We start from the raw sequence: 111,737 nt of genomic DNA, 5'->3' as shown, positions 1-111,737 counted from the left end.
GGACAGATTCGGTGCAGTGATTACCATGCATCCCGCGGGAGACGGGTAGGACCAGTTGGCTTTGGAAATAATCGTCCAGGACATCAACCACGCCGAGCTGGAACATGTCGGCGACGACAGGGACGAGACGCTGTACAAGCTGTGCGCAGCGCAGCCGGAGAGCAGCCTGCTGCGCGGGATCTACCGCTACGGCGACACCATGTTCAACCGATATCAGCTCGGGCTGATCCTCGACCGTATCGATGACATCGAGGTGCGGAGCGATCCCGAGCGGCAGGCGATCGAACTGCTGCGTCGAACTGCTTCGTCCGCGCTGCGCGCCAACGGGTACCTTTTGTTCATCGGCGACTGAACTGGGCCGTGACCCCCGGTCCGTCTCGGCCGGGCACTGCACTGACTCGGCCGCAGCCCCACCGCTGGCCGAGATCGACGGTGGGGCGCGATGGCCCGATTCAGCCTCCGGCCGGGGCATTCTCCGGCAGCGCGGCGATCGCGCCGATCCGCGCGACGGCATCGCCGACGATCCGGTCGATGAGCTCCGCACAGCTGGGCAGATCCTCGATGATCCCGGTGACCTGCCCTGCGGCCAGCACCCCCGCCTCGGTATTCCCCTCGACCAACCCGGCCCGCAGCAGCATCGGCGTATTCGCCGCCATCACAACCTGCGACCAGCTCAAATCCTTCGCCTTGCGCATGGCGAGCCCGTCCCGAACGAGGGTCGACCACTTCATCCCGGTCATCCCCTTGAACTTCGCCGCATTCGCCACGGCGGCGCTCAACCCGCGCACCCGCCCCGACTTCTCCAGCCGTGCGACCAGCTCGGTTTTCAGCACCCGGTGCGGCATGCCGTCCACCTTGCGCGAGACCACCGTGTCCTGGAGTTGCCGGGCGAGGTACTCCTGCTTGACCGAGTCCGGCACCGAACTCTCCTGGGTGAGCAGGAACCGCGTGCCCATGGCGACCCCGGCCGCGCCGTAGGCCAGAGCGGCGGCCAGCCCGCGGCCGTCGAAGAAGCCGCCTGCGGCGACGACGGGGATATCGACCGCGTCCAGCACCGAGGGGAGCAGCAGGGTGGTGGCGACCGGGCCGGTGTGCCCGCCGCCCTCCCCGCCCTGCACGATCACCGCGTCGGCACCCCAGGAGGCCACCTTCACCGCGTGCTTGGCCGCGCCGATGGACGGAATCACCACCACGCCGGCATCTTTCAACCGAGCGATGAGTTCCTTCTTCGGCGCCAGCGCGAAAGACGCGACCCGCACACCCTCCCGAATGAGCAGATCGATCCGCTCGGGAGCATCCGAGGCGTCGGCCCGGATATTGACCCCGAACGGCTTGGACGTGCGCGCCTTGGTCTTGGCGACAGCCTCCTCCAGCTCCGCGTACGTCATGGTCGCGGAGGCGAGAATGCCCAGCCCGCCGGCATTGGAGGTGGCGGAGACCAGGCTGGGCCCGGCCACCCAGCCCATGCCGGTCTGCACCACGGGGTGCTCGATGCCGACCAGCTCGGTGAGCGGGGTGCGCAGCCGCGCGGTCACTGCGGCACCTCGCGGTCGCGCACCGACTTGGGGTCGAGCACCTCGCGGATGAGCCGCAGCTCCTCGTCGGTCGGCAGCCGGGATTCCGGCGCCTCGGCCAGCCCGGCGATGTCGAACGAGGTGTTCTCCGCGACCTCGTCGGCGGTGACGCCCGGGTGCAGGCTGCGGGCACGCAGCGTGTGGTCCGGCCCCTCGAAGTCGAAGACGCCCAGGTTGCTCACCACGCGGTGCAGGTGGTGGAAGCGGTAGGCGGGGTTCGCCGGGTCGACCTTGTCGTAGCCGACGCCGGAGACGATATCGACCTTCTCCACGAACACCCGCGTGCTGTGCTTGGGCACGAAGTAGCTGGTGGCGTGGTTGACGGTATTGCCGGGGGCGCCCCGCACGCCGAACATCTGCCGCGTCGGCTGCTGCAAGGCGCCGAAGGCGGAGAGGTTCTGGTTGCCGTACCGGTCGATCTGGTTGGCGCCCATCACCACGTGCCTGCGGCCGGAGGCGACCACCTCGAACACCTTGCGGAACGGAATCCACCCCTCGATCGGCGCCGAGCGGCCGAGCGCGGGGGTCTCGGCGAAGAAGCGGGCCTCGCCGTCGGAGAGCAGCAGGTCGGGCTCGGTGGTGAGCTTGGCCAGCCGCGCGCCCAGCGTGGTCAGCGGCGACATCGGGCTGGCCATGATCTCCCCGGCCCCGGCGAAGATCTCGGCGCAGGCCACCGCGCAGACCTCGGCACGAGTAATGGTCACTGCTCCTCCTCCGCGAAACGCCGCACGGCGGCCTGGTACTCGTCCTCGGACACCGCCAGATACGTATCGACGAACTGCTGCCACGCCTCCGGCGTCTTGGCCGACTCCACGTAGTGCTTCTGGAACTTTTCGTCCCGCCCGTAGTCGTCTGCGGCCAGCGTGAAGTGCGCGCCGCCCGGCGCCTCGACCACGCCGTCCACCAGCATCCGGTTCAGCAGCAGTGCCTGCGGCGGAACGGATTTCACCAGCTCCTCGGTCTCCACGACGCGCTCCACCGAGAGGTAGCGGCGCTCGGCGGCGAGGCAGTAGAGGTCGTCGAAGTAGGGGTCGATGCCGGTGTAGGCGGCATTGCCGTGCTTGTCACCGAGGTTCAGGTGCACCAGCGCGGCGTCCAGGTTCAGCGCGGGCATGGCGATCAGCGTCTCGTCGCCGTAGGGGGAGGCGACGGTCTTCAGCTCGCCCTCCCAGAAGTTCGGCACGTCCGAGCCGAGCCCGGCGCGGATGGGCAGGAAGGGCAGCCGGGCCGCGGCCGCCTCGAGCCCACACTTGACCATGCCCTCGTCCATCTCGCGCACCACGATCTCGCCCGCAGTGCGCGCCTTGGCGAACCAGGGGTCGTAGAAGGGCGGCGAATCCAGCGAGACGAAGCCGTAGTACGCCTTGCGCACCTTGCCCGCCGAGCAGAGCAGCCCGAGGTCGGGGCCGCCGTAGGTGACCACGGTGAGATCGGTGATGTCCGAGCGCAGGATCGCGCGCACCAGCGCCAGCGGCTTGCGCCGCGAGCCCCAGCCGCCGATCCCGATCGTCATCCCGCTGCGCAGCTCGCCGACCACGTCGTCGAGCGACATCCGCTTGTCGCGCATCGTCTTTCCCTCAGTTCCCGGACCGGCGCGCCGCCAGATCCTCGTCGAATCGCGCCCGGATCTCGTCCGAGACCCCGGCCAGGTTGAGCTCGAAGGTGAAGCCCTGCTCGAAGCGGTAGCTGCGGTGCACGTCCTGCGTGTCGATGCCGTTCAGCGCGCGCTTGGCGGCCCGGATCACCCGGCCGTCCTTGGCCGCGACGTTCGCCGCGACCTGGAGCGCGGCGGCGTCCAGCTCCGCGCGCGGCACCACCTGGAAGACCGAGCCGAAGTGCAGCAGCTGCTGCGCCGTGACCGTGCCCGCGGTGTAGAAGAGCGCGCGCATGAGGTGCTGCGGCACCAGCCGGGAGAGGTGGGTGGCCGCGCCGAGCGCGCCGCGGTCCACCTCGGGCAGCCCGAAGGTGGCGTCGTCGCCGGCGATGATGATGTCGGCGTTCCCGACCAGCCCGATTCCGCCGCCCAGGCAGAAGCCCTGCACCGCCGCGATCACCGGCACCGGGCAGTCGTACACCGCCGCGAAGGCCTCGAAGCAGCCGTGGTTGGCGTCGATCAGCGCCTGGTGCCCGGGGTGCTTCTGCATCTCCTTGATGTCGACGCCCGCGTTGAACCCCCGGTTCTCCGCGCGCAGCACCACCACCCTGGTCTCCTGATCGCGGCCTGCCGCGCGCAGCTCGTCGGCCAGGGTGAACCACCCCGCCGACGGAATGGCGTTGACCGGCGGGTAGTCGACCGTGACGACGGCGACGCCCGGGGCGGCGGAGTGACGGTTGATTCCCATCGCGAGTCCCATCGAGAGCGTTGGCAAAGCAAGCAGTTGCTTGGTAGGTTAGCACGGTGGCCATCGAAATCGACCTGACCGATCACGTCGTGCTGGTGACCGGCGGTGTTCGCGGGGTCGGCGCCGGGATCAGCCGGGCCTTCCTCGAAGCGGGCGCCACCGTGGTGGCCTGCGCGCGGCGTCCGCCGGACGCGCCGATCGCGGTCGGGGAGCGCGCGGTCGAGTACCTGCCCGCCGATGTCCGCGATCCGGAATCCGTTGCCGCGCTGATCGGTTCGATCGTGGCGCGGTTCGGCAGCCTCGATCACCTGGTCAACAACGCCGGTGGCGCGCCGTTCGCGCTGGCCGCCGATGCCAGCCCCCGCTTCCACAGCAAGATCGTCCAGCTCAACCTGCTCGCCCCGCTGCAGCTGGCGCAGGCCGCGCAGGCGGTCATGCGGGACCAGCCGGGCGGCGGCACCATCACCAGCATCACCAGCGTGAGCGGGGTGCGGCCGTCGCCCGGCACCGCCGCCTACGGCGCCGCCAAGGCCGGGGTGGACAGCATGACCACCTCGCTCGCCGTGGAGTGGGCGCCGAAGGTGCGGGTGAACACGATCGTCGCGGGCCCGGTCGAGACCGAGCTGAGCGAACTGCACTACGGCGATGCCGACGGCGTCGCCGCGGTGGGCCGGACCATCCCGATGGGCAGGCTGGCCAGCCCGGAGGACATCGGCCGCTGCGCCGTCTTCCTGGCCTCGCCGCTGGCCGGCTTCGTCACCGGCGCGGCGCTGCTGGTGCACGGCGGCGGCGAACTGCCCGCCTTCCTCGGCGCCGCGACCACCGAACACCACGAGCAGCTGAGCTGAGCAGGAGAAGGACGAGCATGAGCGAGCAGATCTGCGCCGGGCGCACCGTTATCGTCACCGGAGCGGGTCGCGGCATCGGCCGCGCCCACGCGCTGGCCTTCGCGGCGGCGGGGGCGAAGGTCGTGGTGAACGACCTCGGCTCGGCGCTGGACGGCGCCGCCACCGGCGAGACCCCGGCGGAGCAGGTGGTCGCCGAGATCCGCGCCGCGGGCGGCGAGGCCGTCGCCAATGGCGACGACGTGGCCGACTGGGCCGGCTCACGCAATCTGGTGCACCAGGCCATCGACACCTTCGGCGGGCTCGACGTGCTGGTCAACAATGCCGGTTTCGTGCGCGACCGGATGCTGGTGAATCTGGCCGAGGACGAGTGGGACGCGGTGGTCCGGGTGCACCTCAAGGGGCACTTCGCGCCGCTGCGGCACGCCGCCGAGTACTGGCGCGGGGAGTCGAAGGCGGGGCGCGCGGTCGCCGCGCGGGTGATCAACACCAGTTCGGGTGCGGGGCTGCAGGGCTCGGTCGGGCAGGGCAATTACGGCGCAGCCAAGGCCGGGATCGCCGCGCTGACCCTCACCGCCGCAGCGGAGTTCGGCCGCTACGGGGTCACCGTGAACGCCATCGCGCCCTCCGCGCGCACCCGCATGACCGAGACGGTCTTCGCCGAGATGATGTCCACCCAGGGCTCCGACTTCGACGCCATGGCGCCGGAGAACATCTCGCCGCTGGTGGTCTGGCTGGGCAGCCCGGAATCCGGGGATGTGACCGGGCGGATCTTCGAGGTCGAGGGCGGGAAGGTCGCGCTGGCGGACGGGTGGCGGCACGGCAGCCCCATCGACAAGGGGCAGCGCTGGGATCCAGCGGAGCTCGGCCCGGTGATTGCCAAGCTGATTGCCGAATCGGTGCCGCCGGAACCGGTCTACGGCGCCTGAGCCGATTTCGGTGAGCGCCTTCCCCTGCGGTAGAGCCCGGCTATGATGGGCTCGCGTTCGCCCGAAACCCCTGACTGAAACAGCAGCAGGCCGTTGGGTCGAGCTCGTTTCAGGAGGGGAAGGCTGGCGCATGGCCGGTGGGCGTTCGGTTCGTCCGATAGCAGTTGCTGTTGCGGTTGCTGCAATTGCGCTGTCGGGTCAGGTCGGAGCTTTTGCCGAGCCGTCCGAGACGGTGACCTCGACGCCGTCGGTGACCACGCCGCCCAGTGTCACGCCGTCGACCACGTCGTCTGTGCCAGACACTACCGAAGGGGTGGTGCCGTCGACGGAGGTGGAGGGGGTGCCGTCGTCCACCGGCGTTTCGGTTAGCCGGACGGTCGAGGAGACGGTTGCCGAGGGGTCGGTGGACGAGGGGTCGGTGGACGAGGGGTCGGTGGACGAGGGGCCGCCTAGCGAGGAACACGCCGAGTCCACCGAGCCGGTGCGCACGACCGACCGGAAAGTGCCCGGTGTCACGACGATCGCGCCGCCCGTAGCCGCGCCTCCGGTGCTGCTCGGTGCCGGGGCGGCCGGGCTCGGGCTGATGGTCGGCGGGTCGGCGGGGATCGGTTTCGGGGCAGGGGGTTTCACCGGGTTCGGGCTCTCGGTCTCCGCGGGGCTCGAGCTGGGCGGGGTGGTTTCGGCCGGGGGAATCGCCGAGCCCGGCACGTCCGAGCCGGGCACCTCCGGGCCGGGGGTGCGGCCCGTCGCGCTCGCTCCGGCCGCGCTCGTCTCCGCCGCGACGGCCCTGGCGCTCACCTCCGCCGTTCCCCTGCTGCTGCTCCTCCCGATCCCCGCCCTCCCCGGACTGTCTCAGCCCGGCGTGGAACCGCTCGATCCGCAGGGACCCGCTCCCGGCGAGCCGGGCAGCCCAGGCACGCTCGGTGCCCCGGAGGGCGAGAGCGGTCCGGACCGCGCGGGCAGCGCGGCCGGTCCGGATTCCGCCGGCGGCGCGGAGGCGCCGGGCGGGCCCGGCACCGCGGCCGAGCCGGGCAGCACCGACGGCGAGACGGGTTCCCCCGACCGCCCAGCGGCGCCGGGTGAGCCGGGCACCCTGGCAGCCCCGAACCCCGCCGACCCCGGCGCACCCGTGGACCCCGCTGCCCCTGACGCGGCCTCGAACCCCGCCGACCCCGGCGCGGCGCCCCCGGCCGACCCCGGCGCGGCGCCGAACCCCGCCGACCCCGGCACCCCGATCCCCATCGGCGCCACGGAGAACGCCCGACCTTCCCCACCCGACCCCGACGTCCGCACCGCGGCCGACGCCGACCCCATTCCGTCGGCCCCGCTCCTCCCGGTACTCGGCGGCCTCGCCGCCATGGCCATAGCCGCCGCCGCCTCCGGCGTCGTCAGCTTCCGCAGCGCCGCCGCCGCCAAGGCCCGCACCGACGCCGCCAGAGCCGAATTCTTCGGAACCGGAGACCGCCGATGACCAGAACCCTCACCCGCTCGTACCGTCGCGTCGCGGCAGCGGTCGACGCCGTCTGCGCCGTCGCCGCCGACTCCGACGCCACCACCCTGGACGCGGTGGTGCACGCCATCGGCCGGGAGCGCGGCCGGGAGATCGAGATCACCAGCGCCCGGCTCGGCCCCGGCGTCTGCGGCCAGCGCCGCCGCTACCCCGAGCGCGACGTCATCGTGCTCGCCGAGGCGCTGCCCGGCCGCGACCACACCCTGGCCCACGAACTCGGCCACATCGTCTTCGCGCACGAGGGCGCGCCCGCCGAGGAGGTCACGCTGGCCGCGAGCGACGACCTCATCGCCTACATGCTCAGCCAGCGCTCGCACCAGGAGATCGTCGAGGACGGCGCCGACGAGCACGCCGAGTGGGAGGCCGAGACCTTCGCCGCCATGCTCATGACGCGGCTGCGGGTCTTCACCAACCGGGGCGCGGGCGTCTCGGTGCTGCGCTTCGACGAGGCGCTCGGATGACGCCGTGGATCACCGCCATGCTGGTCTGGATCGCCGCGGGCGCGCGGGTCGGGCGGGTGCTGGTGAAGCCGGCCACCACCGCCAGGGTGGCGATCGTGCTCGCGGTCGCCGCCGTCGCCACCGCAGCCACCATCGCGGTCCCGGAGATCGGCCTCGCGCTGGACAACGCGCTGCCCGGCGGCCTGCCCTCCGGTCCGCTCTCCGGTGCGCTGCACACCGCCGCCTGGATCGGCTTCGCCACCGCCACCTCGGTGGTGGCATCGGCGGCCTGGCCGGTGGTCTCGCGCGGCAACCTGCGCCGGATCGCGGCCGGGATCTACGGCATCGGCACCGCCGCCGCGGTGGTCACGCTCGCCTGGTCGACGACCTTCGGCTGGGCCGTCGTCGCGCTCGGCTGCCTGCTGATCGTGGTCACCGGCCTGCGCAACCTGGACTGGACCGCGCTCGGCCGCGGCATCGCGCTCTACACCGCGGGCACCGCCCTGGTCGGGCTGCTCGCCGCCGCCGAGATCCGCCGGGCTCTGGCCGGGGAACCGGGGCGCGTGGCCGGTGCGGCGCTCCCGTTCGCCCGGCTCGGGGAGCTCGCGGCGCTGCTGATCGGGCTCGGCGCGGTCTGGATCGTGATGGAGCTGTGGCTGCGCGCCCGGCTGCTCATGCGCCGTACGCAGGCGCTGCACAGCCTGCTGATCCGCCGCTTTCCGCAGGTCGTCGCGCACGAGCAGTCGGTGTGGTCGACCCAGCTGCGCGCCTCCGACCAGATCACCCAGATCATGGACGCGCTCTACCTGCAGGCCGGGGGCGGAGCGCGGTTCGCCGCGGGCAGGCCGCCCGCCTCGGTGCCCGAACGGGCAGCCGCGGTCGCGCGCTGGGCGCGGGATCCGCGCGGCACCGACGGGGTGGACGCGCGCTGGATCGCCCCACCCGCCGGAGTCAGCCCCCGCCGATGGGTGCAGGCGATTGCCCGCGCGTTGGAACCGGGCCGCGGCGCGCATGTTCGCCAATGATCGGATGAATCCGGGTGCCCGTAATTCCGGGGGCACGCGGGGTCCGCTGGAGATTCGCCGATCGGACCGATGGGTCGGAATCACTGCCGCCCGGAAAGTCGGCGGAGCCGCGCTATCGATCCGACGAGAATCTGTTTCACTGCATCGTGCATTTTTGCGAATGCACGTGCAGATGAACGTTAACCGCACACAGTGGACAACCGGATGTCCGGGTAGTGTCCCCAACGCGGAGCCGTCGCGCTGTGATAGCTCACAATGCGACGCGGTGCGGTCCCCTGGACCGCACCGCGCCGCATTGTCTCAGAACCCTATTCCGTCCCGTCCGGAGGAATTTCCGGCAGACCCTCGCTGGCTCGCAACTTCTCCGCCATGGAGGTGAGAAGGTTCTGCGATTCTTCGGAGAGGTCGAACGCCCGACTCGACAGCCTGCGCAGCCCGTAGCCCTGGAGCTGCGACAGCAGCTCCAGGTCGTGGTCGATCTTGGCCGCGTAGATGTCGTTGAAGAAGTAGTCCGGCTTGACCTTGAAGAACTTGGCCAGTGCCGCCACCGTCTCGTCCGACGGGTTCGTCCGCTGCCCCGAGCGCAACTGCGACAGGTACGGTTTCGAGATCGGATGCCCGGAGGCTGTCAGCGCTGCCGCAACCTCCGCGTTGGTGTGCGGCTTGCGCCCCGGGGGATGCACGGTTTCGAACAGCTTGTTCAGCCGCGCCGCGAAATCAGCCATTGTGAGCCGCCCAATTCCCTTCGCTGTACTAAGAGAGGTTATCTCGGATACCTATCATTGATATTAGCGGCTCAGTAACTGAAAACCTACGCCTGATTGCGTATTTCCTGACGCCTCACGCCACCCCGTCGGCTGAAGTGGCTTCGGATCGACGTTTGCGGGTTGACGCGGGGGTCTCTGGGCGAGCGGCACGGAGCAACGGTTCTCGCCTGTCGGGCGAACGGTCGACTACCGACCAAAGTTAGCTTGAAAGTAGCTGATGTCTCATGTATTCCGGTCGGTCCCGTGACGTGTGGCGTACAACACGTTCTCGGGGCTTCGAGATGAACGTTCAACGAAACCGACCGGAATCGACACTTCCGGTTAGAGCCGCTCGATGATGGTGCCCGTCGCGAGCGCGCCGCCCGCGCACATCAGCACCATGGCGGTGCTCCCGCCGGTGCGCTCGAGTTCGTGCAAAGCCGTTGTGAGCAAGCGGGATCCAGTCGAGCCGACCGGGTGCCCGATGGCGATCGCGCCGCCGTTCACATTGACCCGGTCGAAGTCGGGCTCGTGCACTCGTGCCCAGGAGAGCGCCACCGAGGCGAACGCCTCATTGATCTCGAACAGGTCGAGATCGCCGATCTTCATCCCCGACTTCTCCAGCAACCGGGCGCAGGCCTGCACCGGACCGTCCAGGTGGAACTCCGGCTCGGCCCCGACCACCACCTGGGTGACGATCCTGGCCCGCGGCCGCAGCCCGGCCCGCTCGGCGGCGGCCTGATCCATGAGCAGCACGGCGGCGGCGCCGTCCGAGATCTGCGACGAGCTGCCCGCGGTGTGGATGCCGCCCTCCAGGACCGGCTTCAGCGTCGCCAGCCCCTCGAGGGTGGTCTCGCGCAGGCCCCCATCCCGGTCGACGGTGTGGGTCCGGCCGGTGCGGTTGCCCTCCCTGTCCACCTCCGGCGCGGTCACCGTGAGGATCTCGCGGTCGAACCGGCCCTCGGCCCATGCCTGCGCGGCCAGCCGCTGCGAGCGCGCGCCGAACTCGTCCACGTCGGCGCGGGTGATGCCGCGGCGCTTGGCGATCCGCTCCGCCGCCTCGAACTGGTTGGGCAGGTCGATGGTCCAGGAGTCCGGCCGGCGCGGGCCCGCGTGCTCGCCCACATTCGCGCCGAGCGGCACCCGGCTCATGGCCTCCACCCCGCAGGCGAGGCCGATCTCGATGGCGTCGGCGGCGATCAGCCCGGCCACCAGGTGCGCGGCCTGCTGGGCCGAGCCGCACTGGGTGTCGACGGTGGTGGCGGCGGTCTGCCAGGGGAGTCCCTCGTTCAGCCACGCCACCCTGGTGACATTGTTGGATTGCTCGCCTGCCTGGGTGACGCAGCCGCCGATGACCTGCTCGACCTGCGCCGGATCCACCGCGGCGCGCTCCAGGATGCCGCGCTGGGCGGCACCGAGGAGCTCCGCGGCGTGCAGCCCGGAGAGCTGGCCGCGGCGCTTGCCGATCGGGGTACGGGCCGCTTCGACGATGACGGGAGTGCCCATCTCCACCCTTCCTTCGGAAAAAGAAATGAAACGTGTTCACGCACTTTGTGCTGTAATGAGTGTAGAACGTGTTTCAGTTTGTCGTTCGAGGACAGTGTCGAAGGAGACATCTGGTGGTAGACACACGGAACCGGCCGAACCTGCCGGAGGGCTTCGATGTGACCGACCCGGCCATCTACGCCGAGCGGGTTCCGGTCGCGGAATTCGCCGAGCTGCGGCGGGCTGCGCCGATCTGGTGGAACGAGCAGTCGCGCGAGGTCGGCGGGTTCCGCGACGGCGGGTTCTGGGTTGCCAGCAAGCACGCCGACGTCAAGGAGATCTCGCGCCGCAGCGAGGTCTTCTCGACGCACGAGAACACCGCGATCCCGCGGTTCAACGACGACATCACCCGCGAGCAGATCGAGTTGCAGCGCTTCGTCCTGATCAACAAGGACGCGCCGGAGCACACCAAGCTGCGCAAGATCATCAGCCGCGGCTTCACCCCGCGGGTGATCAACGGGCTGCGCGACGAGCTCTCCAACCGGGCCGAGCAGATCGTCAAGACCGCCGCCGAGCGCGGCACCGGCGACTTCGTCGAGCAGATCGCCTCCGAGCTGCCGCTGCAGGCCATCGCCGAGCTCATCGGCGTGCCGCAGGAGGACCGGATGAAGCTCTTCACCTGGTCCAACGAGATGACCGGGTACGACGACCCGGACATCGACGTGGATCCGGCCGCCTCCTCGGCGGAGATCCTCATGTACGCGTACCAGATGGCGGCGGATCGCAAGGCCAACCCGGCCAACGACATCGTCACCCAGCTCATCGAGGCGGATCTGGACGGCCACAAGCTGAGCGAGGAGGAGTTCGGGTTCTTCGTCATCATGCTGGCGGTCGCGGGCAACGAGACCACCCGCAATGCCATCACACACGGCATGATGGCGTTCCTCGAGCACCCCGAGCAGTGGGAGCTGTTCAAGAAGAACCGGCCCGCGACGGCGGCGGACGAGATCATCCGCTGGGCCACGCCGGTGACCTCGTTCCAGCGCACCGCGCTGGAGGATGTCGAGCTGGGCGGGGTGGAGATCAAGAAGGGGCAGCGGGTGGTCATGCTGTACCGCTCGGCCAACTTCGACGAAGAGGTGTTCGAGAACGCCGATCGGTTCGACATCACCCGCGATCCGAACCCGCACCTGTCCTTCGGCGGGACCGGGGCGCACTTCTGCATCGGGGCCAACCTGGCCCGGCTCGAGGTGGATCTGATCTTCAACGCCATCGCGGATCACCTGCCCGACATCAGCCGGGTCGGCGGGGAGAAGCGGTTGCGGTCCGGGTGGTTGAACGGGATCAAGCACCTGCCGGTGAACTACACGCCGTAGTTCTGCTACTGCTCAGAGGCCTCGCGGGTGCCCGCGAGGCCTCTTGCGTATGTCGCGTGCTTCGTTGCCCGATAGGGGCGGGGTGCCGGTTCGGTACGCGGTCAGACCGCGGGGCGTGCGGTCTGCATGGCCCGATCCACTTCCCAGAAGGCGCGCAGGGCGGCGATGCGGCCCTCGGCGTCGACGCGGTAGGTGAAGACGCCCTCGGCGTCGATGACGTGCCCGCCGAGGGTGGAGCGGATGAGCCCGGTGAAGGCGATCTCGTTGCCGCAGGCGAAGGAGTCGCCGAAGTGGAACTCGATGGCGTCGGTGGGTGCGATCGCCTTGTCCCAGAACGCGGCGATGGCCTCGGGCCCGTGGTGCCCCTTGCCCTCGGGGTCGAAGCCGGAGGGCCCGACCGGGTCCTCGACCACCCCGTCCGGGGCGAAGAGCGCGAGCCACGCCTCCTTGTCCCTGGCCCGCACCGCCGCCTGCGAGGCCAGCCCCGCCTCGCGCGCGGTGCCGCTCACGCCTCCGCCACGATCGGGTCGGCGATGTACTCGGCCGCGAACGTGCGCATGGACTCCTGCTTGGCCTCGATGGGGCCGTCGAAGCCGATCCCGTCGGCCAGCCACGGAATGGTGATGGCATCGGTGACGCCCGCGTCGGCCAGATCCTGATACCCGGACCGCCCGAACCGGTCCACGCAGACCGCCTGGATCTCGAACGGATCATCGGCCCGGTCGTACTCGGCGCGCAGCTCGCGCAGCGTGCCGATGGTCGACACCAGCTCGTCGTAGGTCATCATGGCCGAGGCCCAGCCGTCGCCGACCCGCGCGGCCCGGCGCAGCGCCGCCGCGGTGTGCCCGCCGACGTAGAACGGCACCGGCTCGCTCGGCGCCGGGCTGATCTGCAGCGGGTCGAAGTCGAAGAACTCGCCGTGGTACTCCACCATCCCGCCGGCCAGCACCAGCTTGATGACCTCGATCATCTCGTCCACCCGGGCGCCGCGGCGCGCGTACGGCACCCCGCACCACTCGAACTCCTCGGGCGCCCAGCCGATCCCGACACCGAAGCCGAAGCGGTTCCCGGAGAGGTTCGCCACCGAGCCGACCTGCCTGGCCAGCAGCAGCGGATTGCGCGACCCCAGCTTGAGCACATTGGTGTAGAAGCGGAGTGTCGAGGTGACCGCCGCCATCGCGGCGGTGGCGATGAGCGGATCCACCCAGGGGGTGTCCTTGTCCCAGAACCGGCTGCCGTCCGCGGTGTACGGGTACTTGGCCGCCGCCGACTCCATGTAGAAGAGCGAGTCCGGCAGCGCGATGGCGGCGAAGCCGACCTCCTCGGCGGTCTTGGCCAGCGCGGGCAGCTGCTCCAGCGGGCTCAGCGCGATCCCGACGGTGAACTTCAGCGGGGCACTCATTCCGGACGCTCCGAACCGACCACCCACATGGAGAAGTACTGCGAACCGCCGCCGTAGGCGTGGCCGAGCGCCTTGCGCGCACCCGGCACCTGGTAATCCCCGGCCCGATCCATGACCTGCTTGGCCGCCTCGGCGAAGCGGATCATGCCGGAGGCGCCGATGGGGTTGGAGGAGAGCACGCCGCCGGAGGGGTTCACCGGCAGCTGGCCGCCGATCTCGGTCTCGCCCTTCTCGGTGAGCTTCCAGCCCTCGCCCTGGGCGGCGAAGCCCAGGTTCTCCAGCCACATGGGCTCGAACCAGGAGAACGGCACGTAGATCTCGGCCGCGTCGATCTCGGTCAGCGGGTCCTCGATCCCGGCCGCTTCCCAGAGCGCGGCGGCCGCGTCCCGCCCGGCCTGCGGGTTCACCTGGTCGCGGCCCGCGTAGGTGGTGGGCTCGGTGCGCATGGCGGTGCCGTGCACCCAGGCGACCTTGCGGCCGGTGGCCTCCACCGCCTCGGCGGCCTCGGCATCGCCGATGACCAGCGCGCAGGCGCCGTCGGAGGAGGGGCAGGTCTCGTCGAAGCGGATCGGGTCCCAGAGCATCTGCGAGGCCAGCACCGACTCCACGGTGATGTCCGGCTGGCGCAGGTGCGCGAGCGGGTTCTTGGCGCCATTGCGCCGGTCCTTGGCCGCGACCATGGCGCCGATGTGCAGCGGCGCGTTGGAGCGGCGGATGTAGGAGCGCACGTGCGGGGCGAAGTAGCCGCCCGCGCCCGCGCCGACCGGCATGGTGAAGGGCACCGGAATCGACAGTGCCCACATGGCATTCGACTCGGACTGCTTCTCCCAGGAGACGGCGAGCACCTTCCTGTGCACGCCCGCCTGCACCAGGTTCGCGGCGACCACGCCGGTCGAGCCGCCCACCGAGCCCGCGGTGTGCACCCGGATCATCGGCTTGCCGACCGCGCCGAGCGCGTCGGCCATGTACAGCTCCGGCATCATGACGCCCTCGAAGAAGTCGGGCGCCTTGCCGACCACGACGGCGTCGATCTCGGCGATGGTGAGGCCGGCATCGGCGAGAGCGCGATCGATCGCCTCCCGGCACATGCCCGCCATGGACACGTCGGCGCGTTTCGTCACGTGATTGGTTTGACCGGTGCCGAGCACCGCGGCCGGGAAGCTCATCGGCCCGCTCCATCCTGCGGGACACCCGCACCCGAGTCGGGCAGCTGGCCTGCTGCGCGATTGTGGCTCATCAGCCCTCCGATTCGATGACGGTGACTAGGTTCTGCTGCAGCACGGGGCCGCTGGTCGCGTGGGCCAGCGCCCGGTTCGCGGAACCCGAGATGATCGCCTCGGCCGCGTAGCCGATGCGCTCCAGCCCGGCGGCGAACATGGGGTTGCCCGCCAGCGCGCCGCCGGAGGGGTTGATCCTGGTCTCCGGCTTCAGCCCGATGGCATCGGCCAGGATCAGCTGCTGGTGACTGAACTGCGCGTGCAGCTCGGCGACGTCGAAGCCGGCGGTGTCGCCGCCGGTGACGGCCCGCGCCGCGGCGGTGGTCGAGGGCGAGACGGTGAGGTCGCGCACGCCGAACGCCTGCGCGTCGATGCGGTGCGCCATGCCGGTGATCCAGGCCGGGCGCTCGCAGAGCTCGCGGGCCCGGTCGCCGACGGCGAGCACGATGGCGGCGGCGCCGTCGGTCACCGGCGCGACGTCGTGCGCCCGGAACGGGTTGGCGGTGTACGGCTTCGCCAGCAGGGCATCGACATCGCCGTCCGCGCCCGCGGCGACGGCGGCCATATCGCGCTCGGACCAGCGCCCGGCGTCCAGCCCGGCGCGCGCCTGCAGCCCGGCCACCGAGACGGCGTCCGGCCAGAGCGGCCCCACCAGGTACGGATCCATCTGCATGGTGAGGGTCCGGCGCAGGGTGCCCGCCGAGGACTTGCCGAAGCCGTAGACCAGGGCGGTCCGCGCCTGGCCGGAGCGGAGCTTCACCCAGGCCTCGTAGAGCGCCCACGCGGCGTCCATCTCCACGTGCGACTCGTTGATCGGCGGCACCGCGCCGATCGAGTCGACCGCGGAGATGAAGGAGAAGGCACGCCCGGCCAGCCAGTCGGAGGAGCCGGAGCACCAGAAGTCGATGTCCGACTTGCTGATTCCGAGCCGGTCGTAGAGCTTCTGGAAGATCGGCACCAGCATCTCCACGCCATTGGTGGTGCCGAAGGTCTCGGGCACGTGCGGGGCGTGGGCGAAGCCGACGACTGCGATGTCGGTGGCGTGGTCGGTCACGGTTGGCCTCACAGGTGGTGTTTGTAGGTCTCGTAGTCGGCGTCCGGTTCGCCGCTCGGCCGGAAGTGGTCCACGTTCTCCAGCCCGTGGCCCCACTCCTCGCGCGGCTTCCAGACCGCCTCCACCCGCATGCCCATCCGCACCTCGCTCGCCTCGCAGCCGAGCACCAGGTGCAGCACCGGGATGTCGGCGCCGTCCAGCAGCACGTAGGCCGCGACGTACGGCGGCTTGATCCGCTGCCCGAGGAAGGGGACGTTCACGATGCAGAAGGTGGTGACGGTGCCCTTGTCGCTGAGTTCCACCATGTCGTCGGTGGGGATGCCGTCGGTCGGGCTGGCGCCGCGCGGCGGGAAGTAGACCTTGCCTGCTGCGTCGGTGCGGCCGCCGATGAGCTTGCCCTCGGCCAGCCCGCGCAGGTAGACCGTTTCCTGAGGAGAGGCGGTGTGCTTGTAGTGCAGCTCCACCGGTGTGGTCAGGATGGTCACCGGCTCGGCGTCCGCGGAGCCCGCCGCCGGCTCGGCGGTCTCGCCGGGCACGAAGTGCGCGATGTCCCGGATCGAGCCGGTGCGCTCGGCCGCCCACCGCGCGCGGACCCGGAGGCCGGTGTAAATGTCGTCGGCGCTCGGCACGTCGACGGCGTGCAGCAGGGCGGTGTCGGCGCCGTCCAGCTGGATCAGCGCCCAGGCGAAGGGCCGGTCGAACGGCTGGTCCGGCAGCGGGTCGCGCACCCAGCTCCACGACGTGACGGTGCCGACCTCGGCCACGTCGACGAACTCGGTCAGCGGCTCGCTGGTGACCGGGTCGAACTCGGCAGGCGGCACCAGCACCCGGCCGTCCGAGCCGCGGATGCCGGTGATCCGGCCCGCGCGCAGCCCGCCGAGGAAGGCGCCGATGATCGGGCCCGCCGATCTGGTGTAGTCGAATCGCACCCGCAGGGGCGCGCTGAGTACGTCGGGCGCGTGGTCCGGATCGTTGCCGGGTGCGGCCGCGACGACGGCGGAAGCGGTATTCCCCTGAGTCACGATATCGAGTAGAACAGGTTCTTATTCTGCTGGCAAGCAGTTGGCCGCGAAAGGGGTCGATCGTGAAGTTCGGATTGCAGCTCGGGTATTGGATGGCGGCCCCGCCCGCCAATGCGGGCGAGATGGTGACGGCGGCCGAGGAGGCCGGATTCGACGCGGTGTTCGCCGCCGAGTCCTGGGGCTCGGATGCCTTCGGCCCGCTCGCCTGGTGGGGCTCGCGGACCAGCCGGGTGCGGCTCGGCACCTCGGTGGTGCAGCTCTCCGCGCGCACCCCCACCTCCACCGCGATGCACGCGCTCACCCTCGACCACCTGAGCGCCGGGCGGGCGGTGCTCGGGCTCGGCGTCTCCGGCCCGCAGGTGGTGGAGGGGTGGTACGGCCAGCCGTTCGCCAAGCCGTTGCAGCGCACCAGGGAGTACGTCGACATCGTGCGCCAGGTGCTGGCCCGCGAGGCCCCGGTGACCAGCGCGGGCCCGCACTATCCGCTGCCCTACAGCGGGCCCGGTGGCTCCGGGCTCGGCAAGCCGCTCAAGCCGATCACGCACCCGCTGCGCGCGGATCTGCCCATCTGGCTGGGTGCGGAGGGGCCGAAGAACGTCGCGCTCACCGCCGAGATCGCGGACGGCTGGCTGGCCATCTACTACGCGCCGCGGCTCGCCGGGATATACAACGAGTGGCTGGACGAGGGGTTCGCGCGTGCGGGCGCCCGGCGTTCGCGGGCCGACTTCGAGATCGCCGCGAGCTGCCAGGTGGTGGTCACCGACGACACCGCCGCGGAGCTGGAGCGCATGCGCTGGGTGATGTCGCTCTACATCGGCGGCATGGGCGCGCCCGAGCTCAACTTCCACGCCCAGGTGTACCGGCGCATGGGCTACGACCGCGAGGTCGACGAGATCACCGAGCTCTTCCGGGCCGGGAAGAAGGCCGAGGCCGCCGCCGCGGTACCGGACGAGATGATCCTCGACACCGCCATCATCGGCGACGAGGATCACGTGCGTGCGCAGCTTCCGGTCTGGGAGAAGGCGGGCGTCACCATGCTCCTGATCGCGGTGCCGGACCTGGAATCCATGCGCCGGATCGCCCCCCTCGTGCAGGGGTAGAACTCGTTCTAGAAATCAGGCGGGCTCCCGCAGTTCCGGCGGGAGCCCGAAGAGCGGGAAGAGCCGGTCGGTGTCGAGGAAGAAATTGAGCCCGGCGACCGCGCCGCCGTCCAGCTCCAGCACGGTGATCGACCACGGCGTCCAGAGCCCCGGCTCGCCGCTCGGCTTGTAGTGGCCGAAGGCGGGCAGGCCATTGGCGCCCGCCAGCCGCACCATCCGGGAATCCCGGCAGGCGGCGCCGTGCCCGAGCATGAACGCGGCGACATCCCGCGGGCCGGAGACCCACAGCTCCAGCGGCGGCATGGAGAGCGCGACATCGGCCTTGAGCAGGGTGGTCAGCGTATCCATGTCGTAGGCCTCGAAGGCGGCCACGAAATCGTCGACCAGCTTGCGCTGCTGCTCGTTGCTCTCGTCGTACTCGTCGGTCTCGGTCGGCGTCACCTTGGACATGGTGGCGCGGGCCCGCTGCAGCGCGCTGTTCACCGAGGCGGGCGACATGGTGAGCGCCTGCGCCGTCTCGTTGGCGGAGAAGCGGAGCACCTCGCGCATGATCAGGATGGCGCGCTGGGTGGCGGGCAGGTGCTGGCAGGCCGCGACGAAGGCGAGTCGCAGGGTGTCCTTGGTGCTGGCGTGCTCGGCCGGATCGGCGCCGAAGGCCAGCGCGTTCGGGATGGGCTCGATCCAGACGTAGTCGGGCTGCGGGGCGGGCAGCGTGGAATCCGGGCGGGAGGGCCCGTTCATATCCATCGGGCGGGCCCGGCGCTGCGGGCCGTCCAGCATGTCCAGGCAGACATTGGTCGCGATCCGGTACAGCCAGGAGCGCAGGCTGGCCCGCCCCTCGAAGGAGCCGTAGGACTTCCAGGCGCGGGTGAAGGTCTCCTGCACCGCGTCCTCGGCCTCGAACGAGGAGCCGAGCATGCGGTACGCGTAGGCGCAGAGTTCGCGCCGGTGCCCTTCGAAGGCGGTGAGCACCTCCGGAGTAACACCGGTGCTGGTAGCAGCGGTGGGGGTCTCCATGGGCTCACCCTGCCACAGGACTCCGACAGTGTTGAGCCCCGAAATTCCCGCGATGAATTCCACCGCGCCGGCGCGTCTTCTCTGGTGACCCCCGCACGCACCACGTCAGGAGCCGCCATGGCCAGCAAGATGATCTTCGTGAACCTGCCCGTCGCCGATCTGCCGCGCGCCAAGCGCTTCTACGAGGCGCTCGGCTGGAAGGTGAACGAGGATTTCACCGACGCCAACGCGTCCTGCATCGTGATCGACGACAATATCTGCCTCATGCTGCTGACCAGGGAGTACTTCCAGACCTTCGGCAAGCGGCCGACCGCGGACACGGTCGCGGCCCGCGCCGCCTCCTACGCGCTCTCGCTCGGCAGCGCGCAGGAGGTGGACGCCCTGGCCGAGGCGGCGCTCGCGGCGGGGGCCACCGAGGAGGTCGACGAGACCAAGAAGGCGGAGGAGGCGGCCGTCGGCATGTACGGCCGCAACTTCATCGACCCCGACGGCCACACCTGGGAGCCGTTCTGGATGAACTACCCCGGCGCCGAGTAGTTCCCCCGCCGAGCGCGACCCGCTCCCGCCAGGGCGTGTCGCGCTTGCTGCCCGGGGTCCGCACCGGAGTGGACGGCCTGGCCGCGGGGGCGGCGTGGTCGACCCGCCTGCCTCGCTTACTCGCCGGTGAACACTGCTTTCCGCTTCTCCGCGAAGGCCCGCGGCCCCTCCTTGGCGTCCTTGGTCTTGAAGACCGCCATCCCGACCTCGCCGTCGATCTTGAACGCCTCGTCCTCCGGCATCCCCTCGGTCTCCCGGATGGTGCGCAGGATGGCCTGCACCGCCAGCGGGCCGTTCCCGGCGATCACGTCGGCGATCTCCAGCGCCTTGTCCAGGGCGCTGCCGTCCGGCACGACGTAGCCGATCAGCCCGATCTCCCTGGCCTCGGCCGCCTTCAGGTGCCGCCCGGTGAGCAGGATGTCGGCGGCAACGGTGTAGGGCAGCTGGCGCACCAGCCGCACCGCAGACCCGCCGAGCGGGTACAGCCCCCAGCGCGCCTCGGAGACCCCGAACCTCGCGCTCTCGCCCGCGATCCGGATATCGGTGGCCTGCAGAATCTCGGTACCGCCCGCGATGGCGGCCCCCTCCACCGCCGCGATCAGCGGCTTGCGCAGCCGCCGCCCCTTGAGCAGCGCGGGCAGCGTGGTGGCGTCGAAGCCGCCGGTGAAGGTCTCACCCGGGTGCTGCTTGGTCATGCCCTTGAGATCGGCGCCCGCGCAGAAGGCGCCGCCTGCGCCGGTCAGGATCGCCACCCGGATTTCCGGATCCTCGTCCACCCGGTCCCAGGCATCGAGCATGATGCCCATCATCTCGGTGGTGAGCGCGTTGCGCGCCTCCGGCCGGTTCAAGGTGACGATGAGGACGTGGTCCCGCTGCTCGACGAGGCACTGCGCCATATCGGGTTCTCCTGACTTCTGAGGCTTGTCAGAAACAGTAACACGTTCTATTTTTGACTCTGTGAGCTACAACATAGCGGATCTCGTCGAACACGCCATCGATCTCATGCCGGACCGGATCGCCCTGGTCGACGACGCCCGGGAGATCAGCTACGCCCAGTTGGAGGAGCGGGCCAACAAACTCGCTCACCACCTGCTCGAACAGGGCGTGCGGCCGGGCGACAAAGTCGGCATCTACTCGCGGAACACGATCGAGGCCGTCGAGGCCATGGTCGCGGTCTTCAAGGCGCGGGCGGTGATGATCAACGTCAACTACCGCTACGTCGAGAACGAGTTGCAGCACATCTTCGAGAACTCGGACATGGTCGCGCTGGTGCACGAGCGGCGCTACGGCGACAAGGTCGCGGCCGTCCGGGCGCGGGTGCCCGCGCTGCGCACGCTCGTCGTGGTGGAGGACGGCACCGACACCCCGTACCCCGACGGCGCGGTCGAGTACGAGGCCGCCCTGGCCGCCGCGAGCGGCGAGCGGGACTTCGGCGAGCGCTCGCCGGACGACCTCTACATGCTCTACACCGGCGGCACCACCGGGCTGCCGAAGGGCGTCATGTGGCGCCAGGAGGATGTCTGGCGGGTGCTCGGCGGCGGCATCAACTTCTTGACCGGCGAGTACGTCAAGACCGAGTACGAGCTGGCCGAGCAGGGCGCCGCGAACCCGGGCATGACCCGCTTCCCGATCCCGCCGATGATCCACGGCGGCTCGCAGTGGGCCTCCTTCCAGAGCCTGTTCAGCGGCGGCAAGCTGGTGATGATCCCGGAGTTCAGCGGGCACGGGGTCTGGCAGCACATCGACCGGCACACCATCAACGTCGTCTTCATCACCGGCGACGCCATGGCGCGGCCCATGCTGGACGCGCTGATCGAGGGCAATCCGGAGACCGGGAAGCCGTACGAGCACTCCGCGCTCTACGCGCTGGCCAGCTCCGCGGCGCTCTTCTCGCCCAGCCTCAAGGACAAGTACCTGGAGCTGCTGCCGAACACCATGATCACCGACTCGATCGGCTCGTCGGAGACCGGTTTCGCCGGGCTCAGCGTGGTCGCCAAGGGCAGTGCCGCGGACGGCGGGCCGCGGGTCAAGATCGACGCCTCCACCTCGGTGCTCGGCGAGGACGGCAAGCCGGTGGTCCCCGGCTCCGGCCAGATCGGCATCCTGGCGCGCAAGGGGCACATTCCGCTCGGCTACTACAAGGACGAGGTGAAGACCGCCGCCACCTTCCGCGAGTACGACGGCGTGCGCTACTCCATCCCGGGCGACTACGCGCGGGTCGAGGAGGACGGCACGGTGACCATGCTCGGCCGCGGCTCGGTGAGCATCAACTCCGGCGGCGAGAAGATCTTCCCGGAGGAGGTCGAGGGCGCGCTCAAGGCGCACCCGGACGTCTTCGACGCCCTCGTGGTCGGGGTCGCGGACGAGCGCTGGGGGCAGCGCGTGGTCGCCGTGGTGCAGCCGCGCGACGGCGCCAAGCCCACCCTGGCCGAGCTGCACCCGACGATGTGCGAGAGCATCGCCAGGTACAAGCTGCCGCGCAGCCTGTGGTTCGTGGACGAGATCAAGCGGTCGCCCGCCGGTAAGCCGGACTACCGCTGGGCCAAGGAGCAGACCGAGGCCAGGCCCGCCGACGAGCACGCCGAGGCGAGCACCGGCAGGTAGGGACTTCCGGCGGGTCGTCGCGCGGGCACGCGCGGCGGCCCGCCGTTGTTTTGTGGAGGGTGAGATGGATCTTCCGTGGGCGTTCTTCGAGCGCACCGCCGAGCGGGTGTTCACGCCGCTGGCCATGGCGGCCAGCGCGTGGTCGCCGGACATGGTGAACGGCCCCGCGCTCTGCGGGCTGCTCGCCGAGTGCCTGGACCGGGAGTTCGGCGCGCCGGAGTTCGTGCCTGCCCGGCTCACCGTCGACCTCTTCCGCCCCACCCTGCGCAAGCCGCTCGAGCTCACCACCAGCGCGGCGCGCACCGGGCGCCGGATCGTGGTCGCCGACGCCGAGCTGCATCAGGACGGCAATGTGGTGGCCAGGGCCGGCGCCGTCTTCCTGCGCCGCTCCGAGCAGCCGCCGGGCGCGCTCTGGAGCCGTGCCGCGCAGCCCGCGCCGCCGCCCGCCGCGCTGCGCGCCGGGAGCGCGACGCACATCTGGGGCAGCGACGCGCACCCGGCCGGGTGGAGCCCGGAGCTCGGCGAGCATCAGAACGACAGCCGTAAGCGGTGCTGGCAGGAGCCGGTTCCGGTGCTGCTCGACGAGCCGGCGGGGCCGTTCGCCGCCGCGGCGGTCATCGGGGAGTCGACCAGCCTCATGACGAACTGGGGGACCGAGGGGGTCGGGTTCATCAACGGTGACCTGACGCTCGCCCTCGCGCGGTTGCCGCGCGGGAGGTCGATCGGGGTCGAGGCGGACAATCACATCGGGGTCGATGGAGTTTCGGTCGGTACCGCGACGCTCTTCGACCTCGACGGGGTGTTCGGCAGTTGCCTCGTCACCGCTGTCGCCAATCCGGCCGCGCAGGTGGATTTCACGCGGGAGAACGAGGCGGTCGACGCGCGGCGAAAAGCCGCCGCCGAGCGGCGCGCTTCACGCGTGGCGGAGTAGCCGCTCCCCGGTTCGATAGAGCTCGATCAGTAGGGGGCGGAGGGTTTCCCCGGCGGGGGTGAGGGCGTAGCGGGTGCGCACCGGGAAGCCGGCGAGTCGCTCTCGATGCACCAGGCCGCCGTCGCGCAGGCCGTGCAGCCGTTCGGTGAGTACCTTCGGGCTGATCTCCGGTAACCGCGCGGCCAGGTCCCCGAACGAACTCGGGCCGTGCATGAGCTCCCTGAGTACCAGGGTCGTCCAGCGGCCGGAGACAGCCGCGAGCGCCGCCTCGACCGGGCAGGTGGGCTCCGGGCGCGGGGTGCGGCCGGGCTCGGTCGGCACCAATTCGGCGTCCCACCCGGAGGTTTCTGTTTGGTGAGCTACGTTCACACGCGCTTGGCTCGTCGCATGAGCATCGAAAACGGCACCGGCCATGCGTCCACTGTCACCCTCACCGCCGACGCCAGGCAACACCCGCACGTCTTCGCGGCGGCCTTCAACTCCGGGTCACCGGAGGCGGTCGCCGCCGTGTACGAGGAGCGGGCCGTCCTGGTACCCCGCCCCGGCGCACCCGTGACCGGCGCCGGGCTCGCCTCCGCCACCGCCGAGTTCCTCGCCCTCGGCCTGCCGATCGCCGTCGAGCCGCGCCACGCCTACGTCGCCGACGACATCGCCCTGCTGATCGTCGACTGGGTCATCGAAGGCCCCGACGGTTCCGTCCGCATCGAAGGCACCGCCACGGACGTCGCCCGCCGTGGCGCCGACGGTCTGTGGCGCTACGTCATCGATAACCCGTTCGGCGTGGCCGAGTCGGACAGGGCCGCCGCAACCGACGAGCGGCCCTTCGACGAGGCCGCGGATCAGGTCCTCCGGGCGAGCGCGGAGCTGAACCGCAGGCTGGCGTGAGTCAGAGCGCGGCGATATCCGCGCGGTCGGCGAAGAGGGCGCCGATGGCGCGGAGGTGGTCGGTGGCACCGCCGAGAGCGAACTCGTTGTGCTTGGCGGCGATGAAGTAGCTCTGCACGATGTGGTCGCGGTCGATCCCGACACCACCGTGCACGTGCACGACGGTGTGCGCGACCCGGTGCCCCGCCTCGGCGGCCCAGAACTTGGCGGTGTGCACCGCGCCTGCCGCGTCCAGCCCCTCGGCGAGCTGCCACGCGGCCTGGGTGACGGCGAGCCGAAGCCCCTGGACGTCGATGTAGGCATCGGCGAGCCGCTGCGCGACCGCCTGGAAACTGCCGACCGGCTTGCCGAACTGCTCGCGCTCGCGCGCGTACCCGGCCACCAGCTCCAGCGCCCGCTCCAGGGTGCCGAGCTGCAGCGCGGCGAGCCCGAGCCAGGCGCGCAGCCGCAGCCAGTCGAGCACCCGCGCGCCGTCGTCGAGCGAGCCGACCAGCTCGGCGGGGGCTCCGGCGAGCGCGACCAGGTACTCGGGGCTGCGGTCGACCACCAGTTGCTCGGTGATCGTGACGCCGGGCCCGGCGGGGTCGACCAGCGCCACGGCGACGGCACCGCCCACGGCGACCGGAACCAGGATCCGCTCCGCCTGCGCCGCGAACGGCACCGTGATCAGCTCCCCGGTCACCGTCAGCGCGCCGCCGTCCGCGACCCCGGTGGCGGCCGGAACGCCACCCCAGTTCCGCTCCTCGGCCAGCGCGACGGTGAGCAGGGCCCGCCCGGCGAGCTCCCGCTGCGCTTCGGAGCCGAACTCGGCGAGCGCACCGGCCCCGAGCACCGCGGACCACAGGTACGGCACCGCGGCCACGTGCTTGCCGAGCTCACGCAGCACCGCGGTCTGCTCGAGCACGCCGAAACCGTTGCCGCCCGCCGATTCCGGCAGCGTCGCCGCCGGAATCCCGGCCTCGGTCAGCGCCGCCCAGAGCGGCTCGTCGAAGCGGATCGGGGCGGTGTCGAGCTCGCGCAGCCGGTCGGAGGTGACGAGCTTGCCGCAGACCTCCGCGGTCAGCCTGCCCAGATCCTGCTGCGCCTCGGTGGGGGTGAAATCCATGGTTGCAAACCTCTCCGGTGACGGTCAGCGGGCGGCGGCGGGCTGGCGCAGCGCGGTCATGGCGATGATGTCGCGCTGGATCTCGTTGGTGCCGCCGCCGAAGGTGAGAATGAGCGCGGCCCGGTGCATGCGCTCCAGCCGCCCGCGCAGCACCGCGCCGGGGGAGTCCTGGCGCAGGTACGCCTGCGGGCCGAGCACCTCCATGAGCAGCCGGTACGCCTCGGTGGAGAGCTCGGTGCCGTACACCTTGCAGGCCGAGGCGTCCCACTGCCGCGGCGCGGCGTCGCCACCGGCGTCGGCCCGGCTGGAGATCTCCCAGTTCAGCAGCTTGAGGTGCTCGACCTTGGCGTGCACCCGGGCCAGATTGAGCTGCACCCACTCCCGGTCGATCACCCGGCTGCCGTCCCGCGCCGTGGTCTCCCGCGCCCACTCGACGGTCTGCCGCAGCGCGAGCTGCAGCGCCGCGGCGGAGGTGAGCGCCACCCGCTCGTGGTTGAGCTGGTTGGTCACCAGCGACCAGCCGCCGTTCTCCTCGCCGACCCTGGACGTCACCGGAACGCGAACGTCCTGGTAGTAGGTGGCGCTGGTGTCCGGGCCCGCCATGGTGTGCACCGGCGTCCAGGAGAAGCCTTCGGCCGTGGTCGGCACGATGAGCATCGAGATGCCCTTGTGCTTGCGGGCATTCGGGTCGGTGCGCACGGCCAGCCAGATGTAGTCGGCGTAGGCGATCAGGCTGGTCCACATCTTCTGGCCGTTGATCACGTAGTCGTCGCCGTCGCGCACCGCCGCGGTGCGCAGCGAGGCCAGGTCGGTGCCTGCCCCCGGCTCGGAGTAGCCGATGGCGAAGTGCAGCTCGCCCGCCGCGATCCTGGGCAGGAAGAACTTCTTCTGCTCGTCGGTGCCGTAGTGCATGATCGTCGGCGCCACCGAGTTGATGGTCAGGAAGGGCACCGGCGCGCCCGCGATGGCGGCCTCGTCGGTGAAGATGAGCTGATCCAGGATCGGCCGGTTCTGGCCGCCGAACTCCTCCGGCCAGCCGAGCGCCAGCCAGCCGTCCCTGCCCATCTCGGCGACGACCTCGCGGTAGACATTGCCCTCGCCGTACTCGCCGGTCTGCGCGCTCAGCGCCGCCCGGCGCTCGGGGGTGATCAGCTTCGCGAAGTAGGCGCGGAGCTCGGCGCGGAGTCGCTCCTGTTGCGGCGTGTACGCGATGCGCATCGGCAGAACCTCATACTCGGATCGGTCGAGGAGAGCCACTCGGGGGCTTCGACGGGAATGGATTGTCCCGATCATTGCATATCGGCTGAAACATGTTCCAGTATTGATCCACGGACCGGAGCGGATCCGGCGCGCGAGCCGCGGCGTAGGCAGAGGAGAGCCCGATGAAGATCAACCTCGATACCGACCAGTGTGAAGCGAACGGCGTCTGCGTCGGAATCGCCCCCGACGTGTTCGAACTCGACGATGACGACTACCTGCACATCCACGGTGACGAGGTAGCCGACGCCGACCGCACCGCGGTGCAGGAGGCGGTGGCGCAGTGCCCCAAGGCCGCGCTGCGGCTCTCCTGAGAATTGCTTGCGGTGAACTGGAACACGTTCTAAAGTCGGCGCCGTGAGCGAAGCAGAACCGATCCTGGCCGGGCGAGTGGCGATCGTGACCGGGGCGGGCGCCGGGCTCGGCAGGGCCGAGGCGCTCGCCCTGGCCGCCGCGGGCGCTTCGGTCGTGGTCAACGACCTGAGCGAGAACGAGGCGGTGGCCGAGACGCTGGCCGCGATCCGCGCGCTCGGCGCCAAGGCCGAGTTCGTGCCGGGCAGCGTCGCCGAGCGGGATACCGCCGACGCGCTGATCGCCACGGCCGACGAGGCCTTCGGCGGGCTGGACATCGTGGTCAACAATGCAGGCATCACCCGGGACCGCATGCTGTTCAACATGTCCGACGAGGAGTGGGACGCGGTGATCGCGGTGCACCTGCGCGGCCACTTCCTGCTCACCAGGAACGCGGGCGCCTACTGGCGCGGCAAGTCCAAGGCGGCGGGCGCCCCGGTCTACGGCCGGATCGTGAACACCTCGTCGGAGGCCGGGCTGCTCGGCCCGGAGGGGCAGGCGAACTACGGCGCCGCCAAGGCGGGCATCACCGCGCTGACGCTCTCGGCGGCGCGCGGCCTCGCCCGGTTCGGCGTGCGCGCCAACGCCATCTGCCCGCGCGCCCGCACCGCCATGACGGCGGCGGTCTTCAGTGCCGCCCCGGCCGATGAGGTGGATCCGCTCGGCCCCGAGCACGTGGCCCGGCTGGTGACCTACCTGGCCTCGCCCGCCGCGGCGGCGGTGAGTGGGCAGGTGTTCGTGGTGTACGGCCCGATGGTGGCGCTGATGGCGGCGCCCGAGGTGGAGCAGCGGTTCGATGCGCCCGGCGCGGAGTGGTCCGACGCGGGACTGGCCGAGACACTCGGCGCCTACTTCGCCGAGCGCCCCGATGGGCGTACTTTCTCCGCCAAGTCGCTGCACGACCTGGGTTGATAGCCGCACCGCCCTGTTGATCACCTGTCCAGGACTGTTGATCACAGCGGCCACGCAGGGTAGACATGGGATTGCGCTGTGGGGTGCCTCACAGACACCTGTCCGGTTCTGAATAGACACTCGTTACAATTCCATCCCCGTAATTGGAGGAAATCAGCACTTCAAAGTGCTGAAATCCCGCTTCTAGCGGGGTGAACATGTTCTAATCATGCGAAGCAGGGTCGAGCAAGGAGGATCGCCGATGAACCCCGTCCTTGCGGTGCCCCTCAGGGCCGTCGGGGGATTCTTCGAACTCACCGCCGACGTCGGGCGCGCGGCCTTCCGCCGCCCGTTCCAGGCGCGCGAGTTCATCGATCAGTCCTGGTTCATCGCCAGGGTGTCGCTGGTGCCGACGCTGCTGGTCGCGATTCCGTTCACGGTGCTGGTCAGCTTCACGCTGAACATCCTGCTGCGCGAGATCGGCGCCGCCGACCTGAGCGGTGCCGGCGCCGCATTCGGCTCGGTGACCCAGGTGGGGCCGATCGTCACGGTGCTCATCGTGGCGGGCGCAGGCGCCACCGCGATCTGCGCCGACCTCGGCGCCCGCACCATCCGCGAGGAGATCGATGCCATGCGGGTGCTCGGCATCGATCCGGTTCAGCGCCTTGTGGTTCCGCGCGTGCTGGCCTCGATGTTCGTCGCGCTGATGCTGAACAGCCTGGTCTGCACGATCGGCATCGCGGGCGGCTTCCTCTTCTCGGTCTTCCTGCAGGACGTGAACCCCGGCGCCTTCGTCAACGGGATCACGCTGCTCACGCACCTGCCCGAGCTGATCATCTCCGAGGTGAAGGCGGGGCTCTTCGGGCTGATCGCCGGGCTGGTCGCCTGCTACCTCGGGCTGAACGTCAAGGGCGGGCCGAAGAGCGTGGGCGACGCGGTGAATCAGACGGTCGTCTTCGCCTTCATGGCGCTCTTCGTGGTGAACGTGGTCGTCACCGCGGCCGGCATCAAGTTCACGGTGCGGTGACGCCGTGGCCTTCGTGATCCAGTCCCGCTTCCCGCGCACTGTCCGGCGGCTGCGCCGCAGCTCGGACTCGCTCGACGCCATCGGCAAGCAGGCCGTCTTCTACCTGCAGGCGCTGGCCTCGGTGCCGCGCGCGCTCACGCACTACCGCACCGAGACCATCCGGCTGATCGCCGAGATCAGCATGGGCACCGGCGCGCTCGCGGTGATCGGCGGCACGGTGGTGATCGTCGGGTTCCTGACGCTCTTCGCCGGCGGAACCATCGCGGTGCAGGGCTACAGCTCGCTCGGCAATATCGGCGTCGAGGCGTTGACCGGCTTCTTCGCCGCCTTCATCAATGTGCGCATCGCGGCGCCGGTGATCTCCGGCATCGGCCTGGCCGCCACCATCGGCGCCGGCTCCACCGCCCAGCTCGGCGCCATGCGGGTGGCCGAGGAGATCGACGCGCTGGAATCCATGGCGATCCGGCCGGTGCCGTACCTGGTCGGCACCAGGGTGCTGGCCGGGATGATCGCGATCATCCCGCTCTACGCGCTCGCGGTGATCGCCTCCTTCGTGGCCAGCCGCTTCGCCACCGTGGTGATCTACGGGCAGTCGGCGGGCGTCTACGACCACTACTTCTCCACGTTCCTGATCCCCAGCGACATCCTGTGGTCCTTCGCGCAGGCCATCTTCATGGCGCTCGCGATCATGCTGATCCACACCTACTACGGCTACACCGCGGCGGGCGGCCCGGTGGGTGTCGGCATCGCGGTCGGCAATGCGGTGCGCACCTCGCTGGTCGCGGTGGTCTCGGTGACGCTGCTGATCTCGCTGGCGATCTACGGAACCTCCGGCAACTTCCATCTCTCGGGGTGACGCGGACGATGACGACGCAGCAACGCGCGGAGCCGGGCCGGGTAGCCCGGTTCCGGGAGCGGTTCGGGCTCAAGCTGGCCGGGCTGGCGATGGTGCTCCTGCTCGTGGCCGTGGCTGCGGTGGCGCTCACCATGTTCGTCGGCGGATTCACCCCGGTCGCGGCGGTCACCGTGGAGGCGCCGCGCAGCGGCCTCGTGCTCGACCCGGATGCCAAGGTGCGGGTGCGCGGGGTGGAGATCGGCCGGGTCACCGCGGTGGACACCACCGGCGAGGACGCCAGGATCTCGCTCGCGCTCGACCCGGACCAGCTGCACATGGTGCCCTCGAACGCCCGCGTCGACATCCGCTCGACCACCGTCTTCGGCGCCAAGTACATCAACTTCGTGATCCCGGACGACCCGTCGAGCACCCCGCTGCGCGCGGGCGCGACGGTGGCCGCCGAATCGGTGACGGTCGAATTCGACACCATCTTCCAGCACCTCTCCCAGGTGCTGAACGCGCTGGAGCCGGAGAAGCTGAACGCCACGCTGGCCGCGATCGGCTCCGCGCTCGACGGCCGCGGCCAGACGCTCGGCGAGCTGCTCAGCACCAGCGACGCCTACCTGCGCGAGATGAACCCGTACCTGCCCACGCTGCAGCGCGATCTCGACGCCACCGCCCAGGTCACGAATATCTACGCCGACGCCGCGCCCGACCTGCTCCGCACGGTCGACAACCTGACCGTCACCGGCGGCACCCTCGTCCAGGAGCAGCGCGACTTCGACGGCCTGCTGCTGAACGTGATCGGCATGGCCGACACCACCGGCGCGGTGCTGCGCGAGAACGAAACCCAGGTGATCACCGCGCTCGACCTGCTCACCCCGACCACCGCGCTGCTGAACGAGTACTCGCCCGCGCTGTACTGCCTGGTCAACGGCTTGGCCACGGCGCTGCCGCTGGGTGAGGCGGTCTTCGGCGGCGGCCAGGAGGGAGTCGCGCTGAACACCAACTTCATGTACGGCGCCGAGCCGTACACCTACCCGCGCGACCTGCCCAAGGTGAACGCCACCGGCGGCCCGAGCTGCCGCGGCATCTCCGACCGCTACCCCGGCATGCACTCGGACTACACCGTCACCGACACCAGCGAGGGCGCGCCGTACACCCCGAGCACCACGCTCCGGCCGAACGGCCCCAAGGTGTTCGAGATCCTCTTCGCAGGCATGCCGGGGGTGGGACAGCCGTGAAACGCAGCAATGCCACCGCGATCAAGCTCGGCATCTTCACCGTGGTGATGACGCTGATCTTCGCCGGGCTGGTCGTGGTCTTCAGCCAGATGCGGTTCTCCAGGGAGGACGGGTACCACGCCGTCTTCACCAGCTCGTCCGGCATGCTGCCTGGCGCCAAGGTGCGGATCGCCGGGGTGCCGGTCGGCTCGGTGACCTCGGTGCGGGTCGGCGACGATCACCGCGCGCACGTCGAGTTCGACGTCGACCGCCGGTTCCCGCTCTTCACCAGCACCAGGGCCGCCATCCGGTACGAGAACCTGGTCGGCGACCGATACCTGGAGCTGCTGGAGGGGCCGGGCTCGGCCGAGGAGCTGCCGGACGGCGGCAGCATCCCGCTGGAGCGCACCGCGCCCGCGCTCGACCTGGACATGCTGCTCGGCGGCTTCAAGCCGCTGCTCCGCGGGCTGGACCCGGGCCAGGTGAACGACCTGACCAATGCGCTGTTACAGATCTTCCAGGGTCAGGGCGGCACCCTGGTCTCGCTGCTGAACAGCGGTGGCTCCTTCACCCGCACCCTGGCCGACCGGGACGCCCTGATCGGCAGCGTGATCACCAACCTGAACACCGTGCTCGCCACCATCGACGAGCGCGGCGACCAGTTCGAGACCACCATCGCCGAGCTGCAGCGCCTGGTCAGCGGGCTGGCCGCCGACCGCGACCCGATCGGCGCCGCGCTGCCCCGGATCGCGGGCGCCACCGGCGACCTCACCGACCTGCTCGCCCAGGCCCGCCCCGACCTGCGCGCCACCATCGCGCAGACCGATCGGCTGGCCGCCAACCTGAACGCGGGCGAGGCCGACGTGCAGTGGGTGCTCGACCGGCTGCCGGAGACCTACCGCAAGCTCATCCGGATCGGCTCCTACGGCTCCTTCCTGCAGCTCTACGTCTGCGAGACGAACATCGTGATGGACGGCCCGGACGGGCAGCCGATCCAGGTCAACCTCCCCGGCCCGCAGTCGAGTGGAAGGTGCGCTGATACCGAATGAGCGACCAGCGTTCCCCCACCATGACCATCGGCATCGTCGGCCTCGTGCTCGCCGTCGCCGTCGCGCTGTCGGCGCTGCAGTTCGACCGGCTGCCCTTCATCCGCTCCGGCGCCACCTACACCGCCTTCTTCGGCGACGCGGGCGGGCTGGTCCCGGGCGACGCGGTGCAGGTGGCCGGGGTGCGCTCGGGCCGGGTCGAGGACGTCCGGCTGGACGGCGCCAAGGTGCTGGTCACCTTCAGCCTCGACGAGTCGATCGTGCTCGGCGAGAAGACCGGGGCGGCGATCAAGACCAATACCGTGCTCGGCCGCAAGTCGCTGGAGGTGGTGCCGGACGGGCCGGGCACGCTGCGCACCACCGACACCATCCCGCTGGAGCGCACCAACTCGCCGTACTCGCTGAACGAGGCGCTCGGCGACCTGGCGGGCACCGTGCAGGGGCTGGACATGCAGCGGGTGGACGAGACGCTGGACGCGCTCTCGGTGAGTTTCGCCGACACCCCGGCCCCGCTGCGCTCCGCGCTGGACGGCGTCACCGCGCTCTCGCGCAGCATCAATACCCGCGACCAGGCCCTCACCGACCTGCTGGCCAGGGCGCAGCGGGTAACCGAGATCCTGGCCGAGCGCGGCACCCAGATCAACGCGCTGCTGCTCGACGGCAACGAGCTCCTCGGCGAGCTGGACCGCAGGCGCACCGCGATCAGCCAGCTCATCGTCTACGTGAACGGCCTGGCACAGCAGCTGCGCGGGGTGATCGCGGACAACGAGGCCCAGCTGAACCCGGCGCTGCAGAAGCTGGACCAGGTGCTCGACCTGCTCACCAGGAACCGGGAGAACATCTCGCTGGCGCTGGACCGGCTCGGCCCGTTCTCCGCGGCGCTCGGCGAGCAGGTCGGCAGCGGCCCGTACTTCCAGGCGTACGTGGTGAACGCGACCAGCACCGGGCTGCAGATCCTGGTCGACTCGCTGGTCTGGCCGCAGCACCTGCCGGACTCGCTGCGCCAGTACCTCGCCGACCCACCGCCCTCGATCGGGCCAGCCGTTCAGGAGCCGCCGCGATGACCGTGCGGAACACCATCAGCAATCTCCCGCGCCGGACGCTCGTGATCGGGGCCGCGGTGCTGGTCGTCGCGGTGCTCGCGGTGGCCGGGTACTTCGGACTGCGCACGATCGGCACCACGACCGTGACCGCCGAGTTCCCGTCGACGGCGGGGCTCTACGAGGGCGACGACATCCGGGTGCTCGGGGTCAAGGTCGGGCGGATCGACAAGATCGAGCCGGGCGACGACAAGGTCGCGGTGACCATGACGCTGAACCGCGGCGTCGACGTCCCCGCCGACGCGCGCGCCGTGCTGATCGCCCCCTCGCTGGTCTCGGCGCGGTTCATCCAGCTCGCCCCGGCCTACACCGGCGGCGCCAAGCTGGCCGACGGCGCCACCATCGGCTTGGACCACACCGCCGTTCCGGTCGAGTGGGACGACATCAAGACCGAGCTCGCCAAGCTGGCCACCACGCTCGGCCCGGTCGGCGACGACGAGCAGGGCTCCTTCGGCCGCTTCGTGAACGTCGCCGCGGACAACCTGGACGGCAATGGCGAGCGCTTCCGCGATACCCTGCGCGAGCTCTCCGCCACCCTGACCACGCTCTCCGACGGCCGCACCGACCTCTTCGGCACCATTCGCAACCTGCAGAAGTTCGTCGAGGTGCTGAGCGCGAGCAATGAGCAGATCGTGCAGTTCGGCGGCAGGCTGGCCTCGGTCTCCTCGGTGCTGGCCGGGGTCTCGGCCGAGCTCGGCGCCGGGCTGGACAACCTCGACCTGGCCATCGCGGACGTGCGCCGCTTCCTGGACGACAGCGGCACCCAGCTCACCGACAGCGTGCAGAAGCTGGCCCAGGCCACCCAGATCCTGGCCGACAAGCGCCCGGAGCTGGAGCAGGCGCTGCACTCCGGCCCGACCGCGCTGGTGAACTTCTACCAGCTCTACAAGCCTGCCCAGGGCACGCTGACCGGCGCCATCGCGCTCGCCAACCCGGGCAACCCCATGAGCTTCCTCTGCGGCTCGGTGCGCGCGCTGGAGAAGAACCAGTCCGACCGCAGCGCCGACCTCTGCAACGAGTTCCTCGCCCCGGTCATCCAGTCGCTCGGCATGAACTACCTGCCGATCATGACCAACCCGGCGACCGGCGTCACTGCCTTCCCTGACCAGCTCGTCTACAGCCCGCCGAGCCTGGCCGCCGAGGGGCCGCGGGATCAGCCGCCCGCCCCGGCGCCGATCTCGGTGCCGCAGGGGCTGGCCGGGCTCGCCATCCCGGGAGGTGGGCGATGAACCGCCGATGTCTCGCCGTGCTCGCCACGGCCGCCGCGGTCGTGCTCGGCACCACCGGCTGCGAGTGGGACGGGCTGAACTCGGTCCCCATGCCCGGCGCCAAGGGCACCGACGCCGGTGCCTACCAGGTGCGCATCCAGATGCCGAACGTCACCACGCTGACCCGCAATTCGCCGGTCCGGGTGAACGACGTGACGGTCGGGACGGTCGCCGATATCGACGTCGAGGGGTGGCACGCGCTGGTCACCGTCTCGCTGGAGGAGGGCGTGCGGCTGCCTGCCAATGCCACCGCCGCCATCGGCCAGACCAGCCTGCTCGGCAGCAACCACGTCGAGCTGGCGCCGCCGAAGGACACCGCGCCGGAGGGCGAGCTGCGCGACGGCGACACCATCCCGCTGGACCGGGCCTCGGTGTACCCGACCACCGAGCAGGTGCTCTCCTCGCTCTCGGTGGTGCTGAACGGCGGCGGCATCTCCCAGCTGGAGAACATCACCCGCGAGCTCAATACCGCGCTGACCGGCAGGGAGAGCGATGTCCGCGACCTGATCGTCCAGCTCAACGACCTCACCGTCAGCCTGAACGGCCAGACCCAGAGCATTATCGACGCCATGGGCGGGCTGGACCGGCTCGGCGGGCAGCTGGTGGCGCAGCGCGACGTGCTCGCCGCCGCCATCACCGACATTCACCCCGCGCTCACCGTGCTCGCCGACCGGCGGGCCGAGATCACCAGGGCGCTCACCGCGCTCGGCGACCTCAGCGACGTCACCGAGCGGATCATCGACGCCGGCGGCGACGACCTGAAGGCCAACCTCGCCGCGCTGCACCCGGTGCTGCAGACGCTCGCCGACACCGGGCACAACCTCACCGAGTCGCTCAAGATCATCGCGACCTTCCCGTTCCCGATGAAGAACCTGGACCGGGCGATCAAGGGCGACTACCTGAACCTCTTCATGACGCTGGACCTGACCGCCGCCCGGCTCGACTCCAACTGGCTCACCGGCACCCCGCTCGGCGGCCGCTTCGGCGGCATCGAGGGGGTGCTCGGCACCATCGCGCCGGAGACCGCCAGCCAGCCGGGCAACCCCGCGCTCGGCCCGCTCGCCACGCCCGACCAGGGCCCCGGCCCGACCCCGACCATTCCCGGGCTGCCGCCGATCCCGGGGCTGCCCGCCATTCCCGGCCTGACCGTGCCGCTGCCAGGAGCAGGAGGTGCCGGGCAATGACGCTCACCCGCTTCGTCCGCATCCAGCTGGTGATCTTCGCGATCCTGACCGCGGTCGGGCTGATCATCATGGGCGGCACCTACGTCGGCGTGCCCGCCATGCTCGGCATCGGCCGCTACCAGGTCACGGTGCAGCTCGCCGCCACCGGCGGGCTCTACCCCAACGCCAACGTCGCCTACCGCGGCACCAATGTCGGCAAGGTGCAGGAGGTGAAGCTGACGCCCGCCGGGGTGGACGCGGTCATCTCCATCGACAGCGACCACAAGATCCCCGAGGACGTGGACGCCTGGGTGCGCAGCGTCTCCGCCATCGGCGAGCAGTACGTCGACCTGATCCCCGCCGAGAATCGGAGCGGCGACGGGAATCTGCGCGACGGCGACGTCATCCCGGTGGACCGCACCGAGCTGCCGCAGGACGTCGGCTCGCTGCTCGACCAGACCGATCGGCTGCTCTCCAGCGTCGCCGACACCCGGCTGCGCCTGGTCATCGACGAGGCGTTCCGCGCCTTCAACGGCGCGGGGCCGGACCTGCAGCGTTTCATCGACTCGGCCGCGCTGCTGGTGCAGGAGGCACAGAGCAGCGTCGAGCCGACCAAGCAGCTGCTCGACCAGATCGGCCCGCTGCTCGGCACCCAGGTGCAGTCGGACGCGAACATCCGCAGCTGGACCGCGGACCTCGCCACCGTGACCGACCAGCTGCGGGCGCACGATCCGGCGCTGCGGAACATCCTGGCCACGGGGCCCGGCGCGATGCAGCAGGTCACCGAGCTGTTCCAGACGCTGCGGCCGACGCTGCCGCTGCTGCTCGCCAATCTGGTGAGCGTCGGGCAGGTCGGCACCATCTACCACGCGGGGCTGGAGCAGATCCTGGTCGTCTACCCGCCGCTGGTGGCGGCGCTGCTCACTGCCGTGCGCGGGCCGCTGGAGTACGGCGCCATGGTCGACTTCATGGTGACGGTCAACGACCCGCCGCCCTGCACCACCGGCTTCCTCCCGCCGGAAGAGCGCCGCGACCCGACCCTGCTCGACATTCCGGATACCCCGTCCGGGCTGTACTGCAAGGTGCCGCAGGACGCGCCGGAGGCGGTGCGCGGTATCCGCAATACGCCCTGCCAGGAGTACCCGGGGCGGCGGGCCCCCACCCCGGAGCTGTGCCGCACCGGTGTGTACACCCCGCTCGGCAACAATCCGCCGTTCGGGCCGCCGCAGCCGGTCGAGCCCGCGGGGTACACCGGCGGCTCCGACGGCACGGCCGTGACGCCCGCCTCGGCCCGGGCCTACGATCCGGGCACCGGCGTGTACATGGGGCCCGACGGGCGCTCGTATCGGCAAGGCGATCTGGCCGACGGGTCCGGCACGGTACCGTCGAGCTGGCAGGCGATGCTCGAGGAGCAGCAACGATGAGCGAGATCAACGACGACAAGCCGCGGGCTCGCCGCCGGGCGATGCGCTCGGCGGGGCCGCCGCCCGCCGACACCGGTTCCGACGCGGGCGCGGGTGCCGCCCCTGCCGATGCCGCGCGGGCGGTGGATGACGGCGGTTCCGCCGCGCCGGCCTCCCGCCCGGGTGCGGTGCGGGCGAAGGTCGAGCCCGCGGCATCCGATTCCGCGTCGTCGACAACAAAGCCGATCACGGCCGAGCCCACGCCTGCTGCGGCCGGGCCCGTGGCTGCGGGCGATCCCCCGTCGGCGAAGGCCGCGCCCGCGACGGCGAAACCCGCGGCGGAGGTCGCGCTCGATAAGGACGGCGACGAGACGCCTGCCGAGCCGACCGAATCGACGCGCTCCTGGAAGCGCCTCGCCCTGACCGCGGCAGCGGCAATCGCCGCCATCGCGATCGTGGCGAGCGCGGTCCTCTCCACCCTCGCGGTCCGCGCGAACGACGCCAGGGACGAGCGCCGCAACGAGTACCTGCAGACCGCCCGCCAGACGGTCCTGAACCTCACCACCATCCGCGCCGACTCCGCCCGCGAGGACATCGACCGCATCCTCTCTGTGGCCTCCGGCGACTTCAAAACCGAGTTCGACGGCCGCGTCGACCCCTTCACCGACATCGTCCAGCAGGCCAAGGTCGTCTCCACCGGCGAGATCGTCGAGGCCGCCCTGGAGCGCGACGACGAGAACTCGGCCCAGGTCCTGGTCGCCGCCAAGCAGACCCTGACCAATGCGGGCCAGGCCGAGCCGCAGACCCGCTACTACCGGTTCCGCATCACCGTCGCCCGCGGCGACGAGGGGCTCACCGCGTCGAAAGTGGAGTTCGTGGCATGAGCGAGTCAGCCCCGGAGACGGAAGCGCAGCGTGGCCGCGTCGGGCCCGCGCTCAGGCCGAGTGGATACCGCATGAATCGAACCAAGATCCTCGCCGGTGCCGCGGCCGTCCTGCTGCTCGCCGCGGCCGTCCTGGCGGGCGTGAACTTCTACCGCCTCTGGGACGACAACCGCACCGAGCAGGCCCGCGCCGACGCCGCCACCACGGCGAGCCGCACCGTCTCCGCCATGTTCAGCTACGACTTCACCACCGTCGACACCGAACTCCCCAAGGCCGCCGACAACCTGGCCCCCGACTTCCGCGCCGACTACCTCACCCTCATCCAGGACGCCATCGCCCCCGGCGCCAAGGAGAAGCAGCTCAGCGTGCAGGCCGACGCCCAGGCCGCGGGCATCGTCTCCGCCGACGCGAGCAACGCCGTCGTCATGCTCTTCCTGAACCAGATCACCACCAGCAAGGACAGCCCGCAGGGCACCACCAGCGGCAGCCGGGTCAAGGTCGAGCTGGACCGGGACGGCGACCGCTGGCTGGTCGCCGCCGTCACCCCGGTGTGAGGTCCCTCGGCAGCCGCACCGTGAACGTGGTGCCCCGCCCGGGTTCACTCGCGGCGGTGACCGTTCCCCCGTGCGCCGTCACCAGCGCCCGCACGATCGACAACCCGAGCCCGGTGCCACCGCTGGCCCTGGTCCGCGAGGAATCGGTGCGGTAGAACCGCTCGAAGATCCGCTCCGCCTCCTCGGCGGGCAACCCGGGCCCGGTATCGGCCACCTCGATCAGCACCTCGTCCGCCGCGGGCGTGAGCCGCACGGTGACGGTGGTGCCCGCCGGGGTGTGCACCATCGCGTTGCTCAGCAGGTTGCTCAGCACCTGCCGCAGCCGGGTGTCGTCGCCGAGCACCTCGAGCGTCCCGGTGCCCGGCCGCACCGCCAGCTCGATGGTGTGCTCGGCACCTGCCCCCGCCAGCACCCGCGCGCTGTGCACGGCATCGCTGGCCAGCGTCAGCAGGTCGACCGGGGCCAGGTCCAGCGGGCGGTCGGCGTCCATTCTGGCCAGCATGAGCAGGTCCTCGACGAGCAGCCCCATGCGCTGCGCTTCGCGCTCGATCCGAGCCATGACGAGCGCCGGATCGCTGGTCGCGCCCTGCCGGAAGAGCTCGGCGAAGCCGCGGATGGTGGTGAGCGGGGTGCGCAGCTCGTGGCTGGCGTCGGCGACGAAGCGGCGCATGCGCTCCTCGGAGTGCCGCGCCGCCTCCTCGGAGGCCGTGCGCGCCTCGAAGGCGCGCTGGATCTGCGCCAGCATGCCGTTCAGCGAGCGGGAGAGCCTGCCCACCTCGGTCTTGGTGCTCTGCTGCGGCACCCGGCGGTGCAGGTCGCCCGCGGCGATGGCGGCGGCGGTGCGCTCGACGTCGCGCAGCGGCCGCAGGCTCCGGTCGATCACGAAGTACGCCGCCACCCCGAGCGCCACCAGCACCAGCACCCCGACCACCATCAGCAGCATGATCAGCTGGTCGACGGTGTCCCGGTTCTGGGTGAGCGGCGCCGCCACCGTGGTGGTGCCGTCCCTGGTGCGCAGGCTCAGCACCCGCCACTCCACCTCGGCGCTGTCGGAGGAGCCGACGGTCACCGGCCGCCCGATCGGCGGCTGCGGCAGCGCCGGGGTGGCGTCGATATTGAACGGGCGCAGCACCAGCCGGGCGGGGTCGTCCGGCCGCTCCACCTCGACGAAGAACGGGCTCGGCGGCTGCCTGCCGTCCGCGGGCAGCGGCCCGACCAGCCGGTCCGGCCGGGCCCAGGAGAGCGCGGCCTCGCGCAGCTGCTGGTCGGTGCGGTTCAGCAGCGAACGCTCCAGCGCCGAGGTGACCAGCATGCCGGAGGCGCCAAGCCCGGCGGCGCAGAGCAGCACCAGCGCCAGTACCAGCCCCACGCGCAGCGGAATCGCCGAGAGCCGGGCGCCGAGCGCGCCGCGGGCCTTCGCCACCGGGACCCGGCTCACCGCCCCGAGCCGGCGCGCTGCGGCTCGCGCATCACGTACCCCACCCCGCGCAGCGTGTGGATCAGCCGCCTGCTCCCGGTGTCGACCTTCTTCCGCAGGTACGAGACGTAGGTCTCGACCACCCCCACCTCGCCGCCGAAGTCGTAGCGCCACACGTGGTCCAGGATCCGCGGCTTGGAGAGCACGGTGCCCGCATTGACCATGAAGTAGCGCAGCAGCGTGAACTCGGTGGGCGAGAGCGCCACCGGCGCACCGGCCTTCCACACCTCGTGGGTGTCGTCGTCCAGCTCGATATCGGCGAAGCGCAGCCGCGCGGTCTCCTTCGGCGGCTCGCCGTGGCCCGCGCGGCGCAGGACGACGCGCAGCCGGGCCACCACCTCCTCCAGCGAGAACGGCTTGGTGATGTAGTCGTCGGCGCCGAGCGTGAGCCCGGCCACCTTGTCCTGCACCTCGTCGCGCGCGGTCAGGAAGAGCACCGGCGCGGTGATGCCGTCGGCCCTGAGCCTGCGGAGCAGGCCGAAACCGTCCATGCCCGGCATCATGACGTCCACGATCAGCGCCTGCGGCCGGAAACCGCGCGCCCGGTCCAGCGCCTGCGCGCCGTCCGCCGCCGTCTCCACCTCGAAGCCCTGGAACCGCAGGCTCACCGCCAGCAACTCCACGATCATGGGCTCGTCGTCCACGACGAGCACCCTGGCCTCGGCCGGCTCACCAGTCATGGACACCATCGTCGGTCACCCGCCTCCGAAGTCCCTTGACCTTTCCTGTGAAGTCGCTGTGCGCGTCAGTCGTCGGTGTCGCGGTCCACCTCGTCGTCGTCCTCGTCGCCCACGTTCACCAGCGCGCTGCCCGCCACCTGATCCTGCGCGAGCGCCTCCAGGAAGGCCCTGGCCCAGCGGTCGACGTCGTGCGCGAGCACCTGCCTGCGCAGCGCCCGCATGCGGCGGCGCCTGGTGTCGCGGTCGTCGTCCACCGCGGCGACGATGGCGTCCTTGACGCTGTCCAGGTCGTGCGGGTTGCAGAGGTAGGACTGGCGCAGCTCGGCCGCCGCCCCGGTGAACTCGCTGAGCACCAGCGCGCCGTTCAGCCCGCTGTGGCAGGCCACGTACTCCTTGGCCACCAGGTTCATGCCGTCGCGCAGCGGCGTCACCAGCATGACGTCGGCCGCGACGAAGAAGGCCACCAGCTCGTCCCGCGGGATGGGCCGGTGCAGGTAGTGCACCACCGGGTAGCCGACCCTGGCGAACTCGCCGTTGATCCGGCCCACCTGGCGCTCGATGTCACCGCGCATCTGGATGTAGCTGTCCACCCGCTCCCGGCTCGGCGTCGCGAGCTGCACCATGACCGTGTGCGTCGGGTCGACCCGGCCGTCGACGAGCAGCTCCTCCAGCGCGTTCAGCCGGATATCGATGCCCTTGGTGTAATCCAGCCGGTCGACGCCGAGCAGGATGGTCTTCGGGCTGCCCAGCTCGGCCCGGATCTTGGCGGCGCGCTCGCGCACCGACCGGCGCCGGGAGAGCTCGTCCAGCTCCGCGGAGTTGATCGAGATCGGGAAGGCGCCGACCCGCACCGTGCGGAACCCGACCTGGACCACGCCCAGCTTGGAGCGCACGCCGATGGTGCCGCGCGAGGTGGGCTGCCCGGCCAGCCTGCGGGCCAGGTAGAGGAAGTTCTGCGCGCCGCCGGGGAGGTGGAAGCCGATCAGGTCGGCGCCGAGCAGCCCCTCCACGATCTCGGTGCGCCACGGCATCTGCATGAACAGCTCGACCGGCGGGAACGGGATGTGCAGGAAGAAGCCGATGGTCAGATCCGGCCGCAGCATGCGCAGCATCTTCGGCACCAGCTGGAGCTGATAATCCTGCACCCAGACGGTCGCGTTCTCCGCCGCCACCTTCGCGGTGGCCTCGGCGAAGCGCCGGTTGACCTCGACGTACGCGGCCCACCAGGTCCGGTCGTAGACCGGGCGCACGATGACGTCGTGGTAGAGCGGCCAGAGCGTGGCGTTGGAGAAGCCCTCGTAGTAATCGGCCACCTCGTCGGCGGAGAGCGGCACCGGGTGCAGCTCCAGTCCGTCCTCGATGATCGGGTCGACGTCGACGTCCGGGATGCCCGCCCAGCCGACCCACGCCCCCTTGTTGCTGCGCAGCACCGGCTCCAGCGCGGTGACCAGGCCACCGGGGCTGCGCTTCCAGCGGCGGGTGCCGTCCGGCAGCCGCTCCAGGTCGACCGGCAACCGGTTGGCGACGACCACGAAGCCGGAGCCGCTGCCCGCGACGGGCGCGTAGTCGGCGGCGGTGCCGCCGCCGGATGGTTCGGGCCCGGCGTCGGGCGAGACGGTGTCGGTGTCGTCGGACTGGTGGTCGTTCATGTGATCCACTCACGCATCCTTTGCGCGTCGAGGCCGCTGACGAGCGTCTGCCGCAGTGTGCTGTTGTGTGCGTCGGTTCCGGCCCGTCGACGGCGCCCTCGGCGTCGACTGTCCGGTTACGTCTACTCGGGGCGGGGGCCCGCCCCGATGCCGAGCATGGCCAGCAGCATCCGGCACTCGTCGGCGTCCGCGGCGTACGCCGCGACCACCCGCTGTGCCTGACGTGCGGTTTCGTCGGCCAATGGCTCGAGATCGTCGTCCGCGATGTCGTTCGCGCTGCCCTTCGCGGCCATCTGTCAGTCCTCCCGGCTAATACGCTGGTCTCTGCGAATAGTCAATGATATCCGGCGCCGGTGAGCGGGTTCCCCGCGCCCGCGCTCCGAATGCCACGTCGCGCGACGTTCATGCACACCCCCCGAGTTGTCCACAGCCCCGCCGGTGCCGTGCACACCGCCGCCCCGCTCCCTATACCGTGGACCACGAAGCACCTCCACGAAAGGACCGAGAACGATGCCGCTGGCAACGGTGAACGGAATCTCGCTCAACTACCAGGTCAAGGGCGACCGCTCCAGGGGCACCGATGTCAAGGGCGCGGGCCCGCTGGTCGTCATGATCATGGGTACCGGCAGCCCCGGCCGGGTCTGGGAGCTGCACCAGGTGCCCGCCCTCGTGGCCGCGGGCTACCGCGTCTGCACCTTCGACAACCGCGGCATCGCCCCGTCGTCCGAGTCCGCGTCCGGCATCGCCATCGAACAGATGGTCGCCGACACCGCCGGGCTCATCGAGCTGCTCGACGAGGGCCCCGCGCTGGTCGTCGGCACCTCCATGGGCGCCAGGGTGGCCCAGGAGCTCGCGCTTGCCCGCCCCGAGCTGGTCCGCAAGGCCGTCTTCATGGCCGGGCACGGCCGGCTCGACCAGTTCCAGAAGACGCTCTCGGCCGGCGAGCACGAGCTCGACGCCAGCGGCGTGCGGCTCCCGCCCAAGTACGAGGCCGCGCTCACCGCCGTCATGAACCTCTCGCCCGCCACCATGGCCGATACCAACGCCGCCCGCGACTGGCTCGATCTCTTCGAGTTCACCGGAGGCCCGGTCACCCCGGGTATCCGGGCCCAGCGCAAGATGGACCACGATTTCGACCGGGTACAGGCGTACCGGGGCATCACCGTGCCGTGCCTGTCGGTCGGTTTCGCCGACGATCGGATGATCCCGCCCTACCTGTCCCGCGAGGTCGCCGATGTCATCCCGAACGCGCGCTACCAGGAGGTTCCCGACGCCGGGCACTACGGTTACCTGGAGCGGCCCGAAGCGGTGAACAAGATCCTGCTGGATTTCTTCGCCGCCTGAGGTAATGGCCCAGCGGTAACACCCGGCTTGCTAGGGTCGAAACAACGCTCGGGCTCATCGTGGTCGTGCCCGGGCCCCATCCCCGACCAACGCGCCAGTATCTCAGTGAGGTGAAATGAGCACCAACCCCTTCGATGACGAAGACGGCCGCTTCTTCGTTCTGGTCAACGACGAGGAACAGCACTCCCTGTGGCCGGCCTTCGCGGAGGTCCCGGCCGGATGGCGAGTGGTTTTCGGCGAGGACAGCCGCGCCGCGTGCGTCGAGTACGTGGAGAAGAACTGGACCGACATGCGGCCCAAGAGCCTGCGTGACGCGATGGCCGCCGACGACGCGGCCCGCCAGGGCGCCCAGTCCTGACCCTCGTTCCGATACTGCGCCGGGACGATCGACCCCCGCCGGGTGGCACGAAACCTTCGTGCCACCCGGTGCGGTGCCGGATATGATGGCACCGCTTTTCCGCCTCCTTAGCTCAGTGGTAGAGCACTCGCCTTGTAAGCGAAAGGTCGTCAGTTCAATCCTGACAGGGGGCTCTTCACCTGAGAACGGCTCCGATGCAGGTCGGAGCCGTTTCCACGCGCTAGCCACAACCGTCGGCCGCTCGTTCGGCCGCACTGTGGACGCAACTTCGTCCAGCCGTTCCGCCATCGCGTCCAGATCGCTGTCGAACAGCAGGCCGTCGGATGCATGGTCGAACCTGGACGAGCCGGAGGCAGGTGGCGGGGCGCCAGATCGGTAGCTGTGCGACGAGGCGGGCGTCATGCGGCCTGCCTCGTGCAGCACCCGCAGGGCGGCGGCCTTGCGCGCGCACGAGGGCGTCGCACTCCCGGTGCCGCTGCGTCGCCTGGTGCGCTTCCACGACGGACAACCGCCGCTCCGGTGCCTCGTGCGGCCAACCGGCGGGCCAGTACTGCGATCGCACGTCGGCCTCCAGCCCTTCCGCCCGCAGGCGCTCGCTCAGCCCGGCTGCGCGGTACTCCGGCGGTAGGCGATCCGGTAGGCAGCGACTGAGCGCCAGCAGTGGCGCCAGCACCACCACGACAACCGCGGCCCCGACCAGGACAGCCTCTGCCCATTCGTTCATGCGGCGAACCCCCTGTTGCGTGCCGTTGGGTGGCACCCGCCGCCGGGGACGTACCGGTCCGGCATCGGTGCGCGGCCGGATGCGGAGTGGTGCGCGGAAGGGTGTCGCGCGGCATCAACCCGGCGGCGGGGCCGAAAAGCACGCTATGCGTGCGTAATTGGCCGGGGCTACGAAAGTGCGCTGAAGTGCGTGAGGGATTGCCTTTCCTCTGCTCGAGCTGTGACCATCGATAGGGCACGCACTCCGTGCCACACCGGGGGAAGGGGCATGACCATGCGAGTTCGATTCATCGGCGGTGAGTCCGGCGGCGACGGATCACCGCGGCTGTACGTCACAGTGACCGACCCGCCGCAGTACGCGGTGCAGGGCTGGCTGACCGCCGATCCGGGCGTCGGGCGAGCCCGTCACCGATCCGGAAGCCCTGGACATGATGCGGATTCCGGCGCACGAGGCGGCTGTGCTGGTGCCGATCGGTCAGGAGGTGCGTCGGGATGCGCCTGCTACACGGCGCGGGTGAGCTGCGGCCGGTGTTCCGCACGGCGCACCGGTCCGCCTTCCACCTCGAAACACACGACGACTACATGAGCGAGAACGAATCCGCGTCCCTCGCCGCCTTCCGGGCGGACGAGAACACCGACCCGGGCGGGGAGTGGTTCTCGGGATGGACTGACCACGTATCCGCGACGGTGGCTCGTGGGGCGGCTGTGCGCCGCGTGCGGATCGTCACGGAGCCGCACACCCAGTACACGCGGTATCTGCTCGCCCTGAGCCGTCACAACGTCGCAGCTGGGGAGGAAATCAGCTACTTGCCCCGGCACGATGCCGAGCCGTCCGACGCAGCTGCCGACGACTACTGACTGTTCGATGAGCACTCGGTGGCGTTCTCGCTGTTCGATGCGCGCGGGGTATGGGTCGGCGCCGCGCTGACCGACGACCCCGTGATCGTCGCGCGCGCAGTAGCGCTCCGTGACCGCGTGTGGTCCGCGGCCACGCCGTTCCAGGAGTACGCGGCTCGATGAACGGGGCTGCGCGGGCGAAAGCAGCGCTCGGGGCGCGACTGCGGGAATTGCGCCGGGACGCTGGGCTGGATGGTCGCCAGCTCAGCACCGCCGCCGGATGGCACTGGTCGAAGACATCCAGGATCGAGAACGGCAAGCAGATGCCGAGCGAAGCGGACCTCGCCGCGTGGTGCCGGGTCTGCGATGTTCCGCTGGCGCTGCCCGATCTCGTCGCGGCGCTGCGGAACGTCCGCGCCCAGTGGTCGGAGTGGCGGCGCATCACCGCGACCGGACACACCCGCCGCCAACAGCGCGGCCGGGAGATCGAATCCACGGCTCGGCAGCTCCGCATCTACAACCCGACGATCGTCCCCGGGCTGCTACAGACCGAGGACTACGCCCGCGCCGTCTTGGCGCAGTGCATCGGTTTTCTCGGTACGCCCGATGACCTGGAGGCGGCGGTGGCAGCACGTCTCGAGCGACAAGGCATCGTGCGGACCGGTGGCACGCGAGTGGCCGCGCTCGTTCACGAAGCTGCGCTGTACACCACTCTCGGAAACGACGCAGTGACCTCCGCGCAACTGCGGCACCTACTCGACGTGGCGTTCGGCAACCCCCGGCTGTCCTTCGCGATTCTGCCGCTGACCGCGGAGTTCGTGTATCTCAGCGGCAGCTTCCACCTGTTCGACGGGCGGCAGGCTCTGATCGAGACCGCCAGCGCCGAACTCAGCATCACCGCGCCGGGCGAGCTGGAGCTGTACGAACGGCTATGGGCCGGGCTGTGCGGGCACGCAGTCTCCGGAGACGCCGCCCGCGCGCTCATCACGTCAGCGCTGGCCGCACGACGCGGCGGCGCGTAGCTCGCCGCACAGCTGCTCACTCGAACTGTTCGAAGGTGACTTCGTAGCCATCCGGATCGAGGCCGGAGAAGATGCGCGCCCAGACGACGCTCTCCCGGTCGCTGGTTATCGGCAACCCCTCCGCCTGCCACAGCTCGTAAGCGGCATCCAGGTCAGGAACGGGGATGGCAAGGACGACGCCGAGGCCGCGCGGCGCGGTGCGGATCAACTGTTCGCGCTCGGTGTTGTTGTAACCGTGGCTCTCCAGCGCGGAGAGGATGAGCCAGGTGTTGCGGAAGGTGAGGTAGCGCAATTCGGGCTGGTCGTCGTTGGGGATCTCGCGGAAGCCGAGGCGCAGGTAGAGGGCGGCGGAGCGGTGCAGGTCGCGGACGCGCAGACCGATCTTGAGCTGTTTGGCACCCATCACCGACCCGAGTCTGGCATGAATCTCAGCCGGTGATGATCGGTACCAGGTAGCGGCGGGCGAACTCCTCGAGCTCCGCCTCCGTCGAAAGCTCCCGGCTCCCGTGCGGCGCGAGGATGAGCGAATGCACGATCCGGCAGACGATTTCGGCGCGGGTGACGAGATCGTCGGGGGAGGTGAGCAACCCCCGGTCGGCGGCGCGCTGCATGGCGGCCGCGGTGGCGGCGATGGACATGGCGAAGGTGGTGGCGCCCTCGGAGGTCAGCTTCAGGACTACGCGCTCGGGTTCAAGGGACAGCATGCGCTGGGCGAGGGGATTGGTGCGCCAGCGGCCGATGACGGTGACGAAGATATCGACGACCAGGTCATCGACGACATCGTGGCGCTCGGCGATATCGGCGATCTCGGCCAGCACCGTCCCGACCTCCCGGCTGACGACCGCCTGCACCAGATCGTCGCGGGACCCCATGCGCCGGTAGACGGTGACCCGGTCGACCCCGGCCTCCCTGGCCACATCCTCGATCGTCGTCTTCTTCACGCCCACGGCGTGGAAGCGGGTGAGCGCGGCATCCAGGATCCGCGCTTCGACGGTGTCGGGATCGGCGCGGGTCACGGCGTTCTGGATGGAGGCGGACACCCTTCGACGCTAGCAGAACCGCAGGAGGGTGCAACGTTCTCCGTTGAATTGTTGCCGCAACATTGAAATGAACTTTGTTGCACTGTACGGTCAAGTTATGACTGAGACCGAGGCGCACGCGATCGAGGCCCGCGATGTGCGGTTCGACTTCGATTCGGTGCCGCTGCATTACATCCCGGGTGAGGTGCTGGCCACCCACATCGTGAACGTCATGCACCTGGTGCTGCCGGAGGGGGAGCGGGCGATGGCGCAGGCGCTCAGCGAGGCGCTGCCCCACATCCGCGATCCGCGGCTGCGGGAGGAGGTGCAGGGGTTCGTCGGGCAGGAGACGACGCACGCGAACAGCCACGAGGCGGCGCGCAAGCACCTGCAGTCCATCGGGCTGGATGTGGAGTCGTACGTCGGCAAGATCGCCTGGTTGGTGGATCGGCTGCTCGGTGACCACGGGCTCGATGGCCGCGCGAAAGAGGAGTGGCTCAAGGAGCGGCTCGGGCTCTTCGCGGGGATGGAGCACTACACCGCGGTGATCGGGGAGTGGTTGCTCAATGCCGACGTGCTCGCCGAGAAGGGCATGCACCCCGCCATGCTCGACCTGGTGCGCTGGCACGGCGCCGAGGAGGTCGAGCACCGGAGCGTGGTCTACGACGCCTACATGTACCTGGACGGCGGCTACGCGCGGAAGGCGCGCACGGCGGTGCTGGCCGGCGCGACGCTGCTGCCGCTCTTCATCATCTCGACGGCGTACCTGTATCGGAAGGATCCGTCGCAGGACAAGGGGCGGTTCTGGGGATCGCAGTTCGTCGGCGCGACGCTGCGCGGGGTGGTACCGAGCTGGACCGTCTTCTTCTCCGAGCTGCCGCGCTACCTGCGCCCCGGCTTCCACCCCTCGCAGCTGGGGCCGATGGACAAGGCGCTGCGCTACCTGGCGCACTCGCCCGCGGCCAGGGCGCATTCGTGACCGCCCCGCTGCGGCTGCTCGGCACCGCGATGGACATCTACAAGCAGGTGTTCGTGGCGGGGGCGGCGGCGCCGCTGCTCTCCAGCCCGCGGCCGGTACGGAACAGCGGCTTCGACCGCGATGTGGTGGTCGAGGCGGTGGAGCAGGTCGCGCTCGACGTGGTCGCGCTGACGCTGCGCGCCGCGGACGGCGGCGCGCTCCCGAGCTGGCGGCCCGGCGCGCACCTGGAGCTCTTCCTGCCATCGGGCAGGCAGCGCCGCTACTCGCTCTGCGGCAACCCGCGCGACCGCTTCCGCTACCGGATCGCGGTCCGGCTCATCCCGGACGGCGACGGCGGGTCGCGCGAGGTGCACGAGACGTTGCGCGCGGGCGAGACGCTGCGGATTCGCGGTCCGCGCAATGCCTTCGGGTTCGTGGCGGCGCCGTCGTACCTGTTCCTGGCGGGGGGAATCGGGATCACGCCGATCCTGCCCATGGTGCGGGCGGCGGGCGAGCGCGGGCGGCTGATCTACCTCGGCAGCAGCCGGGATCGAATGCCGTTCCTGGCCGAACTGCCCGGCGCCGAGGTGCGCCCGGACGACGAATTCGGCCCGCCGGACATGGCCGAGCTGCTGGCCCGAGCCGAGCCGGGCGCGGCGGTGTATGTGTGCGGCCCGCCCGGCATGCTCGCGGCCGCCCGGCGGCTGGCCTTCGACAGCAACCCCACCGGGTCACTGCACGTGGAGCGGTTCGCCCCGGCGCCGGTCGAGGGCGGGCGGGAGTTCGACCTCACGCTGGCGCGCACCGGCCGCACGGTGCGGGTCGGCGCCGCCGAGACCGCGCTGGCCGCCATCCAGCGCGTGAATCCGCAGGTGCCGTACTCGTGCAGGCAGGGCTTCTGCGGCAGCTGCGAGACCGGGGTGCTCGCCGGCGCGGTGGAGCACCGCGACCGGGTGCCCGCGGCGCTGGCCAGGCCCGACCGCATCCGCCCGTGCGTCTCCCGCGCGGCGGGTACCGCGCTGGTACTGGACTGCTGAGAGGGATCCGATGGAACACAACCACGTGCTGATCGTCGGCGCGGGCTTCGGCGGCATCGGGCTGGCGATCAAGCTGCGCGCGGCGGGCTTCGACGACCTCGCGGTGCTGGAGCGCGCCGCCGAGCTGGGCGGCACCTGGCAGGCCAATACCTACCCGGGCGCCGCCTGCGACGTGCCCTCGCACCTGTACAGCTACTCCTTCGCGCCGAATCCGGACTGGTCGCGCACCTACGGGAAGCAGCCGGAGATCCTGGCCTACCTGCGCCGGGTCGCGGAGCGGCACGATGTGCTGCGGCACATCGAGTTCCGCACCGAGCTCACCGACGCGCGCTGGGACGAGGAGGCCGCGCTCTGGCGGGTCGAGACCTCGCGCGGGCAGCGCACCGCGGCCTTCCTGATCTCGGCGGCGGGCGTCTTCGCCGAGGCCAAGTACCCGAACCTGCCGGGGCTGGAGACCTTCGAGGGCACCGCCTTCCACTCGCTGCACTGGGACCACGGCCACGACCTCACCGGCGAGCGGGTCGCGGTGATCGGCACCGGCGCCTCCGCAGTGCAGTTCGTGCCGGAGATCCAGCCGCAGGTCGCGACGCTGACGGTGTTCCAGCGCTCGGCGCCGTGGATCGTGCCCCGGCTGGACCGGCCGACGCTCGGTGCGGAGCGGCTGCTGCTGCGGAAGGTGCCGCTGGTGCGGCGGGCGATCCGGGCGGGCTGGTACACCGCCATCGAGGGGTTCGGGCTGGTCTCGCTGGTGGACAAGCGGTTCCGGCACCTCTACGAGGCGCTCGGGCGGTTCCAGCTGCGCAGGCAGATCGCCGATCCGGAGCTGCGCGCCCGGGTCACGCCGGACTACATGATCGGCTGCAAGCGGGCCATCTTCTCCGACGCCTACCTCCCCGCGCTCGCCGCGCCGAACGTCGAGGTGGTCACCGCCGGGATCGCCGAGGTGCGGCCGCGCTCGATCCTGCTGCGGGACGGCACCGAGCGGCCGATCGACACCATCGTCTACGGCACCGGCTTCACCCCGACGCCGAGCGTCTACGGCAGGTACATCGGCCGGGACGGGCGCAGTATCGCCGAGCTGTATGCGGACCGGCCGCAGAGCTACCTCGGCATCGCGGTCGCCGGGTTCCCGAACTTCTTCAGCACGCTCGGGCCGTTCGGGGCGGCGGGCAACCAGTCCGCCATCTTCATGATCGAATCGCAGATCGGCTACATCGTCGACGCGCTGCGGACGGCGCGGCGCACGGGCGCGAAGCGGGTGGAGCTGCGGCCCGAGGTGCAGGACGAGTTCCTGGAGGAGATGCGCCGCCGCAGCGCGGACACGGTCTGGCTGACCGGCGGCTGCGACAGCTACTACACCACCGCGGACGGCGCCAACTCCGGGCTCTACCCGAACTGGAGCTTCGAATACCGCCGCCGCACCAGCCGTTTCGACATCGACTCCTACGAGGTGAGCGCATGATCCGCGCACTGTTCCGGGTTTCCGACTACCGGGTTCGCGACCACGTCGTTCTGATCACCGGGGCGGCGCAGGGCATCGGCCGGGAGCTGGCCACCGTGCTGCATCGGCGCGGCGCGGTGGTCGCGCTGGCCGATGTGGACGAGGTGGGCGCCAAGGCCGCGGCCGCCGCGCTCGGCACGCGCGCCGCCGCCTTCGGGGCCGACGTCACCGACCGGGCGGCCATGGCCGACGTGGTGGCGCGGGTGGTCGAGCGGTTCGGCGGGCTGGATGTGGTGGTGGCGAACGCGGGCATCGTGCCGAAGCCCGCCACGCTGCGCACCATGGACCCGGCGGTCTTCGACGCCGTGCTCGGGGTGAACCTGACCGGCGCGTTCAATACCGTCAAGCCCGCGCTGGACGCCATCGTGGCGAGCCGGGGGCACGTGGTGGTGGTGTCGTCCTGCGCGGCCTTCGCGCCGGGCATGGCCGGGTCGCCGTACATGATCAGCAAGGCGGCGGTGGAACAGCTCGGCCGGGCGCTGCGGGTCGAGCTGGCCGCGCACGGCGCCACCGCGGGGGTCGCCTACTTCGGCATCGTGGACACCGCCATGACGCACGAGACGCTGGACCGCGACGACCTCGGCCGCCGGGTGGAGGCGCTGCTGCCGTGGCCGCTGAACGTGCGAATCAGCGGCGCCGAGGCCGCGCGGGTGATCGCGGACGGCATCGAGCGGCGGGCGCCGCGCACCATCGCACCCGCGGGCTGGGAGCCGTACGCGCTGTTCCGCGGGGCGATCAACGTGGCGCTGGACGCCAAGCTGGCCAGGGACCGCGGGCTGCACGCGCTCCTGCACGCCGTCGAGGAGCGGGTGCGCGGCGCGCTGCCGGGGGATCGGAGCGCCTCCGCCGCACCGTGACGGCGCGGCGGGGCGACCTCACTCCGGGACGTTGTCGGAGAAGCCGAGGTCGCGCAGCGCGGCCTTGATCTTCGCCTGCGCGTCGTCCAGCGACTCGGCGCTCGGGTTCGGGTCGGCGCCGGAGATGTCGAAGTTGCCCATCTCGTAGGCCGGGAAGACGTGCACGTGCAGGTGCGGCACCTCCAGCCCGGCGATCAGCAGCCCGGCGCGCGGGGCGTCGAAGGCCGCGCGCACCGCCTTGCCGACGGTCTGCGCGACGCCGGTGAGCCGGGCGAAGACGTCGGCGTCGACGTCCTGCCACTGGTCGATCTCCTTGCGCGGCACCACGAGGACGTGGCCCTGGGTGACCGGCGCGATGGTCAGGAACCCGACGAACTCGTCGTCCTCCCAGACGAAGCGCCCCGGCAGCTCACCGGCGATGATCGCGCTGAATACGGAAGCCATGCCCGCAGCGTAGCCGCAGGCGGAGCCCGAAAACACCGCAGTCAGCGTCCTTATACCCCGACGAAGTGCGACAGGATGCCCTGCACCTCGTAGATGTCGACCTGCCGGTTGAACTTCTTCTGCAGCGGCTCCGGCGCGCCGGAGATCCAGATCACCAGCTCGGCATCGAGATCGAAGGTGCCAGCGGTCTCCACCGCGAAGTGCGTGATCGCGCGGTACGGCACGCTGTGGTAGCTCACCTTGCGGCCGGAGAGCCCCTGCTTGTCGACCAGGATCAGCCTGCGATTGGTGAAGAGCATGGCATCGCGCACCAGGATGTAGGCCGAGTAGATCTGCTCGCCGTTGCCGAGCAGCCGCCCGTACTCCTGCTGCGCGCGTGCGGGATCCACGCTGCCCGCGTTGCCCATGATTCCGTCGATCAAGCCCATCGGATCTCCCCGTCCCGGTCGTGCCGCGGCGCCTCGCCGTCCTTCCTCCACTATGCCTGCGCAGCGGCGGCGGCCAGGTCACCTTCGTCCTCTACGCTGTTGCGCGTGCGCGCACTCGTCATCGGTTCCGGAGCCCGTGAACACGCCCTCGTCCTCGCCCTGCGCAAGGACCCGTCGGTGACGGCCGTCGTCGTCGCGCCGGGCAATGCCGGCATCGCCCAGCACGCCGAGCTACGGCCGGTCGACCCGTCCTCCGGCGAGGCGGTGGTGGCGCTGGCCCGCGAGGTCGGTGCCGACCTGGTGGTGATCGGCCCCGAGGTGCCGCTGGTGCTCGGCGTCGCCGACGCGGTGCGGGCGGCCGGGATCGCCTGCTTCGGCCCGTCCGCCGCGGCGGCGCGGATCGAGGGCTCCAAGGCGTTCGCCAAGGACGTCATGGCCGCCGCCGGGGTGCGCACCGCGCACAGCGAGATCGTGGACAACCCCGCCGACCTGGATGCCGCGCTCGACCGCTTCGGCCCCACCTGGGTGGTCAAGGACGACGGGCTGGCGGCGGGCAAGGGCGTCGTGGTGACGCCGGATCGCTCCGCCGCCCGCGATCACGGCGCCGAGCTGCTGGAGCAGGGGCACCCGGTGCTGCTGGAGTCGTTCCTGGACGGGCCGGAGGTGTCGCTGTTCTGCCTGGTGGACGGGGAGACTGTGGTGCCGCTGCTGCCCGCGCAGGACCACAAGCGGGTCGGCGACGGCGACAGCGGGCCGAATACCGGCGGCATGGGCGCCTACACGCCGCTGCCCTGGCTGCCCGCCGACGCGGTCGAGGAGATCGTGCGCGACGTGGTCGCGCCGGTCGCCGCCGAGCTGGTGCGGCGGGATGCCGCGTTCTCCGGGCTGCTCTACGCCGGGCTCGCCATGGGGGCGGCCGGACCCGCGGTGGTCGAATTCAACTGCCGCTTCGGCGATCCGGAGACGCAGGCGGTGCTCGCGCTGCTGGAGAGCCCGCTCGGCGAGCTGCTGCACGCCACCGCCACCGGGCGGCTCGCCGAGGCGCCCGCGCCGCGCTGGGCCGAGGGCGCCGCGGTGACCGTGGTGCTCGCCGCCGAGAACTACCCGGCGCGGCCCCGGCTCGGCGATGTCATCGGCGGCGCGGGGGAGACCGGCCCGGACGAGGCGACCGTGCTGCACGCCGGGACGGCGCTGCGCGACGGCGCGCTGGTCTCGGCAGGCGGCCGGGTGCTGAACGTGGTCGGCACCGGCGCCGATCTGGCGGCCGCGCGGGAGCAGGCGTACGCGCGGATCGGCTCGATCAAGCTGCCGGGGAGCCACTACCGCACCGATATCGGGCTCGGCGCGGTCGAGAACCGGATCTCGCTCAGTTCAAGCTGAGGCCGCGGAGCGCGAACCAGCGCTGCGGGTCCACGTGCTGGCCCCGCTCGATCACCTCGAAGTGCAGGTGCGGGCCGGTGGAGTCGCCGCGGTTGCCGATGCGGGCGATCTGCATGCCCGCGGGCACCCGCTCGCCGACCGAGACGAAGAAGTCGTACATGTGGCCGTAGACGGTGACGGTGCCGTCGTCGTGCCGGATTCGCACCCAGAGGCCGAAGCCCTGGGCCGGGCCCGCGTCGATGACGGTGCCATCGGCGACCGCGTAGATCGGTGAGCCGATCGGGCCCGCGATATCGATGCCCTGGTGCATGGTGCCCCAGCGGGAGCCGAAACCGCTGGTGAACAGGCCCCTGGCCGGGAGGACCATGCCGCCGGGGCCGGGGATGACCGAGCCGGGGGTGCTGCCGGGGACCGGGGCGATGCCGGTGCTGAGCCACGGGACCGCCTCGCCCGCCGCGGCCGCCGCCGCCTCGGCGCGAGCGCGTTCGAGGGTGGCGCGGGCGGCGGCGGCGACCACGGCCTGTTCGCGCAGGCGTTCGCCATTGGCGACGGCGTCGAGGAGGCGGCGGACCGACGGGGTCGCGCTCTGGACCTGCGGGGGGTACGGGAAGGCGACGCGCTGTGCTTCGCCGGGGGCGAGCGGGCGGTCGACGATGGCGCCGTTGTTCGCGGCGTCGCCGGTCGCGAGGACGACGATCGCCAGCAGGGCCGCGATGAGGTAGCGGTGGTCCTTGGCATGGGTGCGCAGGTCGTCCGTGGACGGGCGGCGCTGCCAGAGCTCGCGGAGGGTGGCGGCGGCGTCGTGCCGCAGGGTTCTCAGGGTGGACCAGCCCGCCCAGGAGCTGGGGTCGCGGGCGCGGAGCGCGAGGGGGCGAGGTGTCGCGGTGCCGTCGGGGTCCGCCGCGCGTGCGCCGCGCTCCGCCGCGTCACGCTCGTCGTCACCGTCCCCCGCGCCCGCGTCGTCGCGCTCGCCCGCGCCGGAATCACGGGGGCCGACCTCCGGCGCATCGCTTGCGCCGCCACTCCCCGCCACCTCCGGCGCAGCCGGGTTCCCCCGCCGCCACCGCTTCCGCCAGTCGGGCGGGACGATCACGGTGCCCCCGGTCACCCCGGCGCGGTCGAGGCGGGGGCTGCGCGCCTCATCGTCCATCGCGCCGACAATAACCCCGGTTACCTGCGGACGGGTGCTCTACCGTCGGACGGGTGTCCAGAGAATCGCGCCGGTCGGCCATTCCCCCTTTCTACGTCATGGACGTCTGGAAGGCCGCCGCCGCGCGCGCCCGCAGCCACGGTGACGTGCTGGTACTCGCCGCGGGGCAGCCGTCGACCCCCGCTCCGGAGCCGGTGCTGCGCGCCACCCGCGCGGCGCTCGGCGCCGAGCTGCTCGGCTACACCGAGACCTTCGGCATCCTGCCGCTGCGCGAAGCCATCGCCGAGCACCACACCGCCACCTACGGCTACCGGGTCGACCCGGACGAGGTCGTGGTGACCACCGGCTCCTCCGGTGCCTTCACCCTGCTCTTCCTCGCCGCGTTCGACCAGGGTGACACCGTGGTGGTGGCCCGCCCCGGCTACCCCGCCTACCGCAATACCCTCACCGCGCTCGGCTGCCGGGTGCTGGAGCTGGACTGCGGCGCGCAGACCCGGTTCCAGCCGACGGTCGCCATGCTGGAGACGCTGCCCGAGCCACCGGCCGGGCTGGTGGTCGCCAGCCCGGCCAACCCCACCGGCACCATGATCGACCCGGCCGAGCTGGCCGCGCTCGCCCGCTGGTGTGCGGCGAACGGCACGCTGCTCATCTCGGACGAGATCTACCACGGCATCACCTACTCCGACAGCATCGGCGGCACCTCGTCGGCCTGGGAGACGTCGAGGGAAGCGGTGGTGATCGGCTCGGTCTCGAAGTACTTCTCCATGACCGGCTGGCGGCTCGGCTGGATGCTCGCCCCGGCCGGGCTGCGCCCCGCGCTGCAGCGGCTGGCCTCGAACATGACGGTCTGCCCGCCCGCCGTCTCGCAGTACGCCGCGCTGCACGCCTTCGGCGCGGAGGCCAAGCGCGAGCTCGACGGCCACGTGCGGCGCTACGCCACCAACCGGCGGCTGCTGCTGGACGGGCTGCCGAAGATCGGCATCACCGACCTGGCCCCGGCCGACGGCGCCTTCTACGCCTACGCCGACGTCGGGCACCACACCAGGGATTCGCTGGCCTGGTGCGCCGAGGTGCTCGCGCACACCGGCGTCGCGCTGGCGCCCGGCCTCGATTTCGACACCGCGCGCGGGCACCGCACGGTTCGCTTCTCGTTCGCCGGGGCGACCGCCGATATCGAGGAGGCGCTGGCCCGGCTCGGCCCCTTCCTGGACCGCTGAAACACCCTGTCTCAGCGCCATTGTCTGAAGTAGCTGGCTTGCAACAACTTTGCGCAGTACGGCACCGCGGGCGGCCCGATGGGGTAAAAATCGGGTAACTGTGTTCTTCCTCTTTCGATTTCGCACGGATGTATTGATGACGACTGGCACGATGGCACGGTGATAACCGCGACGACCCCGAAAGGCGAACGGCGTCGCCAGGCTCTGGTTGCAGCCGCCGCAGAGCTCCTGCTCGAAGGCGGTTTCGAGGCGGTGCGGCACCGATCGGTCGCAACCCGCGCTGACCTGCCATTGGCATCGACGACGTATTACTTCGAATCGCTCGAGGATCTGATCGCGCGCGCGGTCGAGTTCGCGGGCAATGCCGAACTGGAGGCCATGCGCAGGCGGGTCGGCGAGGTGAGCCACCGCCGCCGGGGCGCGGAGGCGACCGTCGACCTCGTGCTCGACCTGCTGGTCGGCCCCGATGGCACCGACGACGTCGCGCGCGGCAGGCTGATCGCCCGCTACGAGCGCTCGGTCGCCTCAGCCAGGCACCCCGAGCTACGCGGCGTGCAGCTCCGACTACGCCAGCAGCTCGACGAGCTGCTGGCCGACGTACTGCGCCGCTCCGACCGGGTGGTCCGGCAGGAGCAGCTGCGCAGGCTGGTGGCGGTGGTGGACGGCGCGGTGGTCGCCGCGCTCGGCGAGATGAACCCGGAGCCGCGCCGGGCCGCGCGCGGCGCGCTGCTCGAGGTGATCGACATCGTCGCCCCGGCGACGTCCCAGCAGCCCGATCGGCTCCGGTCACTAGACTGACCGGACGTGACCACTGCCGAGACCGCCCCCGCACCCGAGAACACCGCGCCCGGCCGGGTGCCCAACGTGCTCGCGACCCGCTACGCCGGGCCCGAGCTGGTGCGGCTGTGGTCGCCGGAGAACAAGATCGTGCTGGAGCGCAGGCTCTGGCTGGAGGTGCTGCGCGCGCAGTCCGAGCTCGGGGTCGACGTGCCCGCCGAGGTGGTGGCCGACTACGAGCGCGTGATCGACCGGGTCGATCTCGGCTCGATCGCCGCGCGCGAGCGGGTGACCAGGCACGACGTCAAGGCCAGGATCGAGGAGTTCAACGCACTGGCCGGCCACGAGCAGGTGCACAAGGGCATGACCAGCCGCGACCTCACCGAGAACGTGGAGCAGCTGCAGCTCCGGCTCTCGCTGGAGCACGTGCACGCGCACGGCGTCGCGGTGGCGGCCCGGCTGGCCGAGCGCGCCGCCGAGTACCGCGCCCTCGTGATGGCCGGGCGCTCGCACAATGTCGCCGCGCAGGCCACCACGCTCGGCAAGCGCTTCGCCTCGGCCGCCGACGAGCTGCTCATCGCGCTCACCCGGCTGCGCGAGCTCATCGACCGCTACCCGCTGCGCGGCATCAAGGGGCCGATGGGCACCGCCCAGGACATGCTGGACCTGCTCGGCGGCGACCCGGAGAAGCTGGCCCGGCTGGAGCGCCAGGTCGCCACGCACCTCGGCTTCGGCACCGTGCTCACCAGCGTCGGGCAGGTGTATCCGCGCTCGCTGGACCACGACGTGCTCTCCGCGCTGGTGCAGGTGGGGGCCGGGCCGTCGTCGTTCGCGCACACCGTGCGGCTGATGGCCGGGCACGAGCTGGTCACCGAGGGTTTCCAGCCGGGGCAGGTGGGCAGCTCGGCCATGCCGCACAAGATGAACACCCGCTCCTGCGAGCGGGTGAACGGGCTGCAGGTGGTGCTGCGCGGGTACGCCTCGATGGCCGCCGAGCTGGCGGGCGCGCAGTGGAACGAGGGCGACGTCTTCTGCTCGGTGGTGCGCCGGGTCGCGCTGCCGGACGCCTTCTTCGCCATCGACGGCATGATGGAGACCTTCCTGACCGTGCTCGCCGAGTTCGGCGCCTACCCGGCGGTGGTCGCCAGGGAACTCGACCGCTACCTGCCGTTCCTCGCCACCACCCGGATCCTGATGGCGGCGGTGCGCGCCGGGGTCGGGCGGGAGACCGCGCACGAGGTGATCAAGGAGCACGCGGTCGCGGTGGCGCTGGCCATGCGCGAGCAGGGGCGCGAGCCCGACCTGCTGGACCGGCTCGCCGCCGACGATCGGCTGCCGCTGGACCGGGCCGCGCTCGATGCCGCGCTCGCCGACAAGTCGGCTTTCGTCGGCGCCGCCGACGCGCAGACGGAGGCTGTGATCTCTGCGGTCGAGGAACTGGTGGCCCGCTACCCGGATGCCGCCCGCTACACCCCCGCGCCGATTCTCTGAGCACGCGGCCCCGGAGTCCAGTGTCCCGTCTGCGCTCGGCGGCGGGGCGGTTGCGCGCGGTGGCAGCGCAGTCGCGGGCGGTGGCGCCGCGGTCGCGCGCCGTGCGCTACCTGCGCCGGTTCGCGCTGCGCGATAGTGGTGCCGTGAATCCGTACACGATCTTCGCCGACATCATCGCCGGGCGGGCACCGGCCAGCGTGGTGTACGACGACCCCGACGTGCTCGCCTTCCTCGACATCCGCCCGGTCACCCCCGGCCACCTGCTGGTGGTGCCGAAGGTGGTGGCGCGCAACCTCGCCGAGCTCGACCCGGCGCTCGGCGGCAAGCTGTTCCAGGTGGGGCAGCGGCTCGCGGCGGCGCTGCGCGAGAGCGAGGTCGGCTGCGACGGGGTCAATTTCTTCCTGGCGGACGGGGTGACGGCGGGCCAGGAGGTGTTCCACGTGCACCTGCACGTCATCCCGCGCACGCCGGGCGACGGGTTCGGGCTGCGCGCACGGGCCACCTCCCCGCAGCGCGCCGACCTGGACTACCTCGCCGGTTCCATTCGCGGCGCGCTCTCCCGCTGACCCCGCGCGGACCACGGCCGCGTCGAGCACGCCGCCGGTAGTGCTGCTGTCAGCCCTGCAAGACGAGGGGTTTGCGCACCGATCCGGACAGGACGGCTGGTACGAGGTCGGGTAGTTCGGCGGGAAGCAGTTTGTCGGTGGTCGTGGCTAGTTCGGCGGCGGTCCACCAGCGCCACTCGACCATGCCCGCGCGTTCGTTGGCTGAGTGCTTCGGGGTGACCGCCGGTAGCGGGGTGTCGACCCGAGCCAGGAACACGCTGTCGATGCGGTGATGGTCGCGGCCACGGTAGTGGAAGCGGCTTTCTCGGTCCCACAGGTGCGCGGCGACATCGGCGATGACAAGGCCGGTTTCTTCGGCAAGCTCGCGGCAGGCGGTCTGCTGGAGCGTTTCACCGGCATCCTGCCCCCCGCCGGGCAACTCCCACCAGTGATGGTCGGGGGCGTCGGGATCGCGGGCATGGATCAGCAGGACCCGGTCCTCGGCGTCCACCAGGACCACACGGGCGCCGATCCGTACGGCGGGCTCGTCAGGGTGCAAAGCAGGTTCCGTTCGGTTATCGGTGGCCCGGCGGCCCGGGCCGAGGAGTCACAACAGGGTGCCGCTCATGGTGGGGTCGGACGTTATCAGTCCGGCCTCGGCATCGAGCGCCAGGCAGGCGGTGAGGCCGGAATGGTCGGTAAGCTTACCGATTCGGGGCTGATGAACGTAGTCGCAGGCGGTGAGCCTGGGCAGCAAGTCGACGCTGATGTGGAGATGGTCGTATCGATAGCCGTCGCCGGTGCGTCCGACCCAGGAATGGTCGATCAGGTCGGGATGGCAGTGCCGGAATGCGTCGATGAGGCCGCATTCGCTGGTCAGACGCCGATAGAAGTCGTACTCGAACTCGGAGAAGAACCGGTAACTCGGTTGGTGGCCGGGTTCGAGGACGTTGAGATCACCGAGGAAGATCTGGGTGCGGCCGCGATCCGCGGCGAGTTCGGTGAGGCAGGCGTGCAGCCACTTGCGTTTGCGGTCGGTCTTGGCGGCGCTGGCGTCGCGAGAGGGGGCGTATGCGCCGATGATGTCGAGCGGTCCGCCGGCAGTAGTGAGGGTGATCGCAGCGGCGCGGGCCGGGAGGTAGCCGCGTGCTCGATCGGACACCGCCGCTGCGCTACGAAGCCGTGCTCAACGAAGCGGTGCTGCGGCGGCTGATCGGCGAACCGGGACTCATGGCGCGGCAGCTTCAGCATCTACTCGCACTCGCTGGTAAGCCGGGCGTCTCCGTCCGCGTTATTCCGTGGAAGGCCGGCGTGCACGGTGGCATGACCGCCGCGAACTCCTTCCAACTGCTCAGCTTCCCGGACGATCCGAGCGGCGAACCCATCGAGCCGCCGCTCGCCTACGTGGACACACTCACAGGGGCGATGTACTTGCAGAAGCCGGACGAACTGTCGGCCTACGAGCAGGTCTGGCGCGATATCGGCAAGAAGGCGCTCAGCGCCTCGGAGTCCAAGAAGCTCATCACCTCAGCACTGGAAGGGTTCGCACGATGACCAGCTACAACACCGTCACCTGGCGGAAAGCCCGCCGTAGTGGCGGGAACGGAGGCAACTGCGTCGAGGTCGGTGTATGGCGCAAAGCCCGCCGTAGCGGCGGGAACGGAGGCGCTTGCGTCGAGGTCAGGGCGACCGACGCTGCGGTCCTGATCCGGGACAGTAAGTACCTGCGCGACCCGGGCAACGACCCCGCGGCCCAGCCGATCATCGCCATCACCATCGCCCAGTGGCATCGCTTCCTCGACGCCGTGACCGGCCGCTCCGCGGCCAGGACGGAACCCGCCATCACCGTGCACGGCGACGGCTCGGCCACCCTCGAATCGGCCGACGGCCGCACCCTGGACTACACGCCGACCGAATGGCGGTACTTCGCCGACGCCGTGGCCGAGGGCGAGTTCGACGACCTCGCCGGCCGGTGGACGGCGGCGGAAGGCCTGCTCACCGAGGTTTAGGAAGCGGACCGGCGCGGCCCGCGGAAGACCCGGATCACCGCGATCACCACCAGGGTCGCGGCGAGCAGCGCGGCGCCGAGGATCACCGGCCCGGCCGGGAAGCCGAGCACCTGCACCTGCTCGGTGCGGGTGATCCGCTCGCGGTGCTCGGCGTCGGAGTCCGCGTCGGCGAAGGTGAAATCGCTGCTGATGCGGGCCGGTTCGGGGATCGACACGGCCAGCTCGGTGAGGTAGTCGGTGCCGTTCGCGGTGAGCTCGCGGAGCAGCGGGTCGTCGGCCTCGCCGAGCCGCCCGGCGAACTCCACCTCGGTGAACTGGTGCGCGGCATCCGGGTCGGCGCGGCGCACCCGGTGCTCGCCGAGCACGTAGAGCCGCACCGACTGCGGCAGCGTCGCCGCCGACGACATGCGCATGGGGTAGACCGGGGCGGTGGCGTCGAAGGTGAGCCGCACCGGGTCGAGCGCGCCGTCGAGGCCGTCCGCGCCGGTGAGCCGGATGGCAACGAGCGACCACCCCTCCGCCAGGTACGGCGCGAGCGTCTCGACCACCTCGGGGCGCATGCGATAGCCGTTGTCGCGCAACCAGTTCCGCACGCCGTCGAGCCCGCCGCCTGCCAGCGTCGTCGCCTCCAGCGGGCCGAGCGTGACCTGGTTCAGCACCGTCGGCGCGGCCCCCGGCGCGGCGCCCGAGCTGAGCCCCTCGAAGTCGCCGGAGCCGAAGAAGTCCCGCTCGGTGACGATCTCCGGCGCGGTCTGCCGCTCGAGTTCGGTGAAGGTGTCCGGGGAGCCCGCGCTCACCGTGGCCGGAGCCGGAGTCGGCACGACGAGGGCGGCGCGGTCGCCGTCGGCGCGCAGCGCGAGCTGCATGAGGATGGTCTGCCGCGCGCCGTCCCAGTGCACCAGCGCCACTTCGTTGTTCACCGTCGCGGTCGCGCCGGTCCCCGCGACGGCGCCGCATGCACAGGCCGCCGCGGGAACGGCGGCGCCGCCGGTGAGCGCCGCCACCGCGAGGAGCAGGGCTGCCGGCACACCGGCCGGACGGGGGCGTGCAGCGAAGGCCATGGGGCGAGCGTAATGGAGGCCCCGCCTGCGCTACGGGCGAAGGCCGACCGGGTCCCGCGCGCGCGTGCCGGTGCGCCGGTCCGCGACAGTGGCGGAGCAGCCGGCGGGGCCGACCGGGTCCGGGTGTCCCGCACGCGCGCAGTGGGCGGACCGCTCGACAGTAGGGTGGTGCGCATGTCTGTCGAGAGTGTGCCGCCCCCCGTCGCGAAGACCGTGCCGACCGAGCGCGTGCAGCACGGCGATGTCGTGATCGACGAGTACGAGTGGCTCCGCGACAAGGACGATCCCGAGGTGATCGCCTACCTCGAGGCGGAGAACGCCTACACCGAGGCGAACACCGCGCACCTGGCCGAGCTGCGCACCGCCATCTTCGACGAGATCAAGGCCCGCACCCAGGAGACCGACCTCTCGGTGCCGACCCGGCTCGGGCAGTACTGGTACTACTCGCGCAGCTTCGAGGGCAAGCAGTACGGCGTGCACTGCCGCTGCCCGATCGACCCCGAGGCGGACGGCCTCGACGCCTGGACCCCGCCGCAGCTGGAGGTGGGTACCGAGATCCCCGGTGAGCAGGTGCTGCTGGACAGCAATGTGCTGGCCGACGGCCACGACTTCTTCGCACTCGGCGCCTTCTCGGTGAGCAACGACGGCACCCTGCTCGCCTACTCCACCGACACCGTCGGCGACGAGCGCTACCTGCTGCGCTTCCTCGACCTGCGCACCGGTGAGCAGCTCGGCGACGAGATCAGGGGCACCGCGCCGGGCGCCACCTGGTCGCTGGACGGCACGCACGTCTTCTACCAGACCGTGGACGAATCCTGGCGCCCGGACACCGTGTGGCGGCACCGGCTCGGCACCGCGGCCGCCGACGACGCCAAGGTCTTCCACGAGCCGGACGAGCGGTACTGGGTGAGCATCGGCACCACCCGCTCGGAGAAGTACCTGCTCATCTGGGTCGCCTCCAAGATCACCAGCGAGGGCTGGATGCTGGAGTCGGCCGACCCGGAGGGCGAGTTCCGGGTGATCCTGCCGCGCCGCGAGGGCGTGGAGTACAGCGTCGAGCACGCGGTGGTGGCGGGCGAGGACCGCTTCCTGGTACTGCACAACGACGTGGTCGACGGCGTGAAGGCGGAGAACTTCGTGCTCGCCGAGGCGCCGGTCAGCGACCCCGCCGCGCTCACGCTGCTCATCGAGCACCGCGACGACGTGCGGCTGGAGGATGTCGACGCCTTCGCCGACCACCTGGTGCTCGGCTACCGCCGCGAGGCGCTGAGCAGGCTCGCGGTCTGGCCGCTCACCCCCGACGGCTACGGCGAGCGCCGCGAACTCGAGTTCGAGCTGCCGCTCTTCGCGGTCGGGCTCGGCGCCAACCCGGAGTGGGAGCAGCCGACGCTGCGCATCGGGCTGACCTCGTTCACCACCCCGACCCGGGTCTTCGACTACGCGCCCGGCACCGGTGAGCTGCTGCTGCGCAAGGAGCAGCCGGTGCTCGGCGGCTACGACCCGGAGCGCTACGAGCAGAGCCGGGACTGGGCGCTCGCCGAGGACGGAACCCGCATCCCGATCTCGCTGGTCTGGCGCCGGGACGCGGTACAGCCCGGCGCCGCGGCGCCGCTGCTGCTCTACGGCTACGGCTCCTACGAGGCCAGCATCGACCCCGGCTTCTCGGTCTCCCGGCTCTCGCTGCTCGACCGCGGCATGGTGTTCGCGGTGGCGCACGTGCGCGGCGGCGGCGAGATGGGCAGGCTCTGGTACGAGAACGGCAAGACGCTGCGCAAGAAGAACACCTTCACCGACTTCGTCGCCGCGGCCCGCCACCTGATCGACACCGGCCGCACCAGCGCCGACCGGCTGGTCGCGGATGGCGGCAGCGCGGGCGGGCTGCTGGTCGGCGCGGTCGCCAACCTGGCGCCGGAGCTCTTCGCGGGCATCCTCGCCAATGTGCCCTTCGTCGACCCGCTGACCTCGATCCTCGACCCCTCGCTTCCACTCACGGTGATCGAGTGGGACGAGTGGGGCAACCCGCTCGCCGACCCCGAGGTCTACGCGTACATGAAGTCCTACTCGCCGTACGAGAACGTCGAGGCCAAGCGCTACCCGGCGATCCTGGCGATCACCAGCCTGAACGACACCCGGGTGCTCTACGTGGAGCCGGCCAAGTGGGTCGCGCGGCTGCGCGCCGTCGCCACCGGCGATGCCCCGCTGCTGCTCAAGACCGAGATGAGCGCGGGCCACGGCGGGGTGAGCGGGCGCTACGAGAAGTGGAAGGAAGTCGCCTTCGAGTACGCCTGGGTGCTCGACACCGTCGGGCTCGGCAAGGTCGCGCCGTCATAGCGGTATGCACTGAAATGTGACCGGTGTTGGTTTCGGCGTCATCCCGGCTGCACGCCGCGGACATGTCGTCCTGTCACCGTTGTCCCATGACTGCCGAGCTCATCGTCTCCGTCTCCGGAATCCGGGACACCACCCGGGACGCCGCGATCGAGTTCGCGGCCGAGATGGACGACCGGGGTGTGCCGCTCTCGCTGCTCGTCGCGCCGCGGCTGAAGGGCGGCTACAAGCTGACCGACGACCCGGCCACGCTGGCCTGGCTGCGCGGGCGGCGCGGCGGCGGCGACGCCATCGTGCTGCACGGCTACGACCAGGCTGCCACCAAGCGCAGGCGGGCCGAGTTCGGCGCGCTGCCGCGGCACGAGGCGCGGCTGCGGCTGATGGCGGCCGACCGGGTGATGGAGCGGGTCGGGCTGCGCACCCGGCTCTTCGCCGCCCCGCGCTGGAGCGCATCGGCGGGCGCCATGGAGGCGCTGCCCGACGTCGGCTTCCGGCTGGCGCTCGGGCTGACCTCGATCGTCGACCTGGAGCGCAATATCGCGCAGCGCACCAGGGTGTACGGCATCGGCGAGGGCTTCCGCACCGAGCCGTGGTGGTGCCGGGCGCTGGTTCTCGGCGCGGCGCGGACCGCCAAGCGCGGCGGAGTCGTGCGGCTCGCGGTCTCCGGTGCGCAACTGACCCGCTCCGGCCCGCGGCAGGCTCTGCTCGACGCCGTCGACCTGGCGCTCTACCACGGCGCCGCCGGACAGCTGTACCGCTGGGAGCCGTACAGCGCCGCGAGCCGCGCGGCCTGAGCTCGGCGTCGTCACCCGCGAATGGCGTAGCCGGGTGACGGCGCCGATTCGCGTACCGCGGGTCCGTTTCGCCGATGATCACCGGCGCGGGGGAGGCCGAGGCCACCGGACAGGCGGCGGCCCGGACCCGCGGCCGGTGCCGCTCGACCGAATCCGGCATACCGGATGGATGTGGCCGGATCTGCCCGCGCCACCGTCCGGCAAACCGCCGGAACGACACCGGCAACCCGGATTCCCGCGAATTTCTCTTGTTTCGGTCGGATTCGCCGAACGCGCGCCGCATTCTATTCGTGGAATTCGTGGGTGCCGAAAACAAATCCGCAAAATTCTTTGCTCTGCGGTGTTTGCGCCGCGGCCGATCGGTGCAATTCTGTGAGTGCGGTATCCGTAAGCTAGTGAGACGACAGGAAGGGAAGCACAATGCTCGACACCCTGCTCGAACTGATCACGGCCCTGCTGGAGACCCTGAGCGCGGACTGACCAGGCCAGCGCTGACCCAGCCGCCCCGCCCGGGCCTACCCCCGGCGCGGGGCGGTCCCACGTCCGCGGCCGGATAAACCCGGCGAAATTGCCGATGCACGTGCAATTCGTTTTCCGGCTATGGCCCGCGAATTACGTAGGTGTAGCCGGACCTCAGCCGGGGAACTCCCTGTCCCCCTCGTGCTCGATCGGCGAGAATTCCGTGCCTTCCGGCCCCATTTCGGCCAGCCGCCCGAAGTAGATCCCCCTCGCCTCCGGCGCGACGATCCCGTAGTGGATGGGCACGGCGGTCCGCGGGCGAACCGCGCGCAGATAATCCACCGCCTCGCTGATCCGCATCCACGGCGCCGCCGCCGGGATGGCGAGCACGCCGACCGGGCTCGGCGGCACCCACAGCGAATCGCCGGGGTGTACCAGCTGCGCCGGATCGGCCCGCGTGCCGAGCTGGAAGACGGTGTTGTCGATGACCGGCAGGTCGGGGTGGATCACCGCGTGCCTGCCCCCGCCGCCGGTGACGGTGACCCCGCCCACCGTGAGCACCTGCCCGGCGTGCACCGCCGCCCACGGCTCGGGGCGCAGCTCGGCGGTCTGCGGGTCGGAGAGCAGCAGGGCGCCGGGGTTGGCCTCGATGAGCGCGCCGATCCGGTCGCCGTCGATGTGGTCCGGGTGCTGGTGGGTGACGGCGATGGCGTCGAGCCCGGTGATGCCCTCGAAGCCGTGCGCGAAGGTGCCCGGGTCGAACAGCACCTTGGTGCCGTGCAGCTCGACGAGGATGCAGGAGTGTCCGAAGTGAGCTATGCGCATGCGGCGATGCTAGCCGCCGCCGGTGCGGGGCGACCGGCTGTGATGTCGCACCCCCCGGCGGCCGTCCGGGCCCGCCGCGACTACGCTGTTCCGGTACACCCCCGAACTCTCCCGAGGAGAAAACGCGTGGCACGAGTCGTGGTCGAGGTGATGCCGAAGGCCGAGATCCTGGATCCGCAGGGTCAGGCCATCGTCGGTGCGCTTCCCCGCCTGGGATTCGCCGGAGTCGCCGATGTGCGGCAGGGCAAGCGCTTCGAGCTCGATGTCGAGGACTCGGTGAGCGACGCCGAGCTGGAGCAGATCGCCGAATCGCTGCTCGCCAACACCGTGATCGAGGAGTGGAAGGTCGTCCGGCTCCCATGAGCGCGCGCATCGGGGTCATCACGTTTCCCGGCACGCTCGACGATGTCGACGCGGCCCGCGCGGTCCGGCTCTCCGGCGCCGAGGCGGTCAACCTGTGGCACGCCGACGCCGATCTCAAGGCCGTCGACGCGGTGATCGTGCCCGGCGGCTTCTCCTACGGCGACTACCTGCGGGCAGGCGCCATCGCCCGGTTCGCCCCGGTGATGGGCGAGGTCGTGCGCGCCGCGGGCCAGGGGCTGCCGGTGCTCGGCATCTGCAACGGCTTCCAGGTGCTCTGCGAGGCCGGGCTGCTGCCCGGTGCGCTCACCCGCAACGACGGGCTGCACTTCGTCTGCCGCGACGAGTGGCTGACGGTGGAGTCCACCGCCACCGCCTGGACCGGCCGGTTCGAGCCGGGCGCGCAGATCCTGGTGCCGCTCAAGTCCGGCGAGGGCCGGTTCCAGGCCTCCGCCGAGGTGCTCGACCAGCTGGAGGGCGAGGGCAGGGTGGTCTTCCGCTACTCCGGCGACAACCCGAACGGCTCGCAGCGCGGCATCGCCGGGATCTCCTCGGCCAATGGCCGGGTGGTCGGGCTCATGCCGCACCCCGAGCACGCCACCGAGGCGCTCACCGGCCCCAGCGACGACGGGCTCGGGCTGTTTCTCTCGGTCCTGGACTCGCTCGTAGCGGCCTGACCCGCAACGGATTCCCGCTCCCGGCCCGGATCGCGCACCCGCGCGGTCCGGGCCGGTGGCGTTTCCGGGGGATCGGGGGCCGCGCCGAATCCTCTCGGTGAAAATTGCATTTCGAGTATTGGATGTCGAATTGAACTGGCGCAGCCGAGTTTTCGGGCGCCCCCCGCGATGTCCGGCGACCGGCGGACACCACTCGCTCACGCGAATTATCCGCGTTCGGTAGTCTTCCCCTCGTTCCAATTCTCGAGGCAGTCAGGACAATTGTGGAAACCATGGTGGGCGGTAATTCCACGCTGCATGGCGCTTTGCGTTCCGCGGAGCGGAGCTGGGTGCGTCACCTCGACGACGCTTTGTACGCGCGCCAGCTTTCCCCGGATCAGTGGTCGATGTTGTCGAACCTGTCCGTCGACGGCCGGACCACGATGAGCGAATTGGCGGCGAAGTCGCAGCTGCCGCCCTCGTCGGCCACTCGGCACGCCGATGCGCTGGCCGAACGCGGGCTGATCTTCCGGGTGGCGGCCGAGGACGACCGGCGGCGCATCCTGATCGGGCTCAGCAAGCTGGGCGCCGAGCTGGTCGCGGCGGTGCGCGCCGAGGAGTATCGGGCCGAGCAGCGACTCCGTTCCCGGATCGGAGCGCGCCGATATGCGGAACTGCTTCGATTGCTGGATCTGGTGGCGCAGACCGTCGGGTGATTCATCCGATGAAATTCGCGCGCATTACCGCCGGAATTGTGGCGGGTGTGCTCGAATGATGCGGAAGTGATTACCTCCGTCAATAGCGCTTGACGGTTGGCGCACCGGGGCCGGACCTGCGGCACCGCGCTGCCTAGGATCGCGGACATGCCCGTCGTCAGCACCACCGCCACCGCCACCGGCCTGTGCGCCTTCATCGACGCCTCGCCCTCGCCGTTCCATGTCTGCCACACCGTGAGCCGGGAGCTCGAGGCCAACGGCTTCCGCGCGCTGCGCGAGGCCGAGCCGTGGGCGGCAGGCGAGCCGGGCCGCTACTACGTGATCCGGGGCGGTTCACTGGTGGCATGGAGCACCGACGGCAGCGCGCCCGGCGCCGGGTTCCGGGTGGTCGGCGCGCACACCGACAGCCCCAACCTGCGCGTCAAGCAGCACCCCGACCTGCTCTCGGCGGGCTGGCAGCTGGTCGGGCTGGAGCCGTACGGCGGCGCCTGGCTGAACTCCTGGCTCGACCGCGACCTCGGCATCTCCGGCCGGCTCACGCTGCGTGATCCGGACGGTGGCGGCCTGCGCGAGCAGCTCGTGCGGATCGACGAGCCCATCCTGCGGGTGCCGCAGCTCGCCATCCACCTCTCCGAGGAGCGGCGCGGGGTCACGCTCGACCCGCAGCGCCACGTCAACGGGGTCTGGGGCGTCGGCGCCGAGCGCGCCTCGTTCATCGCACACGTGGCCGAGCAGGCAGGCGCGGTCCCGGACGATGTGCTCGGGTGGGAGCTCATGACGCACGACCTCGCGCCGAGCACCCTGGTCGGCCGGGAGCGCGACCTGGTGAGCGCGCCCCGGCTGGACAACCAGGCCACCTGCTACGCCGGGCTGGCCGCCTTCCTGGCCGCGCTGGCCGAACCGGGCGCGGCGCTGCCGGTGCTCGCGCTCTTCGACCACGAGGAGGTGGGCAGCCAGTCCGAGCGCGGCGCGCAGTCCGACCTGCTGCCCGCGGTGCTGGAGCGGATCGTGCTGGCCGCCGGGGGCGGGCGCGCGGAGTACCTGGCGACGCTGGCCGGTTCGCTGGTCGCCTCCGGCGACATGGCGCACGCCACGCACCCCAACTACCCGGACCGGCACGAGCCCGCGCACCGGATCGCGGTGAACGGCGGCCCGGTGCTCAAGGTGAACCAGAACCTGCGCTACGCCACCGACGCCGTCGGCACCGGCGCCTTCGCGCTGGCCTGCGCCGAGGCCGGGGTGCCGCTGCAGCGCTACGTGCACCGCGCCGACCTGCCCTGCGGCTCCACCATCGGCCCGATCACCGCCGCCCGCACCGGCATCGGCACCGTCGACGTCGGCGCGCCGCAGCTGGCCATGCACTCGGCGCGCGAATTCATGGGCGCCGCCGACGTGCCCGCCTACGCGGCCGCGCTCGCCGCCTTCCTCACCCCGGCGGCCTGACCCGCGGCCACCCCGGCGACCAGGATCAGGAAGGTCACCCAGACGTAGCTGCTGCCGATGACCTGCTGCCACCACGCCCACTCCAGCTCGCGGTCCTCGGCGTGCGGCAGCAGCCACTGCGGGCCGATCAGGAAGAGCAGCGCGAGCGCGCCGGTGCCGACGAGCAGCGGCCGCGAGCGATTGCCCTCGGCGATCGCCACGCCGAGCAGCAGCAGCGCGGGGGCGGCCCAGACCCAGTGGTGCGACCAGGAGACCGGCGAGACCAGCAGCAGCGCGGCGGCGTTCACCAGCAGCGCGGCGACCGGGCGATCGGCGGCGAGCAGCCGGTGCATCCACACCGCGGCGAGCAGCACCGCGACCGCGCCGAGCCCGAGCCAGAGCGCGGTGGCGGCGCCGTCGGAGACGCCGAGCCGGAAGGCGAGCCCCTTGAGCGACTGGTTGCCCGCGAAGTACGGCGGCCCGATCCGGTCGGTGTTGGCCAGCGTCTCCGACCAGTACTGCACCGAATCCCCGGGGAAGAACAGGAACCCGACGCCGACCGCGGCGGCGGCCGAGACCACCAGCGTGCCCGCCGCCTTCCAGTCCCGGCGCAGCAGGAAGAAGAGCAGGTAGCCCGCCGGGATGAGCTTCACCGAGACCGCGATGCCGATCAGCATGCCGCGCGGCCAGAAAGTCTTCGGCGCCAGGCAGTCCAGCGTGACCGCGGCCATCAGCACCAGGTTGATCTGGCCGAAGCCGAAGGTCTGGCGCACCGGCTCCAGCATCTGGGCCAGCGCCACCGCCGCGATCACCGCCGTCAGTACCGTCATCCGGTCCAGCCCGGGGCGCAGCCGGATGAGCACCAGCCACAGCGTGATCGCCAGGCTCGCGATGGAGGAGAGCAGCACCACGATCTCCGCCACCCCGAGCGGCACCAGCGCCAGCGGGGCGAAGAGCAGCGCGGCCAGCGGGGGATAGGTGAAGGGCAGCGCGAGGTCGCCGATCGGCGGCATCGGGCCGTACAGCTCGCCGCCGTCCAGCCAGACCCGCGGGCCGTTGCGGTAGACCTGCAGGTCGATGTAGTGGTCCCACCAGTGCAGCAGCAGCGAGACGGTCGCCGAGATCGCGAACAGGCCGATCGCGAGGAGCAGCAACCGGCGCTGCCGCCTTGTCGAATCGGCGACCCCCGATCGATCGTTCACGCGGCACAGGGTAGCGGGTGCGTTTCCAGGTTCCGACCACGGCTAAACTCGCGGGCGATTCCCCGCATCGCGAACTCGGCCCGAAAGGACCCTGGTACTCCCGTGACTTCGCAGGTCGACACCGTCAGCGCCGCAGCGGCAACCCCGGACACCGCGCAGCCCTACACCGAGCTCGGGCTCAAGGACGACGAGTACGCCCGCATCAGGGAGATCCTCGGCAGGCGCCCCACCGACGCCGAACTCGCCATGTACTCGGTGATGTGGAGCGAGCACTGCTCGTACAAGTCCTCCAAGGTGCACCTGCGCTACTTCGGCCAGACCACCACCGACGAGATGCGCGCCTCCATGCTGGCAGGCATCGGCGAGAACGCAGGCGTGGTCGACATCGGCGACGGCTGGGCGGTCACCTTCAAGGTGGAGAGCCACAACCACCCCTCCTACGTGGAGCCCTACCAGGGCGCGGCCACCGGCGTCGGCGGCATCGTGCGCGACATCATGGCCATGGGCGCGCGCCCGATCGCGGTGATGGACCAGCTGCGCTTCGGCGCCGCCGACGCCGCAGACACCAGGCGCGTGGTGGACGGCGTCGTCCGCGGGGTCGGCGGCTACGGCAACTCGCTGGGTTTGCCGAATGTCGGCGGCGAGACCGTCTTCGACGCCTCGTACCAGGGCAATCCGCTGGTCAATGCGCTCTGCGCGGGCGTCATGCGGGTGGAGGACCTGCACCTGGCCTTCGCTTCAGGCGCCGGCAACAAGATCATCCTCTTCGGCGCGCGGACCGGGCTCGACGGCATCGGCGGCGTCTCGGTGCTCGCCTCCGACACCTTCTCCGGCGACGAGTCCGGCACCGGCCGCAAGAAGCTGCCGAGCGTCCAGGTGGGCGACCCGTTCACCGAGAAGGTGCTCATCGAGTGCTGCCTGGAGCTGTACTCGGCGAAGCTGGTGGTCGGCATCCAGGATCTCGGCGGCGCCGGGCTGGCCTGCGCCACCTCGGAACTCGCGGCGGCGGGCGACGGCGGCATGCGGGTGGAGCTGGACCGGGTGCCGCTGCGCGCGGCCGACATGACCCCGGCCGAGGTGCTCTCCAGCGAGTCCCAGGAGCGCATGTGCGCGGTGGTGACCCCGGAGAACGTGGACGCCTTCATGGCGGTCTGCCGCAAGTGGGACGTGCTGGCCACCGTGATCGGCGAGGTCACCGAGGGTGAGCGGCTCATCGTCACGTGGCACGGGGAGACCGTGGTCGACGTCCCGCCGCGCACCGTCGCGCACGAGGGCCCGGTCTACGAGCGCCCGGTCGCGCGCCCGGACTACCAGGACGCGCTGATCGCCGACGGCACCGACCGCCTCGCCCGTCCCGGCACCCCCGGCGAGCTGCGCGAAACCCTGCTCACCATGCTGGCCAGCCCGCAGCTGTGCAGCCGCCGATGGATCACCGAGCAGTACGACCGCTACGTGCGCGGCAACACCGTGCTCGCGGAGCACGCCGACGCCGGTGTCATCCGGATCGACGAGGAGAGCGGCCGCGGCATCGCGCTCGCCACCGACGCCTCCGGCCGCTACACCAAGCTGGACCCGTACACCGGCGCGCAGCTGGCGCTGGCCGAGGCGTTCCGCAATGTCGCCGCCACCGGCGCGACCCCCAAGGCCGTCACCAACTGCCTGAACTTCGGCTCGCCCGAGGATCCCGGCGTCATGTGGCAATTCCAGCAGGCGGTGCGCGGGCTGGCGGACGGCTGCGTGGCGCTCGGCATCCCGGTGACCGGCGGCAATGTCAGCTTCTACAACCAGACCGGGCAGGACGCCATCCTGCCGACCCCGGTGGTCGGCGTGCTCGGCGTCATCGACGACGTGCACCGCCGCATCCCCACCGGGCTCGGCACCGAGCCCGGCGAGACGCTCATCCTGCTCGGCGAGACGCACGACGAGTTCGACGGCTCGATCTGGTCGCAGGTGGCGCACGACCACCTCGGCGGGGTGCCGCCGAAGGTCGACTTCGCCCGCGAGCAGCTGCTGGCCGAGGTGCTCACCGCCGGCTCGCGGGACGGCATGATCAGCGCCGCGCACGATCTCTCCGAGGGCGGGCTGATCCAGACCGTCGTCGAGGCCGCGCTGGCCGGCGAGACCGGCTGCCGGGTGCTGCTGCCGGAGGGAGCCGACCCGTTCGTCGCGCTCTTCTCCGAGTCCGCCGGGCGGGTGCTGGTCGCGGTGCCGCGCTCCGAGGAGACCAGGTTCAGCAAGATGTGCGAGGCCCGCGGGCTGCCCGCGGTGCGCATCGGCGTGGTGGACCAGGGCTCCGACTCGGTGGAGGTGCAGGGCCAGTTCTCGGTGCCGCTCACCGAGCTGCGGGCCGCCTTCGAGGGCACCCTGCCCCGGCTCTTCGGCGCGCTGCGCTGATCAGGCGGCCTTGAACGGGTCGTGCTCGGCGATCAGCTTCTCCAGCCTCGCCTCGTCCACCCGGACCCGGAGCGAGTCCGACTCCTGCCGGTCCCGCACCACCTTGGCCAGGGTGAACGAGCTGGTCACCAGGAACAGCACGGACATCCCGAGGAAGCCGCGCTGCCACACGTCCAGCGGTAGGTAGAGGATGCCGACGCCCGCCCCGATCAAGCTGACGCCGAACGCGATCGAGGCCTGCGCCACGTAGGCCGAGGTCGTCTTCGACTGTGCGTTGGGAGTGCTCATGAACATCGAGTCTCCGGCGCGGGCGGGGCGGGCGCCTGCGTGTGATTACTCGAGCGGCCCCGAGTAGTTGCCTGCGGGCGGGCCGCCGGTCCCGGTGCCGACGGGCAGGCGCTGCGGCATCGAGCCGCCTCGGGTGTGACGCGATCCCCGCGAGCCGTCGCCGGGCGATGTCCGCCCCGCCCGCCATACTGTTCCGGTGACTTCCGCCCAGCCGCCCGCGGCCGTCGCCGCGGCGCCGGCCGGCTGAGGCGCGCCGTGCTGGAGGCCACCCCGCGCCTCACCCGCCTGCGCAGGCGGGTGCTGATCGTGATCCGGCACCTGGAGATCATCATCGATCTCAACTACGCCGGGCTGGTCGTCGCCACGCTCTTCTTCGCGCTTTCGGTGACGCCGTCGCTGGTGCCGCGGGACTGGCTGTTCCAGGGGCTGGTCTCCGGGATCAATGCCGCGCTTGGGTACGGCGTCGGGTGCGTGCTGGAGTGGCTGTTCCGGATCTGGGTGTGGCCGCGGGTGCGCGGGCGGGTGTCCGCGCCGCCGACCTGGGTGCGGTACGCGGCGAAGTCGGCGGTGCTGATCACCGCCCTGCTCGGCGCCGGCTTCATGCTGGTGCAGTCGGCGCGCTGGCAGCGCGAGATCAGCGCGCTCATGGGCATGGAGGGCACGCCGACCCCGGCCTACCTGCGCACCGGGCTGCTCAGCGTGGCCGTCGGGGTGGCGGTGGTCGCCGTCTACCGGACCGTGCGCGCCGTCGTCATCGTGCTGGCCACGGAGCTGAACCGCTGGGTCCGGGTGCCGAGCGAGCTGGCCCCCGCGGTCGGGTTGCTCGTCCTGGTCGTGGTGGCGGTGACCGTGTTCAACGGCGTCGCCAGCCGGGCCTTCTTCGCGGTGGCGAACGAGGCGTTCAAGGTGCGCAACGACGACACCTCGGCGTATGCCACGCAGCCGGTGCTGCCCGAGCGCTCGGGCAGCCCGGAGTCGCTGGCCGAGTGGGACACCCTCGGCTTCGAGGGCCGCTGGTTCGTCTCGCACGGGCCCAGCCGGAGCCGGATCGCCGCCGTCACCGGGCGGCAGGCGGCGGAGCCGATCCGCGCCTACGTGGGGCTGGAGTCGCGCGACGGCGACCTGAGCCAGGCCGAGCTGGCCGTTGCCGAGCTGGAGCGCACCGGCGCCTTCGACCGCAGGGTGCTCGTGCTCATGACGACCACCGGCACCGGCTGGGTGAACTCCATGGCGGCGGGGGCAATCGAGTACATGTACGGCGGCGACAGCGCCATCGTCGCCACCCAGTACTCCTACCTGCCCAGCGTGCTCTCCTTCCTGGCCGACCGGAGCAAGGCGGCGAGCGCGGGGCGCGAGCTCTTCGACGCGGTGTACGAGCGCTGGTCGGCGCTGCCGCCGCAGGCGCGGCCCAAGCTGCTGGTGTACGGCGAGAGCCTGGGGTCGCAGGGGTCGGAGGCGGCGTTCGACGGGCTGGCCGACCTGCGCGCGCAGGTGGACGGGGCGCTCTGGGTCGGGCCGCCGAACTCGAACCGGCTCTGGAAGCAGTTCGTGACCCGGCGCGATCCCGGGTCACGGGAGGTGCAGCCGGTGTACGCGGACGGGCTGGTGGTGCGTTTCGCGGCCGAGCGGGCGGATCTGGCCAGGCCGGATGCGGAGTGGCGGACGCCGCGCATCGCCTACCTGCAGCATGCCTCCGACCCCATCGTCTGGTGGTCGACCGACCTGATCTTCTCGCAGCCGGACTGGCTCTCCGAGCCGCGCGGGCCGGATGTCTCCTCGCAGATGCGCTGGTACCCCTTCGTCACCTTCTGGCAGGTCGCCGCCGATCTCACCAACGCGCAGGGGGTCAGCGACGGGCACGGCCACCGCTACGGCGACCTGGTGATCGACGGCTGGGCCGCCGTCGCCGCCCCGCCGGAGTGGAATGCGGAGCTCGCCGAGAACGTACGGATCCAGCTGGAGGCCGCCGAGGAGTTCGAGCGGGCCACCAAGTGAGGGGTTCCCGCGGTAGTGCCGCTCGGGTCCGGCGCGATCTCGCGGGGGCCGGGCTGTCCGGGGAGCACGCACCTCCGTGCGGTGGTGCGGGAGGGGTGGCATCGCCGGACGCCGAGCGGGGTGCGGTGAGCGCGGGGCGGGCGCTGCTCGCGGCGGCGGTGCCGCTGGTGTGGCACAACGGTGTGTTGCCGCGGCTGGCGCTGGACATTCGCGGGCGCACCGCGGCCAATGCCGCCTTCGCGACGGCGTACGCGCGCGTCTTCGCGGGGGAGCCCCGGTGGGGGGCGGCGGCCGGATGGCGCACCGGGCTCGGCGCCGCGGCCGCGGTGCTCGTCGGCTACGGCGCCGGGCTCGCCGTGCCACCCGCCCGGCGGGCACTCGCCGCGACCCCGGACCGCTCGCCCGGCGTCGCCCTCCCCGAGTGGGTCGGCCTGCACATCCCGCTCGGCACCGTCTACACCGAGGAGCTGATCTTCCGCGGCACCCTCGACGCCATCGCGGGCACCCCGCTCACCGCCCTCGCTTTCGGCCTCTGGCACCTTCGCCCGGCCCGCGCCGCGGGCGACCCGATCGTGCCCACTGTCGCCGCCACCGCGGCGGCCGGGCTGATCTTCGGCGCGCTCCGGCGCCGGAGCGGCAGCGCGACCGCCCCCGCCCTGCTGCACTACGCCCTGAACGCGGGCGGCGCCGTAGCTCCCCGCCTGGCCCGCGCGCGCCGGTTCTCCGCGCGCGGCGCCGCCGCCGACGACCTCGCCGCCGCGATCGACCGGGTGCCCGCCGGGTAACCTCGCGACGTGCCAGGACGCTCCACCGTCGACCCGAACGAACTCCGCGCCGCCACCGCCGCGGTCCGTGAATGGCTGCTCGACGACAGCACCGAGGCCCCGCCCCGGGGCCGGCTCGGCGCCGCCGTCCGCGCCACCGCCCGCACCCTGGCGCAGGCGGCCCCCGGCCACTCGGTCGAGGTGCGGGTGCCGCCCTACGTCGCGGTGCAGTGCGTCGACGGCCCGCGGCACACCAGGGGCACCCCGCCGAACGTGGTCGAGACCGACCCGCGCACCTGGCTGCTGCTCGCCACCGGCCTGCTCACCTTCCGGGAGGCGGCCGATTCCGGCGCCGTCACCGCCTCCGGCAGCCGCGCCGCCGAGGTGGCGCACTGGCTGCCGGTCACCCGGCTGTAGCGGGCTCCCGGTCGAGCACGTTCTTCCGGTGCAGCCCGCGGTGGTCGTAGAACCGGGTGACTACCGCGCCGAAGACCAGCCCGATGCCGAGCCCGAGCAGCGTCATCCAGACCCCGCGGGTGAGCCCGGCCGGGCCGCTGGCATCGAAGTACAGGATCGAGCGGATGGCGAGGAACACCTGGTGCATGGGCTCGAAGGTGGCGAGCCAGGCGAAGTACGGCGGCGTCGCCTCGATCGGCACCGTGCCGCCGGAGGAGGGCAGCCCGAGCACCACGAAGAGGATCAGGTTGGCCAGCAGCCCGGCCGAGCCGATCGCCGCCAGCATGGAGATGCCGGTGATGCCGACCGCCGCGATCGCCAGCCAGCTGTAGAGGAAGAGCCCGAGCCCGTGGCTCAGCGGCAGGTCGAGCAGGTGCGAGGTGAGCAGGAAGACCCCGGCGACGACGGCCGCCGCGACCGTCATCACGGCCCACTTGAGCAGCACGGTGCGGAAGCGGGAGATCGGGGTCGGCGGATAGTGCACATACCAGGGGCCGTACTCGGTGGGTACGAAGCCGAGCTGGGCGTCGACCATGGTGTGGATGATCATCGCGCCCACCACCCCCGCGAGCAGCAGGAGCAGCGCGTAGAAGAAGGCCGTCAGCCCCTGCCCGGTGCCGTCCGGCAGCGGGTGGTACTGCTGCACCAGCACGTTGATCGGCTCGCGCAGCGCCACCCGGCTCGCGCCGCTCAGCTCGGTGGCGGGCGCCCCCGGCTGGCTCGATCGCAGCCTGCTCTCCACCTGGTCGGTGAGCTGCCGCCCGACCTGGTCGTTCACCCGGGCCAGCATCTCGTCGGCGATCCGCAGCACCACCTGGGTGCTGTAGGCGCCGGCCCGCGGATTGGTCTCGACCGTCACGATGGGCCGCTGGATATCACCGGGGACCACGCTGCCGATGCCCAGAATGCCGAGCGACTTGCTGAAATCGCTCGGGATCACGACGGCGCCGTACACCTGGCCGGTCTGCAGCAGCCGCTCGGCCTCGCTGATCCCGACGACGTGCAGCTCGACCTTGTCGGCGGGGACCGCGGCGATGATGCCGTCGGCCACCTGCCTGCCGAAGTCCACCTGCTGCTTCCCATTGCCGGTGTCGAGCACATCGCCCGAATCCTGGTTCACCAGCGCGATCGGGAAGTCGTGCAGGTTCTGCTCGGGGTCGGCGACGTAGCCGAGGTACATCACGCCGAGCAGCGCCGTGAGCAACGTGAGTACCACCACAGGCGCGCCGGTCATCCTCGCCCAGCCGAGCAGGTTCCCCGGCGTGCTGCCCCGGCTCGCCGTCGAGTGCGCCGAATCGGCCGAATTGCCTGTTCCGGCGGGTTCTTCCGGCTCAACCGGCTGGTCGGGCGTGGTCACCGCAGCACGGTAACAGGTGGAACCCGCGGTTCCGCGGTGAACGTGATCGGGACGGCTCCGCGCCGCCGGGCGCCGCTGGTCACCGCCGGGGTTGGCCGTAGAATGACGGACGCCCCCAGCCCGCCCGAACAGGGAGCGAACGGTGACCAACGCCGACTTTCCGGTCGACAGCGATCTATCCACCCCTATCCCGGTCGTGCCTCCGGCCGCCGCCCATGATCAGGACGAGAACGAGCCGCGCGAGGAGTGCGGCGTTTTCGGGGTCTGGGCGCCGAGCGAGGACGTCGCGAAGCTGAGCTACTACGGCCTCTACGCGCTGCAGCACCGCGGGCAGGAGGCGGCGGGGATCGCCGTCTCGGACGGCCAGCAGATCCTGGTCTTCAAGGATCTCGGCCTGGTCAGCCAGGTGTTCGACGAGCAGACGCTGGCCGCCATGCCCGGCCACGTCGCCATCGGGCACTGCCGCTACTCCACCACCGGCTCCACCACCTGGGAGAACGCGCAGCCGATCTTCCGCACCACCGCCGTCGGCTCCGGGCTCGCGCTCGGCCACAACGGCAACCTGGTCAATACCGCCGAGCTGAACGAGCGCGCGCGGGCACAGGGGCTGCTCGGCCGCCGCCCGGCGGGCGACAGCAAGCCGGCCCCGATCGCCGCCACCTCCGACTCCGACGTGATGACGGCGCTGCTCGCGCACGCCGCCGCCGACTCCAGCATCGAGCAGGCCGCCATGGAGTTGCTGCCGACGCTGCGCGGCGCCTTCTGCCTGACCTTCATGGACGAGCACACCCTCTACGCCGCCCGCGACCCGCACGGCGTGCGCCCGCTGGTGCTCGGCAGGCTGGAGCGCGGCTGGGTGGTCGCCAGCGAGACCGCCGCGCTGGACATCGTCGGCGCCGCCTTCGTCCGCGAGATCGAGCCGGGGGAGCTGCTCGCCATCGACGCCGACGGCGTTCGCTCCATGCGCTTCGCCGCGCCGGAGCCCAAGGGCTGCGTCTTCGAGTACGTCTACCTGGCCCGGCCGGACTCCACCATCGCGGGCCGCTCGGTGCACTCCACCCGGGTCGATATCGGCCGCAGGCTGGCCAGGGAGCACCCGGTCGAGGCCGACCTGGTGATCCCGGTGCCGGAGTCGGGCACCCCCGCCGCGGTCGGCTACGCGCAGGGCTCGGGGGTGCCGTACGGCCAGGGGCTGATGAAGAACGCCTACGTCGGCCGCACCTTCATCCAGCCCAGCCAGACCATCCGCCAGCTCGGGATCCGGCTCAAGCTGAACCCGCTGCGCGAGGTGATCCGGGGCAAACGGCTGATCGTGGTGGACGACTCCATCGTCCGCGGCAATACCCAGCGCGCGCTCATCCGCATGCTGCGCGAGTCCGGCGCGCTGGAGATCCACGTGCGGATCGCCTCGCCGCCGGTCAAGTGGCCGTGCTTCTACGGCATCGATTTCGCCTCGCGCGCCGAGCTCATCGCCAACGGCGCCGGGCTGCCGGATGGCGCCGAGGGCGCGACCGACCCGGGTTCCGAGGTCTTCCGCGAGATGGTGGAGGGGGTGCGCCGCTCGATCGGCGCCGACACCCTCGGCTACATCTCGCTGGACGGCATGATCGCCGCCACCGAGCAGCCGCGCAGCAGGCTCTGCAGCGCCTGCTTCGACGGCGACTACCCGATCCCGCTGCCGCACGAGGCCGCCATCGGCAAGAATTTGCTCGAGGGCATGCTGAGCGGAAGGCCGGAGGCCGCGCTGCTCCGGGAGAACGCGAACGCGAGTGCGCTGAGCAGGCCCTGACCGATCGGCCGGACGGTGCGGGGGTGACGAACCGGGGTGCGATACCGCTGCGTGCTCGTTATTCCGCTCCGGTAGCGTGAGCTGGCATCTATCCGCCGATTCGGTTTGGAGCTCGTCCCGAAAATGACTGAACAGACCCCCAGTGGTAACGGTGCTTCCTACGCCGCGGCCGGTGTGGACATCGAAGCCGGCGACCGCGCCGTCGAGTTGTTCGGGCCATTGGCGAAGAAGGCCAGCCGTCCCGAGGTGCAGGGCGGCCTCGGTGGCTTCGCCGGGTTGTTCGCGCTGAAGAGCGGGTACCGGGAGCCGCTGCTGGCCGCCGCCACCGATGGCGTCGGCACCAAGCTGGCGGTCGCGCAGGCGCTGGACAAGCACGACACCGTCGGGCTGGATCTGGTCGCCATGGTCGTCGACGACCTGGTGGTCTGCGGCGCCGAGCCGCTGTTCCTGCAGGATTACATCGCGGTCGGCAAGGTCGTCCCGGAGCGGGTGGCGGAGCTGGTCTCCGGCATTGCCGACGGCTGCGTGAAGGCGGGCTGCGCGCTGCTCGGCGGCGAGACCGCCGAGCACCCGGGGCTGATGGACCCGGACGATTACGACCTCTCCGCGACCGGCGTCGGCGTGGTCGAGGCGGATGCCGTGCTCGGCCCGGAGCGGGTGCGCTCCGGCGACGTGGTGCTCGCCATGGGCGCCTCCGGGCTGCACTCCAATGGCTACAGCCTGGCCCGCAAGGTGCTGCTGGAGATCGACCGGATGAGCCTCACCGGGCACGTCGAGGAGTTCGGCCGCACGCTCGGCGAGGAGTTGCTTGAGCCGACCCGGATCTACGCCAAGGACTGCCTCGCGCTGGTCGCCGAGACCGATGTGCGCACCTTCGCGCACGTCACCGGCGGCGGGCTGGCGGCCAACCTGGGCCGGGTGCTGCCGCAGGGCATGGTCGCCGAGCTGGATCGCGGCACCTGGAGCCCGGCGCCGGTCTTCAAGATGATCGCGCAGCGCGGGCGGGTCGAGCGGGCGGAGATGGAGAAGACCTTCAATATGGGCGTCGGCATGGTCGCGGTGGTCGCCCCGGAGGATGTGGACCGGGCGCTGGCCGTGCTCACCGCGCGCCACATCGACTGCTGGACACTGGGTTCGGTGAGCCGCAGCAAGGATGCCGACGCGCCGCGCGCGGTGCTGGTCGGCGAGCACCCGCGCTTCTAGATTCTGACCGAATCCGTCGGAGAGATGGCGGGGCCCGCATCGTGAGATGCGGGCCATCCGTGCGAGCCACCGAAATGGCGCCGTGACCGGGTCCGAACGCGGTCAAGGGGGAGGCCCGTCGGCCTCCCCCTTCGCGTGGGTACGGTCAGCGGCGCCAGTCGTCGTAGTCGTCGTCCTCGCTGTTCCAGCGGGACAAGGATTCGTCGTCGTGCTCATCGGACAGCACGCCACCACCGTTGGGGCGGTGGTGATGCAGATCTGTGCCGTTCGAGAGCTCTCGCTGAAGGCTCGCGAAGTCGGTCGATGGCGAGCTGTACTTCAGCTCGCGTGCGACCTTGGTCTGCTTTGCCTTAGCCCGGCCACGGCCCATGGCTGACCCCCTCGCGTCAATGCGGGGCGGCCTGGGGTTTGTTGGCGGCCCCGTTCGAATTAATACTCTTCCTGACAGACACTTTAGCGTGTGTCAGGCCGCCGCGCTTCCACGAGGCGGCGAAGATTCCGGCGCCGCCCGCCGTTTGCCCCGCCGTCGCCGCGGCCGCGGTTTGCTACAGCACTCCGGGGACCGCGCGCACGACACCGACCCTGGCGCCGCCGCCGTGGATCGGCGGGGCCGCCAGCTCCGCCAGCCGATCGGTCCACGGCACGCCGAGACGGCGCAGAATCGCCAGCGTCAGCGGCATCCGCGCGCGCTCGGCGCCGTCCTCGATCTTGTAGGCGAAGGCCGAGCCGTCCGGGAGCGCGCCCGCGTGCACGCCGTCCGCGCCGATCTTGCAGGCCAGGCCGGGGACCTCGGACATCAGGAGCAGGTCGGGGGCATTGGTGCCGGAAATCACTCGCGGATGGGTGCGAATCGCCTCCGCGACGCGCCGCTCCGGGGTATGCGGGGCCGCGGTGACCAGGGCGCGGAAGGCGCGGGCCAGGTTCACCAGCGCGACCGGGACGATCGGCAGCCCGCAGCCGTCGATGCCGAGGTCGGTCTCCGGCTCGCCGGTGACGTCGGTGATGGTGCGGAGCACCGCCTGCTGCAGCGGGTGCGCGGGGTCGAGGTAGCCCGCGGTCGGCCACGCGTTGGCGGCGCAGGTGGCGAGCATGGCCGCGTGTTTGCCGGAGCAGTTCATCAGGATCCGGGCCGGCTTCTCGCCCGCGGCGAGCAGCCGGGCGCGCGGCAGCTCGCCGAGCGGGAGGTCGGGCGGGCACTCCAGGTCGTCCTCGGTGAACCCGTTCCGCTCCAGCAGGCGCCGGACCGCGGCCACCTGGTCGGGCTCGCCGTAGTGGGAGGCGATGGCGATGGCCAGCTCCTCCTCGTCGGCCGGGGTGAAACCGGCGCGGAGCAGGGCGAGCGCCTGCAGCGGCTTGTTGGTGGAGCGCGGGTAGATGGGGCCGTGCACCTCACCGAGCTCGAACGTCACCTCGCCGTCGGTGCCGAGCAGCACCACCGAGCCCCGGTGCACGCACTCCCGGAAACCGGACCGCACCACCTCGACCAGCTCGACGCTCACGCCGCGCCCTCCCGCGGGATGCGCGAGAGCCCTCCGTGGTCACGCTCCGCTGCCGCCTCCGGGCCTGACTCGCTCATCCCGGGCTCTCTTGGGATGAGCGAGGGCCCTGCGTGGTTACGCTCCGCTACCGCCTCCGGGCCTGACTCGCTCATCCCGTGGCCTCCTCGGAGCGCCTGGTGTGCCTGGCGACCTGCATTCGGATGTCGTCCGAGACGGTCGGCTCGACCTCGAGCAGCCGGAACAGCTTCGCCGGGTCCGCGCCGGTGAAGACGTCGCGGACGGTGATGCCGTGCCCGGGAACGTGCTCCACCAGCACCTCGTCGCCCGCGCCGACCGTGCCCGCTGCCAGCAGCCGGAAGTAGCACCCGGTATCGCTGCGCAGTGCGAACCGCTTCACCCACTGCCGCTCACCCGCCCAGTGCTGGAAGGTCGCGCACGGAACCCGCGGCGCACTCACCTCGAGCAGCGCGGTACCCACCCGGAGCCGGGCGCCGAGCACCGCGTCCGAGAGCGGGAGCCCGTCGACCCGCAGATTCTCGCCGAACCAGCCGTGCGGCAGCACGCGGTCGAGCTCCTGCTCCCAGCGGCGCGCGTCGTGGTCGGCGTAGGCGTAGACGGCCTGGTTCAGCCCGCCGTGGTGCTCGGTATTGCAGACGTGGTCGCCCGCCAGCCCGAGCGGGCGCACCTCCACCCGCCCCGCGACCGGCCGCTTGTCGATGGCGCTGCGCCCGACCCGGCCGGGCACCTCCAGCTCCGCGTGCACCACGCAGACCGCGAGCACGCGGCCGGTGTCACCGGGGCGCATCAGCGTCCGCGCAGCCGGTCGACGGCGAGCCTGCCCGCCTGCGGGCGGTCCTCCGTCGGCACCGAGTCCGGGTCGATGGCGGCAGCGGCGGGGCCGGCGACCAGCGGGGTGCCGGCCGGGACGGCCCGCTTGACCAGGGCGAGCGCGATCGGGCCGAGCTCGAAGTGGTCGACGACGGTGCCGAGCCTGCCCACCGTGCGGCCCTCGGCGGTGAGCTCGGTGCCCGGCTCGGGGCGGTCGTCGGCGGAGCCGTCCAGGTGCAGCAGCACCAGGTTGCGCGGGGGTTTGCCGAGGTTGTGCACCCGGGCCACGGTCTCCTGGCCGCGGTAGCAGCCCTTGTCCAGGTGCACCGCGCCCGCCTCGGCGGTGCCGCCGATCCAGCGCGCCTCGTGCGGGATGGTGCGGTCGTCGGTGTCGAGGCCGAGCCGGGGGCGCAGCGACTCCACGCGCAGCGCCTCGAAGGCCCACATGCCCGCCGGGGTGGCACCGGCCGCGGTGAGCTCGGCCCAGCGCTCGGTGAGCTGGGCGCGCGGGATCACCAGGTCGTAGGAGTGCTCGCCGGGCCACGGCATGCGGCGCAGGAAGCCGCCGCCCGGCAGCGGGACCGCGCGGTACACCGCGGGCAGCTCCGCGATGCCGAGCGCGCCGGTGAGCGAATCGACCTCGGGGCCGAGCAGGGTGAGCACGGCGTGGTCGCTCGCGTCCCGCGGCACGGCATCGGACCAGAAGACCATCTTGGTCAGGAAGCCGATCAGGTCGGGGCCGCGCTCGGCCTCGGTGTCCAGCCAGACGGTCTCGGCCAGTTCGGTGAGCACGAAGTGGTGCTGCACCCGGCCGTTCAGATCCAGATCCAGGTTCTCCGCCGACTCGCCGTCGGCCAGGCCGGCCACATGCTGGCTGGTGATGGTGTGCAGCCAGGTCAGCCGCTCTGTGCCGGTGATGGTGCCGACCGCGCGGTGCGAGCGATCCACGATCGCCGCCCGCCGGGCCGCGGCGCGCTGCTCCGCGAACGGATCGCCGTAATGCCAGGCGACGGCGGCGTCCGGCGAACCGGGCACCCCCGCGACGGCTCCGGGAGCGCCGAGAAGAGGACTAGCCACGGAGCTCAGTCTACTGGCCTCGCTGCGCTCGGCGGGTTCGCGCCCCCGGAGGCCCGCGTCCGAGCGGGCGAGACTTGCGCCTGCGGCGCGTGCGCTTCGCCCGCTCGGACGCGGGCCGGCGCGAACCGGGGGCTCGTAAGACTCGCCCCGTTGGGGTGGCGTTTGGGGCCGTGGGGTTGGAGGACATGACAAGGAATGTCCTGCTGCTATCACGAAATCATCAAATGTGTTGGCGACACGCGCCGATACGCACAATCAACTCGAGCGCACCGTAGGCATTACCTGCCCGAATTGCCTACGCTCCTACCCATGGCGGATCGAGTTCTTGTGACACTCGACGGCGCGGTCCAGGATGCGGACGCGCCGTTGTTGTTTGCCGACGACATCGGTGTTCTGCGCGGCGACGGTGTCTTCGAAACGGTGCTGGTGCGGGACGGCAGCCCGTGTGCGATCGAGTTCCACCTGGGCAGGCTGCGCCGCTCCGCCCAGGCGCTGGAGCTACCCGAGCTCGAGCTGAGCCGGTGGCGGGAGGCGGCCGAGGTGGCGGCCAAGGAATGGGGCAGCGAGGAAGAGGGCGTGCTGCGCCTGGTGCTCACCCGGGGCCGGGAGAGCGAATTCGCCGAGGAGCCGGATTCGGTGACCTCGGGCGAGCTCGCCGCCGCCGTCCCGGTGCCGACCGCCTTCGTCACGGTGAGCCCGGTGCCCGCCAGGGTGGAGAAGGCGCGCACCGAGGGCATCAAGGTGATGAGCCTGGTCCGCGGCATCTCCATCGACCTGGCCCAGGCCGCGCCCTGGCAGCTGCTCGGCGCCAAGACGCTCTCCTACGCCACCAATATGGCCGCGCTGCGCTTCGCGCACCGCCAGGGCGCCGACGACGTGATCTTCACCAGCACCGAGAACCGGGTGCTGGAGGGGCCGCGTTCCACCATCGTGATCGCGCGGGACAAGACGCTGCTCACCCCGCCCGCCAAGAACGGCGTGCTGCCCGGCGTCACCCAGCGGGCGCTCTTCAACGAGGCCCGCAAGGCCGGGTGGGAGTGCAAGTACGAGCCGCTCTGGACCGCCGACCTCTTCGTCTGCGACAGCATCTGGCTGCTCTCCAGCATCACGCTCGCGGCGCGGGTGGCCCAGCTCGACGGCATCCGGCTGATGGCGGCCGACAACGCCGACGAGATCATCGAATTGGTGGACCGCGGGGTCGCGAGGGCGGGGGCCATCGGAGACTGGTGACGCCCTGATCGGCGCCCGGAACAGCAACACCGGCGGACTCGATCGGCCGCGCTGCGTGACCTTGACCTCGATTCCCGGCACGATCATTGTGCGCTGCGCGTTCGCACGTAGCCTTACTACAGAGTGTCGTAGATGAATCGGCTGGTAGGAGGTCACGGTGAGCGCGCTGGATGTCTCGCGTTGGCAGTTCGGGATCACCACCGTCTACCACTTCCTCTTCGTGCCGCTCACCATCGGCCTCGCGCCGCTGGTCGCCGGGATGCAGACGGCGTGGGTGATCACCGGGAAAGAGCACTGGTACCGGCTGACGAAGTTCTTCGGGAAGCTCTTCCTGATCAACTTCGCGCTCGGCGTCGCCACCGGAATCGTGCAGGAATTCCAGTTCGGGATGAACTGGAGCGAGTACTCCCGCTTCGTCGGCGACGTGTTCGGCGCGCCGCTGGCGCTGGAGGGGCTGGTCGCCTTCTTCCTGGAGTCGACATTCCTCGGGCTGTGGATCTTCGGCTGGAGCAGGCTGCCGCGGCTGGTGCACCTGGCCACCATCTGGCTGGTGGCGATCGGCGTGAACGCCTCCGCGTACTTCATCATCGCGGCCAACTCGTTCATGCAGCACCCGGTGGGCGCCAGGTACAACCCGGAGACCGGTCGCGCCGAGCTCACCAGCATCGTCGAGCTGCTCACCAACAACACCGCGCTGGCGGCCTTCCCACACGTGGTGGCGGGGTCGTTCCTCACCGCGGGCACCTTCGTCGCCGGGATCGGCGGCTGGTGGATGGTGCGCAACGCGCGCAGTGGCGATCCGGGGAAGCTGGACGAGGCGCGCACGCTCTGGCGCCCGGTCTCGCGGGCCGCGCTCGTGGTGGTGGCGCTCGCCGGGGTCGCCCTGATCTACACCGGTGACGTGCAGGGCAAGCTCATGTTCCAGCAGCAGCCCATGAAGATGGCCTCCGCGGAATCACTGTGCCACACCGAGACCGACCCGGACTTCTCGGTGCTCACCGTCGGCACGCACAACAACTGCGACAGCGTGACGCACGTGATCGAGGTGCCGTTCGTGCTGCCCTGGCTGGCCGAGGGGCACTTCACCGGCGTCACCCTGCAGGGCGTCGTCGACCTGCAGCAGTCCTACGTCGACCAGTTCGGCCCCGGTGACTACCGGCCCAACCTCTTCGTCACCTACTGGGCGTTCCGCGCCATGATCGGGCTGGCGGCCGGCTCGGCGCTGCTCTGCGTGGTCGGGCTCTGGCTCACCCGCGGCGGGCGGGTGCCGGGGCAGCGCTGGTTCGGCTGGCTCAGCCTGGCCGCCATCCCGACGCCCTTCCTCGCCAACAGCGCGGGCTGGGTCTTCACCGAGATGGGCCGCCAGCCCTGGGTGGTGGTGCCCAACCCGACCGGCGACCAGAATCTGCGGCTCACCGTGCAGCAGGGCGTCTCGGACCACCCGGCGAGCACGGTCTGGATCTCGCTCGCGGTGTTCACCCTGCTCTACGGCGCGCTCGCGGTGGTGTGGTTCTACCTCATGCGGCGCTACGCGATCGCGGGGCCGGAGCAGCCGAAACCGCCTGCCGGCGATTCTCCGCCGGACGAGGACGAACCGGTCCGCCAGCTGTCCTTCGCGTACTAGGAGCCGACGATGAATCTGCAGGAATTCTGGTTCGTTCTGATCGGCGTGCTCTTCACCGGCTACTTCGTGCTGGAGGGCTTCGACTTCGGCGTCGGCATGCTCATGCACCCGCTGGGCAGGCGCTCGGACACCAGGCGCCGGGTGGTGCTCAACACCATCGGCCCGGTCTGGGACGGCAACGAGGTCTGGCTGATCACCGCGGGCGGCGCGCTCTTCGCGGCCTTCCCGGAGTGGTACGCCAGCCTGTTCTCCGGGTTCTACTTCGCGCTGCTGCTGGTGCTGGTCGCGCTGATCCTGCGGATCTGCGCCATCGAGTACCGCGGCAAGATCGACGATCCGGTGTGGCGGCGCCGCTGCGATCTCGGCATCGCCTTCGGCTCCTGGGTGCCCGCGCTGGCCTGGGGCTGGGTCTTCGCCAATGTGGTGCGCGGCGTCCCGCTGGATGCCGACAAGCAGCTCGCGGGGTCGTTCGCGGACCTGCTGAGCCCGTACGCGCTGCTCGGCGCGCTCGCCACCGCCGTGCTCTTCGCGCTGCACGGCGCGACCTTCCTCGTGCTCAAGACCGGCGGCGAGGTGCGGGCCGACGCGCAGCGGGTGGCCCGGCTGCTGCTGGTGCCCGCCGCGCTCGTCGTCGGCGGCTTCGGGCTCTGGACCCAGCTCGCCTACGGCGCGAGCTGGACCTGGATCCCGCTCGGGCTCGCGGTGCTCGGGCTGGTCGGCAGCGCCGCCGCGAACCTGGTCGGGCGCGACGGGATCGCCTTCACCGGCACCACGCTCGCCGTCGCGGCGGCGACCGCGCTGCTCTTCGGCTCGCTCTTCCCGGACGTGCTGCCCTCCACGCTCGACCCGGCGTGGTCGCTCACCGTGCAGAACGCGTCCTCGACGCCGTACACGCTGAAGATCATGAGCTGGGCGGCGGTCGCGGTGACCCCGGTGGTGCTGCTCTACCAGGGCTGGACCTACTGGGTGTTCCGCAAGCGCATCACCGTCGAGCAGATCCCGCCGCACAGCGGGCTGCCGCGCCGCGCGCCGAGCGCATGAGCGGGCCGGGCCGGGAAGCGGAGGCGCCCGCGACGGGCGGGACGGCGGGGAAGCCGGCGACGCGCGCGAGGGGCAGACGCGGTGGGACGGCCGGGAAGCAGGCGGCGCGCGCGGAGGGCAGGCGCGGTGGGACGGCCGGGAAGGCGACGGATGGGCGCGGGGGGACGGCTCGTCGCGCGCCGATCGATCCGCGCCTGTGGCGGAATGCCCGCTCGGCCCGGCCGTATCTCCTTGTTTCCGTGCTGTTCTCGGTGCTCACCACCGGTGCCATCGTGGTCGCCGCGGTGGCGCTGGCGCGGGTGCTGGCCGGGGTCATCACCGACCCGTCGGCGCGCAGCTTCGGTGTGTGGACACCCGAGCTGGTCGCGCTCGCCGCCGCGCTCACCGGGCGGGCCGTGGTCACCTGGTGGCAGTCGCGGCTGGCGCACCGGGCCGGGGCCGGCGTGGTCGCCGAGCTGGAGCGGGCGGTGCTGGCCGCGGGCGCCGCGCTGCCGCCGCGCGAGCTGGAGCGGCGGCGCACCGAGATCGCGGTCGTGGTCGGGACCGGCCTCGGCGGGCTGCGCGGGTACCTCACCGGCTACCTGCCCGCGCTGCTGCTCGCCGCCCTGGTACCGCCCATCGTGCTGGCGGTGATCGCGCTGCACGATCCGCTCTCCGGCGGGATCGTGCTGGTCACGCTGCCGCTCATCCCCGTTTTCATGGTGCTCATCGGGTTGCTGACGCAGGGCAGGGCCGCGGCCACCCTGGTCGCCACGACCCGCCTCTCCGACCAGGTGCTCGACCTCTTCGCCGGGATGCCGACGCTGCGCGCGCTCGGCCGAGAGGGCGGTGGCCGCAGCATGGCCGGGCAGGTCGCCGAGCTCGGCGAGGCGCTGCGGGTGCGCACCATGCGGGCGCTGCGCATCGCCTTCCTTTCCTCGGCGGTGCTGGAGGTGCTCGCCACGCTGAGCGTCGCGCTGGTGGCGGTCTCCATCGGGCTGCGGTTGGTGTTCGGGGAGATGGAGTTGTACGCCGGGCTGGTGGCGCTGATTCTCGCCCCCGAGGTGTATTTGCCGCTGCGGACGGTGGGGGAGCGGTTCCATGCCGCGCAGGACGGGATGGCGGCGGCGGATCGCGCCTTCGCGGTGCTCGGCTCGTCGGCCGGGATCTCCGGCGGCGTGGCCGGTTCCGGCGCGGCGGCCGTGCGGCGGCCGGAGCCCACGGCGGCTCCGGCGCTGATCGAGCTGGAGCGGCTCTGCGTCGACGGCCGCTCCGGGGCGGCGCCGTTCGCGCTCTCCGCCGTACTGCGGCCGGGTGTGGTGACGGTGCTGACCGGGCCGAACGGCTGCGGTAAGTCCACCGCGCTGCAAGCGATCCTCGGCCTCGTCGAGCCAGCCTCCGGCCGGGTGACGGTGGACGGCACCGAGGTGGGTGCGCTCGATCCCGAGCGGTGGTGGTCCCGGCTGGCCTGGCTCCCGCAGCGCCCGGTGCTGGTGCCGGGCACGGTGCGGGAGAACCTCGAGTTGCTCGGCCCGCACCCCGTCGATCTCGACGCCGCTTGCGCCGCAACGGGTTTCGATGCCGTGCTCGCCGAACTCCCGAGCGGCTCGGACACCGTCGTCGGCACCGGCGGCGCCGGGCTCTCACTCGGCCAGCGCCAGCGGCTCGCGCTCACCAGGGTGCTCTGCGCGGATCGTCCCGTGCTGCTGCTCGACGAGCCGACGGCCCATCTCGACAGTGCCGGTGAGGCCGCGGTACTCGCCGCCCTGCGCGAGCGGGCCGCGGCGGGCGCGACCGTTGTCGTGGTCGGGCACCGGGAGTCGGTGCTCGCCGCGGGCGATGTGGTGGTCGAGGTCTCCGCGCGGGTCGCCGAGGTGGCCTCGTGAGCGCCGGACCCGCAAGCACGCCCCGCACCGCGTTCGGCCTCGGCGAGCCGGAGCGGCATGCGCCCGAGGATCCGCGCCACCACCTCGTCGCTTCGGTCGACGGGGCCGACGCACCGGGTGGCACCGGCGCACGGCCGGTCGCCGGTGCCGCGCCGCGGCGGACCGAGCCCGCCGCCCCGCAGCGGGCGGGCGCCCTCCGACGCCTCCACACCGACCTGCGCGACCTGCGCGACCTCCTCTCCTGGAACCCCTGGCGCCTCGCCACCGCCATCACCTGGGGCGTCCTCGCCCTCGGCAGCGGCCTGGCCCTCGCCGCCCTCGCGGCGTGGCTCATCGCCAGGGCCTGGCAGATGCCGCCGGTCCTCGACCTCACCGTCGCGGTGGTCGCCGTCCGCGCCCTCGGCATCTCCCGCGGCCTCTGCCGCTACCTGGAACGCCTCGCCACCCACGATGTCGCCCTGCGCGCCCAGAACACCGCCCGCACCGCCACCTACCGCGCCCTGGCCACGTCGACCTCCTGGCTGCACCGCCGCGCCCGCACCGACACCACCGTGCTGCGCCGCGGCGACCTGCTGGTGCGCATCGGCGCCGATATCGACGACCTCGGCGCCGTCGTGGTCCGCGCCGTGGTGCCGTGCGCCGTCGCGCTGGTCCTCTCGGTTGCCGCCGTCGTGCTGCTGGCTCTGCTCGCCCCGCCCGCGGCCCTGGTCCTCGCGGCTGCGCTGCTGGTCTCCGCGCTGCTCGCGCCCTGGCTCGCCGCCACCGCGGCCGCCGACGCCGAGCGCGCGGTCCGCGCCGACCGCGCGGAGTTCACCGCCCGCGCCGTCACCGTCCTCGACCACGCCCCCGAGCTCCGCGTCGCGGGCCGCCTCCCCGAGGCCATGGCCGCCGCGGCCGCCGCGAGCACCCGAGCCGTCGCCGCCGAGGACCGCGCCGCCTCCCGCAGCGCGTGGGCCGCCGCCGCGCTCCCCGCGAGCATCGGCGTCAGTGTGCTCGGCGCGCTGCTCACCGGCCTTGCGATCTACGGCCCCACCGGCGGCACCCCCGCCGGAACGAGCCCCATGGCGCTCACCATGCTGGTGCTGATCCCGCTCTCCGCCTTCGAGGCGGTGGCCGCGCTCCCCGCCGCCGCGCAGGCCCTGACCACCGGCCGCGCCGCCCTGCACCGCCTCCGCGCACTCGACCCGGAGAGGTCAGGCGGCGCTGCGGGGGAGCGGCCCGCCCCGGGTGACGGCTGCGGACCGGCCGCTTCCTCGCACTCGGCGAGCCGCCCGAGCGAAGCCGCGGGCGCTGCCGAGCCCACCTTCCCCGAACGTCCCCGCGACGCCAGGCGAATCGCCATCGTCGGCCCCAGCGGCGCGGGCAAGACCACCCTGCTCATGCAGTGGGCGGGCCTGTTCACCACCCCCGAACCCGGCACCACCTTCTTCGCCGAGGACGCCCACCTCTTCGGCACCTCCATCCTGGAGAACCTCCGCGTCGCCCGCGGCGACATCACCGAGCCCGAGGCCACCTCGGCACTCCGCGCCGTCGGCCTGGGCGACTGGCTCGACACCCTCCCCGACGGCCTGAACACCACCCTCACCGGCGGCGCCGCCGCGGTCTCCGGCGGCCAGCGCCGCCGAATCCTGCTCGCCCGCGCCCTGCTCGCCCCCGCCGACGTCCTGCTCCTCGACGAGCCCACCGAACACCTCGAGGCCGAGGCGGGCGCCACCCTCCTCCGCCGCCTCCTCGACCCCGACGACGGCCTGGTCGCCCCGAACCGCACCGTCGTCGTGGTCACCCACCAGTTGCCGGACGCCCACCGCGCCGACCTGGTCCTGCACCTGTCCGCCCTCGGCGAAAATCCGTTGCCGGTTTCCTGAACCCCCACTAGATTCGGGAGTACACGAGGAAGGAGGTGGTTCCAAGAATGCATAGTTCAAGGACACGTGAGGTGGCTGTCAGCTAGCGCCACCGCTGCGGGAATTCCCGACCGCGTTGCGCGCGAGCGAATTCCAGGCAGTCACCCGGCCCCCGAGCCCCCGGCCAGTCCGTCCGGGAGCGGCACCGACGAAGTCGGCACCGTACAGCTCGGGGGTCGTCCCTTTTCCGGACCCGCAGCTACGTTGGAGCCATGACGGTCGACCCGCTGCCCGACTGGGTGATCCCGCCGCCCGGCGGTCCCGATTCCTCCGGGAGCTCGACCGGCAGGCGCCGCCCCAGTGGCGCGCCGATCGGGAGACTACTTCGCCGCCGGCGTGGTGCTCGCCGTGGAGGCGGTCTCCCCCGACTCGGAGGAGCGCGACCGTGACACCAAGCCGGTCAAGTTCGCCAGGGCGGGCATTCCGCACTACTGGCGGATCGAACGCCGCGGCTCCGACGCCGTCGCCTACCTCTACGAGATAGATCCGGCGACCGACCGCTACAGCCCCGCCGGGATCTTCCACGACCGCCTGCGCACCTCCGTGCCGTTCCCGATCGATATCGACCTGACCGAGGTCGGCAGGCGAGGCTGAATCAGCCGACGTAGCGCTGCAGCCGCGCCGAGAGCCGCGGTTGCAGCGGCCCGTCGGCGACAACCCGCTCCTCGACGTAGGCCAGGTCACCACCCTCGACAATGCCGTAGAGCCGCTTCGCCCCGCCGACCACGATCCCGGACTGGCTGCGGATCACCACGTCGGTGGCGAGCTCCCAGGAGGACTGGGTGAGCGCGTGGCCGTAGAAGAGCTCGACGATGCCGTTGCTGTGCGTGAGCAACAGCTCGATGACCTCGTCCTTACCGTCCACCCCGACCCGCCAGAAGCCGGTCTCCCGCAGGTCGGTGCCGCCGTAGCCGCCGTCCGCCTCGATGAACCAGGAGCGGGACTCCCACGCCAGGTACTCCCCGCCGTCGTGCGAGACCACGATCTGCTGGCCGAACCGGTAGTCCCCGCGGTTCGGTTCGTTGCCCTCGCCCTCCCCGCGCCACACGCCGACCATCGGGAGCAGCGCCAGCATGGCCGGGTTCAGATCGGGGCCGAGGCGCAGGTTCGCGGTGTCGTCGGGCAAGGGGAGATCGGGTAGCGCCGGGATGTTCCGGCCGCTGGTCGACTTGGCGCGCTCGACCGCACCGGCTACGGCTTCGTCGCCGCTGAGCCGGGCGGACGGCGCCGCACCGTTCTCCGTGTTACTCGCTCGCTCGGCCGGATCCGGACCCTCGCTCGCGAGTTCGCTCATGATTCGGTGAACAACCGGTAGAAGACGTACAGGCCGAACCATCCGATCAGGATGGACACGGCCACCAGCAGAAGCTCGAAGAAAAGGACCACGTGCCGAGTCTATCGGCCCGGCCGCGGGCCCGCGCGGACGGCCCCTGACATGCGAGCGGCCCCCCGGGGAGACCAGGGGGCCGCTCGGCATGGGTCACTTGGCGACGGTCACGTCCACGTTGTGGATCCCGGCGCCCTCCGGCGCCACCTCGGCCGAGCCGTTGCCCGACGAGGAGAGCGCGCGCAGCGTCCAGCTGCCCGGCGCCGCGAAGAAGCGGAAGTCGCCGGTGCCGGAGGCGACGACCTCGGCGGTGAAGTCACCGTTGCCGTCGAGCAGCCGCACGAAGGCGCCGCCGACCGGCTGGCCGTCGCCCGCGAGCACGCGGCCGGTGATGACCGTCTCCTTCTCGACGTCGACGCCGGCCGGGATGTCCTGTCCCTGGGTGGGTGCTGAGCACATGGTCGTCACGCTCCCAGCTCGATGGGGGCACCGATGAGCGAGCCGTACTCGGTCCAGCTGCCGTCGTAGTTCTTGACGTTCTGGTGGCCGAGCAGCTCCTGCAGCACGAACCAGGTGTGCGAGGAGCGCTCGCCGATCCGGCAGTAGGCGATGGTCTCCTTCTCGCCGTCCAGCCCGGCCTCCTTGTAGAGCTCGGCGAGCTCGGCGTCGGACTTGAAGGTGCCGTCCTCGTTGGCCGCCTTGCTCCACGGCACGTTGATCGCGCCGGGGATGTGGCCCGGGCGCTGGCTCTGCTCCTGCGGGAGGTGCGCGGGCGCCAGGATCTTGCCGGAGAACTCGTCGGGCGAGCGCACGTCGACCAGGTTCTTGGTGCCGATGGCGGCGATGACCTCGTCGCGGAAGGCGCGGATCGACAGGTCCGGCGCGGCGGCCTTGTACTGGGTGGCCGGGCGGCTCACCGCGGCGGTGGAGAGCGGACGGCCGTCCAGCTCCCACTTCTTGCGGCCGCCGTCGAGCAGCTTGACGTTGTTGTGGCCGTACAGCTTGAAGTACCAGAACGCGTAGGCGGCGAACCAGTTGTTGTTGCCGCCGTAGAGGATCACCTCGTCGTCGTTGGCGATGCCGCGGGTCGAGAGCAGATCGGAGAACTGCTCCTGGTTCACGAAGTCGCGCCGGACCGGGTCCTGCAGGTCCTTCTTCCAGTCGAGCCGGACAGCGCCCTCGATGTGGCCACCGTCGTAGGCGGAGGTGTCCTCGTCGACCTCGACGAAGACGACTCCGGGGGCGTTGAGATTCTCTTCGGCCCAGTCCACGGAGACCAGGACATCGGAGCGAGCCATGTGCACTTTCCTTTCAACGAGACGTGCAGGGTCAGTTCGGTGCCGGGGTCCGGCGAAGCCGAGCCACCAGCGGATAGATCCGGCAGCCGAGGCAGATCCCGAACGCGGCGTTCAGGAACGCGGCGAACAGGGCGAAGCCGGTGCAGATCACACCGACGAGGGGGGAGCCGGCCAGGAAACCCAGCAGGCCGACGGCGCTGAAGACCAGGCCGAGCAGTTGGGCGAAGCGCAGCGGCGCCGCCGGTTCGGTCTCGGTGGGCGGCCCCACCCGGGGCGCCACCGCGGCGCGGAAGACCCGGCCGTAGGGGCTGTCCTTCGGGCCTACAGCGGCGCCGACCGCGAAGACGACGGCCTGCGCCGCGAGCAGCACCGCCGCGGCGAGCGGCGAGAAGGCCGCGAGGACCAGGACGAGCACCAGCACGGCGCTGGTGATCCAGGCGGCGAAGCGGGGGCCGCGGACGTCGACGACATCGGCCTGGAACGGGCGGGTGGCTTCGGAAACCATGGAAATCTCCTGCGCGAGGAATCTGTGGCGGATCGGGTTGGGATCGGGCCCGCTCGCCGGGGATCGAGAGGATCTCGCACGGCGAGCGCAGGTCGGCGTCAGAAGTACTGGGGGAGCCGACCGCTCAGCGGCACAGGCAGCAACAACCCCCGAGCCGACACAGATCGACCGTGCGGCGTCGGGTGAGCATCAGCTCGTGGTCGGATTGCACGACAAGCAGTTTACCTGGTCGGAACGTGGATTGGTCGGGGGACCCTGGATATCGGGGTTTCCGGCCAGGTCGGCGTCACTTCACGCGGTGAGCGGAACCAGGGCGGAGCGCAGCGCGTCGGCCTTCGGGACGCCGGAGATCCGGAACCGCTCCCTGCCCTCGGCGTCGAAGACGAAGGTGGTCGGCAGCGAGAGCACGTTCAGCTCGCGGGCCAGCGCGGGCTCGGCATCGATATCGACCTCGATGTCCTGCGGGGCCTGCGGCGCCGCCGCCAGATCCTCGGTGACCCCGGCCACCACCCGGCGCACCGCCGCGCACGGCCCGCACCACTCGGCGGAGAAGTGCAGCACCGCGGGGCCCGCGCCGGTGACGCCGACCTCGGCGAGCAGCTCGGTGCGGCGATCGCTCGCGGAGCCGGGGCCGGTCGCGGCCTTGGGGGCGGCTTCGCGCAGCCTGCCTTCGCGCGCCCGCAGCGCCAGCCCGACCGCCGCGGCGGCGAGCAGGACCACAACCAGAACGACGATCTCGATCATGACGGCTTTCTCCGGGAACGGGCGGGCGGCGGGAGCCGGTCAGCGGCGCCCGATACCGAGCCGATCGAGATCGATCGTCACGTTCTCGCCGCGCCCCTCCACCACGATCTGCCCACCGAGCGCGAACGCCTCGGTCGGCCGCACGCCGAAGGGCAGCTCCTCGGTGTCGATGGTACGGGTGAACCGCTCCAGCACCGCCGGGCGTTCCGCCTCGGGCACCACGGCGGTCGGGGTGGCGTCCGACAGCGTGCCCCGGTACATGCCGGTCGCGACGATCCGCACCTGATCGCCGTCGAGCAGCAGATCGGCCATGACGCTGACCTTCTCGGCGTCGGTGCCGCCGAACGGGCTGCCCGAGCCGCCGGTGCGCTCGGGCAGCGTCCCGGTGAGCACCAGCGCCCCCGCGGTGGTCATCCCGGAGCCGCCGGAGCCGCCGGTGCCGTCCGACTTGTCCGCGGGCCGCGAGTGCACCTGCAGGTCCGGGATGCCGAAGAGCCTGCCGAGCTCGGTGGGCTCGATCCGCATCCTGGTCGCCACCCGCTCGACCGGGATATTGCGCACCCGGCCGTCCGAGAGATCGCCGAGCTCCAGGTGCACCCCGGTGAGCGTGGCCTCCAGCGCGATCTCGCCGGGCAGGTCGGGGCGCTTGGCGCTGGCCCTGATGTCCACCGTCTCGAACCGGCCGTCCAGCGCCTGCGCGAAGAACGGGAAGCCGTGGATGGTGACCTCCGGGTCGGCGCTCAGGTCGGCGCCGTCGCGGAGCGTGCGCGACACGCGGTACTCGGTGTAGGCGGCGACCCCGAAGTCGGCGATCACCACCAGTCCCGCGAATACCAGCAGCCCGATGATCAGCTTGCGCATGGCTCGACCCTAGTCGCGGCGGCTCTCCGGGCACCCGCTCCGGTGCCTCCGCATCGTGTGAACCCGGACTATCGGGGCGGACGCGCTAATCTTTAGCCCGGAATTACCTGTGCTGATGCGATGTGGACCCGGCGAAGCGGCCGACCGGTCCGCCCGCCACGATATGGAGGAGGGCTTGTGGAGCTGCTCCTGCTGACCTCCGACCCCAACCCCGAGTCGGTGCTGCCCTCGCTCGCGTTGCTCGCACACCACGTGCGCCCGGCGCCGACCGAGGTCTCCTCGCTGCTCGAGGCGGGAACCGCCGACGTCGCCCTGGTGGACGCGCGCACCGATCTGGCCGCCGCGCGCGGGCTCTGCCGATTACTCGGCAGCACCGGGTCGTCGGTGCCGGTCGTCGCCGTGCTCACCGAGGGCGGGCTGGTCGCGGTGAACGCCGACTGGGGCCTGGACGACATCCTGCTGCCCGGCACCGGCCCGGCCGAGCTGGATGCCAGACTCCGGCTGCTGGTCGGCCGCAACGGCGGCGCCGCCAGCCCGGAGAACACCGGCAAGATCACCCTCGGCGAGCTGGTGATCGACGAGGGCACCTACACCGCGCGGCTGCGCGGCCGCCCGCTCGACCTCACCTACAAGGAGTTCGAGCTGCTCAAGTACCTCGCCCAGCACGCGGGGCGGGTCTTCACCAGGGCACAGCTGCTGCAGGAGGTGTGGGGCTACGACTTCTTCGGCGGCACCCGCACGGTGGACGTGCACGTCCGGCGGCTGCGGGCCAAGCTGGGCAGCGAGTACGAGTCGCTGATCGGCACCGTGCGCAACGTGGGATACAAGGCCGTCCGCCCGTCCCGCACCGCGGCCAAGGGCGAGCCCGCCTTCCCGGACGAGGGCGAGGAGCCCGCCGACGACACCCCGCTCACCCCGATCAACAACGGCACCGCGCCGTGACCGGCCCCGGCTGGAGCGACCGGCTGGACGAGCGGGCCGCGGCCGCCGTGCGCGCGCTGCTGGCGGCGGCGACCGCGGCGGACGGCGTCGCGCCGGTCTCCGAGGCGGCGGTGCTCTCGCTCGCCGACCCCGGCGCGGGCGCGCGGCACCTGGTCGCCCGGCACGGCGGCGAACCCGCGGGGTACGCGAATCTCGTTCCGGCACACGGTGATCACCCGGCCATGGCCGAGGTCGCGGTCGCCCCGGCCGCGCGCGGCCACGGCATTGGATCCGCCCTGGTAGCGCAGGTTTTGGCGGCGGGCGGCGCGGGCGCGCGGGTGTGGGCGCACGGCGATCTGCCCGCCGCGAAGGCGGTGGCGGGGCGGCTCGGGCTGCGCACCGCGCGCGAGCTCTGGCAGATGCGGCGGCCCCTGGCTACGCCTGAGCTACCGGAGCTGGTTGTTCCGGACGGTACCGTGCTGCGCACCTACCGCGGACCGGGCGGTACGGACCCGGCCGACGACGCCGAACTGCTCCGGGTGAACAACGCCGCGTTCGACTGGCATCCGGAGCAGGGCGGCTGGACCGAGCGCGATATCGCGACCAGGCGCGCGGCGGACTGGTTCGACCCCGCCGGCCTCTTCGTCGCCACCGACGCCGCCGATCCGGCGCGGCTGCTCGGATTCCACTGGACCAAGGTGCACTCCGACGAGGAGCCTCCGGTCGGCGAGGTGTACGTGGTCGGAATCGACCCGGCGGCGCAGGGCAGGGGGCTCGGCAGGCTGCTCACCCTGGCCGGGCTGCACCACCTCCGCGCGCGTGGCCTCGGCGAGGTGCTGCTGTACACCGAGGCGGACAACACCGCCGCCGTCCGCACCTACACCAGGCTCGGCTTCGCACCCGCCCACGTGGACGTCGCGTACACCGCCCCCGTCGCCTGACGGTCACCGGGGAGACCTCCCAGTAAACGGGCGGCAAATCACGCGGTGAGCCCCCGTGCCCGCGCCGTTGTGTTCACTTCCCGTTCACTCAGCCTGGTCCAACTGTCAACCGGGTGACCTTACGTTGTGTACGGGCAGCTCAGTGGCTGCCCTGGTGCGCAAGTTCCCCGCGAACGTCCCGCACCACAACACCCGCTCGGCCGGTGAGGGACCGGGCGTGTCGCATGCGATTCCCGGAGGAATAGTGAAGTTGAAGCGCAGCAGCGCCCTTGTCGGAGTGCTGGCCGCAGGTGCCATGGTCCTTTCCGCCTGTGGTAGCGATGAAAACACCACGTCCGAGAACACCGGTTCGACGGTCGACGTCGCCTGCGGTGGCAAGGAAGCCCTGAAGGCCAGCGGGTCCTCGGCGCAGAAGAACGCGATGGATCGCTTCGTCGCCGCCTACGAGGCGAACTGCGACGGCTCGACCCTGAACTACACCTCGAGTGGTTCCGGCGCGGGCGTCAACGAGTTCATCGGCGGCCAGACCGACTTCGCCGGCTCCGACTCGCCGCTGAGCGAGAGCAAGGGCGAGGTCGCCAAGGCCGCCGAACGCTGCGGCGGCGCCCCGGCGTGGAACCTGCCCACCGTCTTCGGCCCGATCGCGATCAGCTACAACATCGACGGCGTGACCAACCTCGCGCTGGACGGCGCGACCGCCGCCAATATCTTCAACGGCACCATCAAGACCTGGGATGCCCCGGAGATCAAGGCGCTGAACCCGGGCGCCACCCTGCCGTCCGCCCCGATCGCGGTCATCTTCCGCTCGGACGAGTCGGGCACCACCGACAACTTCCAGCTGTACCTGGACGCCGCCTCGAACGGCGCGTGGGGCAAGGGCACCGGCAAGGCCTTCAACGGCGGTGTCGGCGAAGGTGCCAAGGGCAACGAGGGTGTCACGGCCGCGGTCAAGAACACCAAGAACGCCATCACCTACAACGAGTGGTCGTTCGCCAAGTCGCAGAACCTGTCCGTGGCGCGCGTCGTCACCTCCGCCGGCCCCGAGCCGGTCGAGCTGACCAGCACCTCCGCCGGCAATGCGATCGACAGCGTGAAGATCAAGGGCCAGGGCAACGACCTGGTGCTCGACGTCTCCTCGTTCTACAAGCCGACCGCGGCGGGCGCGTACCCGATCATCCTGCCCACCTACGAGATCGTCTGCTCGAGGTACACCGACGGCGAGACCGCCACCGCGGTGAAGGCGTTCCTCACCTCGGCGATCAACAACGGGCAGGACGGCCTGGACTCGAGCGGCTACGTGCCGATCCCCGAGCAGTTCAAGACCCGCCTGACCACCGCCATCAACGCGATTTCCTGATCGAGTAGGCCATGACCGTGCACCCTGAGGTGTCCGCCGAGGGCTCGTCCACTGCGACGAGCCCGACCGCGGGCGGAGAATCATCGTCCATGACGAAGTCGCCGAGCAATGAGCCCGGTCCTGGCCGGGCGAAGAAGGCCTCGAGCCAGCGGATCGAGGTCGTGTTCCGCTCGCTGGCGACGGCGGCAGGCGCGACCATCGTGGCCGCCATCGCGCTGATCGCGCTGTTCCTCCTGATCCGCGCGGTGCCATCGGTCATGGCCAACAACGCCAACTTCTTCACCAGCACCGAGTTCAACACCTCGAACGCCGACGACCTGCGCTTCGGCATTCGCGACCTCTTCATGGTCACCGTGCTGAGCTCGATCTTCGCGCTGGTGATCGCGGTGCCGATCGGCATCGGCATCGCACTGTTCCTCACCCAGTACGCACCGAAGTCGGTGGCGCGCCCGTTCGCGACGCTGGTCGACCTGCTCGCGGCGGTGCCCTCCATCGTCTTCGGCCTCTGGGGCTTCCTGGTGCTGGCGCCGCAGATCGAGCCGGTGCAGACCTTCCTGAACGACAAGCTCGGGTGGTTCTTCCTCTTCTCCGACGGCAATGTCTCGCTGGCCGGTGGCGGCACGATCTTCACCGCGGGCGTCGTGCTCGCGGTGATGATCCTGCCGATCATCACCTCGGTCGCCCGCGAGGTCTTCAACCTCACCCCGCGGGCGCACATCGAGGCTGCCCAGGCGCTCGGCGCCACCAAGTGGGAGGTCGTCCGGATGACGGTGCTCCCCTACGGCCGCTCCGGCGTGATCGCGGGCTCCATGCTCGGCCTCGGCCGCGCGCTCGGTGAGACCATCGCCGTCCTCGTCGTGCTGCGCACGGCGTCGCAGGCGGGCAACTGGTCGCTCTTCGACGGCGGCTACACCTTCGCCTCCAAGATCGCCTCGGCGGCCTCTGAGTTCAGCGCGCCGCTGCCCACCGGCGCCTACATCGCGGCGGGCTTCGTGCTGTTCGCGCTGACCTTCGTCGTCAACGCGCTGGCGCGGGTCGCGTCCGGCGGAAGGGTGAACGGCTGATGACCACCACGCTCGACAAGCCGATCAAGGCGCCCACCTTCCGGGCGATCAGCACCGGCCGCAGGGTCAAGAACCACATCGCCACCGGCATCGTCGCGCTCTGCTTCGTCATCGCGCTGATCCCGCTGATCTGGGTGCTCGGCCTGGTCATCACCAGCGGCATCGAGGCGGTGCTCAGCTCCCAGTGGTGGCTGAACTCGCAGAAGGGCGTGCTGCCGGACCAGAGCCGCGGCGGCGTCTACCACGCGATCTACGGCACCATCGTGCAGACCCTGATCGCCGCGATCATCGCCGTGCCGCTCGGCATCATGGCCGCGGTGTACCTGGTCGAGTACGGCCGCGGCTGGCTCGCCAGGACCACCACCTTCATGGTCGACATCCTGGCCGGCGTCCCGTCGATCGTCGCCGCGCTGTTCATCTTCGCGCTCTGGATCGCCACCTTCGGCTTCCCGCAGAGTGCCTTCGCGGTCTCGCTCGCCCTGGTGCTGCTGATGCTCCCGGTGGTGGTGCGCAGCACCGAGGAGATGCTCAAGCTGGTCCCGGACGAGCTGCGCGAGGCGTCCTACGCCCTCGGCATCCCGAAGTGGAAGACGATCGTCAAGATCGTCATCCCCACCGCCCTGCCCGGCATGATCAGCGGCATGCTGCTCGCGCTCGCCCGCGTCATGGGTGAGACCGCGCCGGTGCTGGTGCTGGTCGGCTACAGCAAGTCGATCAACACCGACGTGTTCGACGGCAACATGGCCTCCCTGCCGCTGCTCATCTACCAGGAGCTGGCGAACCCCGAGCCGGCGGGCCGGCTCCGGGTGTGGGGCGCGGCCCTGACGCTGATCCTGCTGATCGCGCTGCTCTACGCGGCGGCCGCGGTCGTGAACAAGCTGCTCACGCGGAACCGATAGAGGCGGAACGAGAACAATGGCCAAGCGTATCGACGTCAAAGACCTGAACATCTTCTACGGCAAGTTCCACGCCGTCGCCGATGTCGCGCTCACGGTGCTGCCGCGCAGCGTCACCGCCTTCATCGGCCCCTCCGGCTGTGGCAAGTCGACCGTGCTGCGCTCGCTGAACCGCATGCACGAGGTCACCCCGAACGCCAGCGTCCAGGGTGCCGTGCTGCTCGACGGCGAGGACATCTACGGCTCCCAGGTGGACCCGGTCGGCGTGCGCCGCACCATCGGCATGGTGTTCCAGCGCCCGAACCCGTTCCCCACCATGTCCATCCGGGACAACGTGGTGGCCGGGCTGAAGCTGCAGGGCGTGCGCGGCAAGAAGGAGCTGGACGAGGTGGCCGAGCAGTCGCTGCGCGGCGCCAACCTCTGGAACGAGGTCAAGGACCGGCTGGACAAGCCCGGCGGCGGCCTCTCCGGCGGTCAGCAGCAGCGGCTCTGCATCGCCCGCGCCATCGCCGTCTCGCCCGACGTGCTGCTCATGGACGAGCCCTGCTCGGCGCTGGACCCGATCTCCACCCTGGCGATCGAGGATCTGATCACGGAGCTCAAGAAGGAGTTCACCATCGTGATCGTCACGCACAATATGCAGCAGGCCGCCCGGGTGAGCGATCAGACCGGCTTCTTCAACCTGGAGGCCCAGGGCAAGCCGGGCAAGCTGATCGAGATCGACGACACCGAGAAGATCTTCTCGAACCCGTCCAAGCGCGCGACCGAGGACTACATCTCCGGCCGCTTCGGCTGATCGGCCCCGCGACGACAAAGCCCGCGCCACCCGGCGCGGGCTTTCGCGTGTCCTCGGGCTCGCTCGGTACCCGGGCGAGCCGGCTGGATCAGCGCTCGTCGGAGTCCGTGGGGAGCTCGCCGGTGACCAGGAAGACGACCCGGCGGCCGATCTCGACGGCGTGGTCGGCGAAGCGCTCGTAGTAGCGGCCGAGCAGGGTGACGTCCACCGCGGCGGCGACGCCGTGCTTCCAGTCCCGGTCCATGAGCAGGGTGAAGAGGTGGCGATGCAGGTCGTCCATCGCCTCGTCCTCTTCGTTGAGCTCGAGCGCGCGCTCCGGGTCGCGGGTGGCGAGCACCTCCTTGGCGCTGACCCCCATGCTCACCGCGATCCGCCCCATCTCGGCGAAGTAGCCGTTCACCGCCTCGGGCAGCGCGTGCGCGGGGTGCCTGCGCCTGGTCACCTTGGCGACGTGCTGGGCCAGCGCGCCCATCCGGTTCACGTCGTTGACGATCTGGATGGCGCTCACCACCTGGCGGAGGTCGCCGGCGACCGGGGCCTGCAGCGCCAGCAGCGCGAAGGCGCGCTCCTCGGCGTCGGTGATCATCTCGGTGATCCGGTCGTCCTGGGAGAGCACCTGTTCGGCCAGCCCGAGGTCGGCCTGCAGCAGCGACTGGGTGGCCCGCTCCATAGCGGTGCCCGCGAGCCCGGCCATCTCGCCGAGGAGATCGGCGAGATCGGCCATTTGCTCGTTGTAGATGACACGCATGAGCAGAGACACTAGTGTCCGCGACTTGCCACGTCACCAACGACGGGTGAATGGCGGGTGCCACACCCGGTTCCGCACATTCCGGCAAACCGCTATTTACAGGTGTCGTCGGCCGCGTTCATGTGCTCGAGATCGGAGGGGAGCGCGATCGGCGCCGCGCTCGCCGGAGTGCCGAGCGGCACACTCGGCAACGTGGTCCCGACCGGGGTCGGCGGCACCACCGTGCCCGCGAAGCTCTCGCCGAGCACCAGCTCGACAATGCTGCCGAGCTCGTCGGCGCGCTCCAGGCTGGCGCCGGGGATCGAGCTGGCGACCGTGGCCGCCTCCGCTTCGTGCCCGGTGGCGTACCTGACCCGGGTGGTCGGCGAGGTGCCCCCGGAGTAGTTCGAGGTGGTGTAGATGCCGAAGCCCTGGGTGCTCAGTCGGGTGGCGGTGCGCTGCGCGGAGCCCTCGATTCCGGAGGCATTCGACACCTGCACCGAGACGATGCTCGGGTCGACCGCGCTGAGCGTGCTGGTCCCCCCGGCCGGGGGCGGTTCCGCCTCGGTGGTGATCTCCGGCGCCTTCTGCTCACCGGGCAGCGGCTGGTCGTCGATGACCGCCCGGAAGAGCGCCTTGATGTCGGTGTCGCGCGGGATCTCGTTGCCGTAGGAGGTGGTGCCCGCGGTCGGGATGGTCAGGAAGGTGACCGCGCCCGCGCTCATCTTCTGCAGCGAGCGGCCGAGCATGAGCAGGTCCTGGCTGCGCACATTGTCGACGAAGGTGTGGCTGGTGAAGGCGGTGACGAAGCCGTTCATCTTGCCCGGGTCGAGCAGCACCTTGCTGGAGAGCGCGCCGCGCAGCAGCGAGGCGAGGAACTTCTGCTGCCGGTTGATCCGGTCGTAGTCGCTGCGCTCCTCGCCGTAGACGTGCCTGGCGCGAACGTAGTTGAGCGCGGTCTGGCCGCTCACGATCTGCGTGCCCGAGGTCTCCAGGATCGTGCCGAGGGTGTCGTCGATGATCGGCTTGGTGCTGCACACCTCGACGCCGCCGACCTGGTCGACCATGGCCTCGAAGCCGGCGAAGTCGATCCCGATGAAGCGGTTGATGCTGAGCCCGCTCATCTTGCGGACCACGTTCACCAGGCAGCGCGGGCCGCCGAGCGCGTAGACCGCGTTCAGCTTGTCGCCCATGGCGGAGGGGAAGGTTTCCTGGGTGTAGGTGCCGTTGTCGTTGTCCCAGCCCTGGCACTGCGGGCGGGTGACGTCCAGGTCGCGCGGGAAGGAGACGACGACAACGCGGGAGCGGTTCTTGGGGATGTTGACCAGCATGACGGTGTCGGCGCGGGCGCCCTCGGCGTCATCGAGGGTGCCCGCGCCGATATCGCCGTTCACGCCTGCCCTGGTGTCGGTGCCGACGATCAGGAAGTTCTCGTCGCCGAGCTGCAGGTCCGAGTCGAGCACGTCCTCCGGATTCTCGTCCAGGGCGTTCACCTGGGTGAAGCCGCTGTCGGTCGCGCGTAGGTAGCTCCAGCCGCCGCCGGTGGTGAGCAGGGCGATCACCGCGATCGCGGCCACCGACGAGCGCAGCGCGAACCGGGCCCGCTTGTTCTTGATACCGGTGGCACCCGCTTTCCGCGGGCCGACCGAGCGCGGCTTCTCCTGGGTGCGGGCCTTCCGGCCGCCGGTCTTCGGCCAGGCGTCGCCGGGGCGCTGCGCCGGCTCCGGCTCGACCGGCGGGATCTCCTCGGTGACGTCCTCGGCTGATTCGCCGGCGACCGGGCCGCGCGGTGCCGCCGGAGGCTTGCGGGCCTTGTCGGCTCGCGGCCGGGAGGGGGTCGCCTGCGCCTGCCGGTGCACCCGAGTGGAGTCGGCGGCGGGTTCGGGGCGGGAGTCCGGTTTCTCGGTGCGTCCGGGGGCTTGGCGACCCGCGGGTTCCTCGCGTGCCGGCGCCTGGCGTCCGGTGGGGCGCACGGGCTCGTCGCGGCCGGGAGCCTGACGCGCCCCCGGCCGGGGAGGCTCATCGCGAGCGGGGGTCGCGCGCTGCGGCGGCTGCCGCCGCGCGGCCTCGTTCGCGCCGGGCGCCTCGCGCCCCGGGGCTCCCCGTCCACCCGGGCGTCCGCTCTCCGGCCGCCCGGCATCCTCCCGCCCGGGAGCACGCCGCCCCGGCGTGACCGGCCCCGGGTCACTGGGCCGCACCGGCGCGGGCGCGGCACCGGCGATATCACCGGCGACCGGCGAACCACTCCGGCCGCGAGCGGGCGGCGCCTCCCGCCGCTGCGCACCACTCGCCCTGCGCTCACCCTGCGAATCCGGCCGCCGCCGTCGCGCCACCCGCTCACTGTCGACCTTCTGCACCAGGTCGTGCACGGTGAGCGACGCCGACTCGTCCCCGTCCTCCGCGTGCCTGGACCGGCGGGACGAGTGCGCGCCGTCCGCCTCGGGATCGCTCCCCGCCGGGTACCGCTCCCACGGGGGGCGCCCCCCCGGACGTGGCGAACGCCCCTGCCGCTCGTCAGCCACTTACGAACCTCGCTTTTCCCGATCCCTGCTGCCGCATCGGGCCGTCTCGACCGGCGTGACCGATGCGGCAATGATAACGATTACGCCACGGCAAGCCACTTCTGCCGCACGGAACCATCAACCGCCACTGTGCATGACGTCCGCGGCGTGCGGAACCGCCGGGTCGTCGGGGTCGTCCAGCCAGCCGTGCGGCAGCGCCACCTTGCCCGGCGAACCCTGCCGCCCGCGCGGCCCCTCCGCATCCCGCGGGAACGGCGCGTCCCGGTCGAGCTGCTCGACCAGCCCGGCGAGCTCGCCGAGCGAGGAGACGGTCGCGAAGGCGCGGCGCAGCTCCGAGCCGACCGGGAAGCCCATGAGGTACCAGGCCATGTGCTTGCGCAGGTCGCGCATGGCCTTGTCCTCACCGTCGTGGTCGGTGAGCAGCGCACCGTGCCGGTACAGCACCTCGCCGACCCGGCCCAGGTTCGGTGGCTCCGGCAGCGGCTCGCCGCGCAGCGCGGCGGCCAGCTCGGCGAAGAGCCACGGCCTGCCGAGGCAGCCCCGGCCGACCACGACGCCGTCGCACCCGGTCTCGGCCATCATCCGCACCGCGTCGGCAGCGGAGAAGATATCGCCGTTGCCGAGCACCGGGATTGTGGTCACGTGCTCCTTGAGCCGCGCGATGGCCGACCAGTCCGCCTGCCCGGAGTAGCGCTGGGCCGCGGTGCGCGCGTGCAGCGCCACCGCCCTGGCTCCCTCGGCCTCGGCGATCCGCCCGGCGTCCAGGTAGGTGTGGTGCTCGTCGTCGATGCCGATCCGGAACTTCATGGTCACCGGAGTGCCGTAGGGCTCGGCCGCGCGCACCATGGCCCGTACGATCTCGGCGTAGAGCGAGCGCTTGTAGGGCAGCGCCGCGCCGCCGCCGAGCCGGGTCACCTTGGGCACCGGGCAGCCGAGGTTCATATCGATGTGGTCGGCCCAGCCCTCGCCCGCCACGATCCGCACCGCCTCGGCCAGCGTCTTCGGGTCGACCCCGTAGAGCTGCATGGACCTGGGGTGCTCGTCGGCGTCGAAGGACATCATGTGCAGCGTCTTCTCGTTGCGCTCCACGATCGCCCGCGCGGTGATCATCTCGCAGACGTACAGCGAGGTCGCGCTGCCGAACTCGCGGCAGAGCTTGCGGAACGCCAGGTTCGTGATGCCCGCCATCGGGGCCAGCACCACCGGCGGATCGACCGGGTAGGGGCCGATCCGCAGCGCGTTGCCCGTCGCTGCCGCGGTCGTGGCTTCCAGTGTCGTCACGGTTACCAGTGTGGCACCGCCGCGCGGCGGCCCGGCGCCGCCGTGGCATCCGGGGCGGGGAATATCACCGCACGCGGACGCCGCCGCCCGGACGGATCCGGGCGGCGGCGTCGGGGCCGCGGCGTCAGCTGCCGGTGGTGGCCAGCTCGCGCTTCTTGGCCTCGCGGGCCAGCATGCGGTCGCGCTGCTCCTCGAACTTGAGCACGTCCTGGCCCAGCCGCTCCAGGAAGCCGCCGAGCCGCTCGCGGACCTCCTCGCCGCGCGGGCTGAAGTCGTCGCGCTCGAAGATCCGCCACTTCTTCAGCACCGGGTTGACCACCTCTTCGAGGTGCTGGCGCAGGTCGTAGATGCCGTGCTTGGCCATCAGCACGCCGTTGCGGCGGAAGTTGGGCATGCCCGCGCCCGGCATCTGGAAGTTCTCCAGGATCAGGGTGATGGCGTCCAGCGCCTGGTCGGGGCAGAGGTCGAGCGCCGCGCCGCAGAGGTTGCGGTAGAAGATCATGTGCAGGTTCTCGTCGGCGGCGACGCGCTGCAGCATGCGGTCGGCGATCGGGTCGTCGCAGACCTTGCCGGTATTGCGGTGGCTGACCCGGGTGGCCAGCTCCTGGAAGGTCACGTAGGCGACCGAGTGCAGGAAGCCGGCGTCGGCCTCGGTGGGCGAGGCGAAACCGTTGGTCATGTGGACCATCCGCGCCTCTTCCAGGGCGACGGGATCGACACCGCGGGTGACCACCAGGTAGTCGCGCATCACGATGCCGTGCCGGTTCTCCTCGGCGGTCCAGCGCCCGACCCAGGTGCCCCACGCGCCGTCCTGCGAGAAGTTCTCCGCGATCTCGCGGTGATAGGAGGGGAGGTTGTCCTCGGTGAGCAGGTTGGTGATCATCGCCGCCTTGGCGACCTCGCCCAGCCGGGACTGCTCCGGATCCCAGTCCACACCGCCCATCGCGGCGAAGTTCCGGCCCTCGTCCCACGGCACGTAGTCGTGGGGGTGCCATTCCTTGGCCATGGAGATGTGCCGGTTGACGTTCTCCTCGGCAACCGGCTCCAACTCTGTCAGAAGCTCGAGTTGAGTCAGATCCCTTGCCATAGTGTCGTGTGCCCTTCTCAGTCGGTGCGTGCGGTCGTTGGGGCCGTTTCCCACGGTAGACCGAAGCCGATGCGGCCATACCTTACGGCACCGTAGGTGTGATGCGAAACGCATCCCGAGCCGCTGTCCGTTATCGTCCGGACGCTCTGGCTGCGTCCGTGCCGACCCCCGCGCTAGGGGGCGACCACCCGATTCTAGGGGCCGGGACCGTTCCGTGGACTATCGACCGGCGGCCCTCTCCGTTAGCTGGCCGTGGCCCGGATTACAGCGGGCGAGCTGGGCTCTCACCGGATCGGCCGGGGCGCCCGAGGGGTGTGGAACCCCGGTGAAGTGGCGCTATCCGCCTGGCATCAGGCGGAATCCGGCGTCCTCGGGGCTCTGCGCTCGCCGCCGTGAACGGCCGGGGTCTCGCTACCCGTCGGTAGCTTTTGCTGGCGCGGCGCTCGTCCGGCGCGGCCGGGGTTGTTCTGGCGAGATAAGGCAAATGTATAGGGGTGGCGGTGAATCCTGCTCGTGCCGCCGGGAGGGGGTCGGGTACTGTGTCCTGCCGAGCCCCTTTAGCTCAGTTGGTAGAGCTGGTGACTTTTAATCACTAGGTCGTAGGTTCGAGTCCTACAGGGGGCACCGCGCTCCACCGGGTTCCCGCTGGTCAAGGGCAGTTGACCGCTCCGCTTCCTTCGCTTCGGCGTGCTTGCCTCGGAATGACGGGCATCACATCCGTTCCGCGGCGGGAATCGCTCCGATATTCGCGGTCCTTCCGTTCGGAAGCCGTTGCGCGTGCCCGGAATCAATCGTGCGTGCGGGGATTCCGCCGGTGGCGCGAGCCGCATCGGTAACGCGGCGCCGGGCGGCGCCGAGGTCGTCCGGGTGGTCGGCGACCCGGCTTCACTCTCGCGCCGGTCCGTGCATATCATCGAAACATGTTGTCCAGCAGGGTCTTTGGATTTGCGGGGGGAGACAGCCGGTTGCGCGGGGGTGGCCGGATCGGGGCGGGAGCGCCGGTGCGGAGCCGCGAACCGGCCGCTCGGGGCTGTCGGGCGGGTGGCCGGGCAGCCGTTCCGTTCGGTCCGAAATGGCGGTGAGTTCGCCGCCTATAACCGATTGCGGACTGTTTGCCAGAATGCAAATTCTGGCGATCGGGGCCACAGACCCCTCGGTTTGGCACGTGCCGGATGCGGTTTCCGGGTACGGTGACGGCCTGGTGAAATTCGGGAGAAACACCGCGCGCGAGCGGATCGTGATTGATTCGGGATGTGCTCGGCTCTCCCGGGCCGCGCCGCGATCGGGGCCCCCGATCGCGGTATCGCTGGAGTCGAACGCCGCAGGAGGAGGCCGATTCGAGACGAAAAACGCCCGGATGCGCACCCCCTGCGGCGCACCCGGGCAGAGGAACTATACCAGCTGGTGTGTTTCGAGTTTCACGGCAAGTTTTCGTACCCAGAGTTTGTAATTGGGCGAAAACCCAGGTTGAAGTGTAAACAAGAGTCGTCATTATGCGCTGCCGGTTTCTTCCCAAGGGGGGTTAGCCAGCGGCGGCGAGTAAGCTTCGGAGGCGTTTCGAGCATGGCACGGCAGCAAGAGCGGGCCCGCCGGACACGTGCGGCGATCATCAGGTCCGCCGCCGTTGAATTCGGGAAGAGCGGCTACGCCGCGGCGTCGCTCAATCGGATACTGGAAGGGTCGCGCGCGACCAAGGGGGCGATGTACTTCCATTTCGACTCCAAGGAGGATCTGGCGCGCGCCGTCCTCGACACGGCGATCGAGCGGTACCGCGCGTCCGCCGAACGTTGGCTCGCCCGAACGGATCTCGGGCCGCTCGACGTTCTGCACGGGATGATCGACGAGATGGCGCTGCGGCTGCAGCACGACATCATCGTGCAGGCCGAGTATCGGCTCATCATCGAGCCCGATTTCTATCGCGACGTGCAGACCGGCGGCAGCCGGATCATCGGCCGCGCCACCAAGACCCTCGCGGTGCGCGCGATGGAGCAGGGACAGCTGCGCGCCGACGCCGACCCGGACCGCTTCACCCGGACCCTGGCCGCCGCGCTGGCCGGCCAGCGGTACCTGGTCGACGTCTTCGGCGGCGGGATCGATCTGCGCTCCCGGTTCCAGGAGGCGCTGGAGGTGGTGATCGAATCCATGGCCACCCCGGAGTGGGCGGAGAAGTTCCACGGCAGCGGCTGGCAGGCCTCGGCCCGGCTGGAAGAACTCGGATTGGGTATCTGACCAGCCGGTTTGGGAATCCGGGGCGGTCTGTCATAAGCTATGCGAGCTCCCAGCGGACAACGTTGAAGCCGCTCCGGAGAGATCCGGAGCGAGCCCCCTTCGTCTAGCGGCCTAGGACGCCGCCCTTTCAAGGCGGTAGCGCGGGTTCGAATCCCGTAGGGGGTACGGCCTTCGGGTCGTTGGTAGCAGAGCAAGGCCCTGTGGCGCAGTTGGTTAGCGCGCCGCCCTGTCACGGCGGAGGTCGCGGGTTCGAGTCCCGTCAGGGTCGCACACGAGCGCCGGAGCAATCCGGCGCTTCGCGTATGGCAGCCGTTTCGCAGTTGCCTGCGGCCAGGTAGCTCAGTTGGTACGAGCGTCCGCCTGAAAAGCGGAAGGTCGCCGGTTCGATCCCGGCCCTGGCCACTCAATCCCTCTGACCTTGTTGCGGGTCAGAGGGATTCTTGTTTCCCGGCGGTGGGGGCACGACGCGGTCTAGTGGCGCCCCGCTCCGCGGGCGCTACTTGCGGACCAGGCGGATCGCGGCGTCGCCCATCGTCTCGATGATTTGCTCCAGGGCCAGTTGTCCGTCCGGGCGGTACCAGCGCCAGACGCTGATGACCATGCCGAGCGCCAGCCTGGTCAGGATGCGCGGATCGTCGCCGACGAAGTCACCCGCTTCGATCCCACGCCGGATCAGGCCGGTCCAGCGCGCCTCGATCTCCTGCACCAGCTCGCGCGAGCGCAGCCGCTCGGCCTCCTCCCTCTCCGACGGTCGCGGCGCGGCCAGCAGATCCATGTGGTTCTGCAGGATGCGGCGCTGCAGCGCGTCGCTCGGGGTGGCGGCGAGTGCGCCCGCGACGGCGGCGCGCAGCGCCTCGGCCGGGTCGTCGACGCCTGCGGTGGCGGCGTCGAAGCGCTCGACCGAATCGGCCAGCTCCAGCCGCATGATGGTGAGCAGGCAGTGCGCCTTGGACTCGAAGTAGTGGTAGAGCGCGGTCTGGCCGATGCCGACCT

The 111,737-nt window shown here is 71.1% G+C and carries 111 protein-coding genes, 5 tRNA genes and 1 pseudogene (2 of these 117 cut by a window edge); 70 read left to right on the top strand and 47 right to left on the bottom strand.

What is annotated here, in order from left to right; all coding sequences use genetic code 11:
• Positions 1-49 carry the 3' portion of a hypothetical protein gene (locus NH2_RS02795; protein ID WP_157103569.1) on the top strand. The gene continues 764 nt to the left of window position 1, outside the view, so 49 of the gene's 813 nt are visible here — the last part of the coding sequence; the start codon falls outside the window, past its left edge; the stop codon is at positions 47-49.
• A gap of 6 nt (positions 50-55) precedes the next feature.
• The gene (locus tag NH2_RS02790) at positions 56-352 is read left to right on the top strand and encodes a hypothetical protein (RefSeq protein WP_157103568.1); all 297 of its coding nucleotides are present in this window, start codon (positions 56-58) and stop codon (positions 350-352) included.
• Positions 353-452: 100 nt separating this feature from the next.
• Here the strand turns inward: NH2_RS02790 and NH2_RS02785 are convergent, their stop codons facing one another.
• Genes NH2_RS02785 through NH2_RS02770 form a run of 4 tightly spaced genes read right to left on the bottom strand, consistent with a single transcriptional unit; the run spans position 453 to position 3,916 of the window.
• Complete coding sequence (locus tag NH2_RS02785) at positions 453-1,535, bottom strand: NAD(P)H-dependent flavin oxidoreductase (protein ID WP_067647495.1); 1,083 nt, start codon at positions 1,533-1,535, stop codon at positions 453-455.
• Positions 1,532-2,278, bottom strand: a complete 747-nt coding sequence (locus tag NH2_RS02780) for a CoA-transferase subunit beta (RefSeq protein ID WP_067647492.1) — start codon at positions 2,276-2,278, stop codon at positions 1,532-1,534. The genes NH2_RS02785 and NH2_RS02780 overlap by 4 nt, the downstream gene beginning before the upstream one ends.
• On the bottom strand, positions 2,275-3,141 hold the full coding sequence (gene ipdA / locus NH2_RS02775) for a cholesterol ring-cleaving hydrolase subunit IpdA (RefSeq protein WP_174552785.1): 867 nt from the start codon (positions 3,139-3,141) through the stop codon (positions 2,275-2,277). The genes NH2_RS02780 and ipdA overlap by 4 nt, the downstream gene beginning before the upstream one ends.
• A 10-nt stretch (positions 3,142-3,151) precedes the next feature.
• A complete protein-coding gene (locus NH2_RS02770) occupies positions 3,152-3,916 on the bottom strand; it encodes an enoyl-CoA hydratase family protein (RefSeq protein ID WP_067647486.1) in 765 nt (254 codons plus the stop codon).
• Between the two features lie 56 nt (positions 3,917-3,972).
• On the opposite strand from NH2_RS02770, the gene NH2_RS02765 reads away from it, so the two are divergent.
• The 5 genes from NH2_RS02765 (at position 3,973) to NH2_RS02745 (ending at position 8,665) form a co-directional block, all read left to right on the top strand.
• Positions 3,973-4,764: an SDR family oxidoreductase gene (locus NH2_RS02765; RefSeq protein ID WP_084505152.1), complete on the top strand. Its 792-nt coding sequence runs from the start codon at positions 3,973-3,975 to the stop codon at positions 4,762-4,764.
• Positions 4,765-4,781: 17 nt separating this feature from the next.
• Positions 4,782-5,690 (top strand): SDR family oxidoreductase, encoded by a 909-nt coding sequence (locus NH2_RS02760; protein ID WP_067647484.1) that lies wholly within the window; start codon positions 4,782-4,784, stop codon positions 5,688-5,690.
• A 313-nt stretch (positions 5,691-6,003) separates the two neighbouring features.
• Positions 6,004-7,161: a hypothetical protein gene (locus NH2_RS02755; protein ID WP_157103567.1), complete on the top strand. Its 1,158-nt coding sequence runs from the start codon at positions 6,004-6,006 to the stop codon at positions 7,159-7,161.
• Complete coding sequence (locus NH2_RS02750; protein ID WP_067647478.1) at positions 7,158-7,661, top strand: ImmA/IrrE family metallo-endopeptidase; 504 nt, start codon at positions 7,158-7,160, stop codon at positions 7,659-7,661. Before NH2_RS02755 ends, NH2_RS02750 begins: the two co-directional genes overlap by 4 nt.
• Positions 7,658-8,665, top strand: a complete 1,008-nt coding sequence (locus NH2_RS02745; protein WP_067647475.1) for a hypothetical protein — start codon at positions 7,658-7,660, stop codon at positions 8,663-8,665. Before NH2_RS02750 ends, NH2_RS02745 begins: the two co-directional genes overlap by 4 nt.
• A 308-nt stretch (positions 8,666-8,973) precedes the next feature.
• On the opposite strand, the gene NH2_RS02740 is transcribed toward NH2_RS02745, so the two are convergent.
• Positions 8,974-9,390 carry a helix-turn-helix domain-containing protein gene (locus tag NH2_RS02740; RefSeq protein ID WP_011207048.1) on the bottom strand — a complete coding sequence of 139 codons (417 nt, stop codon included), beginning with the start codon at positions 9,388-9,390 and terminating at the stop codon, positions 8,974-8,976.
• Between the two features lie 363 nt (positions 9,391-9,753).
• Positions 9,754-10,917, bottom strand: coding sequence for a steroid 3-ketoacyl-CoA thiolase (locus NH2_RS02735; protein WP_067647472.1), 1,164 nt, complete (start codon positions 10,915-10,917; stop codon positions 9,754-9,756).
• Between the two features lie 113 nt (positions 10,918-11,030).
• On the opposite strand from NH2_RS02735, the gene NH2_RS02730 reads away from it, so the two are divergent.
• A complete protein-coding gene (locus NH2_RS02730; RefSeq protein ID WP_067647470.1) occupies positions 11,031-12,272 on the top strand; it encodes a cytochrome P450 in 1,242 nt (413 codons plus the stop codon).
• A 101-nt stretch (positions 12,273-12,373) separates the two neighbouring features.
• Here the strand turns inward: NH2_RS02730 and NH2_RS02725 are convergent, their stop codons facing one another.
• The 5 genes from NH2_RS02725 to NH2_RS02705 form a co-directional block, all read right to left on the bottom strand.
• On the bottom strand, positions 12,374-12,781 hold the full coding sequence (locus tag NH2_RS02725) for a nuclear transport factor 2 family protein (RefSeq protein WP_067647467.1): 408 nt from the start codon (positions 12,779-12,781) through the stop codon (positions 12,374-12,376).
• A complete protein-coding gene (locus tag NH2_RS02720; protein ID WP_067647744.1) occupies positions 12,778-13,662 on the bottom strand; it encodes a TIGR03619 family F420-dependent LLM class oxidoreductase in 885 nt (294 codons plus the stop codon). The genes NH2_RS02725 and NH2_RS02720 overlap by 4 nt, the downstream gene beginning before the upstream one ends.
• Before the next feature lie 8 nt (positions 13,663-13,670).
• The gene (locus NH2_RS02715) at positions 13,671-14,840 is read right to left on the bottom strand and encodes a thiolase family protein (protein WP_067647465.1); all 1,170 of its coding nucleotides are present in this window, start codon (positions 14,838-14,840) and stop codon (positions 13,671-13,673) included.
• A gap of 70 nt (positions 14,841-14,910) precedes the next feature.
• A complete protein-coding gene (locus tag NH2_RS02710) occupies positions 14,911-15,957 on the bottom strand; it encodes a thiolase family protein (protein WP_245650386.1) in 1,047 nt (348 codons plus the stop codon).
• Positions 15,954-16,967, bottom strand: coding sequence for a Zn-ribbon domain-containing OB-fold protein (locus NH2_RS02705; RefSeq protein ID WP_084505151.1), 1,014 nt, complete (start codon positions 16,965-16,967; stop codon positions 15,954-15,956). Before NH2_RS02705 ends, NH2_RS02710 begins: the two co-directional genes overlap by 4 nt.
• A gap of 62 nt (positions 16,968-17,029) precedes the next feature.
• On the opposite strand from NH2_RS02705, the gene NH2_RS02700 reads away from it, so the two are divergent.
• Positions 17,030-18,067: an LLM class F420-dependent oxidoreductase gene (locus NH2_RS02700; protein WP_067647459.1), complete on the top strand. Its 1,038-nt coding sequence runs from the start codon at positions 17,030-17,032 to the stop codon at positions 18,065-18,067.
• Between the two features lie 15 nt (positions 18,068-18,082).
• Here NH2_RS02700 and NH2_RS02695 read toward each other — a convergent pair whose 3' ends face one another.
• Positions 18,083-19,084: a sigma-70 family RNA polymerase sigma factor gene (locus tag NH2_RS02695; protein ID WP_067647456.1), complete on the bottom strand. Its 1,002-nt coding sequence runs from the start codon at positions 19,082-19,084 to the stop codon at positions 18,083-18,085.
• 117 nt (positions 19,085-19,201) lie between these two features.
• On the opposite strand from NH2_RS02695, the gene NH2_RS02690 reads away from it, so the two are divergent.
• A complete protein-coding gene (locus tag NH2_RS02690) occupies positions 19,202-19,621 on the top strand; it encodes a VOC family protein (protein WP_067647453.1) in 420 nt (139 codons plus the stop codon).
• Positions 19,622-19,737: 116 nt separating this feature from the next.
• Here NH2_RS02690 and NH2_RS02685 read toward each other — a convergent pair whose 3' ends face one another.
• A complete protein-coding gene (locus NH2_RS02685) occupies positions 19,738-20,517 on the bottom strand; it encodes a crotonase/enoyl-CoA hydratase family protein (RefSeq protein WP_067647450.1) in 780 nt (259 codons plus the stop codon).
• A gap of 61 nt (positions 20,518-20,578) precedes the next feature.
• Between NH2_RS02685 and NH2_RS02680 the strand changes: the two genes are divergently transcribed.
• Together NH2_RS02680 and NH2_RS02675 are read left to right on the top strand one after the other, a co-directional pair.
• Positions 20,579-22,225: an acyl-CoA synthetase gene (locus tag NH2_RS02680; RefSeq protein WP_067647447.1), complete on the top strand. Its 1,647-nt coding sequence runs from the start codon at positions 20,579-20,581 to the stop codon at positions 22,223-22,225.
• Positions 22,226-22,289: 64 nt separating this feature from the next.
• Entirely contained in the window at positions 22,290-23,156 is an 867-nt protein-coding gene (locus NH2_RS02675) for an acyl-CoA thioesterase domain-containing protein (protein WP_084505150.1), read from the top strand.
• On the opposite strand, the gene NH2_RS02670 is transcribed toward NH2_RS02675, so the two are convergent.
• Positions 23,139-23,477, bottom strand: a complete 339-nt coding sequence (locus tag NH2_RS02670) for a winged helix-turn-helix transcriptional regulator (RefSeq protein WP_245650385.1) — start codon at positions 23,475-23,477, stop codon at positions 23,139-23,141. The two genes, NH2_RS02675 and NH2_RS02670, sit on opposite strands and share 18 nt — an antisense overlap.
• Before the next feature lie 66 nt (positions 23,478-23,543).
• On the opposite strand from NH2_RS02670, the gene NH2_RS02665 reads away from it, so the two are divergent.
• Positions 23,544-24,041: a YybH family protein gene (locus NH2_RS02665; protein ID WP_084505149.1), complete on the top strand. Its 498-nt coding sequence runs from the start codon at positions 23,544-23,546 to the stop codon at positions 24,039-24,041.
• A gap of 1 nt (position 24,042) precedes the next feature.
• Here NH2_RS02665 and NH2_RS02660 read toward each other — a convergent pair whose 3' ends face one another.
• Complete coding sequence (locus tag NH2_RS02660; RefSeq protein ID WP_067647445.1) at positions 24,043-25,146, bottom strand: acyl-CoA dehydrogenase family protein; 1,104 nt, start codon at positions 25,144-25,146, stop codon at positions 24,043-24,045.
• A gap of 24 nt (positions 25,147-25,170) precedes the next feature.
• A complete protein-coding gene (locus NH2_RS02655; protein WP_067647735.1) occupies positions 25,171-26,364 on the bottom strand; it encodes an acyl-CoA dehydrogenase family protein in 1,194 nt (397 codons plus the stop codon).
• Between the two features lie 164 nt (positions 26,365-26,528).
• On the opposite strand from NH2_RS02655, the gene NH2_RS02650 reads away from it, so the two are divergent.
• The 12 genes from NH2_RS02650 (at position 26,529) to NH2_RS02595 (ending at position 38,148) form a co-directional block, all read left to right on the top strand.
• Positions 26,529-26,717 carry a ferredoxin gene (locus NH2_RS02650; RefSeq protein WP_067647442.1) on the top strand — a complete coding sequence of 63 codons (189 nt, stop codon included), beginning with the start codon at positions 26,529-26,531 and terminating at the stop codon, positions 26,715-26,717.
• A 43-nt stretch (positions 26,718-26,760) separates the two neighbouring features.
• Positions 26,761-27,666, top strand: a complete 906-nt coding sequence (locus NH2_RS02645) for a 3-oxoacyl-ACP reductase (RefSeq protein WP_067647439.1) — start codon at positions 26,761-26,763, stop codon at positions 27,664-27,666.
• Positions 27,667-27,907: 241 nt separating this feature from the next.
• On the top strand, positions 27,908-28,672 hold the full coding sequence (locus NH2_RS02640; protein WP_067647436.1) for an MlaE family ABC transporter permease: 765 nt from the start codon (positions 27,908-27,910) through the stop codon (positions 28,670-28,672).
• A 4-nt stretch (positions 28,673-28,676) separates the two neighbouring features.
• Complete coding sequence (locus NH2_RS02635; protein WP_067647433.1) at positions 28,677-29,528, top strand: MlaE family ABC transporter permease; 852 nt, start codon at positions 28,677-28,679, stop codon at positions 29,526-29,528.
• 8 nt (positions 29,529-29,536) lie between these two features.
• Entirely contained in the window at positions 29,537-30,751 is a 1,215-nt protein-coding gene (locus tag NH2_RS02630) for an MCE family protein (RefSeq protein WP_084505171.1), read from the top strand.
• Positions 30,748-31,779, top strand: a complete 1,032-nt coding sequence (locus tag NH2_RS02625) for an MCE family protein (RefSeq protein WP_281202003.1) — start codon at positions 30,748-30,750, stop codon at positions 31,777-31,779. Before NH2_RS02630 ends, NH2_RS02625 begins: the two co-directional genes overlap by 4 nt.
• Positions 31,776-32,840, top strand: a complete 1,065-nt coding sequence (locus tag NH2_RS02620; protein WP_067647430.1) for an MCE family protein — start codon at positions 31,776-31,778, stop codon at positions 32,838-32,840. The genes NH2_RS02625 and NH2_RS02620 overlap by 4 nt, the downstream gene beginning before the upstream one ends.
• Complete coding sequence (locus NH2_RS02615) at positions 32,837-34,105, top strand: MCE family protein (RefSeq protein ID WP_067647427.1); 1,269 nt, start codon at positions 32,837-32,839, stop codon at positions 34,103-34,105. Before NH2_RS02620 ends, NH2_RS02615 begins: the two co-directional genes overlap by 4 nt.
• Positions 34,102-35,328 (top strand): MCE family protein, encoded by a 1,227-nt coding sequence (locus tag NH2_RS02610; protein ID WP_067647424.1) that lies wholly within the window; start codon positions 34,102-34,104, stop codon positions 35,326-35,328. The genes NH2_RS02615 and NH2_RS02610 overlap by 4 nt, the downstream gene beginning before the upstream one ends.
• Entirely contained in the window at positions 35,325-36,731 is a 1,407-nt protein-coding gene (locus NH2_RS02605; protein WP_067647421.1) for an MCE family protein, read from the top strand. The genes NH2_RS02610 and NH2_RS02605 overlap by 4 nt, the downstream gene beginning before the upstream one ends.
• Positions 36,728-37,594, top strand: a complete 867-nt coding sequence (locus tag NH2_RS02600) for an Rv1363c family protein (RefSeq protein ID WP_067647418.1) — start codon at positions 36,728-36,730, stop codon at positions 37,592-37,594. The genes NH2_RS02605 and NH2_RS02600 overlap by 4 nt, the downstream gene beginning before the upstream one ends.
• Positions 37,595-37,665: 71 nt before the next feature.
• Positions 37,666-38,148, top strand: coding sequence for a h domain protein (locus tag NH2_RS02595; RefSeq protein ID WP_067647416.1), 483 nt, complete (start codon positions 37,666-37,668; stop codon positions 38,146-38,148).
• Here NH2_RS02595 and NH2_RS02590 read toward each other — a convergent pair.
• From NH2_RS02590 to NH2_RS29145, 4 genes are all read right to left on the bottom strand, one after another.
• A complete protein-coding gene (locus NH2_RS02590) occupies positions 38,135-39,586 on the bottom strand; it encodes a sensor histidine kinase (RefSeq protein ID WP_245650384.1) in 1,452 nt (483 codons plus the stop codon). The two genes, NH2_RS02595 and NH2_RS02590, sit on opposite strands and share 14 nt — an antisense overlap.
• On the bottom strand, positions 39,583-40,305 hold the full coding sequence (locus tag NH2_RS02585; RefSeq protein ID WP_067647413.1) for a response regulator transcription factor: 723 nt from the start codon (positions 40,303-40,305) through the stop codon (positions 39,583-39,585). The genes NH2_RS02590 and NH2_RS02585 overlap by 4 nt, the downstream gene beginning before the upstream one ends.
• 65 nt (positions 40,306-40,370) lie before the next feature.
• Positions 40,371-41,954: an alpha,alpha-trehalose-phosphate synthase (UDP-forming) gene (locus NH2_RS02580; protein WP_067647410.1), complete on the bottom strand. Its 1,584-nt coding sequence runs from the start codon at positions 41,952-41,954 to the stop codon at positions 40,371-40,373.
• 122 nt (positions 41,955-42,076) lie between these two features.
• The gene (locus NH2_RS29145; protein WP_169811435.1) at positions 42,077-42,247 is read right to left on the bottom strand and encodes a hypothetical protein; all 171 of its coding nucleotides are present in this window, start codon (positions 42,245-42,247) and stop codon (positions 42,077-42,079) included.
• Positions 42,248-42,464: 217 nt separating this feature from the next.
• On the opposite strand from NH2_RS29145, the gene NH2_RS02575 reads away from it, so the two are divergent.
• From NH2_RS02575 to NH2_RS02555, 5 genes and pseudogenes are all read left to right on the top strand, one after another.
• Positions 42,465-43,298 carry an alpha/beta fold hydrolase gene (locus tag NH2_RS02575; protein WP_067647406.1) on the top strand — a complete coding sequence of 278 codons (834 nt, stop codon included), beginning with the start codon at positions 42,465-42,467 and terminating at the stop codon, positions 43,296-43,298.
• Positions 43,299-43,413: 115 nt separating this feature from the next.
• Positions 43,414-43,656: an MbtH family protein gene (locus tag NH2_RS02570; RefSeq protein WP_011207082.1), complete on the top strand. Its 243-nt coding sequence runs from the start codon at positions 43,414-43,416 to the stop codon at positions 43,654-43,656.
• A gap of 101 nt (positions 43,657-43,757) precedes the next feature.
• Positions 43,758-43,829, top strand: a tRNA-Thr gene (locus NH2_RS02565).
• A gap of 1,042 nt (positions 43,830-44,871) precedes the next feature.
• Positions 44,872-45,399: pseudogene (locus NH2_RS02560) on the top strand (DUF6879 family protein).
• Entirely contained in the window at positions 45,396-46,238 is an 843-nt protein-coding gene (locus NH2_RS02555) for a helix-turn-helix domain-containing protein (RefSeq protein ID WP_067647400.1), read from the top strand. The pseudogene NH2_RS02560 and the gene NH2_RS02555 overlap by 4 nt, the downstream one beginning before the upstream one ends.
• Positions 46,239-46,254: 16 nt before the next feature.
• Here the strand turns inward: NH2_RS02555 and NH2_RS02550 are convergent, their stop codons facing one another.
• Both NH2_RS02550 and NH2_RS02545 read right to left on the bottom strand, forming a co-directional pair.
• The gene (locus NH2_RS02550) at positions 46,255-46,641 is read right to left on the bottom strand and encodes a VOC family protein (RefSeq protein WP_067647397.1); all 387 of its coding nucleotides are present in this window, start codon (positions 46,639-46,641) and stop codon (positions 46,255-46,257) included.
• Between the two features lie 25 nt (positions 46,642-46,666).
• Entirely contained in the window at positions 46,667-47,278 is a 612-nt protein-coding gene (locus tag NH2_RS02545; protein ID WP_245650383.1) for a TetR/AcrR family transcriptional regulator, read from the bottom strand.
• A 97-nt stretch (positions 47,279-47,375) separates the two neighbouring features.
• Between NH2_RS02545 and NH2_RS02540 the strand changes: the two genes are divergently transcribed.
• From NH2_RS02540 to NH2_RS02525, 4 genes are read left to right on the top strand one after another with little or no spacing between them, the layout of a single operon-like run.
• Positions 47,376-48,236, top strand: a complete 861-nt coding sequence (locus NH2_RS02540) for a metal-dependent hydrolase (RefSeq protein ID WP_067647394.1) — start codon at positions 47,376-47,378, stop codon at positions 48,234-48,236.
• 29 nt (positions 48,237-48,265) lie between these two features.
• Positions 48,266-49,252, top strand: a complete 987-nt coding sequence (locus NH2_RS02535; RefSeq protein WP_067647720.1) for a PDR/VanB family oxidoreductase — start codon at positions 48,266-48,268, stop codon at positions 49,250-49,252.
• Between the two features lie 10 nt (positions 49,253-49,262).
• Positions 49,263-50,714: a flavin-containing monooxygenase gene (locus tag NH2_RS02530; protein WP_067647391.1), complete on the top strand. Its 1,452-nt coding sequence runs from the start codon at positions 49,263-49,265 to the stop codon at positions 50,712-50,714.
• Positions 50,711-51,610, top strand: a complete 900-nt coding sequence (locus NH2_RS02525) for a short-chain dehydrogenase/reductase (RefSeq protein ID WP_067647388.1) — start codon at positions 50,711-50,713, stop codon at positions 51,608-51,610. The genes NH2_RS02530 and NH2_RS02525 overlap by 4 nt, the downstream gene beginning before the upstream one ends.
• An 18-nt stretch (positions 51,611-51,628) precedes the next feature.
• Here the strand turns inward: NH2_RS02525 and NH2_RS02520 are convergent, their stop codons facing one another.
• On the bottom strand, positions 51,629-52,054 hold the full coding sequence (locus NH2_RS02520) for an HIT family protein (RefSeq protein ID WP_067647385.1): 426 nt from the start codon (positions 52,052-52,054) through the stop codon (positions 51,629-51,631).
• 50 nt (positions 52,055-52,104) lie between these two features.
• Positions 52,105-52,482, bottom strand: a complete 378-nt coding sequence (locus NH2_RS02515) for a PH domain-containing protein (protein WP_067647382.1) — start codon at positions 52,480-52,482, stop codon at positions 52,105-52,107.
• 105 nt (positions 52,483-52,587) lie between these two features.
• Between NH2_RS02515 and purD the strand changes: the two genes are divergently transcribed.
• On the top strand, positions 52,588-53,862 hold the full coding sequence (purD, locus tag NH2_RS02510; RefSeq protein WP_067647379.1) for a phosphoribosylamine--glycine ligase: 1,275 nt from the start codon (positions 52,588-52,590) through the stop codon (positions 53,860-53,862).
• Here purD and NH2_RS02505 read toward each other — a convergent pair.
• Positions 53,849-55,012, bottom strand: a complete 1,164-nt coding sequence (locus NH2_RS02505) for a M23 family metallopeptidase (protein WP_084505147.1) — start codon at positions 55,010-55,012, stop codon at positions 53,849-53,851. The two genes, purD and NH2_RS02505, sit on opposite strands and share 14 nt — an antisense overlap.
• Positions 55,013-55,065: 53 nt before the next feature.
• Between NH2_RS02505 and NH2_RS02500 the strand changes: the two genes are divergently transcribed.
• The 4 genes from NH2_RS02500 to NH2_RS02485 all read left to right on the top strand — a co-directional run bounded on the left by NH2_RS02500 (position 55,066) and on the right by NH2_RS02485 (position 59,063).
• Positions 55,066-56,229 (top strand): pyridoxal phosphate-dependent aminotransferase, encoded by a 1,164-nt coding sequence (locus NH2_RS02500; protein WP_218021652.1) that lies wholly within the window; start codon positions 55,066-55,068, stop codon positions 56,227-56,229.
• 159 nt (positions 56,230-56,388) lie between these two features.
• Positions 56,389-57,027, top strand: coding sequence for a TetR/AcrR family transcriptional regulator (locus NH2_RS02495; protein WP_067647370.1), 639 nt, complete (start codon positions 56,389-56,391; stop codon positions 57,025-57,027).
• Between the two features lie 6 nt (positions 57,028-57,033).
• Positions 57,034-58,497, top strand: a complete 1,464-nt coding sequence (purB, locus tag NH2_RS02490) for an adenylosuccinate lyase (RefSeq protein ID WP_245650382.1) — start codon at positions 57,034-57,036, stop codon at positions 58,495-58,497.
• 143 nt (positions 58,498-58,640) lie between these two features.
• Positions 58,641-59,063: an HIT family protein gene (locus tag NH2_RS02485; protein WP_067647714.1), complete on the top strand. Its 423-nt coding sequence runs from the start codon at positions 58,641-58,643 to the stop codon at positions 59,061-59,063.
• Positions 59,064-59,112: 49 nt separating this feature from the next.
• On the opposite strand, the gene NH2_RS02480 is transcribed toward NH2_RS02485, so the two are convergent.
• Both NH2_RS02480 and NH2_RS02475 read right to left on the bottom strand, forming a co-directional pair.
• Positions 59,113-59,601, bottom strand: coding sequence for an NUDIX hydrolase (locus tag NH2_RS02480; protein ID WP_067647367.1), 489 nt, complete (start codon positions 59,599-59,601; stop codon positions 59,113-59,115).
• A gap of 48 nt (positions 59,602-59,649) precedes the next feature.
• Positions 59,650-60,204: a hypothetical protein gene (locus NH2_RS02475; RefSeq protein ID WP_067647364.1), complete on the bottom strand. Its 555-nt coding sequence runs from the start codon at positions 60,202-60,204 to the stop codon at positions 59,650-59,652.
• On the opposite strand from NH2_RS02475, the gene NH2_RS02470 reads away from it, so the two are divergent.
• Together NH2_RS02470 and NH2_RS02465 are read left to right on the top strand one after the other, a co-directional pair.
• Complete coding sequence (locus tag NH2_RS02470) at positions 60,189-60,596, top strand: DUF5753 domain-containing protein (protein WP_067647361.1); 408 nt, start codon at positions 60,189-60,191, stop codon at positions 60,594-60,596. The genes NH2_RS02475 and NH2_RS02470 overlap by 16 nt on opposite strands.
• Positions 60,593-61,051: a DUF397 domain-containing protein gene (locus NH2_RS02465; RefSeq protein ID WP_067647358.1), complete on the top strand. Its 459-nt coding sequence runs from the start codon at positions 60,593-60,595 to the stop codon at positions 61,049-61,051. The genes NH2_RS02470 and NH2_RS02465 overlap by 4 nt, the downstream gene beginning before the upstream one ends.
• On the opposite strand, the gene NH2_RS02460 is transcribed toward NH2_RS02465, so the two are convergent.
• On the bottom strand, positions 61,048-62,112 hold the full coding sequence (locus NH2_RS02460; protein WP_084505146.1) for a DUF2330 domain-containing protein: 1,065 nt from the start codon (positions 62,110-62,112) through the stop codon (positions 61,048-61,050). The genes NH2_RS02465 and NH2_RS02460 overlap by 4 nt on opposite strands.
• A gap of 174 nt (positions 62,113-62,286) precedes the next feature.
• Between NH2_RS02460 and NH2_RS02455 the strand changes: the two genes are divergently transcribed.
• Together NH2_RS02455 and NH2_RS02450 are read left to right on the top strand one after the other, a co-directional pair.
• Positions 62,287-64,443, top strand: a complete 2,157-nt coding sequence (locus NH2_RS02455) for a S9 family peptidase (protein ID WP_067647711.1) — start codon at positions 62,287-62,289, stop codon at positions 64,441-64,443.
• An 86-nt stretch (positions 64,444-64,529) separates the two neighbouring features.
• Complete coding sequence (locus NH2_RS02450; protein ID WP_067647352.1) at positions 64,530-65,234, top strand: DUF2334 domain-containing protein; 705 nt, start codon at positions 64,530-64,532, stop codon at positions 65,232-65,234.
• A gap of 633 nt (positions 65,235-65,867) precedes the next feature.
• Here the strand turns inward: NH2_RS02450 and NH2_RS02445 are convergent.
• Positions 65,868-66,518 carry an MBL fold metallo-hydrolase gene (locus NH2_RS02445; RefSeq protein ID WP_067647349.1) on the bottom strand — a complete coding sequence of 217 codons (651 nt, stop codon included), beginning with the start codon at positions 66,516-66,518 and terminating at the stop codon, positions 65,868-65,870.
• Between the two features lie 126 nt (positions 66,519-66,644).
• Between NH2_RS02445 and purS the strand changes: the two genes are divergently transcribed.
• The 4 genes from purS to NH2_RS02425 all read left to right on the top strand — a co-directional run bounded on the left by purS (position 66,645) and on the right by NH2_RS02425 (position 69,693).
• Entirely contained in the window at positions 66,645-66,881 is a 237-nt protein-coding gene (gene purS / locus NH2_RS02440) for a phosphoribosylformylglycinamidine synthase subunit PurS (protein ID WP_067647346.1), read from the top strand.
• Positions 66,878-67,555 carry a phosphoribosylformylglycinamidine synthase subunit PurQ gene (gene purQ / locus NH2_RS02435; RefSeq protein ID WP_067647343.1) on the top strand — a complete coding sequence of 226 codons (678 nt, stop codon included), beginning with the start codon at positions 66,878-66,880 and terminating at the stop codon, positions 67,553-67,555. The genes purS and purQ overlap by 4 nt, the downstream gene beginning before the upstream one ends.
• 272 nt (positions 67,556-67,827) lie before the next feature.
• A complete protein-coding gene (locus NH2_RS02430; RefSeq protein WP_245650400.1) occupies positions 67,828-68,250 on the top strand; it encodes a MarR family winged helix-turn-helix transcriptional regulator in 423 nt (140 codons plus the stop codon).
• Between the two features lie 147 nt (positions 68,251-68,397).
• On the top strand, positions 68,398-69,693 hold the full coding sequence (locus tag NH2_RS02425; protein WP_067647337.1) for a M18 family aminopeptidase: 1,296 nt from the start codon (positions 68,398-68,400) through the stop codon (positions 69,691-69,693).
• Here NH2_RS02425 and NH2_RS02420 read toward each other — a convergent pair.
• Complete coding sequence (locus tag NH2_RS02420) at positions 69,651-70,874, bottom strand: glycosyltransferase 87 family protein (protein ID WP_067647334.1); 1,224 nt, start codon at positions 70,872-70,874, stop codon at positions 69,651-69,653. The two genes, NH2_RS02425 and NH2_RS02420, sit on opposite strands and share 43 nt — an antisense overlap.
• Before the next feature lie 102 nt (positions 70,875-70,976).
• On the opposite strand from NH2_RS02420, the gene purL reads away from it, so the two are divergent.
• Positions 70,977-73,268 (top strand): phosphoribosylformylglycinamidine synthase subunit PurL, encoded by a 2,292-nt coding sequence (purL, locus tag NH2_RS02415; protein ID WP_067647331.1) that lies wholly within the window; start codon positions 70,977-70,979, stop codon positions 73,266-73,268.
• Here the strand turns inward: purL and NH2_RS02410 are convergent, their stop codons facing one another.
• Positions 73,269-73,556, bottom strand: a complete 288-nt coding sequence (locus tag NH2_RS02410; protein ID WP_067647708.1) for a YiaA/YiaB family inner membrane protein — start codon at positions 73,554-73,556, stop codon at positions 73,269-73,271.
• A gap of 255 nt (positions 73,557-73,811) precedes the next feature.
• On the opposite strand from NH2_RS02410, the gene NH2_RS02405 reads away from it, so the two are divergent.
• From NH2_RS02405 to NH2_RS02395, 3 genes are all read left to right on the top strand, one after another.
• Positions 73,812-75,551, top strand: a complete 1,740-nt coding sequence (locus tag NH2_RS02405; RefSeq protein ID WP_067647328.1) for an alpha/beta hydrolase — start codon at positions 73,812-73,814, stop codon at positions 75,549-75,551.
• Positions 75,552-75,646: 95 nt separating this feature from the next.
• Complete coding sequence (locus tag NH2_RS02400; RefSeq protein WP_245650381.1) at positions 75,647-76,336, top strand: CPBP family intramembrane glutamic endopeptidase; 690 nt, start codon at positions 75,647-75,649, stop codon at positions 76,334-76,336.
• A 9-nt stretch (positions 76,337-76,345) separates the two neighbouring features.
• A complete protein-coding gene (locus tag NH2_RS02395) occupies positions 76,346-76,732 on the top strand; it encodes a sterol carrier family protein (RefSeq protein WP_067647325.1) in 387 nt (128 codons plus the stop codon).
• Here the strand turns inward: NH2_RS02395 and NH2_RS02390 are convergent.
• Positions 76,719-78,005 (bottom strand): YhgE/Pip domain-containing protein, encoded by a 1,287-nt coding sequence (locus tag NH2_RS02390; RefSeq protein ID WP_067647701.1) that lies wholly within the window; start codon positions 78,003-78,005, stop codon positions 76,719-76,721. The genes NH2_RS02395 and NH2_RS02390 overlap by 14 nt on opposite strands.
• A 265-nt stretch (positions 78,006-78,270) precedes the next feature.
• On the opposite strand from NH2_RS02390, the gene purF reads away from it, so the two are divergent.
• Both purF and purM read left to right on the top strand, forming a co-directional pair.
• Positions 78,271-79,917, top strand: coding sequence for an amidophosphoribosyltransferase (gene purF / locus NH2_RS02385; protein WP_067647322.1), 1,647 nt, complete (start codon positions 78,271-78,273; stop codon positions 79,915-79,917).
• Positions 79,918-80,040: 123 nt separating this feature from the next.
• Positions 80,041-81,120, top strand: a complete 1,080-nt coding sequence (gene purM / locus NH2_RS02380) for a phosphoribosylformylglycinamidine cyclo-ligase (protein ID WP_067647319.1) — start codon at positions 80,041-80,043, stop codon at positions 81,118-81,120.
• Positions 81,121-81,265: 145 nt separating this feature from the next.
• Here the strand turns inward: purM and NH2_RS02375 are convergent, their stop codons facing one another.
• The 4 genes from NH2_RS02375 to ygfZ all read right to left on the bottom strand — a co-directional run bounded on the left by NH2_RS02375 (position 81,266) and on the right by ygfZ (position 84,524).
• Complete coding sequence (locus NH2_RS02375; RefSeq protein ID WP_067647316.1) at positions 81,266-81,490, bottom strand: DUF3073 domain-containing protein; 225 nt, start codon at positions 81,488-81,490, stop codon at positions 81,266-81,268.
• 175 nt (positions 81,491-81,665) lie between these two features.
• Positions 81,666-82,619, bottom strand: coding sequence for an asparaginase (locus NH2_RS02370; RefSeq protein ID WP_067647313.1), 954 nt, complete (start codon positions 82,617-82,619; stop codon positions 81,666-81,668).
• Between the two features lie 148 nt (positions 82,620-82,767).
• On the bottom strand, positions 82,768-83,424 hold the full coding sequence (locus tag NH2_RS02365; protein WP_067647310.1) for an MOSC domain-containing protein: 657 nt from the start codon (positions 83,422-83,424) through the stop codon (positions 82,768-82,770).
• A complete protein-coding gene (gene ygfZ / locus NH2_RS02360; protein WP_439951725.1) occupies positions 83,424-84,524 on the bottom strand; it encodes a CAF17-like 4Fe-4S cluster assembly/insertion protein YgfZ in 1,101 nt (366 codons plus the stop codon). The genes NH2_RS02365 and ygfZ overlap by 1 nt, the downstream gene beginning before the upstream one ends.
• A gap of 309 nt (positions 84,525-84,833) precedes the next feature.
• Here ygfZ and NH2_RS02355 point away from each other — a divergent pair, with 309 nt between their 5' ends.
• From NH2_RS02355 to NH2_RS02330, 6 genes are all read left to right on the top strand, one after another.
• Positions 84,834-85,754 carry an aminodeoxychorismate lyase gene (locus tag NH2_RS02355; RefSeq protein ID WP_067647307.1) on the top strand — a complete coding sequence of 307 codons (921 nt, stop codon included), beginning with the start codon at positions 84,834-84,836 and terminating at the stop codon, positions 85,752-85,754.
• A 157-nt stretch (positions 85,755-85,911) separates the two neighbouring features.
• Entirely contained in the window at positions 85,912-87,378 is a 1,467-nt protein-coding gene (locus tag NH2_RS02350) for a cytochrome ubiquinol oxidase subunit I (RefSeq protein ID WP_067647304.1), read from the top strand.
• A gap of 9 nt (positions 87,379-87,387) precedes the next feature.
• Complete coding sequence (gene cydB, locus NH2_RS02345) at positions 87,388-88,419, top strand: cytochrome d ubiquinol oxidase subunit II (RefSeq protein WP_067647301.1); 1,032 nt, start codon at positions 87,388-87,390, stop codon at positions 88,417-88,419.
• Between the two features lie 182 nt (positions 88,420-88,601).
• Positions 88,602-90,284, top strand: a complete 1,683-nt coding sequence (gene cydD, locus NH2_RS02340) for a thiol reductant ABC exporter subunit CydD (protein ID WP_067647694.1) — start codon at positions 88,602-88,604, stop codon at positions 90,282-90,284.
• Between the two features lie 215 nt (positions 90,285-90,499).
• Positions 90,500-92,149: a thiol reductant ABC exporter subunit CydC gene (gene cydC / locus NH2_RS02335; RefSeq protein ID WP_067647691.1), complete on the top strand. Its 1,650-nt coding sequence runs from the start codon at positions 90,500-90,502 to the stop codon at positions 92,147-92,149.
• Positions 92,150-92,488: 339 nt separating this feature from the next.
• Positions 92,489-92,782: a Uma2 family endonuclease gene (locus NH2_RS02330; protein WP_218021650.1), complete on the top strand. Its 294-nt coding sequence runs from the start codon at positions 92,489-92,491 to the stop codon at positions 92,780-92,782.
• A 1-nt stretch (position 92,783) separates the two neighbouring features.
• On the opposite strand, the gene NH2_RS02325 is transcribed toward NH2_RS02330, so the two are convergent.
• From NH2_RS02325 to NH2_RS02300, 6 genes are all read right to left on the bottom strand, one after another.
• Positions 92,784-93,482 (bottom strand): heme-binding beta-barrel domain-containing protein, encoded by a 699-nt coding sequence (locus NH2_RS02325; protein WP_067647298.1) that lies wholly within the window; start codon positions 93,480-93,482, stop codon positions 92,784-92,786.
• Between the two features lie 186 nt (positions 93,483-93,668).
• Entirely contained in the window at positions 93,669-93,974 is a 306-nt protein-coding gene (locus NH2_RS02320) for a DUF1416 domain-containing protein (protein WP_067647685.1), read from the bottom strand.
• Between the two features lie 5 nt (positions 93,975-93,979).
• Positions 93,980-94,813, bottom strand: coding sequence for a sulfurtransferase (locus NH2_RS02315; RefSeq protein WP_067647295.1), 834 nt, complete (start codon positions 94,811-94,813; stop codon positions 93,980-93,982).
• Between the two features lie 31 nt (positions 94,814-94,844).
• Positions 94,845-95,318: a DUF4395 domain-containing protein gene (locus NH2_RS02310; RefSeq protein WP_067647291.1), complete on the bottom strand. Its 474-nt coding sequence runs from the start codon at positions 95,316-95,318 to the stop codon at positions 94,845-94,847.
• Between the two features lie 291 nt (positions 95,319-95,609).
• Positions 95,610-96,062 carry a thioredoxin family protein gene (locus tag NH2_RS02305; protein ID WP_067647288.1) on the bottom strand — a complete coding sequence of 151 codons (453 nt, stop codon included), beginning with the start codon at positions 96,060-96,062 and terminating at the stop codon, positions 95,610-95,612.
• Between the two features lie 39 nt (positions 96,063-96,101).
• Positions 96,102-96,923 (bottom strand): LmeA family phospholipid-binding protein, encoded by an 822-nt coding sequence (locus tag NH2_RS02300; protein WP_067647285.1) that lies wholly within the window; start codon positions 96,921-96,923, stop codon positions 96,102-96,104.
• Positions 96,924-97,100: 177 nt separating this feature from the next.
• Here NH2_RS02300 and NH2_RS02295 point away from each other — a divergent pair, with 177 nt between their 5' ends.
• The 6 genes from NH2_RS02295 to pstB all read left to right on the top strand — a co-directional run bounded on the left by NH2_RS02295 (position 97,101) and on the right by pstB (position 102,898).
• Complete coding sequence (locus NH2_RS02295; protein ID WP_067647282.1) at positions 97,101-97,865, top strand: winged helix-turn-helix transcriptional regulator; 765 nt, start codon at positions 97,101-97,103, stop codon at positions 97,863-97,865.
• Complete coding sequence (gene mshD / locus NH2_RS02290; RefSeq protein WP_067647278.1) at positions 97,862-98,785, top strand: mycothiol synthase; 924 nt, start codon at positions 97,862-97,864, stop codon at positions 98,783-98,785. The genes NH2_RS02295 and mshD overlap by 4 nt, the downstream gene beginning before the upstream one ends.
• 244 nt (positions 98,786-99,029) lie before the next feature.
• Positions 99,030-100,142 (top strand): phosphate ABC transporter substrate-binding protein PstS, encoded by a 1,113-nt coding sequence (gene pstS, locus NH2_RS02285; RefSeq protein ID WP_067647275.1) that lies wholly within the window; start codon positions 99,030-99,032, stop codon positions 100,140-100,142.
• A gap of 89 nt (positions 100,143-100,231) precedes the next feature.
• Entirely contained in the window at positions 100,232-101,206 is a 975-nt protein-coding gene (gene pstC / locus NH2_RS02280; RefSeq protein WP_067647272.1) for a phosphate ABC transporter permease subunit PstC, read from the top strand.
• Positions 101,206-102,105: a phosphate ABC transporter permease PstA gene (pstA, locus tag NH2_RS02275; protein ID WP_067647269.1), complete on the top strand. Its 900-nt coding sequence runs from the start codon at positions 101,206-101,208 to the stop codon at positions 102,103-102,105. Before pstC ends, pstA begins: the two co-directional genes overlap by 1 nt.
• 16 nt (positions 102,106-102,121) lie before the next feature.
• Complete coding sequence (gene pstB / locus NH2_RS02270; protein WP_067647266.1) at positions 102,122-102,898, top strand: phosphate ABC transporter ATP-binding protein PstB; 777 nt, start codon at positions 102,122-102,124, stop codon at positions 102,896-102,898.
• Positions 102,899-102,986: 88 nt separating this feature from the next.
• Here pstB and phoU read toward each other — a convergent pair whose 3' ends face one another.
• The 4 genes from phoU to NH2_RS02250 form a co-directional block, all read right to left on the bottom strand.
• Positions 102,987-103,646, bottom strand: a complete 660-nt coding sequence (gene phoU, locus NH2_RS02265) for a phosphate signaling complex protein PhoU (RefSeq protein WP_067647263.1) — start codon at positions 103,644-103,646, stop codon at positions 102,987-102,989.
• Between the two features lie 92 nt (positions 103,647-103,738).
• Positions 103,739-105,484 carry an LCP family protein gene (locus NH2_RS02260; RefSeq protein ID WP_369690022.1) on the bottom strand — a complete coding sequence of 582 codons (1,746 nt, stop codon included), beginning with the start codon at positions 105,482-105,484 and terminating at the stop codon, positions 103,739-103,741.
• Positions 105,485-106,264: 780 nt separating this feature from the next.
• Positions 106,265-107,419 carry a tRNA dihydrouridine synthase DusB gene (gene dusB, locus NH2_RS02255; RefSeq protein WP_067647683.1) on the bottom strand — a complete coding sequence of 385 codons (1,155 nt, stop codon included), beginning with the start codon at positions 107,417-107,419 and terminating at the stop codon, positions 106,265-106,267.
• Between the two features lie 133 nt (positions 107,420-107,552).
• Positions 107,553-108,515: an acyl-ACP desaturase gene (locus NH2_RS02250; protein WP_067647257.1), complete on the bottom strand. Its 963-nt coding sequence runs from the start codon at positions 108,513-108,515 to the stop codon at positions 107,553-107,555.
• 551 nt (positions 108,516-109,066) lie between these two features.
• On the opposite strand from NH2_RS02250, the gene NH2_RS02245 reads away from it, so the two are divergent.
• The 5 genes from NH2_RS02245 (at position 109,067) to NH2_RS02225 (ending at position 111,146) form a co-directional block, all read left to right on the top strand.
• Positions 109,067-109,139, top strand: a tRNA-Lys gene (locus NH2_RS02245).
• Positions 109,140-110,078: 939 nt separating this feature from the next.
• Positions 110,079-110,744 carry a TetR family transcriptional regulator gene (locus NH2_RS02240; RefSeq protein ID WP_067647255.1) on the top strand — a complete coding sequence of 222 codons (666 nt, stop codon included), beginning with the start codon at positions 110,079-110,081 and terminating at the stop codon, positions 110,742-110,744.
• A gap of 92 nt (positions 110,745-110,836) precedes the next feature.
• Positions 110,837-110,909, top strand: a tRNA-Glu gene (locus NH2_RS02235).
• A gap of 29 nt (positions 110,910-110,938) precedes the next feature.
• A tRNA-Asp gene (locus NH2_RS02230) sits at positions 110,939-111,012 on the top strand.
• Between the two features lie 60 nt (positions 111,013-111,072).
• Positions 111,073-111,146, top strand: a tRNA-Phe gene (locus tag NH2_RS02225).
• 94 nt (positions 111,147-111,240) lie between these two features.
• On the opposite strand, the gene NH2_RS02220 is transcribed toward NH2_RS02225, so the two are convergent.
• Positions 111,241-111,737: the 3' portion of a TetR/AcrR family transcriptional regulator gene (locus tag NH2_RS02220; RefSeq protein ID WP_067647253.1), read on the bottom strand. Its footprint extends 127 nt past the window's final position; 497 of the gene's 624 nt are visible here — the last part of the coding sequence; its start codon lies beyond the right edge, outside the window; its stop codon occupies positions 111,241-111,243.

Source organism: Nocardia harenae NBRC 108248, from assembly GCF_001612885.1.
GTDB lineage: Bacteria > Actinomycetota > Actinomycetes > Mycobacteriales > Mycobacteriaceae > Nocardia > Nocardia harenae.
Note: the sequence above shows the minus strand (reverse complement) of the source record. Positions and strands in the feature narration are given on the sequence as shown.

What these genes read in the sequence shown, in the direction of transcription:
- ipdA (WP_174552785.1), bottom strand. Translation starts at nt 3,141, where the DNA reads ATGCGCGACAAGCGGATGTCGCTCGACGACGTGGTCGGCGAGCTGCGC.
- NH2_RS02770 (WP_067647486.1), bottom strand. Translation starts at nt 3,916, where the DNA reads ATGGGAATCAACCGTCACTCCGCCGCCCCGGGCGTCGCCGTCGTCACG.
- NH2_RS02760 (WP_067647484.1), top strand. Translation starts at nt 4,782, where the DNA reads ATGAGCGAGCAGATCTGCGCCGGGCGCACCGTTATCGTCACCGGAGCG.
- NH2_RS02750 (WP_067647478.1), top strand. Translation starts at nt 7,158, where the DNA reads ATGACCAGAACCCTCACCCGCTCGTACCGTCGCGTCGCGGCAGCGGTC.
- NH2_RS02745 (WP_067647475.1), top strand. Translation starts at nt 7,658, where the DNA reads ATGACGCCGTGGATCACCGCCATGCTGGTCTGGATCGCCGCGGGCGCG.
- NH2_RS02740 (WP_011207048.1), bottom strand. Translation starts at nt 9,390, where the DNA reads ATGGCTGATTTCGCGGCGCGGCTGAACAAGCTGTTCGAAACCGTGCAT.
- NH2_RS02735 (WP_067647472.1), bottom strand. Translation starts at nt 10,917, where the DNA reads ATGGGCACTCCCGTCATCGTCGAAGCGGCCCGTACCCCGATCGGCAAG.
- NH2_RS02715 (WP_067647465.1), bottom strand. Translation starts at nt 14,840, where the DNA reads ATGAGCTTCCCGGCCGCGGTGCTCGGCACCGGTCAAACCAATCACGTG.
- NH2_RS02695 (WP_067647456.1), bottom strand. Translation starts at nt 19,084, where the DNA reads ATGGAGACCCCCACCGCTGCTACCAGCACCGGTGTTACTCCGGAGGTG.
- NH2_RS02690 (WP_067647453.1), top strand. Translation starts at nt 19,202, where the DNA reads ATGGCCAGCAAGATGATCTTCGTGAACCTGCCCGTCGCCGATCTGCCG.
- NH2_RS02685 (WP_067647450.1), bottom strand. Translation starts at nt 20,517, where the DNA reads ATGGCGCAGTGCCTCGTCGAGCAGCGGGACCACGTCCTCATCGTCACC.
- NH2_RS02675 (WP_084505150.1), top strand. Translation starts at nt 22,290, where the DNA reads ATGGATCTTCCGTGGGCGTTCTTCGAGCGCACCGCCGAGCGGGTGTTC.
- NH2_RS02665 (WP_084505149.1), top strand. Translation starts at nt 23,544, where the DNA reads ATGAGCATCGAAAACGGCACCGGCCATGCGTCCACTGTCACCCTCACC.
- NH2_RS02660 (WP_067647445.1), bottom strand. Translation starts at nt 25,146, where the DNA reads ATGGATTTCACCCCCACCGAGGCGCAGCAGGATCTGGGCAGGCTGACC.
- NH2_RS02655 (WP_067647735.1), bottom strand. Translation starts at nt 26,364, where the DNA reads ATGCGCATCGCGTACACGCCGCAACAGGAGCGACTCCGCGCCGAGCTC.
- NH2_RS02650 (WP_067647442.1), top strand. Translation starts at nt 26,529, where the DNA reads ATGAAGATCAACCTCGATACCGACCAGTGTGAAGCGAACGGCGTCTGC.
- NH2_RS02640 (WP_067647436.1), top strand. Translation starts at nt 27,908, where the DNA reads ATGAACCCCGTCCTTGCGGTGCCCCTCAGGGCCGTCGGGGGATTCTTC.
- NH2_RS02630 (WP_084505171.1), top strand. Translation starts at nt 29,537, where the DNA reads ATGACGACGCAGCAACGCGCGGAGCCGGGCCGGGTAGCCCGGTTCCGG.
- NH2_RS02620 (WP_067647430.1), top strand. Translation starts at nt 31,776, where the DNA reads ATGAGCGACCAGCGTTCCCCCACCATGACCATCGGCATCGTCGGCCTC.
- NH2_RS02615 (WP_067647427.1), top strand. Translation starts at nt 32,837, where the DNA reads ATGACCGTGCGGAACACCATCAGCAATCTCCCGCGCCGGACGCTCGTG.
- NH2_RS02610 (WP_067647424.1), top strand. Translation starts at nt 34,102, where the DNA reads ATGAACCGCCGATGTCTCGCCGTGCTCGCCACGGCCGCCGCGGTCGTG.
- NH2_RS02605 (WP_067647421.1), top strand. Translation starts at nt 35,325, where the DNA reads ATGACGCTCACCCGCTTCGTCCGCATCCAGCTGGTGATCTTCGCGATC.
- NH2_RS02600 (WP_067647418.1), top strand. Translation starts at nt 36,728, where the DNA reads ATGAGCGAGATCAACGACGACAAGCCGCGGGCTCGCCGCCGGGCGATG.
- NH2_RS02595 (WP_067647416.1), top strand. Translation starts at nt 37,666, where the DNA reads ATGAATCGAACCAAGATCCTCGCCGGTGCCGCGGCCGTCCTGCTGCTC.
- NH2_RS02585 (WP_067647413.1), bottom strand. Translation starts at nt 40,305, where the DNA reads ATGACTGGTGAGCCGGCCGAGGCCAGGGTGCTCGTCGTGGACGACGAG.
- NH2_RS02580 (WP_067647410.1), bottom strand. Translation starts at nt 41,954, where the DNA reads ATGAACGACCACCAGTCCGACGACACCGACACCGTCTCGCCCGACGCC.
- NH2_RS29145 (WP_169811435.1), bottom strand. Translation starts at nt 42,247, where the DNA reads ATGGCCGCGAAGGGCAGCGCGAACGACATCGCGGACGACGATCTCGAG.
- NH2_RS02575 (WP_067647406.1), top strand. Translation starts at nt 42,465, where the DNA reads ATGCCGCTGGCAACGGTGAACGGAATCTCGCTCAACTACCAGGTCAAG.
- NH2_RS02570 (WP_011207082.1), top strand. Translation starts at nt 43,414, where the DNA reads ATGAGCACCAACCCCTTCGATGACGAAGACGGCCGCTTCTTCGTTCTG.
- NH2_RS02555 (WP_067647400.1), top strand. Translation starts at nt 45,396, where the DNA reads ATGAACGGGGCTGCGCGGGCGAAAGCAGCGCTCGGGGCGCGACTGCGG.
- NH2_RS02550 (WP_067647397.1), bottom strand. Translation starts at nt 46,641, where the DNA reads ATGGGTGCCAAACAGCTCAAGATCGGTCTGCGCGTCCGCGACCTGCAC.
- NH2_RS02540 (WP_067647394.1), top strand. Translation starts at nt 47,376, where the DNA reads ATGACTGAGACCGAGGCGCACGCGATCGAGGCCCGCGATGTGCGGTTC.
- NH2_RS02535 (WP_067647720.1), top strand. Translation starts at nt 48,266, where the DNA reads ATGGACATCTACAAGCAGGTGTTCGTGGCGGGGGCGGCGGCGCCGCTG.
- NH2_RS02530 (WP_067647391.1), top strand. Translation starts at nt 49,263, where the DNA reads ATGGAACACAACCACGTGCTGATCGTCGGCGCGGGCTTCGGCGGCATC.
- NH2_RS02525 (WP_067647388.1), top strand. Translation starts at nt 50,711, where the DNA reads ATGATCCGCGCACTGTTCCGGGTTTCCGACTACCGGGTTCGCGACCAC.
- NH2_RS02520 (WP_067647385.1), bottom strand. Translation starts at nt 52,054, where the DNA reads ATGGCTTCCGTATTCAGCGCGATCATCGCCGGTGAGCTGCCGGGGCGC.
- NH2_RS02515 (WP_067647382.1), bottom strand. Translation starts at nt 52,482, where the DNA reads ATGGGCTTGATCGACGGAATCATGGGCAACGCGGGCAGCGTGGATCCC.
- NH2_RS02505 (WP_084505147.1), bottom strand. Translation starts at nt 55,012, where the DNA reads ATGGACGATGAGGCGCGCAGCCCCCGCCTCGACCGCGCCGGGGTGACC.
- NH2_RS02465 (WP_067647358.1), top strand. Translation starts at nt 60,593, where the DNA reads ATGACCAGCTACAACACCGTCACCTGGCGGAAAGCCCGCCGTAGTGGC.
- NH2_RS02460 (WP_084505146.1), bottom strand. Translation starts at nt 62,112, where the DNA reads ATGGCCTTCGCTGCACGCCCCCGTCCGGCCGGTGTGCCGGCAGCCCTG.
- NH2_RS02455 (WP_067647711.1), top strand. Translation starts at nt 62,287, where the DNA reads ATGTCTGTCGAGAGTGTGCCGCCCCCCGTCGCGAAGACCGTGCCGACC.
- NH2_RS02450 (WP_067647352.1), top strand. Translation starts at nt 64,530, where the DNA reads ATGACTGCCGAGCTCATCGTCTCCGTCTCCGGAATCCGGGACACCACC.
- NH2_RS02445 (WP_067647349.1), bottom strand. Translation starts at nt 66,518, where the DNA reads ATGCGCATAGCTCACTTCGGACACTCCTGCATCCTCGTCGAGCTGCAC.
- purQ (WP_067647343.1), top strand. Translation starts at nt 66,878, where the DNA reads ATGAGCGCGCGCATCGGGGTCATCACGTTTCCCGGCACGCTCGACGAT.
- NH2_RS02430 (WP_245650400.1), top strand. Translation starts at nt 67,828, where the DNA reads ATGGTGGGCGGTAATTCCACGCTGCATGGCGCTTTGCGTTCCGCGGAG.
- NH2_RS02425 (WP_067647337.1), top strand. Translation starts at nt 68,398, where the DNA reads ATGCCCGTCGTCAGCACCACCGCCACCGCCACCGGCCTGTGCGCCTTC.
- NH2_RS02410 (WP_067647708.1), bottom strand. Translation starts at nt 73,556, where the DNA reads ATGAGCACTCCCAACGCACAGTCGAAGACGACCTCGGCCTACGTGGCG.
- NH2_RS02390 (WP_067647701.1), bottom strand. Translation starts at nt 78,005, where the DNA reads ATGACCGGCGCGCCTGTGGTGGTACTCACGTTGCTCACGGCGCTGCTC.
- purM (WP_067647319.1), top strand. Translation starts at nt 80,041, where the DNA reads ATGACTGAACAGACCCCCAGTGGTAACGGTGCTTCCTACGCCGCGGCC.
- NH2_RS02375 (WP_067647316.1), bottom strand. Translation starts at nt 81,490, where the DNA reads ATGGGCCGTGGCCGGGCTAAGGCAAAGCAGACCAAGGTCGCACGCGAG.
- NH2_RS02365 (WP_067647310.1), bottom strand. Translation starts at nt 83,424, where the DNA reads ATGCGCCCCGGTGACACCGGCCGCGTGCTCGCGGTCTGCGTGGTGCAC.
- NH2_RS02355 (WP_067647307.1), top strand. Translation starts at nt 84,834, where the DNA reads ATGGCGGATCGAGTTCTTGTGACACTCGACGGCGCGGTCCAGGATGCG.
- cydB (WP_067647301.1), top strand. Translation starts at nt 87,388, where the DNA reads ATGAATCTGCAGGAATTCTGGTTCGTTCTGATCGGCGTGCTCTTCACC.
- NH2_RS02325 (WP_067647298.1), bottom strand. Translation starts at nt 93,482, where the DNA reads ATGAGCGAACTCGCGAGCGAGGGTCCGGATCCGGCCGAGCGAGCGAGT.
- NH2_RS02320 (WP_067647685.1), bottom strand. Translation starts at nt 93,974, where the DNA reads ATGTGCTCAGCACCCACCCAGGGACAGGACATCCCGGCCGGCGTCGAC.
- NH2_RS02315 (WP_067647295.1), bottom strand. Translation starts at nt 94,813, where the DNA reads ATGGCTCGCTCCGATGTCCTGGTCTCCGTGGACTGGGCCGAAGAGAAT.
- NH2_RS02310 (WP_067647291.1), bottom strand. Translation starts at nt 95,318, where the DNA reads ATGGTTTCCGAAGCCACCCGCCCGTTCCAGGCCGATGTCGTCGACGTC.
- NH2_RS02305 (WP_067647288.1), bottom strand. Translation starts at nt 96,062, where the DNA reads ATGATCGAGATCGTCGTTCTGGTTGTGGTCCTGCTCGCCGCCGCGGCG.
- NH2_RS02300 (WP_067647285.1), bottom strand. Translation starts at nt 96,923, where the DNA reads ATGCGCAAGCTGATCATCGGGCTGCTGGTATTCGCGGGACTGGTGGTG.
- pstC (WP_067647272.1), top strand. Translation starts at nt 100,232, where the DNA reads ATGACGAAGTCGCCGAGCAATGAGCCCGGTCCTGGCCGGGCGAAGAAG.
- pstA (WP_067647269.1), top strand. Translation starts at nt 101,206, where the DNA reads ATGACCACCACGCTCGACAAGCCGATCAAGGCGCCCACCTTCCGGGCG.
- pstB (WP_067647266.1), top strand. Translation starts at nt 102,122, where the DNA reads ATGGCCAAGCGTATCGACGTCAAAGACCTGAACATCTTCTACGGCAAG.
- phoU (WP_067647263.1), bottom strand. Translation starts at nt 103,646, where the DNA reads ATGCGTGTCATCTACAACGAGCAAATGGCCGATCTCGCCGATCTCCTC.
- NH2_RS02250 (WP_067647257.1), bottom strand. Translation starts at nt 108,515, where the DNA reads ATGGCAAGGGATCTGACTCAACTCGAGCTTCTGACAGAGTTGGAGCCG.
- NH2_RS02240 (WP_067647255.1), top strand. Translation starts at nt 110,079, where the DNA reads ATGGCACGGCAGCAAGAGCGGGCCCGCCGGACACGTGCGGCGATCATC.